This window comes from Gilliamella sp. X-46 (genome assembly GCF_057063525.1).
This window is the reverse complement of record NZ_JBXSQH010000007.1, coordinates 1-96,831: the sequence shown is the minus strand read 5'-3', so window position 1 is coordinate 96,831 and position 96,831 is coordinate 1. Positions and strand designations below refer to the sequence as shown.

Genomic DNA, 96,831 nt, shown 5'->3' with positions numbered 1-96,831 from the left:
CGCTGCAACGGAGCATTCCGAGCAAATAGGTCAGAGCTGTGGTGGTCATTCAACTAAAATTCATCTTGCGGTTGATAGTGGTGGTTTGCCTATTTGTTTTGAGCTTTCTGAAGGACAACGACATGATTATGGTAAGGATATAGATAAAAGCAGTATGGATAGGTGCCTTTATCGCTATCGTCATTTAGTCGAGAATGCCTTTGCTAGAATCAAGCAATATCGTTCAATATCAACTAGATACGATAAGTTAGAAAGGAATTATGCTAGTATGGTATCACTGGCATTTATGTTAATGTGGCTGCCAACGTATTGTTGAGTAATTTATGTACAGAAAAGATCAACAGCCCCTAGCAATATCAGTTAATGAAAAATATATATTAGATAAAGGATAATCAAAGACCTATTTTTGGAACCCTGTACTGAATTTTTTAAACTTGATGTATTCTCTTATGATTTTATTTATATCATAAATGAAATATTTGTTTATTTTCTGGTTAAGATTTCTGTACTAAAAATAAATAATTAGATAATATCATTAATATATTATTGCGCGGTGAGAACTAATTAATATGACTAATGATATTTTTTCAACAAAAGATAGTTTTGATAAAAATATAAATTTTCTAATAGGTTCAGGAGCATCAGCTGATTATATACCAACCTTAAAGTTGATTGATGAAACGTCTTATGAAACATTACTTGAGCAAAATCAAAATAAAGAAACTGTATGTAAATTTATACTCTTTAATTATTATATTAATATTATTCAAAAAGCATTTTGTTTACAGCCGCCACCGGACAATATAGAAGAAATTAACAAGATAAGTAGCACTTTCGAATCTTATTTGAGTTTTATAGTAAAATTAATACAGTTTTTAGAAAGAAAACAGCAAAAAGATATTCATAGAGCTAATATTTTTACAACTAACTACGATCTTTTTTTTGAAAGATGTGCTGACCAATTACATAAAACTCATAAGTTTATTCTAAATGATGGGAGTACAGGTTTAATCAAACGATCCCTTAGTATAAGCAATTTTCATCTATCTGTAGCTCATCAAGGTACTTTAGATAATTATCGTTATGAAATACCAATGCTTAATTTAATTAAAGTTCATGGTTCTATTTCATGGAAGAAAGAAAACAGTAGTATTTCTGTAGAATATCCACATCATTATATTCAAGAAATAGATAGTCTATTGAGTGATGTTAACAATTCAAAAGTTATTGAAGAATTAAAAAATAAATGGCTTATTGAACTATCCCCTGATTTTAGTAAAAATGCTTTTCAATTTTCAGAAGAACAAGAGGTTTTTTAGATAAGTTTATAAGTGAATATAATAAGATTGCGATTGTTAATCCTACTAAGAAAAAATTTGAAGAAACAGTTTTTCAGCAACATTACTATCAGTGCCTTAGGTTATTAAGCTATGAATTAGAAAAACCACAAACATTGCTTATTTGTTTTGGTTTTTCATTTGCAGATGAACATATTAGAGAAATTGTTAAGAGATCTTTGTCTAACAAACAATTAATTGTCTATATTTTTTGCTTATCCATAGGAACTAAAGTTCCAGAGGATTTAATTAATTTTGAAAATATAAAAATTATAAAGCCTCCTTCAGATGAAGAGAAAATCAATTTTACTAAGTTTATATCTTATCTTTTCAATTCAAATGAAGAAAATAAATTATGATAGAACAATTTTGTGTTGGTCATGTATCTGCTGTTAGAGGCACAAAAGTAAAAGCATTTGTAAAGCCACATCTTAATAAAATGAGTTACTTTTTTAATGGCGAAATATACAGAGGAATAAGTATTAATGAGTTTATACTTATACGTAAAGGCTATATTGATCTTATTGGGAAAATAGAAGGTGAAGAAGTTATAGAACCGAAAATTTTGCCAGAAGGCACCCCTATACACAAAAGCTATGATAGATATATAGAAATTAATATTCTTGGTTACTTTGAAAATAATTTATTCAACCAAGGTGTTAAGTATTTACCTATGATAGGAGATGATCTTTATTTAGTTAATACCAGACAGCTAGATCAACTTTATGATTATACTGGGAGAAATAAGAACACTAATGTAAATGGTGTTAAGGAAAGTAATGAAGACTCTATTGAATTAGGTAAAACATTATCAGAAGGTAATGTTATTAATATTCCCATTAATAATGTATTTGCTTCACATATAGGTATTTTTGGTAATACAGGAAGTGGAAAATCTAATACATTAGCTAAATTATATATGTCTCTTTTTGAAAAGAAAGTTCAGCAATTTAAAAATAAATCTTCTTTTGTATTAATAGATTTTAATGGTGAGTATCAGAATATTTATAATAAGTATGAGACATATGCTAATTATCTTAATTTAAGTACTCATGAAAGAAATGGGCAACAAAAATTGCAAATTTCTGCAACTGAATTTTGGGATGCTGAATTATTATCTGTTTTGTACTCTGCTTCTGAAAAAACACAAACGCCTTTTTTAAAGCATTTAGTCAATAGCAAAAATAGAAGTATCTCTTATAATGAACAAGCCCCTTTAACATCTTATTTTAATAAAACTTTTGATAATATATTTGGTGTAAACCAACATAAAGAAACATTAATTATACTTCATTCTTTATTAAAAGAAATAGATACTGAAGCAACAAATAACTTATCAAATTTATTAACAGCAATTGGTATCATCTGGAACGCTACAACCTCAAAATACATTTTTAATTCTAAAACCAACGTCCATCTTAATTCAGCTAATGATGTAAAAAATCAACTTAGAAACTATTGTGCTACAGCAGATATTCAGGCAGTTGATATAGATAATTTTAACCTGCAAGAAGAAGTTGATTCACAAAATAATCCTTTTCTTGAAGTTATGGTAAGAGCACAGTTACAGCTCATTAATTCTACAACTAATAATTTTATTCAATATGAACATATAAGTCCTCTTATTAGTAAAATCAGTGCAGTACAAAAAGATTTGAAAAAAGTAATTGAAATAGTTGATAGTTTTGAAGAGGCAAGGCAAAAGCCTATACAAATTCTTTCATTAAGAAATTGCAATGCAGGAATGAAGAAAACAATTGCTATGCTATTGGCTAAAACATATTTTAATCATCATAAGGCTGTTATTGATAGCTTGCCAAATGGACAATCAAAATCTTTTCATTTAATTATTGATGAAGCTCATAATATTCTATCCGAACAGTCAACAAGAGAAGCAAACTCATGGAAAGATTATCGTTTAGAATTATTCGAGGAAATTATTAAAGAGGGTAGAAAATTTGGTTTTTTTATAACGATAGCAAGCCAAAGACCTGCGGACATATCACCTACAATTATTTCACAATTACATAATTATTTTTTGCATCGTTTAGTTAATGAAAATGATCTTAATTTACTTAAAAATGCTATTAGCACTCTTGATAGTAATGATCGTAGTCAAATACCTAAACTGCCAGCAGGAGTTTGTGTGGTATCCGGTGTAGCATTTCATACACCAGTAGTTTTACAAGTTGATAGATTACCTAAAGACAAAGCGCCAAATAGCGATACAATTAATTTAATAAATCTGTGGCAACATAATATTTAAATATATGCCCCTACACAAGGAGACCTACCCCATATTTTTGTATTTTCCAATTAGAAGCGATGGCAATTTTGTCACCAAATTCTATAATAAACCAACTCACCCCTCTCCCTCTGCCTGAATAGTTGACACTTTTACCGAAAACTAATTTTGAGCGGGAGAGCAGAAAAATAAAACCTATATCAATATAACTGTAAATGCCTCTTTAAAAGTTAATTTAATTGGTACTTAACAGGCTTAGGAAATAGTAATTCCAAATTCCGTTTGTCAATTTTAAATAATGGACCTTTTTCTGAAACACGATTGTTTTTTGCATTCCTTTTAATTAGGTGGTCCATAGTGATTACACCATTCTCAATTAAAGGCATTAACTGATTTAATAATGGCGATTTAGTATGAATTATTGATTTAAGGTTAAAATATTCTTCGCCGTTGATAAAAATACTCTCAACTTCAATCCAGAAGGTTTCTGAATGTTTTTCATGTAATCGTGAACGTAACATGGAGCCATTCCATACAGCAACTGGCTCTTTGAGTTCTTTACCATTCTTTTCTGTTATATGCCACTCATAAAGCATATCTTCCTTTATTTCAAATCTTAAACCTTGGCTATTTTTTTGCTGGGTACTTAATGTACAGTATAGTTTAAAATCCTCTTCCCTTTGGTAGCCATATTTATCTAAAATTTCGGCACTACTTTTACAATGACTGTTTGACCAATCAGCTACTTGAGCAAAAAGTGTGGTACGAGTTTTATTTTTATTTCCTCGACCTGACTTCAATTCAATACCTTTATAATCAGGTTGTTTACTCGAGTTAGGGGGAATGCCAAGCGCACATTCAATTGACATTCCTACCGTGGTATCACCATGTCCGATTGCCTTTATCGGTTTTTTAGCCAATTCTTTTAATTTAAATAATAGCTCATCAGCAATCGTATTCGTCTGTTTTGTATATTCATAAATAAAGCTACTAATTTTACTCCTAAGCGCTTTTAATTCATTATTCAGATTAACTTTACTTAGATTTAGCAAGTAAGGAACTTGATTAAAGATAATGATAGCAATTTGATCGCCAGCCTCAGCAAAAGTACCTAAAGCAGTAAACCACATCCTTGGGTCACCCTTCTTCGTTACCGGCCGATATAGACTCATTTTGGTTTCGCGAATCGTCGATGGAGATAAAAAGAATGCTTTAGATATTTTCTTAAATTCAATTCCTTGCTGTTGTTTAGCATAGTGATGAAACTTAGCAAGTTCAAAATGGGTTCTCACTGGTTGTGTTGCATCAAGAATTGATTTTTTCAGTCCTGTTTTTGTTGGTTCAAAAATAGAATAATCAATAGAATGGGATGCCAATGTTTTTTGGTTCTCTAATACATTAAGCTTAATATCTGATGGCAGCTCCTCTTTACGCTCTTCAGCTAATAATTCCTGATCTTCTGCATCAAGCTCAATATCATCACTTTCAACAAAAGTTGTTGAAATTTTAGCGGTTGGCGTTTTTAAATTTTGATTTTTTTCGAAATCTCGAAGTAAAGCCTTCCAGCTAGAATGACCTTTCTGGCGAGCAATATCATCTAATGCTTTTGTACTAGTAATATTACTTTGTTTTTTAAGTGTTTTAGCTTGCTTCTTTAAATGAGCAATATAAGGATGTTCTTTAGGCATGTTTCCTCCCTGTAATAAAAAATTTCAAAGAAATACATGCACTAAACTTACTGCCCACAAATAAGTTAAAAGTGCAATTGAAACGATTTTTTATTACAGAGAGGACGAATGAGTCTTTACGAGCGTGGACTGGCGGCTTCTCTCTAAGCCTTATCTTTAAGAATATCGAGACAACACGCAAAAGTCAAATTCAATATAGTTAACCCCTGGACTTTTCCTCTTTTCTAGTTTAGAATTCACTTCTAATATTTTTGTTTAGGTATATCAATTGAAGTCTCAAAAAAAGTTTAGTCATATCGAATTATTTGCTGGTTGTGGTGGTTTATCTCTAGGACTAGAAAAAGCCGGGTTTGAACTCACCCTTGCTAACGAACTATCACCAATGGCTGCAGAAACATTTGCTTATAACTTTTTTAATGAAAATTTTGAAGATCTAGCAAAAAAGAATAAAAAACCTAAAAAAGCATTTTGGCTTTCTAGTCAATTTGATAGCTTGCTTGAGCGCTTAAGAGAAAACCCATTTAATTACCCTTCTATAAACACTGGTTTCAGTGATATTCCAAGTGATAAAAAACAATTAAAAAACTCACTTATTATTGGAAACATTATTGAGCTAAACAAATTAGTTGATAGTGATAATGAGTTATTATTGTCTTTTAAATCTGCATTCAATGATTCTGAAGTAGACCTCATTTCAGGAGGCCCACCATGTCAAAGTTTTAGTATGGCGGGTTTACGTGAAAAAGATAGTGATAAAAATATACTTCCTTGGGAGTTTGCAAATTTCGTTTCTAAAATCCAACCTAAAATAGTTTTACTTGAAAATGTAACGGGTATTTTACGTGCATTTAAAGATAAAGATGGCTCTTTATATCATGCTTGGTTTGAAGTTGCTAAAGTATTTGCCACAAAAAAATATGTTCCACTTTGCCTACATGTAAATGCAAGATTTGCCGGCGTACCACAAAACCGACCACGCTTTATCATGTTAGCTATTCGTCATGATATTTTCCAAAAATTAAAGTCACTTTTTATAAAAAAAAGTGCAGAAGAAATCTTATTTACACCATCGATGTCTTTTTATGCCTCAATACAAAAAAATGCAGACAAAGTATCTTTTGGTTCCCTTCCGTATTTCGATGTATCGATACCTGAGCATTTATCATTATTCAAAAACTCTTTTCTAAAACATTTAGTCGCTCATAACGAGGTTTGCGTAAAATCAGCATTGGATGATCTCAAGATCAATAATCCATCAAAACCATCATCGTTTATTCAAGCATTAAATACTGAGTTTACTGCTATATTAAAAGCAAGAAAAAAAATTAGTAATCATGAATTACGTAATAATAGCCAATTGGTAAGATGCCGATTCCGAATTTATCAAATATTACAGGAATGTGATAATCGACGTATTAGGAATGCTGTTTTTAGTATTCTAAAAGGTGAAGAAGACTATTTACCGGAAGATGTTTGGCAAGATTTGAAACCATTTGAATATTTACAAGATAATAACCAGATGGTTACTTTTCAGAATAAAACAGATTTTGAAAAATATCTAAAGTTGCATCCAACTCAAAAACAAACTCAAAAAGCGCTAAACGCCAATGCTCCAGCTCCCGCAGCTCTATCTATTCCTGATGATGCTTGCCATTATGATGAGAAAGAACTGCGAGTATTAACAGTTCGAGAAATGGCAAGAATACAATCATTTCCAGACGATTTTGTCTTCCGTTCTAAAGTAACAACAGGGGGGCAAATGAGAAAATTTGAAGTTCCTCAATATACTCAAGTAGGTAATGCTGTTCCACCATTACTTGCCTTAGCATTAGGAAAATCTGTTGCTGAGTTGTTAATGTTAATTAAAGATTAAGCTCAGACTTTATTCTGATAATTTATATTGTTAACTATAGGAATTATTCACGTTATTTACTGTAATGAATATATAAAATTAATGCTTTATTTGTAGGAAATTCCCTAAGTTTTTTACACATCATGATTAAAAAATCTTCTAAAAACTGATAAGGTGTTTTACTGTATTATAAAAATTAATAATCGTTTGACGTTTTGTTTTCTATCTTTGAATCGCTAAATTGTAGGAATCAAATAAATCGATATTTAATAAAATTTTTAATATCTAAACACTTCCTTGAAATGCCATTCGATAAACTGATCATGTAAATAATCTTCTTTTGTTCTTGGTAAGAGAATTTTTTTACCATCAAAATCCCAAAATAGCTTTTCTACCATTTGATTACCATTAGTACCGTTGGATATTTTGATTTTTAGGTCACTATTTAGACCTATTACGCCCATATCAAAAGCGGAGTGATGTAATGAACAAAGAGCTAAACCATTATTTACAATACAAGGCCCTCCATGTTGTTTCCATTTTACATGGGCAGCTTCAAGACCAATTGAAACTGAGTCATGCCTTAAATCATAACCGCAGATAGCACATTGATAGTTGTAAGCCCGTAACACCAACTGTCTAAACTTTGGATCTCGTTGACGGTAAAAATCAGTAAAATCAAATTCAAGTTGATTGATTAAATTTTCCTGAATACTTTCGGGAAAGTGCTGATTTAAAATTTTTTCAGCCAATTGATTAATAATAAGAGGATGTTTTGTTAGATATTGGTAGGTTGGTTCATCAAATCCACCATAAACTTGGCATGATGTAAGCTGCTTGCTGGTTGGTTCTTTGCTCGGTTTATTGTTATTAATACAATTTTCAATATTAGTCAATTGCCAAAAGCCATCTCTTTGTAAACGCCAAAAGGGCATATTTGGATAATAATGATTTCTCTGTGGCCCAAAGCGATTCAATAAATCAAAAAGAGGAGCTTCAATTTCCGTACCATAATTAAATAAACGCTCGTGGCCTTGTCTATATTGTGATAGAACATATAGAAGCAATAATGGTTTATGAGGTGCTCGTTGATCCCCTTTTTTCCAAATGGTGATATCGGTAATTTTTTGTATTAACTCTTGAATATTCACACTATCCAAATGCAATAAATGAATTTATATTGCAAATATTACATTATTTTTGTGAAATAGCTCACAAAATTTATACATAAAAAGATAAAATAGTGCCACAAACAAAAATTTAAATCACTAATGAATTCCCCTTATAAAGCTTTAAATAAGCTTTATAAGGGGAATAACTAATCATTCAATACATTTTGAAATAGTAGAAATACAATACTCTTCAGGAACGCTTTTACCATCGTAATCGGAACTAAAAATTTCACCTGTATAATAGATATAATTACCAGAATAAAATGTGCCACTTTGTTCAAGTGCAATATCATGGCCATATCGTTTGTAATCAAAGTAATTAGTTAAGTTACCGAGTTCTTTTAAACTATAACAACCACTTTCAGCAATCCAGTAGAAACCTAAATCATATTCATTGCTGATGTTATATAGACATTGAAAACAATCTAAGTTATCCGTTAGATTAATTAAGTCTGTAATTGAATTAATATTTACGCCAATGTCAATGGCTGCTTCATAGATTTCCATTTCATCATGATTCAATTCATCAAGTTTACAGGCTAAATAATTTAGTTCATTAAGATTGCTATTTTCAGAGATATAATTTGTTATGCCATATACAGACGATTTGTAACCACTTAAAAAGAACTCTTTGTAATTAACATTATCAATGCCAATTTGTTTAAAGCATTGTTTTACTTTTTCTGGTGTTGTTGGTAGCTCTAGCCATTCGCCGATCAATTTTCCTTCGTTATATTTTTCTAAATGGGTGATAAATACTGAGATCATACCAGAACCCACCGTAGTGGATTTTAGGCATGATGATACACTAGGTAATGTTTGCATAAACAATTCCTTAATTTTTTGATATTAATTGATATTGAGAAATGAATTAAACAGTGAGGTGTTTTTTAATTTGTTTTGAACTCATAAGGCATAATAAACTCAGTGCGGATTGAATCCAAGTAATCAGCCCACCATTGAACCATTTTAGTTCGTTCGATAATGTGTTGTGCTTTGTGGATATAAGCGGCTCTAACGCCATTACGTTCTTGATGACTCATCTGGCGTTCAACTGCATCTCGTGACCATAAATTCGATTCAACCAATGCACTACAAGCCATAGTTCTAAAACCATGTCCACAAAGTTCTGTCTTGGTGTCATAACCCATTGTTCGAAGTGCTTTGTTGATTGTGTTTTCGCTCATTGGTTTTCTTGCAGAATGATCGCCAATAAATACCAGCTCATACATTCCACTAATTTCATATATTTGTTTTAAAATCTCAATTGCTTGATCGCTTAGCGGAACTAAATGAGGCGTTTTCATTTTTGAACCTCGGTGAGAATGAGGTACACCATCAATTTCTTCCCTTTCAGCTGGAATAGTCCAAATCTTTTTATCGAAATCAATTTCTGACCAACGAGCAAATCGTAGTTCACTAGAACGAATAAATATAAGTAGAGAAAGTTTAATTGCTAATCTGGTTAACTCTCGTCCTTTAAAATTATCAATGCGTTCTAAAAGTTCAGGTATTTGTTCGAGTTCAAGTGCAGGGCGATGATTAACCTTTACTTTACTCACTACCCCTTTTAAATCTTGAGCAGGGTTATAAGAGATGTAACCATTTTGTACTGCATAACGCATTATTGCTGAAGTACGTTGCTGTAATCGGCTAGCGACTTCAAAACGCCCCTGTTCTTCAACAGCTTTAATTGGAACAATTAATTGACGAGTAGTTAATGCTGAAATAGAATAAGCGCCAATTTTAGGGAATAAATACAATTCTAATGTTCGTAGTACTTTTGCTCTATGTGGCTCAGACCAAGTTTTATTATTGGTACACCATTTACGAGCAATTTGTTCAAAAGTAACTTGTATTTCATCTTCAAACTGTTTTGCTTTCTTTTCTACCTGCGGATCAATATTTCTAGCTAGTAATGATTTGGCTTCGTCTCGTAGCCTTCTAGCTTCGCTTAATAAAACATTAGGATATTGGCCTATCGACATTAATTTTTCTTTAGCATTAAAATAATAGCGAAAACGCCAATATTTAGAACCGTTGGAGTGAACAATCAAAAATAAACCATCACCATCAGAAAGTTTATATTGTTTATCGTGTGGTTTGGCTGATTTTATTTTTAAATCAGTTAAGGACATAACGAAATTCCTCAATTATAGAAATTTAGACATAAAAAAAGCCACATATTTGACTATGCGGCTATTGGTTAATAGAAATTTAACTGTTAATTAGTTTTGGTATTTATCCATGCTTCAACCTCTTTTAGACGCCAACGCGAGGATCTTCCTAGTTTAATGGGGGGTGGAAATTTATTTTGTTTTATCAAGGCATAAAACCATTTATCTGTCATGCCTGTGAGTGTGGTGATATATTTCATATCAATTAGGTAATCTGGATGTGTTTGTGCATCCAAAGGGGATAAGAATGTTGACATTGTTGTACCTCTATTGAGTGATGTGGGTTAATTACATTCAATAGATAGGTAACAACAATATTTTTTTACTACTTTGGAGCATAAACTGCTTGTTTTTACAAAGCAGTTTATAAGCATACTAATTGATTAATTTGCAACCATATTTATAAAACTCATAATAGGTTGATTATAAATTTGATCAACATAGTTACTTTTATAGGAATTTTCAAAGCAAGATGATGACATACTTGAGTCAGATTTTACGGGTGGATATCCATCGACTTTAAATTCTAACTCACAACTCGTTAATGATGGCTTTCTTTCACCTATTAGGACCCATTTTATTTTTTGCTGATAACTTTCAGTTTTTATATCTTTTTTGAGTTTTTCAAATCGATTGATTTCGTTAGTTAGGTTTTGATTATATGGATCAATTACTTTTTCTACAATACCTCTGACTATGCCATTTTCTACTCCCTCCAAATAGGCTAAAAGTTCCTGATAATTTTTAACAGATAATGTTTTTTTACCATCCTTCGTATTTAAGGTTATATTCTTGGCTGAATTACCTTGAAGTAGATATTCGTAACTCAATCTAGAATCATCATTATAAAGATTAACTAATTTGGACTTTTCTGTAGAAAAGGCTAAACCATGTTTTTCCAATATTTTTTGGATAGAGGTTATATCTTCTTTAATTTGTTTTATTCTTTTAGCAAGATCTTTATTACTTAATTCATTCTTACTTGCATAGTAATAGGTTAAATTATCATAAAAAAAATACCACTGAAAAAAAGGAGCATAACCTATAATTCCCTTATTTGGATCATCATTATAGCCATAGATATCAGAGGCATCACCTATTTCCATTTCTATTGCTGCTTTATTTGATAAAAGATATTTTCTATTTTCCTGATAGCGAGCTAAAGCATTGCTTTTTTCTATTTCAATAAGTGCTTTCTTCAACTCATCATAAATAACCAGTTTAGCTTTCGCTTCAATGTAGCTTCTAGCTTTTGCATCAATGTGATTTTTATACACCGTATAATGGGGATATTTAACATTCTTATTTCGTTCTTCTTCTGTTTTAAATTTTTGATAATCATCTAATGTAATATTGATATTTTTATCTACAAACATAGTTTTTAAATTTCCTGCTGCACCAGAAAATGTTAGGTTTAAAAATTGATTTGGACGATCCTTTTTAAATTCACAAGTATATTCAACAATATTTCGATCTCGTTCATCTTTATATGAATCCCATTTCGTTTTATTACAGATATTTCGGTTATCAAGCGCATTACCGACAGTAAGAGTTGAGTCGATATTGTCATATACATAATCTTTAACTTGCTTAACCTGTGATGAGTCTCCGCACGCCGTGAGAATCAGTACTGATAAAACAATTGTTATTTTTTTCATTGTTATTCCTTATGGAAAAAAGAATTAATTAACTTTACTTAAATTGTATTTTTGTGTGGTACCCGAAACTTAACTTGACACATACTAGCTATTGTTTGAATTAAGTTTATATTTTCATCGATTATTTAAATAAAGTCATATCGTTTAAACAGATCAATAAGATCTTATTGATCGTTAAAAACGATCAATATATTTACTTTTAATACATTTGAAAATTAGAGCCAACTTCGCTCTGCAAAAGAAAAATACGATTGTTTACCAATCACAATGTGATCTAATACTCGGATATCAACGATATTTAATATTTCTGTTAGCTTTTGATTAATATTACGATCTGCATTACTTGGTTGCGATTCGCCTGATGGATGATTATGGGCAAAAATAACTGCTACTGCATTATACCTAAGTGCTTGCTTAATTATTTCTCTGGGATGGATTTCCACAGAGTTAATTGTACCCATAAAAAGTGTTTCTACTTTAATTAACTGATGTTGATTATTTAGGTACATAGCAACAAAGTGTTCTCGTTCTTTTTGTGTTAATTTTAATCTAAGGTAATCAATAACCTGTTTCGTTTTGGTGAACTGATTTTTTTCTATTTTCATCTGCTTTTCGAGCAATTTTAACGCTGTTGTCACAATGCGCTTTGTTGAATAGTTAGTTTTCATTTTTTCTCCTATTAAGACTGAGCAAAACATAATCTCTTTATGTAAAAACTGAAATTAATGAGATAAATTTATAAATGGGTGAATTTTTAGATAATTGAATTATTAGTGTTATTCAACTAATAGACTTGATTAAATTGATTTTTAGCAAATTGGCCAATGCGATAAGTAATAATGCGATCAACAGCAGCTCCCATCACACCACCAAAAATCGGGATCACTTTAATTAACTTTAAGCTATGCTTTGCACTTATAATACTAATAAGCTGTTTAATGACCGATAGACTTATTTTACGAATTACTTCATTTGGCTGTTTCATCAATGTAGCTAAACAAAACTGCTGTAATCTTAACTTGCTTGCCATCACACATAATGATAAGAAAATTAAGATTTTGATTCTTTCATCATACACATCATGACCTTGCAAGATAGCAATGGTTGTAACGAGCCTCATTTGAATAAACAAGACACTTAAGGCGTTTGTTGGAAAAGTTATAGGTAAACTTGCAATCCCGCCTAACCCTGTGATAAAACCTGTAGCTGTTGCTTTGTCTGTTTCATGTTTGATTAGTTTATCAAGATTATCTGAATGTAAAGGAAAATTGGCTTTATGTTGCTCGGCTAATGTATAAGCAGAGGAAAAACCATAACCACCGGTCAAACAAAGCTGATAGAGTTTATCAAGTAGTAAAGGTAATTTATCTGACATATCATGCTTCCTTATTTGTCGACTTAAATAAAGAATGAAAATGATTGTAAGAAGGCTCTAATAAATAAAATAAGGTGTTTTGTAATATTTGGCGATTTAACATGGTACACTCCTTATAAAAATGTTAATTGAACGGACATATTGGTATGTTCAACTAATGATATCTATTTAAAATTATTTATAATAAGAGTGTTGAAACATATTGAGAAAATATGAAGCAAATCGGATAAATGAGTTTGCTTCATGACTAAGATTAGAGGAGGAGTTCAATATTTTGTGTCATTTAGGTAAACTGTGTAGCAAAAGAGGAAATGACACAGAATTATGAACAGGAGCCTCATTTATTACTAATACTTCTTGTTTTTTTCATAACGAGCTAAGCTTTTCTTAGCTTTTGCTTTTTGCTCATCTGTTGCTTTATCTGAATTTAAAATGGAGTTAGCAGAACTTACAATAACTGATGGAAGTACTTCTGTCACCGTAAAGTCTCCTACTTGGTAAAGTTTTTTACCCAACCATCTAACACTACTCATAATAGTCATCTTTATACTCCGAACATTCTGGACATGGAAATGTAAAATTAACATCTCCACCACATACAGGGCAATTTTCGGGATGGGGTTCACCGCCATATTCTAATGAACAAGGGATGACTCCTGTACCATTGCATTCGCCACAATCAGATTTAGCCATTTTATTTATCTCCTTAAATTATTATTAAATTAAAATACATCATTATTATTAGAAATATATTGTGCTCTGTCATATCGTTTATAACGATCAGTTAGGATCTGATTGATCGTTATAAACGATCAATTAATTTGGTTGAGAGTATGCATGCTGTTAATATACAAAGTATGAAGAGGATTATGTTTCTTCCACGAAAGTTGTGCTAACTCAGATAAAGCATTCTGAGTTAGTTTTTTTTCAACATTAATACCATATCCATCAGTTTCATTCTTCCAAAGATTGGTAACGGAATTCATAATAACGTTATAATTTGCATATTGTTCTGAGCTAAAGTACAACATGGTTGGAAAATAAAAGCCGTATTGTTTATTAAAAGCCATTACCCAAACAATGCTAAGAATATGATTGGAAAGTAATGTTAAATCAGACAAGTTCAACATATCCATATACGCATCTATTCCATATTGCCTTTGATAGGCATCGTCATGATAGGCAAAATCCATTCTGACTGGATATAACTTCCCATAACTTGTAAGTAACGATCTATGATGAGCTCTTAGCTTATTTAGTATTAGGTCATAGTAGTTGTCCATTTTTTATTCCTTTATATGAATTGGATCTATATCAATTAGCCTGTTTTGTTGACAGATTTGTATAAACGTATTTTTTTAAGATTCATAGTGATTTTCCAAAATGAAGGAAATGTTTTTTTGGGGTTACTAAATAGGGGAAGAAATTAAAAATTTATTCAGACCAAGTGTTCTAGGTTTTCCTCGATGACTTGGAGGTGGGACTTCACTTAAAAATAGACAATCGCTATAACACTTTTTAAAAAATGATTTCTGTTCTGTTTTAGCTAAATAACTAAGCATATAACAAACAGAACGAAATGCTTCATCATCGTGATGATTTATCACCCTTAGCCCATTAATATGATAATTATTCCGCTGACAATCATATAAATAACCTTTAGTCAGTTCATACCATGCACGTTCCAGAGCAACGTAAATAGGATAGTATTTTTGCCTTTTTTGACCATTTACATAAAAAACAGAATGAAAATGGATATGTTCATTCTGATTAAATTCCATAACAACAGCATACCCTACAATATCAAGTTCAAGTTGCATAGCTTGATAGAGAAAGTACATTATTTCTTTTTTGGTTGTTTCAATATCAGTATTGAACTCATCATCCTTAGCATAATGAATGTCGATTCGAATCGGTAAAATTTTTGAGTATCTATCTTGTAGCTTATTTAGGTGTGCAATGAGTTGATCATTGAGTTGTTTATTAATAGTAAAATTTTTATTTTGCATTTAGTTGCCCTTATCAAATTAGAGTTATTTGATAAGGAGCAAGATTATTTTTTTACTGTTTTAGTAACTGATGGTTTACTCAGATAGGGTACTATTGACTTCTATATAATAATATTAATTAACCTTAATTCAGTATATATTCAATTTTTCGTTGTTAATACAAGTAAGTAAGTCTAAAATTTGCTTCAAAAATACTTCATTATATATTCATTTTTACTTCTTTTTTACTTCATTAATTTAGGTGGATAGAAAATGGAAAAAACAATTATAACTAGAGACCATGAAGGTAAATTAATTGTACATACGAAGAATTTTTACACTTGTTTTATTATTTATGATTATTTAATAAATAAAATAAATGATTTTTATATTGTTCTTAATGGACAGAAAATAAAAAGCATGTTACCTATTAATTTTTGTAAATTAATTAATGAAAATCTCTATTTAAAGGTTATAAAGGAATCAGATGAAAAAAAAATAATATTATTTAAACAGTATATTGAGAATAAATTAAAAGAATTACAGCAATATTATGAAAAATATCATTTCAACAAAATTGATTTTTCATGGTTAAAAAATAATAAAAGGGCATGTATGGGCCTTTGGTATAAATTACGTACAATATGTCAAAATCCTATAATATTACCTGTATTTACTGATAATCCTACTAATCAAGATGGGGAATCGATCGATTGGTTACCTAAACATAAGAGGTATATTACACTGTACAGAAAGTATATTGATATTGTCATCTGCTATTTTTTTGAAAATCAAATCCAAAATCCAACCTCTCACAAAGAAAGGTTGGATTCTATTCAACTGATGTTTAATTATCTTGCATATCATGAGACAACTCGCATAAGAATAGATACATTTTATAAATGTTATGCTTTCGATTTAACAAATATCAATCTAGAGTATTTCTATCCAAATGATTTAATTGAATGTTATAAAAAAGATTGGATAAAGATATATAATTCAAAAAATACTCTAAATTGGATAAATAAATCTAATGAGGAGCAATGTCGTTGGATATGGGCGTTTTTGCAAAAAGAGCACTCAATTACAATCCTTCAGCATAAAAAAAATTATAGACTTAATCAAAATTTTTGTTTTAATTTTTTTGAATTTACTAATAATGAAGAACGCTATTTAGCTATTTTTACTGCTATATATACAGCTCCAAAAGATGGAATAACAGACAAATTACTCAAAACAATGAAAAAACTATGGTTGCAAAAAGAGAGAAGATCTTCAAATAGAGCAAAAAATAGCAAAATTTTTAAAAAACAATGTAAGCGTATTACGAAAGATACAGCAGAAAACAATGAAAATGATTTAAATAAAATAGTATAGATTTAAACTTATCTAATAATAGTAATTAGGCAAGCAATTCTCTATAACCCTTGCAAACAAAGGCTTTAAAGCCATTTTATGGATACACGCCATTATCGAACCAAATGTATCCGGGTTTGTATCCGATTTTCCTCTTGATTTGGGGTAATTCCAGTTGAATTCAGTTGAGTAGTGAAACAAGGTGAAAGGCTTATCTGAAAAGGCTTCAGACATAAAAAAACCTGCTAGAAGCAGGTCTTAGAATTTGGTGATTGGTGCCCGGACGCGGAATCGAACCACGGACACGGGGATTTTCAATCCCCTGCTCTACCGACTGAGCTATCCGGGCAACAATGGATGCACATTAAACACGATTCGTGATTATCAGTCAATCCTTTTTGTAATATATTTTAAAAAAAATATATTGTTTGATTGAAAAATAGCTAATCACCTTCATATTAATAGCTAGTTTCTAATAATATGTCTTTATGCTTATAGGAATTGTTATATGCGATTTATTGGTTTTATTATTTTTTTTATTTACGTTTATTGTGAGGTTAGTTTTTTCATTGCAGTTGCAAATACAATTGGGGTTTTTCTTGCTTTAATTTGTATTATTGCAACGTCAATTCTTGGTTTTTCATTAGTCAAGACTCAAGGTTTGAAAAATCTTAGTATTATGCAGCAAAAAATAGCAAATCAACAAAGTCCTAAAGACGAAATCATTAAAAGTGTTGCGTTGCTTTTCGCTGGTTTTTTATTGTTTATTCCGGGTTTTTTGACCGATATTTTAGGTGCTTTGCTGTTAATACCTAACGTTCAAGAACATATTGTGAAGTTTATTGTGCGAAAAATGCCGATTAAATCGAGATTTGTATCGTCTCAAACACTTTACCAAAATAATGATATTATTGAGGGCGAGTTTAAACATAAGGATGATGAATAAATAGTCAATTAAAAAATTTTTTATTTTATCCTCTTGAAGAGTTTGAAATAATCCCCATGTAAAGTGAACAATATTATAAAATCGTAATTTTATGATTTATCTTTAATAATTATCTATTTAAAAATTAGTGCTAGGAGATAACTAATGAAAATTCGTCCATTGCATGATCGTGTGATCATTAAACGCAAAGAAGTAGAATCAAAATCAGCTGGCGGTATTGTGTTAACTGGTTCAGCAGCAGGTAAATCAACACGTGGTGAGGTTTTAGCTGTGGGTAATGGTCGCATTTTAGAAAATGGCCAAGTTCAGCCGTTAGATGTTAAAGTTGGCGATATCGTAATTTTTAATGAAGGGTATGGCGTTAAAACAGAAAAAATCGATAATGAAGAAGTGCTTATCTTGTCAGAAAGCGATATTCTAGCCATTGTTCAAGCATAATATAATTAGTAAATAGTTTAACTTATATACAGAATTTAGGAGAAAGACGAAAATGGCAGCTAAAGATGTAAAGTTTGGTAATGACGCTCGCGTTAAAATGCTTAAAGGCGTTAATGTATTAGCTGATGCAGTTAAAGTAACTTTAGGTCCAAAAGGGCGTAATGTAGTATTAGATAAATCATTTGGTGCGCCAACTATTACTAAAGATGGCGTTTCTGTTGCGCGTGAAATCGAATTAGAAGATAAATTCGAAAACATGGGTGCGCAAATGGTTAAAGAAGTTGCATCTAAAGCAAATGATGCAGCGGGTGACGGTACAACTACTGCGACTGTACTTGCTCAAGCAATTGTTAATGAAGGCTTAAAAGCGGTTGCGGCCGGTATGAATCCAATGGATTTAAAACGTGGTATCGATAAAGCAGTTGTTGCTGCTGTTGAAGAGCTTAAAAAATTATCTTCACCTTGTGCTGATTCTAAAGCGATTGCTCAAGTAGGTACTATTTCAGCTAACTCTGATGAGACTGTTGGTACTTTGATTGCTCAAGCAATGGAAAAAGTTGGTAAAGAAGGTGTTATCACTGTTGAAGATGGCACTGGTTTACAAGATGAGCTTGATGTTGTTGAAGGTATGCAGTTTGACCGAGGTTACTTATCTCCATATTTCATCAACAAACCAGAAACGGCAACAGTTGAATTAGACAACCCATATATTTTATTAGCTGATAAAAAAGTATCTAATATCCGCGAATTATTACCAGTGCTAGAAGCTGTTGCTAAAGCAGGTAAGTCACTATTAATTATTGCTGAAGATGTTGAAGGTGAAGCGCTTGCAACGTTAGTGGTTAACACTATGCGTGGTATTGTTAAAGTTGCTGCTGTGAAAGCGCCTGGTTTTGGTGATCGTCGTAAAGCAATGTTACAAGATATTGCAATTTTAACTGCTGGTACTGTGATTTCAGAAGAAATCGGTTTAGAACTTGAAAAAGCAACACTTGAAGATTTAGGTCAAGCAAAACGTGTTGTTATTAATAAAGACAACACCACTATTATTGATGGTGTGGGTGAAGAGTCTTTGATTTCAGCTCGTGTTGAACAAATTCGTAAACAAATCGAAGAATCAACTTCTGACTATGATAAAGAAAAACTTCAAGAACGCGTTGCAAAACTTGCTGGCGGTGTTGCTGTAATTAAAGTTGGTGCTGCCACTGAAGTTGAAATGAAAGAGAAAAAAGCACGCGTAGAAGATGCTTTACATGCAACTCGTGCTGCTGTTGAAGAAGGTGTGGTTGCTGGTGGTGGTGTTGCTTTAGTTCGTGCAGCATCAGCAATTTTAGGCCTTAAAGGTGCTAACGAAGATCAAAACGTAGGTATTAAAGTTGCATTACGTGCAATGGAAGCACCATTACGTCAAATCGTAACTAACTGTGGTGAAGAAGCATCAGTTGTTGTTAACGCTGTTAAAGGCGGTAAAGGTAACTATGGTTATAATGCTGCTACTGAAGAATATGGCGATATGATTGCAATGGGTATTTTAGATCCAACTAAAGTTACTCGTAGTGCATTACAATATGCTGCATCAGTTGCAGGCCTTATGATTACAACTGAATGTATGGTAACTGATTTACCTAAAGATGATAAAGCTGATTTAGGTGCCGCTGGTAGTATGGGTGGCATGGGCGGTATGGGTGGAATGATGTAATTTCCGCGTCAGTACAACAGATACATTTCAATATAAACCACTCGGTTATGCGAGTGGTTTTTTTATAAATTCTTTTCTAGCATTAATAGCTGTTTTCACTTGTCAAAATAAAATGTTGAATAGATAATAACATCATGAAAAGATGAAACTTATCTTTTTGTAAGAATAAATTAGTAATTCACGATTTATCCTTTTTATTTGAAATAGGATTTAAAGTCGGTAAATAATCAGTAAATATAGAAACAAATAATATAATAAGGAAAGAAATAATGAGTGTATCTTCAAGAAAAAAAGTAGCCACTACTGAACAGAGCGATTATTCGGTTAGACAGCGACAAAAAGCAGCTAAAGTAGAAAATCCGCTTGATAAAATTAAAGAAAATACTTTTTTTAAAGTTATTTTTTCAGATAGTCTTTCTCTTGAACAAAAAGTAGAAGAAGTCACTCACATTTTAGAATTTACTGATAATAAAGAGGCTGATCGAGCCAAAATTCAAGAATTTGATACATTTAAAGAATATTTGCAATCCATTTCAGAAGAGATGTCTAAGCAACGTATCGAGATGACTGATACCGAAGTATTTGCTGAGTTACAAAGAGTTTATGCGGATTTTAATAATGATCTTAATGACTTTATTGAAAAAATAAAACCCCTTACCGAGCTTACTGATGCACTGTATAACTTACGCCAAAATGGTGAAACTCGAAATGCTTTAGCTCAAATCAAAGCCGATCAAGAGTGGGATGAAGAAAAAGCTGCGCAAAAGGCCAATGTGCAAGGCGAAATTACAAATATAGAAAAACAAATATCAGGACTACAAAAAGAAATAGTTTTATTGCAGCAAGATAAAACATTCTTTGGTTTTGGGAAAATTAAAGCTTTATCAAAAGAAAAAATTGATCTTAATGAAGAAAAAATCACTCAGTTAAGAGAACAAATCCAAAATAAGAATAAAGTGTTAAATGATATCCAAACAGAAATTACACAACGCCATGAGCAACGTACGGAATCACTGGATGTTGAAAAATTAAAAGAGTTGCTGAATTTAACTTCAGAACAGCATACATTGCGCCAAGCAGATATGGTTGAATCAGCGTTAAAATTTGTTAATCAAGGTAAAGAACGTTTTGGTGCGATTCGTAATCATCTGGAAAAAATGGTTAAACAAATTGAAGGGCTTAGTGACAATAATGGCAATATGATACAAATTTATGCCATTATGAACGAAGCTACTAAAAAAGTTGAAAAAGTACATAGGGAACGTAGACAAGAGCTTGAAAATAAAGATGTTGGTGATAATCTGTTAGAGTCAATGAAGCTTGATGAGGCTAGACGCAATTTAGATGAACATATCGACACAGTGTCAACAGCAACAGTTGATACCATGCAGACCTATGGCGAATTAACAACAGAAGCCATCAAAATTCGCAATATGCAAGCAGCAACGAAAAAACAAGTTGAAAGTGCAAGAGCAATGCATTCAAGAGGTATTGCATCGGTGGCTTCACAACTTAGTGTTGTGGTAACTGCCGTTAACTCAGCGGCGATTAATGAAGCACAATCAATGGCTGGTAATACTTTAGCCGAAATGACTCGAGTTACAAATGATATTGCAAAAAATGAAGCAATCCGAATTGCAACTGGGCATGATGAAATTAATAACGATTTAGAAGCTATGTTACAAAACCTAGCAGAATTTGGTGATACCCAAAAAGAAGCGACTGAAATCACTCGTTCAGCACTAGAAACAATGCGCGCGAATTTAGAAGAAATTGAAAAAATGTCTAAAGATGTTCAAAGCGATACGAGGGAGTTTATTGCGGTGACAGGCGATGTTTTATCAGAAAAATATGAAACTAAAAAAGAAAGCACCAGTGGTACAACCTCACCCTTTAAACTGTAATAAAGGAATTGCATAATGTTGTTAGTTAGAGGGCGTGAATATTTAGCGCAATATCCTAATTTTACCTTAGTTGGTAGGGAACATGATTTAGAACGAATATCGTCTATTCTTATTCGAAAATCATCAAATTCACTTTTATTAACAGGACCAGCAGGGGTAGGTGTTTCAATGCTTACCCTTGGTTTACAAGCTATTAAAAATAGTCCAGATACACCATTTGATTTGATTGTAAAAAAATTATTTTGGTTGAATTGCGATGCGCTTTTTTCGAGCGGTGATAGTGCTAAGATTAATAATGAATTTCAAAGTATCTTAAAAAAGTTAATGCAAACGCCTGAATCTGTCCTAATTATTACTGATACAGCTAATTTTTTGGAGGGGGCACACAATACTGGTAATGCTCACTTTATTAATGCGTTAAATAACGCCGATAAATCAAATAATTTCCAAGTTATTTTGGAAGTGCGAGACGATAAACTGAGTAGTGTATTAAAAGCTAGTACGAAAATGCCAGAACTTTACACGCTTTACGATGTTAAAGAGCCGGTTGGTGAGGATTTGAAAAATATTGTTTCGGTGGTTGCAAAAGATCTTTCTGATCATCATAAAATTCAAATTAATGAAGATGCTATTGATGAGGCGATACACTTAACTAGTAAATATCGCGATAGTTTAGGCTTAGGGGGAGCACAACCTCAAAGAGCGATTTCGTTACTTGATCGCGCACTTGCTAGTTACCGACAACTTACACATAAACAGCATCCTAAAATTGTTGAATTAATGGATAAAATTGCAAAAAGTAACAATGAAACGGAACGGCAAGATTTGCAACAACAACTTGAACAATGGCAGAAAGATTGGCATGAATTGAAGTCAGAAATTAATAAAACTTATCAATATCAACGTGATGCTGAAACATTACGCTTTCAATTGCAAGATGAAATCACTCAGCTGCAAGAAGAAGAGGATAACAACAATAATTCACAGTCTACGGCCGTAAAAACATTTGCTCAGTTTACTGCTGGCGGATTTGATTCTCCTTCAGTAGCTAAATTGAAAGAAAAGGTTCGACAAATTGATACCGAAATTGCTCAAAACAACGAACGACACCAGAAATTGGTAATGTTAGCCAATAAAGACTTGCGACTTAATCGCCAAGAGGTAATCATAGAGTTTAGTAAAGTTTCAGGAATACCGGCAAACAAACTGGATGAAAATGAAGTTGAAAACTTGATTAATTTGGAGGCAAATTTATTATCAAGAATTTTTGGTCAGGATAGTATTGTCAAACATGTAGCTAATTCAGTAAAAGTTGCTAAGGTTGATGCTTTAGAAGAACCAGGCCCTGCAATGTCTTACCTATTTTTAGGACCATCAGGAGTGGGTAAAACTGAAATGGCTAAAGCGTTAGCTAAATATGTCTATGGTGACGAAAAGTCGTTAGTTCGTTTTGATATGTCTGAATACATGGAAAAACATGCAGTTGCTAAATTGATTGGGGCTCCCCCTGGATATGAAGGATTTGAAGCTGGTGGTATATTAACTAACTCAGTTAGATCAAAACCTATTGGTATCTATCTATTTGATGAAATCGAAAAGGCACATCCTGATGTATTTAATATCTTTTTACAGATCTTATCGGATGGGCGGTTAACTGATAATGTTGGTAGAACAGTCGATTTTTCTGATATTATGATTATTATGACTTCAAATATTGGACAACCTTACTATTTAGATCCCAACCTTTCAGATGAAGCAGCACGCGAATTGGCGACAAATGAACTTAATAATACTTATCGTTCTGAACTGCTTAATCGGTTTAATGGACGTGAAAATATTCTCCATTTTAAACGTCTTCCTATGGAGGTTATTGAGCAGATTATTCGACGCGAAATAGATAAGCTGAATCAAGCATATCGGCCTCGTGATTTTACTATAGAGATATCAGATTCTTGTATAAGTGCATTTTGTCATGATCATTACGATTTAATTCGTGGTGCTCGGGGATTGCCTGGTTATATTAAAACTAATATTAGGCCATTTATCGTAAATCATATTTTACAAAATCCTAATGATAAAGGTGTATTCCAAGCAGTTTATAATCAGCAGACTCGTAGTTTTGATATGACATTTTGTAAAATTTAAAAAGATGTAAAATAGAGATGTTTTCCACAAACTGTTATCAGCAAAGGTAACAGTTTTATTTTACATTACCATAGGCTTACTTTAAGGGCATATGATAACGCTATAAGAATCCTCTTTAAAATAAGAAGTTCGTCAAGATAAAAACCAAAGAAGGACTAATTAGATAGATGTTGATAAAGTGTTATTGTTCCAATCATGATAAGCACTAGCCCCCCTAAGAATTCAGCTCGCTTACCAATTAAACATCCCATTTTATTGCCCAATAATAATCCAAAGGTGACCATTAAACATGTTGCAATTCCAATCATTGTTGCAGCAAAACAGATATTGACGCTAGCTAATGCCAATCCAACACCAACAGCAAATGCATCTATGCTGGTTGAAATAGCAGTAAAAACTAACATCAAAAAAGTTTTTTTTGATGATGTAACTTCATTTTCTTGGCAATGATCATCAGTCTGTTTGAAACTATTATAAATCATGTTAAGGCCTAAAAATAACATGACACCAAAAACAACCCAATGATCCCATTGTTCGATATATTGCAGTGCAATATAACCAATTAACCAACCAAGTAAAGGTGTAATAGCCTCAACAATACCAAATAAAATACCGACTTTTAATGCCTCAATGAATGGTATTGATTTAAGGGAAATCCCTCGACAAATAGCGACTGCAAAGGCGTCGGTTGACATTGCCAATGCTAATAATAAAATAGCCCAAAAGCTCATGACATATACTTTTACTGAAAATTATAATGATGTTAATGGTTTAAATAATAATTGTTTGTGACCTATTCTTTTGTTATTGAAAACAAATAATTTGCAACTTTAATGTCTCCCTTTTTTTGATAAATTTCAGCTGTTTTTTTGACATTATCTCGTCTATTTGCGTCGTATTGGAAAAGTTGTGTAAACATTAAATCAGCTGTTTTTTTATCATTATTTTGGATAGCACAATAGCCATATTGTTCATAAGCATCAGCTTTCCAACGATGGCGATCTAACTCAATACTTTGTTCAAACTGTGCTTTTGCTTCTTGATAACGATTCAGACCACATAAAAAAGAACCATAATGTACATGATATAATCCATTACCTGGCTGCATTAACGTAATACGTTTGTAAATCATTTCGGCTTCGTTATATTCACCCACATGTTGATCAAACATTGCCATCGCCAACATGACTTGAGGGTTGTCTGGTGAGTATTGCGCTGCTAATTTTAGATTATAATGTGCTGCTTTAATATTTTCTTCTGACTCATTTGCTTTAGCAAGATAACCCAACCCGAGTCGCATTCTTGCTAAAGCAGCTTTTTCTGGATCAAATTCATCGTTGCTTTTCATTTGACAACCAGACAGCATTATTATCAAAAAACAGCTAAATAATATTAACAATTTTTTCATTTATCCTTCCTTTCATTTCTTTATAAAGGTCTATTCTTATGCTGTTTGCTGGGCAATGTTTTGTTTTTTATAAAGTGTTCTTTTAGTACGGTCAACAACTTCGCCAGCTAACTGGCCACATGCGGCATCAATATCATCACCACGTGTTTTACGGACAATGACAGTAAATCCATATCCCATTAATGTTTTCATAAAACGGTCAATACGAGTATTTGAGCAACGTGAATAAGGCGCACCAGGAAACGGATTCCAAGGAATTAAATTAATTTTACTTGGCACATTTTTTAAAAATGTAGCAAGTTCATGGGCATGTTCAACACTGTCGTTAATTTGATTAAGTAGCACATATTCAATTGTTACCTTGCCATGATTAGCATTTGAAGTAGAAAGATAACGCAAAATAGAATCACGTAACATTGCCATATTATATTTTTGATTTATTGGCATAATTTCACTTCTAATCTTATCATTTGGAGCATGAAGTGAAATGGCTAATGCAACATCAATCATACCGGCAAGCTTATCTAAGGCAGGAACCACGCCTGAAGTGGATAATGTGACCCGTCTTTTGGATAAACCATAGCCAAAATCATCTAACATAATTTCCATTGCGGGAGCGACATTAGATAAATTAAGTAGTGGTTCACCCATTCCCATCATAACTACGTTAGTGATAGGTCTATCAGCTAATTTACCCGTTACCCCAATAGCATTTGATGCACGCCAAACTTGGCCAATAATTTCAGAAACAGTTAAATTACGATTAAATCCTTGTTGAGCTGTCGAGCAAAATTTACATTCTAGTGCACAACCAACCTGTGAAGAAACACATAATGTAGCACGATCTCGCTCAGGTATATAAACAGACTCAATTAATTGATTGTTACCCACATCAAGAGCCCATTTTATTGTACCGTCAGAAGAACGTTGTTCTATGGCAATCTTCGGAGCTTTAATTTCAGCTAAAGTTTTTAATTGTTCCCGTAGTTTCTTATTGATATCGGTCATTTGATCGAAATCATCTATCCCAAAATGATAGATCCATTTCATCACCTGATCAGCTCTAAATGGTTTTTCGCCGAGTGAAATGAAGAACTCTCTTAATTGTTGGCGTGTGAAATTGAGTAAATTTATTTTTTCGTTACTTGGATTCATTGTAGTTAGATTCATTGCGTTTGGAGAGTCTGAACAACTTGCAGACATAGTGGATGTACATGGTGTTGACATAAGGCCTCGTTTTTACACATTATGGCTATTTCAATTTTTAGAAAAAAGATTATACTGTTTTTCACCTTATCTTGCTATTAAAGAATAGATGTAATATTTAAAATGAAAGGTAAATCAACAAAATTAAAAAACATTCTTTGTGTAATTCAATCATTAACGTTACTTTTATGTTCGACTGTTACTATGGCCCAAACAATATCATTGAATAAACTAACAGGACAATTTGATGAAAAAAAGGACAAGGATTTTATTACATTAGACTCAACTGAGTTGCCTGTTAATAAAAAGGGAATGTATCTACAAAAAGAAGTGGCAGAGCAGCTAGTAAAAGCGTTTAAAGACTTTAAAAAAGAGTATCCAAATATCCCTTTTATTGTGGTAAGTGCAACACGTAACTACACTTACCAAAGTGGAATTTGGCAACGGAAATGGGATGCATTGTCTGCTAAATTTAATGATCCTCAAAAAATTGCGGAAGAAATTTTAAAATATTCATCAATGCCAGGTACTTCACGTCATCACTGGGGAACAGATGTTGATATTACTAGTGTTTCTTCCGAATATTTTAGAAATGACCCAAAAGGTATTATTCTTTATAAGTGGCTTCAAGAGAATCTACCTAAATATGGATTTTGCCAATCATTTAATAACGGGAGAAGCGGCGGATATCAACTTGAAGAATGGCACTGGTCATACCAGCCTATTTCTAGTCAATATATTGCACAATATAAAGCCATATTAGAACGTGATCCAGATGCTATTATGAGAATATTAAACTTCACTGGTCACGATAAAATTAAATTAGAAAGCCTAGTTAAAGAGTATGTATTGACCGTTAATACTGACTGTTATTAACATTGTTAATATTAAAGATTTCTCCAATAAGGCAAGCATATTGTTACAATAAGTCCACCGTCATCTCGATTTGTTGCTTGGATAGTACCGTTATGCATAATGACGGTTTTTCTAGCTATTGCTAATCCTAAACCATAGCCTTTACCTAATTGAGGAGACTGAATTCGGACAAACGGTTCAAAAATACTGGATAATTTATTTGCTTCAACACCAGGTCCACGATCTTTAACTTCAATTTGTAAATACTTACCTATTTCTTTTAATGAAACTTCTACTGCTTGTCCCGCTTTTGAAAAGCGAATTGCATTTCGTATAATATTTTCAACAGCGCGGCGTATTTGTTCTGAATTGCCTTTAACAATCGAATGAGTAATTGATGATGAAGTAAAATGTACATCAATTAATTGGTGATTAGCCTCATAGTTAGCATCGTTGATAACGACACCTATTAAGGCTTTTAAATCAAAATATTCATCAGTACGATTATTCATTTCAGCACGAGAATAATTTAAAATCTCACCAATTAACTGATCTAATCGTTGTGATTCTAGCTCTATCCTAGCTAAAGCCGTATCGATGTTTTGTTTATTCTGTTGAGCAAGCCCAATTGCTAACTGTAAACGGGCAAGTGGCGTTCTGAGTTCATGAGAAACATCATGAAGGAGCGATTGACGATCAGAGATCAAGATATTAAGTTGCTCAACCATCATATCGAAATCTTTACCTAGCTCACTTAACTCATCGCGGCGGGGTTTTAATTTATTGAATAATCTAACTGAAAGATCGCCTTGAGATACTCTGAAAAAACCTTGTCTTAATAACCTCATTGGCCTGGTCAAATTCCACGCTAAAAAAAGGCTAAAAACAAGCCCAACACATATTCCCATTAACACAATTGGCATTGGCATATTGAACCATGCTTTTTTGTTATGGTCATCTTTATCCTCTTTAAATGAAATAGAATAAAGTGTGCCGTCTGGTGCTACGGCCATGCGTTGATAGGCATAGGTTGGAGTTTCTAATTCATCGGTTAAAATATTGACTTGCTCATTAAGAGGGGAAACTAATTTTATTGACAATAAACTCCTCTCTTGTTCAGGTAAATGTGCTATAAAATTAAGTGTTTCATCTTCTCCTGCCACATGTAATAACTGAGCAATCATATCGACTTTTGTCGGCATATGATTGAGGAATCTTTGCGTTTTATTTTCTACATAAATTGAAAACGCAATCCAAGTTAATTGAAAGGTAAGATAAAAGATAACCCCAAATATAATGAGTATTTTCCAAAATAATCGATGATTCATTTCAAGCCTATTAGATCATTAACGAATACGGTAACCAACAGCCCTAATAGTTTCAATTGTCACATCATTTTGTGCAACTTGATGTAATTTTTGGCGAATGTTACTGATATGTACGTCTACACTACGATCGTAAAGTTCTCGTGCTCGTCCAAGGCCAATTTCGGATAATTCTTCTTTAGTTACCACTCGTTCGTTATGTTTTACCAATAGAACTAACAAATTAAACTCAGTTGATGTTAAGTCAATAGCTTGTCCATTCCAAGTACATAATCGCTGTGGTAGATCCAGTGTCAAACCGTTAAAATGGTATTTTTTATCATCAACCATTTCAACCGAACGTTCATCAAATCGTCGTAAAACTGCACGTAATCTTGCCAATAATTCACGTGGGTAACATGGCTTAGGAATATAATCATCAGCGCCTAATTCTAATCCCAAGACGCGATCGATATTATCGCCTTTGGCTGTGAGCATGATAACTGGCATATTACATTGTTGACGGATACTTTTTAATACATCAATACCATTAATATCCGGTAGCATCACATCTAAAATTGCTGCACGATATTTACCCGATAATGCTTCATCGATACCATTTTTACCCAAATAAACGCTTTTGATATTAAATCCTTCATTAGTCAAATATTCACTAAGCATCTGTGATAATTCAATATCATCATCAATTAATAAAATATTTATCATATATCGCCATTATTATCTAATTTTAGGTAGTTACATTATTGCAATAATAAAAAAAAAGTCAGGCAGTTTTACTAAAATATTACATATTTTAAGCTATTCCTGATTATTTAATTTACTATCAAATTACGTAAAAAATTTCATATTAACTATACGTTTTAGTATAAATTTTAAACTACTAATAAATATAAGTGAAATTGAATGATTATTAGGAGATCGTATCATCCAATTCTTAACTAAGATATATAAAATAACATTCACGAATATTATTTTATAAATATAATATGGAGATAAAAAATGAAACAACAAGTATTATGAAACTAATATTTATGAAGATCTAATCATGTTAGAAACATTTAAGGTTATCAAATTTTATACCCCTAACGCTTTTTATATAACCAATTGATGTATTTTTTTTAAATTATGCTGGACAATATTATATTTTATGCGTAATATTTCGTCCTGCTTCTATGGTGGCTATAGCTCAGTTGGTAGAGCCCTGGATTGTGATTCCAGTTGTCGTGGGTTCGAATCCCATTAGCCACCCCATTTATAGAATGCAAAAATATCTAACGGCGAGTAGCGCAGCTTGGTAGCGCAACTGGTTTGGGACCAGTGGGTCGGAGGTTCGAATCCTCTCTCGCCGACCAATTTTTAATAAAAGCCCACTTATTTGAGTGGGTTTTTATTATCTTCCAAACAATTGACTCATTTCTAATAACTTTAGTGAATAATTAAAAAATCGCTTAGAGCTCCTTTGTATTAATTTCAGTTACAACTACGATTTAACAAGACTTTTTCTTATTTTTATTTTAATGATTTAATTTCTTTGATGCTGAAAAATTGTGATCAAGACGACAATTTTGGCACCAAAAAATAATAACATGTATTTATTTGTTTATTTTTTAGTAGGTATTATGTAGATTAAGATACATCTATTGAATAAGCGGATCCAAAAAACATGGAGGAAATGTCTTTGGAATATCGTGATGTTGCTTCTAAAATTTATGTAGAAGAACAAATTAAAGCAAATCCATCTGTTATTAAGAAAATATCGACAGAAAGAGGGCTTGCTGAATACTTTAATGTCAGTAGAACAACAGTGAGAAGGGCATTAAATAACTTAATTATGGAAAGCTATTTATCCCAAAATGAAAAAAATTTGGAATGTAGTGAGATTTTTGAGATAAATATGTTAAAAATGTCTTCATTTAGTGAAGAAGTTAAAAAAGACGATAATAATCAAATTACAATAAAAGTTATTTCTAATCAAATCATTAAAATGCCTGTGGCGCTAAGAAAGTTTTTTTGTTCGAATGAGCAATTAACTAGAATTATAAGGCAACGTTTATTAGGTGAAACTCCCCTATCTTATGAAATCACCTATTTATCTTCCGAAAAATTTAAAAAATTAGATCAAATGGATTTAAATGAAGTTTCTCTTTATCAATTTTTGAGAGATCACTATCACCTTGTTCCAAGTCATGGACGAGAAGAGATTGCCTATGAAGTAGCAACCGGAGATAAAGCAACATATTTGCAAGTGATTGTCGGTACACCCATTTATAAAGTATCAAGTTACAGTTTCGATGAGAATTTTCAGCCTTTTGAACACACTGTTCAATATTTGACCGGAAATAAATTTAGATATCATTTATCTGCTAAAAATATTTTTGATTATAGGGAAATATCTAAATGAGTTTGTTTGAAAAAATAGCCGATCATTTAATGGAGAGAATTACCACCGGACAATATGGAGTAGGTTCAGAATTACCACCAGAAGGACAGTTGCAAAAAGATTATGGTGTAAGTAGAACAACTATCCGAAAAGCAATTGATCTGTTAGTCGGTAAAAATATGGTTGTCAGGAAAAAAGGCGTTGGTTTGTTTATTGCACCAACACTTTCTATACAAACTATTCTAAAAATGACAGGTATTATTAAACCTCATATTTATCAAAATTATAAGAAAGTCATAAAAGAATCCTATCTAAGGGTAGCTGGAAATTACTATAGCCAAGTATTAAAAATAAAACCTGCTGAGCTTATCTATTACGTTAGTTTTTTAGAAGTCGCTAAAAACAGCATCGTCAAAGAAATTTTTCTCTTGCCTCTTAATTATTTTCCAGACTTTCAAATTTCAATAATAAAAGTTTTATCTGCACTTGAAATTACTAATTCCGGAAAGAGAAAAGTAGATAAATTAGAACAGGATTTGCAATTAATTGTGGCCAATGCTGAATTAGCTAAACAGTTACGATGCAAAATAAACGACCCATTATTTAAAATTTCTAATCACTATTTTGATATTAATAGCGAACCGATTGCCATTGAGTATAGGTTTGCTAGCAATACTCAATATGTGGTCGATTTTACCAAGGAGGTATAACAATGATTAAATTATTACGCGTTGATCACCGCTTATTGCATGGTCAGGTTGTTGTTTCATGGTTCGAAAATGTTGGCGCTAATACCATTTTAGTTGCTAACGATATGGTCGCAAATGATGAGTTACGTAAGTCTGCTATTCGTTTAGCGAAACCTGAACATGCGAAATTAGTAATGAAGTCAATAGATGATAGCATTGAAGCCATTAACTCAGGTATAACCGATAAGTATCACATGTTAATAGTTGTTGAATCTGTCGCTGATGCTGAAAAATTAATACGTAGAACGCATGGTAAAATAACAAGCCTCAATTTAGGTGGAACTAAACCTCGTGAAGAAACCAAAAATTACTCTAAAACAATCAATCTAACCGAGCTAGAAGCAGATTTGTTAACAGGATTACAACAAGATGGTGTTGATGTCTATATCCAGCAAGTTCCGAATGAATCAAAGCAAAAATTTCAAAAATAGTTTAGAGGGTACAAAAAATGAGTATCGAATTAACTGCATTTCTATTAGCTTTGGTTGCGATGTTAGCCAATGGTGAATACCTTTTAGGTTCATCAATGTTATCAAGACCATTAGTGACTTGTACCTTGGTTGGTTTAGTCATGGGAGACATCACACAAGGCATTATTATTGGAGCAACATTAGAATTAGCTTTTGTTGGATCGTTTTCTATTGGAGCCTCTATTCCCCCAGAAATTATCTCAGGGAGTATTTTAGGTACCGCCTTTGCAATAGGTGCTGGTAAAAGTACGGAAATAGCTTTAACGCTAGGTATTCCTATTGCTTCATTTGTTTTATTAGTTAAAAACTTATGCTTTCTTTTTATCCTTCCTTATTTTGTTCATAAAGCCGATCAATACGCATGTGAAGGTAATGGTAAAGGTATGGACCGAATGAATCTATTAGGTGGATTCTTTTCTGTTAATCTTCCAATTGGTTTAGTTGTAGGATTATCTTATCTATTTGGCAGCTCGGCGATCAATGACTTATTAGAAATGATTCCTAAATTTATTATAGATGGTTTAGGTATTGCAACGGGCTTATTACCTGCATTTGGTTTTGCTATGTTAATGAAAATAATGATAAAAAAAACCAATGCAACGTTCTTTGTTCTTGGTTTTGCTTTGGCTGTTTATATGAAAGTGCCTGTTACTGGAGTGGCCATCTTCGGTGCGTGTATTGCTCTAATTTTGACAGGTTATTCCGCATTTAATGGAAAAAAAGACGTAACAGAAGATGGCAATCAAAGGTTAAATAATACTGGCGACACTTTAGGTGTACAGGAGATCAATTATGAAAATGAAGAATTCTAAATTAATAACCAAAAAAGAATTAACAAGGACGTTTTGGCGATCTTTTACTGCTGAATGGTCATGGAATTATGAACGACAAATGAACTTAGGTTATTCCTATTCTATGCGTCCTGCTTTAGATAAAATCTACAGCAATAACAAAGAAGAATTAACTGATGCTTATCAACGGCATTTAGAATTCTACAATATTACACCATGGTTGATTACTTTTCCTTTAGGAATTTCTATTGCCATGGAAGAACAAAATGCGACAGATAGTAATTTTGATAAAAGCTCTATTAATGACGTCAAAATAGCGTTAATGGGACCATTAAGTGGTTTAGGTGATTCATTTTTCTGGGGAACACTACGTGTCATAGCGACCGGAATAGGTACTTCTTTAGCACTTGAAGGTAATATTTTAGGTCCTCTTTTGTTTTTATTAATTTTCAATATTCCTGCAATGTTAACACGTTATTTTGGTTTATTAATCGGATATAACATTGGTGCATCGTTTATTGAAAAAGTTCAAAAGACTGGATTAATGGATAAATTATCCTATGGTGCATCAGTTTTGGGACTTTGTGTAGTTGGGGCTATGGTTGCTACCATGGTGACATTAAATATGCCATTAAAATTAGGTTCGGGAATTAATGCTTCATCTTTACAAGATATTTTTGATGGTGTTATACCGCAAATCTTACCTTTACTTTTTACACTATTTATCTTTGTGTTAGTCAAAAAAGGGATTAAAGCCCATTGGATTCTCTTATTTATTGCTGCTATTGGTATTTTGGGAGCTTGGAGTGGGTTATTAGGCTAGTAAGGAGAAAAAAATGAAAAGTATCGCAGATTATGTCGCATTAGAACCTGAATATTATCAAAATATTTTAGATAACTATCAAACATTATTTGGCAATACCATTGATTTAAGTAAAGTTAAACAACTTAACGCAATTGTTATATTTGCAACAGGTTCAAGTGCTAATGCCGCTTATGGTGCAAGGCCTTTAATGAGTAAATTATTAAAGGTGCCCGTCTATATTGAAGATCCATCAATGGCTGCTAACTATTTGTACTATAATGATCCCAATACCTTGTATTTTGCTATTTCACAAGGAGGAGAAAGTTATTCAACCATTTATTTGGTTGAACAGTTTGTTAATAATAATCAAACTATTTACACTCTTACTAGCAATCCGAAAAGTCCATTATATAAGGTAAGCAGCCATGTGTTATCTATGGGTATGCCTGTTGAAGAAATGCCTTATGTCAGTGTTGGTTATAGTGTGACTATCCTTGATTTAATGTTAATTACACTTGTAATTGGCACAAAAACAGAGCGTATAAACCAGAAACAGTTTGACGATTTGTTTGAACAAATGCGCAAAATTACACAATTGCTTCCACAAATTATTAAACAATCACAAGATTGGGTTAATAGATATCAAGATCTTTTTTATCATGCCCAAAGAGTCATTCTCATTGGTTATGGTGCAACTTATGGTGTAGCTAGGGAAGGCGAAACTAAATTTACAGAAACAGTACGAAATACGGCTTTTGGTAAAGAGCTGGAAGAGTATATGCATGGTCCATACCTAGGTCTACATACTGATGACTGTATTATTTTTATCGAACCACATGGGCGATTAGTACAAAGAGCGGAATCTTTAAAAGAATTTTTGAATCAATATGTTCCAAATGTTTTAACTATTTACGCTCAAAGTACAAGTAGCTTAAAAACAACAGATTTTTGCCTAAATATTGAATGTGATGAATTGTTAACTTCATTATTTATGACAGTGCCCATTCACTTGTTAAGTTATCAGGTATCACAGTTAAAAGGTCATAATCTTGAGAAATCAACATACCCAGAATTTGACCAAATAACTAAATCTAAAATTAAGAGGATTATAAAATGAGAAAATTTGATGAACAAAAAGAACTAGACAGCATGAATGGCGCATTAGCTCTACGTCCAAAAATCAATCAATTCATTGATCAAATCCACAAACGTGGTTATAGCAATGTTTGCTGGTTGGGTATTGGTGGTACTTATGCATCTTCAATGCAAGCAGTTGTACACATGAAAGAAAAATCAGCTATTGAAACCTTTATTCAACATGCTGCTGAATATCTAGTAACTGGTAATAAGAGAATTAATAAAGATACATTGGTTATTATTTCATCTGTTACGGGCTCAACCCAAGAGGTAGTTCAAGCTATCGATAAGATTCAAAAAGAAGTCGGTGCTACAGTTTTTGCTTTTTTAGATAAAGCTGATTCTCCATTAGGTAAAATGGCTGATCATGTTATCTCTTACCCAATGAATGAACAATTAAAATTCTTTATGGCTGCTGATCGTTTAATGTTTTTAGCTAATGAGTTTCCTGATTATGACGATTTTTATCAACAAATGGATCAAAATTTTGCAAAAAATATCGTCGCAGTGGCAAAAAAAGCTGATAAATTTGGACAAGAAGTTGCTGAAAAACATCATAATGATGCGATGCATTATTTTGTGGGAGCAGGGAATCAATGGGGGGCGACTTATTCACATGCAATGTGTTATTGGGAAGAACAACACTGGTTACGCTCAAAATCCATTGAATCAGCTGAATTTTTCCATGGTACATTAGAAGTTATCGATCGAGATACTGCAGTTACAGTTTATGTCGGCGAAGATACTCAGCGCCCGTTAAGCGAAAGGGTTGCGAAGTTTCTTCCTCAGATTTGTGGTAATTACACTATCATTGATACTAAAGATTACGAATTGCCAGGTATATCAGACAAATATCGTGGAAACCTTTCTCCATTTGTTTTTCGTGCTATTAATAATCGTATTGATGCATATGTTGAGCATTTAAATCGTCATCCAATGACAATTCGTCGCTACTATCGCTGTTTAGATTATTAATATGGAGAAGGGTGAATGATTTCGGTATTGGTGAGTACTCATGGGTTAACCGCTAAAAGTTTAATTGAAACAACAGAAATGATTTGTGGGAAACAAGCTCAATGTGAGGCAGTGCCTTTTCTAATGGGGCAATCTTTAGATGATTTTCAACAGCAGATTGAGCAGAAGTTAGAAAAGTTAACCCGTGACAGCTCTGATGTTTTATGTTTTGTTGATTTAAAAGGAGGGACACCGTTTAATACGTTGGTTAATTTGGTTTCTAAATATCCTCGATTAGAAGTCATAGCGGGTGTTAATATTCCAATGTTATTGACAACTTTTACATTAAGAACTGATGACGGAAATAAATTGAATGATTTGCTATCAGAAGTAATTGATGTATCGGTAAAAAGTATTGAACGATATAACATTGTTTCAATAATGGATAATAAAAGTCAGGATGAGGATTTCTGATTTCATCCTATATTTTGTGTATTTTCTATTTACAGGTGACAGTTAATTCTGTCACCAAATTCTATAATATGCCCTATAAATAATTTAACTATTAATAATGTTTACATCTTTGTCATATATCCATATGCGCTAAGTTAACAATCATTTGAATTTTATGATTAAGTTATTTATTTGAGTTCTTTTCAAGTTTTTTTATTCTTTTTCTTTCTTGTTTTTTTATTGCTCTTCTGTGTTTTTTATTATGTTCTTTATTATTTAATCGTTTTGTATTTTGTTCATCGTCACAATTATACATTTGATAATTTTCAATAATCATAGAAAATAAAATAATACTGACAAAACCTAAACCCAATAATAGGACGAGTGAAAATCCCGGGAGCTCACCTAATGTCTCTTTAAAAAAAGGAAGTACTATTTTGTATGATAAATAAAAGGGAATAAAACATCCGGCAAAACATATAAAATAGACAACTTTTTTACTTTGTTTGTGCCAACACGCACGAAGAAGTATTCCAACTAAGAAAAGTGTTAGAGACATATAAGCTGTTATAAATAAGTCGGCTAATAACCTGATCATTTGAAAAAATGAAATAGATAAAATTAATCAACATTTTAACATAATAAATAAAATTATTCAGAAAAAGTATTTGGTACAGATGATGATTTGTTTTTTGTTTGTTATTGTCGTTGTTTTGTCTTTCAATATATAACACCACGTTATTATTTACTTTTATGTAAAAATAATTCTTATCTTACTTGTTTTATGGTGATATTTTGTTTTAATAGATAAAAATATTGCTTTATATAACCTCTACTTATTGGAAATAAATTATGAAAAATGTTGGTTTTGTCGGTTGGCGTGGAATGGTGGGCTCTGTGCTTATGCAACGTATGGTTGAAGAGCATGATTTTGATTATATCAATCCTATTTTCTTTTCTACCTCTCAAGCAGGTCAAGCAGCTCCTACTTTTGGCAGTAAAACAGGCACATTACAAAGTGCAGATAATATTGATGCATTAAAAGCTTTAGATATTATTGTTACTTGCCAAGGTGGGGATTATACCTCCGAGATTTATTCAAAACTACGTGCAACGGGCTGGAAAGGTTATTGGATTGATGCGGCATCAACATTACGTATGGAAGATGATGCAATCATTGTGCTCGATCCTGTGAACAAAGCTAACATTCATGCTGCTTTAGATAAAGGTATTAAAACTTTTGTTGGTGGTAACTGTACTGTGAGCTTAATGTTAATGTCTCTTGGTGGTTTATTTGCTGAAAACCTTGTTGATTGGGTTTCGGTTTCAACTTATCAAGCTGCTTCAGGTGGTGGTGCGCGCCATATGCGTGAACTGCTTACTCAAATGGGGATGCTAAATGCTGAGGTTGCCAAAGAGTTACAAAATCCGCATTCTTCTATTTTAGATATTGAGAGAAAAGTGACCCAAAAAATGCGTGATGGTAGCTTACCAACCGATAATTTTGGTGTACCGTTAGCAGGAAGTTTAATTCCTTGGATCGATAAGGCGCTTGATAATGGTCAAAGTAAAGAAGAGTGGAAAGGACAAGCCGAAACCAATAAAATTTTGGGAACAAGTCAGATTATTCCTGTTGATGGACTTTGTGTCCGTATTGGAGCTTTGCGTTGTCATAGTCAATCGTTTACGATTAAATTGAAAAAAGATATTGGTGTGCCAGAAATTGAAAAGCTTCTTGCTGCGCACAATGATTGGGTAAAAGTCGTTCCTAATGATCGCGAAATTTCAATGCGAGAATTAACTCCAGCAGCGGTTACAGGTACGTTAACTACACCTGTTGGGCGTTTACGTAAATTGAATATGGGTAAAGATTATCTTTCTGCTTTTACAGTGGGTGACCAATTATTATGGGGTGCGGCTGAACCATTACGAAGAATGTTACGCATTTTAGCATAAATTTAGCAATAAAATAGCAAAGTCCGATTGATTGGTCGGGCTTTATTTTTTATCACAATAGATTACTGTTGTGTATCATCTAACAATGTCATTAATAATGATCCATTAAATAAAGCTTGCTGTACTAGTGCAAAGGCTCCAATTGCCGATCTATCATTAAGTGATGAACAAGTAATGGTCAGATTTTTTCGTAAACCTTTTAAGCTTTGAGCATTTAATGCACTATTGACTGCATTTAATAGTATTTCTGGTGACTTAGTGATTTCACCTGCTAATACGATTCGTTGTGGATTGAAGATATTAACCATAATTGCAACTGCCCTGCCAAGGTTTTCACCAGCATCTTTGACTAGTTTTATAGCTAGCTCGTCTCCTTGATTAGCATATTGACAGATATGGTTAATATCACAGTGATCTGTTGTTAATTTTGACCTATAGCCTTGCTCAATCATCTGTTTCGCTCGGTTTTCAATGGCTTTATTGACTACGCGGTTTTCTAAACAACCAAAGTTACCACAATGGCAGCGTTCTCCTAATGCATCAACTTGGATGTGTCCAACTTCGCAAGCGCTTTGATTATGATTTGTCAGCAGTTGTTGATTAACAATAACGCCAGATCCTACACCACGGTGTACACGGATTAAAATGGAGTCATCAACATGTTGTGTTGACCCAAAATAACTTTCGGCTAATGCTAAACTTTGAATATCATTGCCTAAGAAAATAGATACATTGAATTGTTCTTGTAAGACTTTGGCTAAAGCCCACTCTTTCACTTGAATGTGTGGCGTATAACGAATAATGCCATTGACAGAATCAATTAAGCCAGGGAGCACAACGGATATTGCAACTAAATTTTTTATTTTTTTTCTATTTTCCTCAATGAATTCTTTAATCAATGTAATTAAATATTCTTGTACTTTTCGTTCGGTAAAATTGGTAAGTGAATATGTTTTTGACACGAGACATTTAGCCCCTAAGTCAAAAAGCTCAGTAGTTACATGAGAACGGCTTAATTGCACAGCAATGGCTTGGTAGTGTCCAAATTTAGCTTCAATTGAAACTGCAGGTCGTCCTCCCGTTGATTGCTGGGCATCGACTTCTTTAATTAATTTTTTTTTAAGAAGTTGGCGAGTTATTTTGGTAATACTTGCAGGCGCTAATTGACTAATTTCGGCCAATTGAATACGAGAAACCGGCGCTTGCTGAACAATCAAACGATAAATCATTGCATAATTTAGCTGTTTGATTAATTCAGCATTGCCAACTAAATTCAGATAATTAAATGTCATATATTACTCAATATTTTTCATTAATTATCTGATATTCTAGCGATTCATTTCTCCATTAACAACCGTTTTAACTACTGTAAAGTCGCGATTAAAGATAACAAGGTTTGCAATTTTACTTTCACTAATACTACCAAGATGTTTATCTACACCAATTGCTTTGGCAGGGTAAAGTGTCGCCATTCTTAACGCTTCATCTAACGCAATGCCTACATATTCAACAGCATTTTTTACTGCATCAATCATAGTTAATGCTGAACCACCAAGTGTGCCTTTTTCGTCCACACAGCGACCATTTTTATAATAAATGGTTTTACCTGCAAATATGCCAGATTCTAAATTAGAGCCAGCAAGCAGCATTGCATCGGTAATTAAGATTAAATGATCTTGTTTAATTTTGTGACTATTGCGAATATTTGCCCAGCTGACATGTTGACCATCAGCAATAATGCCCACATACACTTCAGGTTCATCATAAATTGCACCAACTACACCCGGTTCGCGTCCAGAAATATAAGGCATGGCATTAAATAGGTGCGTTCCTAAACGAATACCATCGTTAAATCCACGGCGACAGTCATCATAATGACCATTGGAATGACCAACTGATACATGAATCCCAGCATTAACCAGCTGTTTGATAAAATGACTGTCGACTCTTTCAGGGGCTAACGTGATAATTTTTATTACATCTGCATTTTCGCAAAGAAAATCAATCATCTCTTGTGAAGGCTGACGAATAATATTTTCGTCATGGATGCCTTTCTTTTCTGGACTAATATAGGGTCCCTCAAGATGCAAACCAAGTGCTTGATTGGTATGCGTGGCTAAATATTCACGCATCACTTTAACCGCCTTGATCATAAATTCATCAGTTGATGTAATTAAAGTTGGTAAATAACTCGTACATCCATAAGTTAGATTTGTTGCTTGCATTGCTTCTAATGTTTCAACACTTAGAGCATCAAGCGTTTCATTAAATTGCACCCCACCACAGCCATTGACTTGAATATCAATAAAGCCAGGTGCGACTATTGCACCTTGTAAATTTTCAATTTTGATATCTGGGGTTAATTCGTCTTGTTTACAGATTTTAGCAATTTTGCCGCCGTTGATAATAATGGCTTGATTTTCAAGAATTTCATAACCTGTATAAATACGACAATTTGTTAATGCGTACATTGATTTATCCTTTATAAAACGGTCACTTTAAGATTATCAGCTTCCATTTGTTTAAAATATTTTAGCGTTTTCACTTTAAGATCATCAGTACTTGGTTCATCACAAACAATGATTGAAGCTGGATGCATTTGTAGTGCGGACACTGTCCAAAGATGATTAACACTACCTTCAACACCAGCTTGTAACGCTAAGCTTTTGTTATGACCACAAACTAATAAAATGACTTCCTGAGCATCCATTAAAGTGGCAACACCTATAGTTAGCGCATGTTTTGGTACTTGATTAACATCATTATCAAAAAAGCGAGAATTGGCAATGCGTGTATCTTCAGTTAATGTTTTGATACGAGTACGAGAGCAAAGAGAAGATCCTGGTTCATTAAATGCAATATGTCCATCTTGACCAACACCACCTACAAAAATGTTGATTTTGCCATAAGCTTTGATCTTCGCTTCATATTGACGACATTCTTCATCAATATCAGGTGCGTTACCATTTAATATATGGATGTTGTTTTTATCAATATCAATATGATTAAAGAAATTTTCGTACATAAATGTGTGATAGCTTTGAGGGTGATCTTCAGGAAGGCCTACATATTCATCCATATTAAAAGTCACGACATTTTTAAAGCTAACATGGCCTGCTTTATACTGCTTAATCAGTTGTTGATACATAACTAACGGCGAGCTTCCTGTTGGTAAGCCTAGTAAAAATGGACGGTCTGCGGTTGGCTTAAATTGATTAATTTTATTAACAATACGTTGTGCTACCCAAGCGCCGACTTCTTGTGCATTTTCTAAAGGAATAAGTCTCATGTAATACCACCTCTTCTGATATAATTAAAATAGTTTCTTTTTTTTTTAAGTAAAATATGTTGACTATATTTTACTATATTAAAGGAATTAATCCAAAAAAATAGTGATAAAAATCACAAAAAATAAACAATTAATTTGCAAAGTAAAATAATATGATATGAAATATGAATAAAGTAGTTACTGGTACCTAAAAGTGTTTTTTATACTTTCTAGGTATAGTTTAATAATATATGAGGTTAACTTATGGGAATTTTAGCTTATTTGCAACGCATTGGGCGCTCACTGATGGTACCTGTGGCGGTATTGCCGGCTGCCGCAATACTTCTAGGGATTGGTCAGTGGGTTAGCCATATAGAGTGGGTTAGTCATGTAAACTTGTTTGGACTTATGGAATGGGATGCTAGTATTGTTGCTAAATTTTTAGTGACATCAGGTAGTGCTATTCTAAGTAATATGCCAATACTTTTTGCTATTGGTGTGGCTTATGGTATGTCTAAAGATAAAGATGGTGCAGCTGCACTTTCTGGTTTAGTGGGCTTTTTAATTATCACTACCTTATTATCACCTGAATCTATTGCATTTTTCCATGGAATAGATATAAAAACTGTTAAAGATTGGCAAAAACTAGTACCGCCAGCATTTAATAGTATCAACAATCAATTTATTGGCATTTTAGTTGGGATTATTTCAGCAGAGTTATACAATCGATTTAGTTCCATTGAGTTACATAAAGCATTAGCCTTTTTCAGCGGTAAACGCTTTGTCCCTATTATTGTCTCAGTTGTGATGTTACTTGTTTCAGTGCTTTTCTATTTTATTTGGCCTGTTGTTTATAGTGGCTTAGAATATTTTGGTCAACTAATCCAAGGATTAGGTTCTGTTGGCGCAGGTATTTATGGATTCTTCAATCGTTTACTTATTCCGGTTGGTTTACACCATGCTTTAAACTCAGTATTCTGGTTTGACGTGGCTGGTATCAACGATATTCCTTATTTCTTGGGCGGACAAAGCTCTATTGATACTGGTAAAGCTGTTGTAGGTATTACCGGTCGGTACCAAGCTGGATTCTTCCCTGTTATGATGTTTGGCCTGCCTGGTGCAGCATTAGCCATGTACCATACGGCTAAAAAAGGCAATAAAGAGAAAACTGCATCAATTATGTTTGCAGCCTCTATTGCTGCATTCTTTACTGGTATTACTGAGCCACTAGAATTTGCTTTTATGTTTGTAGCGCCGGTGCTTTATTTTATCCATGCGGTTTTAACAGGTATCTCATTATTTATTGCTGCGACTATGCAATGGATATGTGGATTTGGTTTTAGCGCAGGCCTAATAGATATGTTGCTTCAGTCAGGAAATCCACTAGCAGTACATTGGTCTATGCTAATTCTTCAGGGCTTAGTATTCTTTGTGGTCTACTATGTGGTATTTCGTTTTGTTATTGTTAAATTTAACCTTAAAACACCAGGTCGTGAAGATGAAGATACCACAGTTTCATCAACTCAACGTACTAATCAAAAACAAACAATTGGTGATATATCTAAACTTGCTGAACAATATTTAGCAGTTGTAGGTGGTAAAGAGAATCTAACCAACATTGACTCTTGTATTACACGATTACGTTTAGGTGTAAATGATTCAGAGTTGGTCAATGAACAAGACGCTAAAGCACTAGGTGCGATGGCAGTCATTAAATTAGGTAAAACTGGTGTGCAAATTATTGTTGGTACTCAGGCCGAAAAAATTGCCGATCAAATGAAGAAATTATTCTAGTTTAATAAAATAAAAACTAAATTAAATGAATTATAATCCACTTTATTTAAGCATAATAAAAATAGAGTGGATTATTTATTGGCTTTAAACTTACGAAATTCCATTAGTCTATCTATCAATGCGAAAATACATCTTTTACGAAAAATTGGTTATTTTTTTAAAAAACAAAAAATAAAAAATCAATAAAATCAATATGTTTTCTGAATTTTTTTTGTTTAAAAATCAAATCTATTGTTGTAGTGTAAGATTTGGTATTTCAATATAAAATTAAAATCGTAATATTACATCTTGAATGGTTAATAATTGAGTTAATAACTGATTATTAGTTAGTTTACTAGGGATATTACGAGGTAGCTGCATTAGGTTTCTTGATTTAAGTGAAGATTCACATATATACACATCATCAATATCATAAAGCTCAAGCATATTGAAAGTTGCAATATAATCGCGCATTAAAATTTGATCTGGTTGTTGATTAGGTAACAAATGAAATACGCCATCATCAACAAAAAAAACAGAAATATGGTTAATAGCTGAGGTGGCTAATGCGATATCAAGTGCTTCGCGACCTTTGGCAGTTCCATGAGGTGGTGAGCTAATAATAATTGCTAATTTTTTCATTTCAGTGATTTAATTCTAAAATTGAATGGTTCGATCTGTTGTCGCAATTGATTCGCTAAGCTCGCCAAGGCCTGTTAATTGAAAATGATCTGCAAGATTTTTTTTGATAACACCGCGTCGCTGTGCTGCTGCAACACAAACAGTTAAACTTAAGGAGTATGTTTTTGCTAATTTCTGCCATGCAGACACTAAATCAAACTCATCGCTGGCTGGATCGGTATAGCTGTTACCATTATAAACTCCATCTGAATAAAAAAAGATGTTTTTAATCGTATGGGGAGTGTTAGACAGTAAAACCTGTGCAAATTGATATGCACAATAAGCAGATTGGGTCCCATAAACAGGACCCATAACAATAAGCGTATAGCTTAATGAATCAAACAAGTGAGTCTGTTGATTATTATTCTGATTGCTCAGGTTTTGACTCTGACGTTGGTTCTTCATTTGTATCATTTTTATTATTATCAATACCAAGTAATTCAACTTCAAAGACTAATGTTGATGCTGGTTGGATTCCTGCCTTACCTTCTTGACCAGGAATGTTTTGATCGCCATAAGCTAGATCTGGTGGTACAACAAGTTTAATTTTACCACCAACACCAACTAGTTGGATGCCTTCAATCCAGCCTTTTATCACACCATTAAGAGGAAATTTAGCTGGTTCACTACGATCATAAGAACTGTCAAATTTACGTCCATCAGTTAAGGTACCTGTATAATGAACGATAACGGTATCATCGGCAGTCGGATGATGGTCTGAACCATTTTCCAAAATTTGATAAAGCAATCCAGATTTAGTTTTTTTAACACCATCTTTTTTAGCAAATTCTTCACGGAATTTGTCACCGGCAGCTGTATTTTCGGTTTTTTGTTTTTCAAAACGCGCTTGGCTTTCTTCTTGAATTCGTTTACCAAACGCTTCTAAGATAGTTTTAACTTCATCTTTACTTAGTTGTGATGCACCACTGAATGTTTCATTAAAACCACCAATTAAATACTTTTGATCTGGTTTAATTTCATTTTGTTCTAAATTTGTTTTCATGTATGTTGCAAATGATGAACCTAATGCATATGCTTCTTTCTGTGCATCTGTTGAAATTGTTATTTTATCTGTTTTTTTATCACAGCCAGCTAATGCCAATACAATTGCGCTACTTACTAAGGTCATTTTAATCAATGATTTCATTCTACTTCTCCAAGTTAGAAATTCTTTTAGATTGTTAATTCGACTATTATATATTATTTAACAAAAGATAATATAGTGTTTACCAATCATTTATTTAATAATTTATATTCTGTGCTGATAATAAAATTGGATAAGTAATATTTTGTACTTTAAATCATCCTTGAGTGAAAGAGGCTTCATCAGTTATAATGTATAAAATTTATAGCAAATAATGTATAAGGATAGCTATTTTGACTACCGAACTTAATGCCCTTGATATTGAAGAAATTATCAGTTTATTACCTCATCGTTATCCATTTTTAATGGTTGATCGCGTACTTAGTTACGAAAAAGGTAAAACATTAAAAGCGATAAAAAATGTTACTGTAAATGAACCATTCTTTCAGGGACACTTCCCTAATAAACCGATTTTCCCTGGTGTATTAATTTTAGAAGCTATGGCACAAGCTACAGGAATTTTGGCATTTAAAAGCATTGAAGAGTTATCTCCAGGGCAACTTTATTACTTCGCTTCAATTGACAAAGCACGTTTTAAACGTCCTGTTGTACCAGGTGATCAACTTGTGTTGGATGTTGAATATATTAAAGAGCGTCGTGGCATTGCGCTATTCCATGGTGTTGCAACCGTTGATGGCAAGTTAGTTTGCGAAGCTGAAATGATGTGTGCTCGTAAATAACATTTGGTATTTTACATATTCCAAATTGTTTTAAGGAAATACTATGGCAACAGAAATACACCCAAGTTCAGTCATTGAAAAAGGTGCTAAAATCGGCGATAACGTCAAAATTGGGCCTTTTTGTTTTATTGGTGCAAATGTTGAAATTGGTGACGGAACATTTTTAAAATCACACGTTGTCGTCAATGGTCACACTAAAATTGGTAAAGATAACCAAATTTATCAATTTGTCTCAATTGGTGAAGTAAACCAAGATTTAAAATATCGTGGAGAGCCAACGCGTACCGAAATTGGCGATCGCAATATGATTCGCGAAAGCGTTACTATTCACCGTGGTACGGTTCAAGGTGGTGAGTTAACTCGTGTCGGTAGTGATAATTTATTGATGATTAATGCCCACGTTGCGCACGATTGTTATATTGGTAATCACTGTATTTTAGCAAATAACGCCACCTTAGGTGGACATGTTCAATTAGACGATTATGTCATTGTTGGTGGCATGACAGCTGTTCATCAATTTTGTGTGATTGGATCGCATGTTATGATTGGCGGTTGTTCTGGCGTTGCGCAAGACGTTCCTCCTTATGTTATTGCCCAAGGTAATCATGCAACTCCTCATGGCGTAAATTATGAAGGCTTAAAGCGCAGAGGCTTTAGCAAAGATGCCTTACAGGCGATTCGCAATAGCTACAAAGTCCTTTATCGAAATGGCTTAACGTTGGACGAAGCTAAATCTGAAATTGCAACCATTGCCGAACAATATCCTGAAGCCCAACTCTTTGTTGACTTTTTTGCCCGTTCAACGCGTGGCATTATCCGTTAATGACCAACAAACCATTAACCATTGCCTTAGTCGCTGGAGAAACTTCTGGTGATATTCTTGGCTCGGGATTGATTCGTGCGCTAAAAAATCATCATCCCAACATTGAATTTGTTGGTATAGCAGGTCCTAAAATGCAAGCTGAAGGTTGTAAGGCTTGGTATGAAATGGATGAATTATCGGTTATGGGCATTGTTGAAGTATTGGGGCGATTACGTCGTATTTTATCTATTCGCCGAGATATCAATAAACGTCTTATTGAACTTAATCCCGATATATTTATTGGTATTGACGCACCTGATTTCAATCTTTCCCTAGAAGGTAAATTAAAACAAGCCGGTATTAAAACGATTCATTACGTTAGCCCCTCCGTTTGGGCTTGGAAGCAAAAACGAGTTTTCAAAATTAAACGTAATACCAATCTTATTTTGGCTTTTTTACCGTTTGAAAAAACTTTTTATGATAAATTTGATGTACCTTGCCGCTTTATTGGTCATAAGATGGCTGATGATATTCCAGTTAATCCAGATAAAATGGCTATTCGTCAACAATTAGATGTGCCACTAAATTGCCGTTGTTTAGCTTTATTACCCGGTAGTCGCCATGCAGAAGTGACATTATTATCGACTCCTTTTTTAGAAGCTGCGCAATTATTACGTCAACGTTATCCTGACTTACATATTGTTGTACCATTAGTGAATGAAAAAAGACGAAAAGAGTTTGAACAGATTAAAGCCGAAGTTGCACCAAAACTAGACATACAATTATTAGATGGCCATGCCCGTGAAGCAATGATTGCTAGCGATGCGGCAATTTTAGCCTCTGGTACTGTGGCTCTAGAATGTATGTTAGCCAAATGTCCTATGGTTGTTGGTTATAAAATGAAACCTTTCACATTTTGGCTCGCTAAAAAATTAATTAAAACTCCTTATGTCTCTTTACCTAACATTTTAGCTGGTAAAGCCCTGGTTCCAGAGTTATTACAGCAAGATTGCACTCCTGAAAATATCGCGAATCACATTATTCCTTTGTTAGAGGGGGATAATACTGAGCTAAAACAGACATTTTTATCTTTGCATAAACAAATCCGTTGTAATGCCGATGAGCAAGCGGCTAAAGCAGTGCTTGATGTATTAGAGGATGCACATTGTTGTTAGAATTTACCTATCCTGATGCCACATTAATTGCTGGTGTCGATGAAGTCGGACGCGGTCCACTTTGTGGTGATGTTGTTACTGCTGCCGTCATTTTAGATCCAAACAAGCCAATTAAAGGCTTAACTGACTCTAAAAAATTGACTGAAAAAAAGCGCGAACAACTGTTTGACATAATCCAACAAGATGCTTTAGCGTGGAATATTGCCCGAGCTTCAGTGGATGAAATCGATAAATTAAATATATTACATGCCACTATGCTAGCAATGCAGCGTGCTGTATCTGGATTAACTATTAAACCTAATTTTGTATTAGTTGATGGTAATCGTTGTCCTGATTTTGGTATTCAAACTCAAGCAGTCATTAAGGGAGATTTATTGGTAGCAGAGATTAGTGCTGCTTCAATTTTGGCTAAAGTTACACGTGATCGTGAGATGGTTGAGCTTGATAAGTTGTATCCACAATATGGCCTTGCTAAGCATAAAGGTTATCCAACTAAAGCGCATTTAGCGGCAATAAAAGAACATGGTATTAATCATTTATATCGTAAAAGTTTTTCACCAGTTAAGAGTTTAGCATTATTTTAATTCACCATTGTTTGTCAACCGTTATCAGCAAGGGGGAATTAAAAATAGAAACTGGTGAAATAACCGTTTCTTGATAAGGAATTTTGTTTCCATAACGTTCTTTTAGTTTTTGCTTCACGGCAGGTGATGAAAGATTAAAATCTTTGATAGTTTGTAATTGACCAATTTTCAATTTAAGTGCTTTATCATAAATTTTCCAGATTAACTCAGAACAATAGATATAATTATTGTCCCAACCAAACCAGATATCATAAGGTTTGCCTTCAAAACTACTTGCGACTCGCTTTAATTTAGCAATTTCGTTATTGGATAAATCGTGATTTTTTAAACGTTTTATGATGTATTTTTTATTTTTACCACGCGCAATCCAACTATTTAGCGGGGTATAAATTACTTTATTAGCAGCTTCAAAAACATATGGTTTGCCATTTTTAATGAAAATAATTCCCATATGACTGTATGGAGAGTTTGTAGCTTGTTCAACTGCCAAGCTTTGTCTTGATTGTGAGGATTGAAAAATAATATCACCATCTTGAGGTTTATAACTAGCAATACTAATAAAGCTAACTAAAGACAGCATAAACAATATAATAAAACGCATTAAATTTACCTTTGCCTGTAAATAATGCTATAAATTATAAAATAAAATAGCTACTTATAAAATAGTGTTTTGTAAGTAGCTATCTAAATGGGAAATTAGTCTTGATGAGTAAAGATAGAAGCAAATTTATTTTTATACATCTCTTTACTAGCTTTAACAAATCGAATTGTTTTGAAAATACCTAATAAGCTTGCTTGATGCATACGATACAACAGGCGATGAATAGTTAAAGCAAAAAATCCTTTAACATTCATTTCTCGTTTGCCTGCAATTTTAACCACACCTTGTGCTGTATCATGTAGAGAAATAATCGTTCCATTATCAGTATAATTAAACGATTTCAATGATTTATTATTCAATATGTTAACAATATTTTCATAACAGATTTTTGCCATCTGATGTGCAGCTTGCGCCGTAGCAGGAGCGGCTCGTCCGCTGTCTTGCATTGCGTAAGCACAATCACCAATAACAAAAATATCATCATCGCGCGTTGTTTGTAGTGTCGGTTTAACTACAAGTTGATTAGAACGGCTTGATTCTAAACCAGCAATGTCTTTTAGATAGTCAGGCGCTTTTACACCCGCAGTCCAGATCATAATATCAGCGTTGATGGTATCGCCTTCTTTTGGATAAAAGCCATCACTTTCCGCTTTAGTTATCATGGTTTTTGTTAACACATTAATACCACGTTTTTGTAATGTTTCGGTAATATCTAATGCTGTTTTTTCAGGTAACGCAGGTAAAATACGATCAGTTGCTTCAATAACCGATACATCTAGCAAATCAGAACACATTTTATTGCGTCCACAAGCACCAAATGTTTCAACCATATGAGGTAATTCTGAGGCTAATTCAACACCAGTTGCGCCACCACCAACAATAGCGATACGAATTTTATCTTCAGTTGTTGCTTCATCTTCATCAATAATAGAACAAAAACTAGAGAATTTTGCAATAAGTGTTTCACGTAAACGAATAGCGGCATTTTGATCATCTAAAAAGATACAATGTTCTTTAACACCTGGCGTACCAAAATCGTTTGAAGTACTGCCTATTGCCATAACTAAAATATCATATGGAATAGAAACAGATTCGTGATTTAAATTTTCAATAATAATTTGTTTTTCTTCACGATTAAGATTAGTAAACGTACCTTGATTAAATTGGAAATTGTGTTGTTGCCCTTGTTTTGCATAGTCAATTCTATCAGCTTGTTCGTTCAAAATACCAGTGGCAACTTCATGTAATAAAGGTTTCCATAGGTGATAACTATTTTTATCAATCAGTGTAATTTCAGCTTGGTTGCCTTTTCCTAGTTTATCGCCAAGGTCTGTAGCTAGTTCTAAACCCCCAGCTCCACCACCAATAATTATTATTTTTTTCATAAATTTCAAACCTTATCGTAATCAACTAAAAATATCATACTAAATAAGTAGGTTTTTATCTATTTCTTTTAACGAATATCATTTATAAACAAAACCTATTAAATTGATGTTTTGTTATTATTAAAATATATTTAAAACTCAAATGGAGTATAGTTGTATTTATTATTGATCGTGTTGATATATTCTTTTTTTTTAATAAAAATTTTTCTTTATTCATTAAAATAAAGCACTTTTCGTATAATTTGTAATACAGTAATCGTTACAATTTATAAATGTGAGATCTATAATGCATACCATCATCCTAATTGTTTAGGCCATATCTAATCATTATCACTCCATGCAAAATTTATGAATAAAAAAATTTTTATTATTATTGTGTTAATTGTTATTTTAATTTCAATGACAATTCTAATTCGATCACATAATAGCCAGCTTATATTACAAGGCGAGGTTGATGCACCTAATGTTAGTATTTCGTCAAAAGCGAAAGGGCGTGTGCAGGTAATACACGTCAATCGCGGTGATGATGTAAAACCAAGCGATATATTAATAACGCTTGATAGTCCAGAGCTATTAGCACAAGTCAAAGCGGCACAAGCGGCTTGCGACCAAGCACGAGCTCAAGTTGCACTTTCTGAACATGGAACACGTGAAGAAAGCATTCGCTATTATGAAGCGTTACTTCAACAAGCTAAAGTTGCTTATGATAATGCATCCAAAGAATATGATCGTAACAAAGTGATTTCGGCCAAAGGTTATGTTTCTCAATCGATTTTAGATAATGCATTAAAAACGCGTGATGCAGCCTTTCAACAAGTTCAGTCAGCACAAGCGAATTTAGATCAAGCCAAAAATGGTGATCGTATTGAACAACGTGAAATTTATGATGCTAAATTAAAAGAGGCTGAAGAGCAGCTTAAACAATTACAAATTCAATACGATGATTTACAAGTAAAAGCCCCTGTTGACGGTGAGGTTGGTTCAATACCAGCCGAAGTTGGCGAGTTATTTAATGCCAATAGTCCATTATTGACTGTAATTCAACTACCAAAAGCGTACTTTATATTTAATCTTCGTGAAAATATTATGCCTAATATTCATAAAGGCGATCATGTTAAGCTTGAAGTCCCAGCTCTTGGTAATAAAGAAGTTGAGGCTGAAGTTCGTTATATTGCACCCATGGGTGATTATGCAACAAAACGTGCAACACGAGCCACTGGTGATTTTGATTTAAAAACCTTTGAAGTTAGACTTTATCCAACAACTCCTATTGCCGGTTTACGTGCAGGTATGAGCACACTATGGAAATTAGACAACTAGTTTGGGATTTTTGGCACCGCTTCAAAGAAGCGTTTAACGCTGAAATACCTGCGATATTTAAGCGGTTTACTTTCCATTGGTTAATGTGGATCTTACCGCTAATTATTTTTATATTAATCAGTAGTATCTTTTATCGTGGTGTACTTTTTGATCTACCTGTTGGCTATATCGATAATGATAAAAGTGTTTTATCGCGTGAAATCGTGCGCGATCTTAATGCTGGAGCACATGCCAATCTGGTCAATTATGATAGCCAGCTTGCTGAGGCTGAACGTGATTTGCAAAAAGCAAAAATTTATGCCATTTTTTATATTCCACCGAATTTTGAAGCAGATGTATTAGCCGGTCGGCAGCCAACCCCAATGCTATATTATAACGCGTTATATTATAGTGCTGGGCTATATTCTATTATGGATTATTCTGGCCTAATTGCGGCATTAAATACCCAATACCGTAGCACAATGGCAACTAGTATTGGGATACCAGTACCTAAGCTTGCAAAAGTAAACTTTAATTATGATGGATTGTTTAATGCCAGTGGTAATTCAATGTACTTTCAACAATTTTCGGCTGTCGTGCATCTACTACAACTGTTTGTTGTCACAACAACGATTCATCTATTAGCACAATTACCAAAGCGGACTCGCCCTAATTATCCATTTGTTTTAGGGAAATTAGCGCCTTATACCATTTGGTTTACTATGTTGCTTATTTTCGAAATTGCGATGCTTGTTCTGTTTTCTCATGCTCGTGTATCCGGTTCGCCTTTTGCCATGGTGACGGTGGTATTTTTCTATGTGATTGCCGCTCAAAGTATTGGTATTTTTCTATACACTTTTACTAAAACCCCTATTGATGCTTATACTTATATAGGTATTTTAGTTGGACTTGCGTTAACTTATTCTGGTGTTGTTGTACCTGAATTATCTATGCCTTGGATTGCAAGGTTTATTTCATCACTAGAACCATTAACTTATGCTCTTAATAAGCTGTTCGATCTGTTTTTACGTCACTCTAGTTATCTTTCAGTGTTAAAAACCTGTGTTATTTTAATGGTCTACCCAATAATTATTACCGTGTTAGTGAGAAAACGTCTAGTAAGACGACTACATTCACAGTAAGAGGAAACACCAAGATGCTTAAAATATTTTGGTCTTCATTTATAAAAATATTTTTGCTTTTATTAGTTAGACCAATGTGGTTGTTGCTACTATTGTCTGTCTCATTGATGAGTTTAGTTTATAGTAATGGCACTATTACCAGTTTGCCGGTTGCGATAATCGATCAAGATCATACGCCAACCAGCCGAAGTTTAATTCGTTCTTTAAATACCAGTTCAAAAATAGAGACCATTATATATGAGAGCTCTCTGCAAGCTTATGATGATATTAATAATCACCGACTTTTTGCGGTATTTACGATTCCAAGAGATTTTGAAAAACGGTTATTAAATGGCGAAGAAGTGACAATACCTGCATATGGCGATGCTTCAAGTCGTTTAGCTAATGGTTTAATACAAGTCGATATAAAAGGGATCTATCAACAGATATTAACTCAATATAATACTCGAATAATGCGTAATAGTGGGTTTTCAGATAAACAGATCAATATTATTTTATCGCCAATAAATGGTCAAACAGAACCACTTTATAATCCAGGTGTCAGTTTTGCCGCTATTACCTTTCCGGGTTTATTAGTAATGTTATTGCAACATTCATTTTTAATTGCCTCAACACGTACTAATATTACATTAAACTCGTTACCGCAAGGTAAACCACCAAAAATTGTCATATTGGGTAGCTTGTGTGGTCTTATACCGGTATGGTTATTTTTATCCATTGTACTGTTTGGTTTGTGGCCTTGGGTACTTGGTTATCGACAGCTTGCAAATATACCTGAAATTCTAATTATGACATTCCCATTGTTACTTGGTGTTTTAGGATTAAGTAAATTACTGACAGAATGTTTACGTAAAACTGAAATGATTTATCTCACACTTGCATTTTTGACAACACCAGTATTTTATTTATCAGGTACAATTTGGCCACTTGATGCCATGCCATTTGGGGTACAAATTGTTTCCAAAATGTTACCATCAACTTGGGCAACCAATATGATTGCAGGTGTAAACCAAATGGGCTTAGGCTTACTTGATAATTTATTCAATGTTTTTATGATTTTATTGTTGGGGATCATATATGGTTCACTTGGTTTTTTTATTGCAGCATTGAGGGAAGGTCGAGTAAGACGATTCTTAAAGAGCTATCGAACGTAAAACTAGAAAAGTAACATAATAAGTAAAACATGATTAACGTTTAAAATGCAAAAATAATATAGTGTCTTATATGTGAAGACTTAATTTTGCCAATCAACTTTATGGCTATATTTGGAAAGTGGTTTATTTATACCAACATTACCACTATTTAACAAACATATTGATTCGGTTTTACAATTTAATTAACACAAAGACGGGATACTTTTTTATTACTATGGTCAAACTTGCTTTATTGACTAATTTACTTTATTGTTTGAGTATTATTTTGAGCTAGCTCACGTTTATTTAAATTTAATATCGTTTTACTCAATGTTAGCGTTATACTAAATTTAATTAAAAATGACAGCAAAAGGAGAGTAGGTGATGGAGTTTGATACTTCAATTCTTTGCGATTATTACCCTGAAGATGTTAACGTAGTTGAACCAATATTTAGTAATTTTGGTGGTGTGACATCATTTTCAGGTCAAGCTGTAACAGTTAAGTGTTTTGAAGATAACGGGTTACTATACGAAATTTTACAATCAGATGGCTCAGGTAAAATTTTAGTGATTGATGGTGGAGGTTCTGTTCGTCGTGCATTAATTGATGCTGAACTGATTGATATCGCAATTCAAAATCAATGGGCAGGCATTATTGTTTATGGTGCAGTTCGCCAAGTTGATTATTTGGCAGAAGCTGACATTGGCATTCAAGCACTTGCAGCCATCCCAGTTGGAGCCGAAGATCAAGGTGTTGGTGAAATCGATATTCGTGTGAATTTTGGTGGGGTGACCTTCTTTTCTGGCGATTTTATCTATGCTGACAACACAGGTATTATCTTATCTGAAATTGCACTTGAAATTGAAGATAAATAAAAATAGGCATACCGCCGATAAGTATCGGCGGATTCTATTGATAAATAAATTATTTTCTAAAATTTTTAACAAAATAAGTCTATTTTTAAAGCGTTCGATTACGAATATAACCACCAGTCACCGTTTTAATTAACCCTTTTAATTCCATATCTAATAATTTGGTCGTCACTTCTGAAATTGACATATTGATTTGCTGAGCAATCATATCAATCGGAATAGGTTGATGATGAATCACTGCAAAAATTTCAGGATATAAAATAGAATTATTTTGTTCTTCTTTTAGTTGATTATACGAGTTATTGGCAACTGATAAATAACTACAATAATGCTCTAAAATATCAGCCGGTTTAGAAACTAAATAGGCGCCTTGTTTAATTAAATAGTGTGTTCCACTACAGTTTTCATTATTAATGTCACCCGGTAAAGCAAATACATCGCGATTTTGCTCAAGTGCATAGCGCGCAGTAATTAACGAGCCGCTTTTTTCTGAAGCTTCAACCACAAAGGTACCTAAACTTAATCCACTAATAATTCGATTTCGACGAGGGAAATAGACTGATCTAGCCTTTTCAAATGGCAAAAATTCGGACACAATTGCACCATTTTGCGCCAAAATATCATTTGCTAAGTTTAAATTTGATCTTGGTGCAATCTTTGCTAAACCACTACCTAACACCGCAATTGTATGACCCGACACCTCAAGTGCACCACGATGACAAATTGCATCTAACCCCAGCGCCAAACCACTGGTTATGGTTAAACCATTAATAGCCAATTCACCTGCGAAATATCGCCCCCATTGAGCTCCATATTCACTAAATTCACGGCTTCCAACCATAGCCAGTTGAGGAGAATGTAATAACTGTCGATTACCTAAAACAAACAGTAACAAAGGCGGAGAGCAGATTTGTTTGAGTAACAACGGATAATCACTATCACAATAGGCAATAAGATGTTTTTGTGAGCTGGGAGAATCTAACCATTCAAGTATTGGTTCAAAATGAAGATATGAAGTTTCATAAAAACGCGCTAATTGAACATCTAATAAGCCCAGCTTATCTAACAAAAAAGGCACATTTTGTATTTTATCAGGTAAATCATTTGCAAAAAGTTGTCCAATTTTTTTAAAAATAGCTTGTTTGCCATGTCCAAGCATTGAAATTCGTAATAAGAACTCATATTTACTCATCATAACTTTTTGCACTCATTTTAAATAATTTAACTATCTTGAATTGATAAGATAAATACTAGCAATAGCCAACAAGGACTATTCATCAGTATGATAAATGTTTACAATGAGCAATTGATTGAATAAACCCGAAATTTGAGGAGTAGATCGAATAATTTATGGCTATTTTACCGGTATTACGTTTTCCTGATGAGCGGCTTCGCAAAGTTGCTAAACCTGTTACCCAGTTCACCCCTGAGTTACAAACGATCATTGATAATATGATCGAAACCATGTACGACGAAAACGGTATTGGGCTTGCTGCAACCCAAGTGGATGTGCATGAGCAAATTATTGTGATTGATGTATCAGAAGATAAAAGTCAAGTTTATGTGATTATCAATCCAGAAGTCATTAGTCAAGAAGGTGAAACCGGTATAGAAGAAGGTTGCCTATCAGTACCTGATTGTCGAGGTTTTGTACCGAGGGCTGAAAAAATCAAAATCAAAGCGCTTGATCGTCATGGTAATCCTTATGAAATTGACGCCGACGAGCTATTAGCTATCTGTATTCAGCACGAAATGGATCACTTAAAAGGTAAACTCTTTGTTGATTATCTTTCACCATTAAAACGTCAACGAATCGAGCAAAAAATGAAAAAGCTTACCCGCGAAGAGCAACGGAATAAATAAACTTAACCGCCAAAGTGGTTGGCGGTTACCTGATTTAAACTAAATTATTTAGCAACAATGACCATCGCAGGACGAATTAAACGACCATTTAAGGTATAACCTTTTTGAATCGTATTAACAATTTGGCCTGATTGATGTTCTGGTGATTCAACCATGCTTATCGCTTGATGTACATCGGGATTTAATTGTGAATCTTCGGTATTAATCACTTCAATACCAAATTTTTTGACCGTATCTAAGAATGATTTTAATGTCAATTCTAACCCTTCAACAGTGGCTTTATGTTCAGGATTAGCTTTGTCTGTTGATTCTAAAGCGCGTTCTAGATTATCGATAACCGGTAATAATTCATTAGAGAATTTTTCTAGTGCAAATTTTCGTGCTTTATCAACATCTTGCTCAACACGTTTACGAACATTATCAATTTCAGCCCGTGCACGAATCATAGCTTCGCTTTCATTTTTTTTCGCCAATTGTAAGGCTTGCTCAAGCTCTGCAATGCGTGCATCTTTTGCGCTTAATTGTTCTTCAAGATTTGGCTGTGACGCTACTTCTTGTTCGATGGTATCTTCTGCTGGTGTGTCAATGCTAGTTTCATTTTCTGACGTATTTTTATCTTGTTCTGTCATAAGGTACTCCAAATAATGTAGTCGAAAACTTAGTGAATAACGGTTATTATGGGGACAATTTTTATGATTACAAGCTTATCAGTACATTGATATGTAATTTTTTGACCTGTCACGAAAAAATACATAGTGTTTATATAACAAATTACAAGGATATTTTATGCAAACACCATTTAAATGCATTGGTCTAATTGGACTTCCGCGTAAGTTAGAAGCAATTGAAACCCATCAAGTGCTTTATGATTGGCTTGTTAATCTTGGTATTCGTGTGTTAGTGGAAGATCGCTTGGCGGAGCACATCCAATTCCCCGTTAGCCATTACGCCTCGTTAGAAACAATTGGCCAGCAAGCTGACCTAGCCATTGTTGTAGGCGGGGATGGCAATATGTTACGTTCCGCGCGTTATTTATCACCATATAAAATCAAAGTGATCGGTGTTAATCGTGGCAATTTAGGTTTTTTAACCGACATATCACACGAACAAGTGATTGAACAATTAAGCCCTGTGATTGCCGGCAAATATGACGATGACCCTCGTTTTTTACTCGAAGTTTCTATTTATGACAAAGGCAATTTAATTAATTCGAGTTTTGCCGTAAACGAAATTGTTGTGACCCCAAATACGGTTGCCCACATGATTGACTATGATGTGTACATTAATGAACGCAATGCGTTTTCACAGCGAGCTGATGGGCTGATTATTGCAACACCGACAGGCTCTACCGCTTATTCACTATCGGCGGGTGGGCCAATTTTAGCACCTCATTTAGACGCATTAATTATTACACCAATGTTTCCGCATTCATTAGCTGTCAGACCATTGGTCATCAAGGGCGATGTGCCTATTCATCTTAAATTTCCAACGACAGCACTTGATTTAAATATCGCTTGTGATAGCCAAATTATTTTACCGGTCAAACCAACACAAGATGTGATTATTCGTCGATCTTCGTATGAATTTAATTTGATTCATACCAAAGATTATGATTACTTTAATAATCTTTCAACCAAATTAGGTTGGTCACAAAAGATGTTTTAGTTTTTTGTCGAAACTTTCAGGAAAGTATTCGTTTTAGTATAAAATTTCATTTTAAATAATCAATGTTGTGGCATAAACGGTGAATGATGAAAAGATAGCTGCAATCACATCATCTACCATAATGCCAAATCCACCGGGTACACGTTTATCAAACCAGCGAATTGGCCAAGGTTTTGCCATGTCAAACACTCTAAATGCCACGAAAGCTATGGCAACCCAACTAACTGAAAGTTGCGGAATAAAAAATAGGGTGATCCACATGCCGACAAATTCATCCCAAACGATATGCCCTGAATCGTGAGTATGTGTATCATCCGAGGTTTTTTGACAAATAAAACAACCAAAAATAAAAGTCACTAAAATAAATATCCAGTATAAAGCTGGCTGTAAACCATAAAACAAAAGCCATAAGGGGATAGCCATTAATGAACCCATGGTACCCGGCATAATCGGTGACATGCCGCTACCTAATCCAACTGCTAAAAAATGAATGGGATTAGTCAGTTTTAGGTATTTTTTAAAATCTGTATTGCGCTCTTGTTTGGTCATGATTCAATATTCTTTTAGATAAAATTATGCCGACATTACGTCGGCAAAAAGAAAGGTGCTTATTTTAACAAAACACCTTTGTATTGATTATGACAATATTATTCGTCTTTGGTTAATGTTGCAACCATTACCGCTTTAATGGTATGTAACCTGTTTTCAGCTTCGTCAAATACAATACTATGCTCAGACTCAAATACGCTATCTGTTACCTCAAGCCCATTGGTTAAGCCATATTGTGCTGCCATTTGTTTACCCATTGTCGTATTCATATCATGAAAAGCTGGCAAGCAGTGCATAAATTTGACATTTGGATTATTGGTAAGTTTGATTACATTGTCATTCACTTGATAAGGCGTTAATAATTTAACTCGCTCATCCCAAACTTCCTTAGGCTCACCCATTGATACCCATACATCAGTATATAAAAAGTCGACGTCTTTAACGCCCAAAATCACATCTTCAGTTAAGATAATTTTTGCACCTGTTATTTTGGCAATATCTTGGCACTTTTGCACAAGTTCGGCTTCCGGCTGACAAGCTTTTGGTGCAACTAATCGAATTTCCATCCCCATTAAAGCTGCACCTTCCATTAATGAATTTCCCATATTATTCCGAGCATCGCCTAAATAGGCAAATTTAATTCTGCTTAATGGGCGATCTCCTATATGCTCTTTCATTGTCATAAAATCGGCTAATATTTGGGTTGGATGTGCTTCGGTCGTTAAGCCATTCCAGACTGGCACACCTGCATATTTTGCTAACGTTTCAACAATTTCTTGACCATAACCACGATATTCAATTCCATCATACATTCGACCTAGCACGCGCGCGGTATCTGCAATTGATTCTTTATGTCCAATTTGGCTACCACTAGGTCCTAAATAAGTGACATTCGCACCTTGATCAAATGCACCAACCTCGAAAGCACAACGAGTACGGGTAGAGTCTTTCTCAAAAATTAACGCGATATTTTTACCTATCAAATGTTGTTGTTCTTGCCCTTGTTGTTTGGCTTGTTTTAATTCAATGGCAAGATTAATTAATTGATTGATTTCGGTAGGGGTAAAATCGAGTAATCGTAAAAAATGGCGCTGATAAAAACCGTGCATAATATTGCTCCTAATAACCGTAATTATTCAAAAGATTCTATTTGAATAATTATGCAAATTCAAGCTAAACATTATAATAATCCCAATATTTTAGCTTATGTTGAGAAATGTCTAAAAAATTAGACTTGTTTATTAAGATAATTTTTATAATATTGCTTCTTTTGTACAAAAAAGTGTAATAAAATGACCAATTATTGTATCCTTACAGATAAGTAAATTTGAATTTATATTCAAAAATAACGACAATTTATTCAAAAGGTCTTTTTTATCATGCAAACTTATGCCCTCCTTATGTTACAAGATGGTTCGCAATTTATCGGAAAATCGATTGGTGCTGATGGACACACTGTTGGGGAAGTAGTATTTAACACCTCCATGACCGGCTATCAAGAAATCCTTACTGATCCTTCTTACTGTGAACAATTGGTTACATTGACTTACCCTCATATTGGTAATGTCGGGACAAATGATGATGATGCCGAATCCAGCCAAGTTTATGCAAAAGGGTTGATTATTCGTGATTTGCCATTATTAGCCAGTAACTATCGAAGCGAACTCGATCTTTCCAGCTATTTAAAAAAGCATAATGTTATTGCCATTGCCGATATTGATACGCGGCGCTTAACGCGTATCTTGCGTGAAAAAGGATCCCAGCATGGTGTTATAATAACATCAACGGATAAAAAGACTTTACTTGAAAAAGCCGAAATAGCCAAACAACAGGCAATAAATTTTAAAGGATTAAGTGGGCTTGATTTAGCTAAAGAAGTGACGTGTTCAACAAGTTATATTTGGACTCAAGGCATATGGACAAGACTGCCGTCTAATCCAATGCCAGAAAACCAATTACCATACCATGTTGTTGCTTATGATTTTGGCGTAAAACGCAATATCCTGCGCATGTTAGTTGAGCGTGGTTGTAAATTAACTGTCGTACCAGCCAAAACGACAGCAGAAGCAGTCCTTGCATTAAAGCCCGATGGCATATTCTTATCTAATGGCCCAGGTGATCCAGCTCCTTGCCGTTATGCAATTGAGGCTATTAAGCAGTTTTTAAATACTGACATTCCTATCTTTGGCATCTGCTTAGGCCATCAACTTTTAGCGCTGGCATGTGGGGCAAAAACAATTAAAATGAAGTTTGGTCATCATGGCGGAAATCACCCCGTTAAAGATCTTGAAAATAATCGGGTGATGATCACCGCCCAAAATCATGGTTTTGCGGTAGATGAAACAAGTTTACCTGCTTATCTAAGAGCCACTCATAAATCACTATTTGATGGTTCACTGCAAGGTATTCATCACAATTACAAACCAGCTTTTAGTTTCCAAGGTCACCCAGAAGCCAGTCCAGGGCCACATGATGCCGCACCTCTTTTTGATCACTTTATTGAGTTAATTAAAATTTATAAGCAGGAGCAATAATTATGGCTAAGCGAACAGATATCAACAGTATATTAATTATTGGCGCAGGCCCAATTGTTATTGGTCAAGCATGTGAATTTGATTATTCGGGTGCACAAGCATGTAAGGCGCTACGTGAAGAAGGCTATCGCGTTATTTTAGTTAACTCCAATCCTGCTACTATCATGACGGATCCTGAAATGGCCGATGCAACTTATATCGAGCCAATTCATTGGACATCCGTTCGCAAGATTATTGAACAAGAAAGACCCGATGCTATTTTACCGACTATGGGTGGGCAAACAGCGCTAAATTGTGCATTAGAGCTCGAAAAGCAAGGCGTATTAAAAGAATTTAATGTCGAAATGATTGGTGCAACAGCCGATGCTATAGATAAAGCCGAAGATCGCAAACGGTTTGATGAAGCCATGAAAAAAATTGGCCTTGATACCGCACGATCAGGTATTGCGCATTCGCTTAAAGAAGCTTATGCCGTTCTTGAGCAGGTTGGTTTTCCCTGTATTATTCGCCCGTCCTTTACCATGGGAGGAACGGGGGGCGGAATTGCGTATAACACAGAAGAATTTGAAGAAATCTGTACCCGTGGGCTCGATCTTTCACCGACTAATGAACTGCTCATCGATGAATCATTGATAGGCTGGAAAGAGTACGAAATGGAAGTGGTGAGAGACAAAAATGACAATTGTATTATTGTTTGCTCAATTGAAAACTTCGATCCAATGGGCATTCACACTGGTGATTCAATTACCGTTGCGCCAGCACAAACATTGACGGACAAAGAGTATCAAATCATGCGTAATGCATCAATTGCCGTACTGCGTGAAATTGGCGTTGAAACTGGTGGCTCCAATGTACAATTCTCGGTTGATCCTAAAACCGGGCGATTAATTGTTATTGAGATGAATCCGCGAGTATCACGTTCATCAGCGTTAGCTTCTAAAGCTACTGGCTTTCCAATTGCTAAAATCGCTGCTAAGTTGGCAGTTGGCTATACTCTTGATGAATTATCGAATGATATTACAGGCGGTAAAACACCTGCCTCATTTGAACCGTCGATTGATTATGTGGTCACTAAAATCCCACGCTTTAATTTTGAAAAGTTTGCTGGTTGTAACGATCGTTTAACCACGCAAATGAAATCGGTTGGTGAAGTCATGGCTATTGGGCGTACTTTTCAAGAATCATTACAAAAAGCATTGCGAGGGCTTGAGGTTGGCGCTTCAGGATTTGATCCTAAAATTGACGATTATACCGATGAAAAAAATATCACCAAAATTCGTTATGAACTCCAAGAAGCGGGCGCCGATCGTATATGGTATATTGCCGATGCCTTTAGGGCTGGATTGAGTTTAGATGAGATTTTTACATTAACCAATATAGATCCTTGGTTTTTAGTGCAAATTGAAGAGCTGGTTAGTTTTGAAAACAAGCTAAAAGAGCAGTCACTTGCACAGCTTGATCCAGAAACATTATGGCAATTAAAACGTAAAGGTTTTTCAGATTTACGCATTGCCAAACTACTTAATACCACTGAGCAATCGGTTCGCAATTTACGTTATCAATATCATATTCATCCCGTTTATAAGCGGGTAGATACCTGTGCGGCTGAATTTGCAACGGATACTGCTTACCTTTATTCAACCTATGAGCAAGAGTGTGAAGCCAATCCTCAATTTAACCGTAAAAAAATTATGATCCTAGGTGGTGGTCCTAATCGAATTGGTCAAGGTATCGAGTTTGATTATTGCTGTGTGCATGCGGCATTAGCTCTGCGTGAGGATGGTTATGAAACCATTATGGTTAACTGCAACCCAGAAACTGTGTCAACCGATTATGATACTTCTGATCGCCTCTATTTTGAGCCAGTCACGCTTGAAGATGTGCTTGAGATTGCGCATGTTGAAAAGCCAAATGGTGTTATTGTGCAATATGGTGGACAAACACCACTAAAACTCGCCCGCGCACTTGAAGTCGCAGGTCTACCTATTATTGGTACCTCACCAGATGCTATCGATAAAGCCGAAGATCGTCAACGCTTTCAAGAAGTTGTCGATAAACTGAAATTAAAACAACCTGTCAACGCAACAGTGACTGATATTAATGAGGCAGTCATCAAAGCAGAAAAAATAGGTTATCCATTAGTGGTTAGACCTTCTTATGTATTAGGGGGGCGCGCAATGGAAATTGTTTATAATGAACAAGATTTACGCCGTTATTTTAAAACAGCCGTAAGCGAATCAAATAATGCGCCTGTTTTACTCGATCACTTTTTAGATGATGCCATTGAAGTTGATATCGATGTGATTGCTGATGGCGAACAAATTGTGATTGGTGGCATTATGGAACATATTGAACAAGCAGGCATTCACTCTGGTGATTCCGCTTGCTCACTGCCAACCCACACCTTAACTGTAGAGATTTTAGATAAACTACGACAGCAGGCCAAACAATTGGCACTTGAACTTAATGTAAAAGGCTTAATGAATGGACAATTTGCTATTAAAGATAACCAAATTTATTTGATTGAAATTAATCCTCGTGCAGCACGTACCGTACCGTTTGTCTCAAAAGCAACAGGTTTACCACTGGCTAAAATTGCCGCTCGCGTGATGACAGGGCAATCGCTTGCCAAGCAAAATGTGACTAAAGAGGTGATTCCAGCTTATTATTCGGTAAAAGAAGTGGTATTGCCATTTAATAAATTCAGTGGTGTTGATCCAATCTTAGGTCCAGAAATGCGCTCAACGGGGGAAGTGATGGGAATCGGTAAAACTTTTGCTGAAGCCTTTGCTAAAGCGCAACTTGGTAGCTTATCCAATATGAAAAAATCAGGAAAAGCATTATTATCGGTTCGTGATCAGGATAAAACAAGGCTGTTAGAAGTCGCTAAGCGATTAATTGCCCATGGATTTAGTATTGACGCAACTATCGGCACGGCAAAAGTGTTACAACAAGCAAATATACCATGCCAAATTGTAAAAAAAGAAAACGAAGGGCGACCGAATATCCATGATCACATAAAAAATGGCGAGTACAGCTATATTCTTAATACCACCTCTGGACGAGCAGCCATTGAAGCGTCAAAAATATTGCGTCGAAGTGCTATTCAATATAAGGTACATTACGACACCACCATGAATGCTGCCTATGCCACAACGGCAGCACTTAATTACGATCCGGCACAAACTGTAACGCCATTACAGCAACTTTATTGATAAACAAAAAGACCAAGACGAGCAATGCTCGTCTTTAAAAATCCTTGCCATGATATAATAACTTTGCAATCACTCAATTGCTCGTAATAGATAATAAAATGCTCGTTTTTAATATAAAATAATGTTAGTTTATTTGCTATATTTCAATTAATTTAATCAGTTATCATCATGGATATGATTCATTCTTCTGATCTAAAAACGATCATGCATTCCAAGCGAGCCAATATTTATTATTTAGAGCATTGTCGTGTTTTGGTTAATGGTGGACGAGTTGAGTATGTGACTGAGCAAGGTCAACAGTCGTTATATTGGAATATTCCAATAGCAAATACCACCTGTATTTTATTAGGTACGGGTACATCATTGACGCAAGCGGCAGTCCGAGAGCTTTCACGGGCAGGTGTCATGATTGGCTTTTGTGGCGGAGGCGGAACGCCCCTTTTTTCATCTACTGAATCTGAATTTGCCTGCCAGTTTTTCTCGCCACAAAGTGAATATCGTCCGACAGAATACCTACAAAGCTGGTGTCAATTTTGGTTTGATGACAAACGTCGATTACAAGCGGCTAAATTATTACAACAAACACGGCTTAATATTATTAGTGAGTGTTGGCCGCAATTTGATTGGGATGTTGATACAACGCAGTTAGCGCATATTCTTACTGATGCAACACAACAATTTACCGATGTTGATAATAGCCAAGCACTTTTAGCTGCAGAAGGGCGAATTAGCAAACGTCTTTATGGCATGGCAAATCAATTAACCTTACAAGATGACAAATTTAAACGAGAACAAGGCACACGAGGCAAAAGTCATGATCCCGCTAATCAGTTTTTAGATCATGGTAACTATTTAGCCTATGGCCTTGGCGCAACGGCTTGTTGGGTGTTAGGTCTCCCTCATGGGCTGGCTATTTTACACGGAAAAACTCGCCGAGGTGGCTTAGTGTTTGATGCGGCAGATATTATTAAAGATGGCATTGTGTTACCTCAAGCCTTTTTATCAGCCAAACAAGGGGACAGTGAAAAAGAATTTCGTATGGCATGTATTGCGCAATTTGCTCAATTAGGTGCACTTGATAGGATTATTGATACTTTAAAACAGATAGCAGATAAAATATGAATATTTTACTTGTCAGCCAATGCAAAAAGAATGCATTAACTGAAACGCGTCGCATTATTGATCAGTTCGCTGAGCGTTGTGGTGAACGAACATGGCAAAGCCCAATGACCGAAGCAGGGCTACAAACGCTTTATAAATTATTACGCAAAACTGCACGAAAAAATACTGCTGTTGCATGTTATTGGACACATGGTAAAAATTTAACTGACCTTTTATGGATTGTGGGCGATCGCAGTCAGTTTAATCAAGAGGGACGAGTCCCAACTAATCGTACTAAACGTAATATTTTACGCAGTGACAGCGAAAATTGTTGGCAATATGCAACCGCTATTCAATTAATTACAACCATAGCGGCACTACTTCATGATTTAGGTAAAGCAACAATTGGTTTTCAATCTAAATTACGAGCAGTAACGGCTGTGGCGGCTGATCCTTATCGACATGAATGGATTTCGTTGCAATTATTTTTATTAATGATTCAAGACTGCACCACCAACGAAGCCTTATTTAATCGATTAGCGCATTTTACTGAATATCAACAACAGTATCCTAATTGGTACAAGCAGCTTACCAAAGTTGAAAAAAATGATCTTACGCAGTTACCATTATTGGCACAATGGATTGAGTGGCTCATTGTGTCGCATCATAGAATGCCGTTTTTACCGGATTCATTAACGGGGGATATTAAAAATTTACAGAAAATAGATTTTGATATATCTGGTTTAACTATCCGAAGTTTTTATAAAACATTTAAGGCAATTGATAAATGGGTTAAAAATAGTCATAGTCAACACACTTCACCCAACGATTTTTGGCAGCTTAAAAGCGATATTACCTTAAGTCAGCCTTGGCTGAAAAAACTAAGCCGTTATGCAGCCAAAGCCTTAAATCATGTTCCCTTAATGCAATTGTCTAATATTGACGAGTTTTTATTGCATATTTCGCGTTTAAGCTTAATGGTGGCTGATCATAACTACTCAAGTTTATCTTTAGCAAATGAAGAAGCCGAAAAAAATAAAGCAATCTTAATTGCCAATACCAATTACCTGAAAAAAGCGAAGCAACGTTTAGATGATCATTTAATCGGTGTTGCTAATTTTTCAGCCCGCTTTGCTCGTTTATTACCTAAAATAATCACGGAATTACCCGCAATCAATCAACATAAACCTTTTACCAAACGAACAACTATAAAACGATTCCAATGGCAAAATCATGCTTTTGATTTAGCAAAAAGTTATCAACCAATATCTGATGAATGTGGCTTTTTTGGCGTGAATATGGCATCGACTGGCTGCGGTAAAACTTTAGCCAATGGGCGAATAATGTATGCGCTTTCTAATCCTAAACGGGGCGTGCGTTTTACCATTGCATTGGGATTACGTGTTTTAACGTTGCAAACAGGTAAAGCATTAAGAGAAAGATTACACTTAAGTGATGAACATCTGGCGATTTTAGTGGGTGGGCGAGCTACAAAAACCTTGTTTGAGCTAAGTAATGAAGACATTGAACAAAACGATTCTCCAAAAAGTTCAGAAAGCCAAGGTAGTGAATCTATCGAATCGTTACTTGATGAATATATTGATGTAGCAGAAAGTGGTATTGCTGATTGTGAACTAGGCACCATTATCGAAAACAGTAAAGCAAGACAATTGCTTTATGCCCCTATTGTGACATGTACAATTGACCATATTATTCAAGCTAGCGAATGTAGCCGAGGCGGTAAATATATTGCACCAACGTTAAGATTGTTAACCTCAGATTTGATTTTAGATGAACCCGATGATTTTGATCAACACGACTTGCCAGCGCTGGCGCGTTTAGTGCATTTAACTGGGTTGTTTGGTAGCAAAGTACTACTGTCATCGGCGACCTTAACGCCAGATTTAATTGCTGGATTATTTGACGCTTACCAAGCAGGGCGAAAAATTTGGAATCAAAATAACCAATATGCCGATAATACCATTGTATGTGGTTGGTTTGATGAATATGAACAGTCGATATCACAAATTGCTGATACCAAAACGTTTAGTGATCACCATCAACAATTTGTAGCAATGCGCATTCATCAATTAGCACAAAGTGCAATCCGCCGTAAAGGGCATATTTTGGATCTACTAAATTACCAAGAAAATAAAACAGAGAATCAAAAATTCAATTATGGTGTGCTAGCTAAACAATTATTAGATCAAGCTTATCAATTTCACCAAGATCATCATCAAATTGATAAAAAATCACAAAAAAAGGTAAGTATCGGTTTAATGCGTTTTGCCCATACAGAAGATGTTATTTTACTCACAGAACAAATTTATGCACAAACGAAGTTACCTAATGATACCGCTTTTCATATCGTGGTTTATCATGCTCGGCAACTGCTGTTATTACGTAGTCAATTAGAAGAAAAGCTCGATAGAATTTTAAATCGCAGTGATGAACAAGCACTATTTAGCCAACCCGAAATTCTCCAAGCGATAAAAAGTAGCAATAAAGAAAACCATATCTTTATTGTAATAGGCACGCCAGTCACCGAAGTTGGGCGCGATCACGATTATGATTGGGCAATTGTCGAACCATCATCCATGCGATCTATTATTCAGTTAGTTGGACGAGTATGGCGTCACCGACCACAAAAAATTGCGCAAAAAGCTAATGTAGCCATATTAGGATCGAATTTAAAAGCAATTGAATTTAATTATCGTACTGATCAAGCCTGTTTTACTAAACCAGGTTTTGAAGAAAAGCCATTATTCTTGCTGAAAACCCATAAAACAAATGAACTAATTCCTGATCATCAGTTAGTAAATATTGATGCTGTTCCACGTATTCAGTCTAGCCCAGAAGATGGGCTGACTCTCGCCGAACTAGAACATAAGGTCATGGCAGATCTTTTTGCAATTAATGCCCGTAAAAGTAATTATGTGACCAGCTATTGGCAACAAGGCTTAGCTCATCACCATTGTGTGCATTTACAGGCGATTTCGCCATTTAGAGGAAATGATAAGACACAAGATGAATATATTTGCCAACTCGACGACGATGGCGATTATCAATTTAGCTATGCAGATATCGCATGGCAAACACCAGATGAGCGCTGCGAAGATACACAAAATAGTATAATTGAATATAAAAACTGGTCATTTGATAATCCTAATATCCAACCTTGGCTAATTAATAATGTCGAGCAAGCCATAGCAAAAGTAACCGAATATTTCCCAAATAAAACGCCATATCGCTTAGCAAATGAATTTTGTAGCGTAAGCTTATATCGCAATTGCAGTTGGTGTTTTCATCCTTATTTAGGATTTTATGAAAAGAAAGGATAAAAGAATATCAGTTTTTATACTGAAACACATAGTTACCTGAAACTTTTTGACAAAATATCGTCAGGTGAATAATGGTTGCTAGTAAAAGGTAGGGAATTCTTTTATACTTGATGGCACTGCTGTGTAAGCAGTTTAGAAACATTAAATTTTTGTTTTAATTTAATAGTTCCACCGCCGCATAGGCGGTTTTTATTTGCCAATAACGCTTAATTTATAAAAATAACATTCCCATTATATTTTACTTTTAATTTATTATTGATCTATTCGCTTTTTTCGTATATATTTGTTTCGTGATTTACTCACAAATATTAAGAAGCTCTTATCCGATGTTTACGTCATTTGATAAGAGCATATTTCAACCTAGGCATAAATGAAGGAGAAATACTATGTCTAATAATAAATATTTTGTTATACCTCGTCAAATTTCTTTTGATAAAGAATTACTAAATCAAGTGCAAAAATTTGTTATTGATTCGCCTGCTGCTAATGATGAATTAATTGTTGGATTACCTACGCAATCTAAATATTATTCAATTCGAGATCTAATGAAAATTCTAAATATTTCGACAATTAAAGAAATTAAATATTTGGTTAAGAAATTAAAGCTTGAACAAGATAATTATAGATATCTTAATTCCAATAAAGAATGGGTGTATAACAGTAATGCTTTAAATATATTGAATTTATACTTAAAATTTAAAGCAGCATAGCATTAAATTAAAGGCTTATATTTAATGATATAAGCCTTTTTAATTTCGAAAAAATATAAGGAGGGCCAATGAACAATATTTCTTGGCAAGATATAAGAAAGGTAATTTTAGACTTTCTACAACAACGGCTTGCCAATAATAGTAATTATAAAAGTGAAACCGCTAAGCTAGAAAAAGCAAAAGAAGCGGGTGATTTAGTTGCAGTTAATGAAGCTCAGCAAAAGTTAGATGAGTTAGCCAAGCGATTTGATTTTGAAACGTGGATGGAAGATGCAGCTATTCGTCGTATTTCATGGCTTCTTATTGCTACCCATATAGCTAAAGGAGTTCACCCGAGCTCGAAGGCTTGTAACGCAAATTACAATACACAGATAAAGCCTAATAATCTGAATAATTTAGTATCATCTGCTACAGTGAACACTTTGCCTTTTGATGCCAGTGGTGCTGCGGCTTTAGATATATTTGGGCTTTTAAACCAAGTCGTTAAAAATGATATAACAATTTTACAGCTTATTATTAATAATCACCCTGCTGTTCAAGAAGCTTTATCTGATGATAAAAATAAATCTACTCTTTATTTGGAAAATTTTCAGCAGTTACTTAGAGATAATTGGAGTGATGCGCAGGCTTCGGAACTTAATAAGCAAATTTTCTGGCCGAATAGTGAAGAAACTTATTTGTCACAGCATGAAAATAATTACCGCTTATTGATTCCACTACATCCTAGTGCTTTGTGCTATTTGGTTTATCAGAAGGTGCAAACCCGATTTTCGGAAGAAAATAAAAATGCACGAGAATTACGTAAAAAAAAGGATGTTGAGTATCAATCTTATTTTTCTTTTCATGATTTAGCCGTTGTTAAACTGGGTGGCAGTAATGCTCAAAATGCAAGCCAACTTATTGGTAGTCAAATGGGGCGTAATTTTTTGTTACCTTCCATGCCACCTAAATTTCAAAAACCTCAGTTTCCATCAATTACAAATTTTCAAGAAACCATTTTTAATAGTTCATTTCAATATTATTGTCGATATGGTTTTAAGTTATTATTTGATACTGTTGAAGCAAAAAAAAATATTTTTGTTGTGAGAAACAATAGAAAAGAGGCTTTTTTTGTCATCTTAACATTAATTCTTAAGTTCGTTGCGCATATCCAAATGACCAAAAGGGCTGGTTGGAGTAGGGAATCCTCACTAAATCTAACTCAACAACTTTGGCTTGATCCAAAACGAGTCATGTTGGATGGCGAAACCGATTTTAAAATAAGATATGAACAAAGCGATTGGCAACAAGAATTAGAAAAGCAATTTGCTTTTTGGATTCAAACTATTTTAAAAGAAAAATTTAAAAATTTTAAACAGCAATTTGCTGATCCTGAATTTAGCGAATGGCGCCGTGAATTTAATGCAGCGGTAAAAGCAAGTCAACGTAAAAGGGAGGGGATATTTTAATGGCATCATTACGTTATTATTTATTATTTGATCATGTCAAAATTCATAATACCAATGCAATTTCTAGCCCATTAACGTATGGCTTTCCGGCTATTTCGGGGTTTTTGGGTGCGATTCATGCTTTAAGTCGTAAAATTGAATCAGAAAATCCTATTTACTTAGATGGCGTGTTAATCGCATGTCATGAATGTGATGTACAAGTTTATCGACCAAACAACTATGCGGATTATACTTTTCGATTAACACGCAATCCACTAGCTAAAAATGGTAGTACTCGTTCAATTATTGAAGAAGGGCGAGTTCATCTAGATGTTTCATTACTTGTTGAGGTAAAAATTGAAGATCGTGAAACATTAGATGATGCAGATGAGCAGCAAGCATTCATCCAACAGATGAAACAAAAACTTTACCAGCAACGTGTTGCTGGTGGGCACGTTGTCGATATTGAATCAGTCGCACTATATTCTGCATCAGAATCAAATAAAAACTTAATCAATGCACTATTACCCGCATTTGTTTTAGTTGAAGCACCACAAGATTTACAAGATATCACTGCTGAATTACAGCAACAAGATCCTAATGCTACAGCGCTTGATGCCTTGATTGAAACCGCAATGTTACATCATTATCCTCAAGAAAAAGATCACTGGCAAACTACATCAGTTAAACAAGGTCGCGGTTGGCTTGTGCCTTTACATTTGGGTTATCAAGCTATTTCACCGTTATTTTCAGCGGGTAAGGTTGAACATGCGCGCAGTAATGAGCATGCTACGCAATTTGTGGAGTGTATTTATGGGCTCGGTAAATGGGTCTTTCCTTTACGCTTGAAAGAGAATTTATCACAGGCTTTTTGGCGTTATAACTGCAGTAAATTGCAATCTAATGATGCAGAAATTTATATTATCAATCAAGAAACCAATTAAGTAAATTTAGAAAATTATAGAATAAGGAATACATTATGAGTAAAGATAAAATCACCACCGCCAGCGTACTTGCTTTTGAACGTAGTTTTGATATTTCTGATGCGATTTTTGCACAGCAAGATAATGCAGATGCCACTAAATTATCTCCTGTTGTAGTCACTGAAAAATCAGTGCGAGGCACTATTTCAAATCGTCTTAAAAATGCAGTTGCAAACGATCCAACCAAATTAGATGCTGAAATACAAAAGCCAAATTTACAAACAGTTGATGTTGCTGCGTTAGATGCTGATAAAGATACTTTGGTTGTGACATGGAGCTGCAAAGTGTTGCCATTTTTAGGTAAACCTTCCGTGTGTAATGATATCGAATATCAAAAAGAACTAGAAAAAACAACGCAGGATTATATTCAAACGCAAGGAATGATAGCTCTAGCTAAGCGTTATGCCATTAATATTTTAAATGGTCGTTGGTTATGGCGTAATCGTATGACCGCGGAGCAAATTAGCCTTTCAGTTACTCGAAAAAATGATAAAAAACCATTCATTGAAGTCAGCGATGTCAAACAATACCAGCTTAATGCATTTGATTATGATGATAAATCGGTGAATGATCTTGCTAAACTGATTGAAGCAGGATTATCCGGTGAAGAGTTTGTGATTTTTAACGTTGAAGCCAAACTGAAAATGGGCTTAGGTCAAGAAGTTTACCCGTCACAAGAATTAATTCTAGATACTGGCAAAACTAAAAGTAAAGTATTGTATGAGAAGAACAAACAAGCTGCTATGCATTCACAAAAAGTCAGTAATGCAATTCGAACCATCGATACTTGGTATGAAGAGAATGCACAATTTCCAATAGCAATAGAACCGTATGGCTCGGTTACTTCAATGGGACATGCTTTCCGCCAACCAAAACAGAAATTAGATTTTTATACCTTATTTGATAATTGGATTTTAAAAGGTGAAAAACCATCGCTTGATCAGCAACATTATGTAATTGCGGTATTAATTCGTGGTGGTGTCTTTGGTGCCAGCGGTAAGGAGTAAATAAGATGCACTCACATTATTTAGAGTTGCGAGCGATTTCGCAAATTGAGATAACCGAAGTGGATGTGATGAATCAAGTGATGCAATCACTACACCAAATTTTGGTCAATCACCAAGGAAATATCGCAATTAGCTTTCCTTGTTACCATGTGCACCGAACATTAGGCGGAGTGATTCGCCTATTGGGCACCGAGCAGGAACTGCAAAACCTTAAAGCAGATATACAGCAAAAATCGACAATTAGTGATTATGCTTTATTGATGTCTATCACTACAGTACCAACGACGATAAAAGGCTATTTACGTTTTAGCCGAGTTAACCCTAAAGGTCAAAGTGCATTAAGGCGTGCCGAACAACGATTAACAGCACAAGGAAAATGGACGCCTGAAGTAAAAAATAAAATGATTGAAAAGTGGGGAAGCGTTCATTTGCAATATCCACACTTTCATTTGCATAGTAAAAGTACAGGGCAAAAATTTATTTTGTGGATAAAGCAAGAAAAATGCCTAGAGCCAGTACAAGGCACATTTAATAGCTATGGACTAAGCCAAACCGCAACAGTTCCCGATTTTTAAATTTCTAACCCTTTTTTTGATGATTTTAACATATTGATTATTATTGATATTAAAATAGACTCAAAAAAAGGGTAAAAATTGGGTAAAGTGCAATAGGCTCTTTTACAATAAGGAACTATTGAGCACCAATTTGCGTGCTAACTTTTATCTCTCGATTATCGGTAATTTCTAAATTCGATAGCACGGCTAATTGAGGAAAGTTCGGTCTTAAAAATTGCGATAACATCGGTCTTAATGCATGATTCACTAGTAATACTGGTGGAGCACCGATGGTATCTTGTTGATTGATGGCTTGTCTAATTTGTTCAATAATGTGTTCGGCAAGTCCCGGTTCAAAATTACTGGTATTTTGCAGCGCTTGTAATAACAAACGTTCTAAATTGATATTTAACCCTATGACATTAATTGGAGCATAGCCCGGGAACCATTGCTGTGTAATCACTCTACCTAATGCTATTCTAACTATACTTAGTAATTGATAAGCGTCATTTTGGGTTGGTGCATGCTCGCAGATTGTTTCAATGATAGTTCGCATATCTCTAATTGATACTTTTTCGGCGATCAGGTTTTGTAAAATTTTATGAAAAGTGGTTAATGTCACAACGCCAGGAATAAAGTCTTCCACTAATTTAGGAATATCTTGTTTTATTCTGTCGAGAAGTTCTTGGGTTTCTAAGCGCCCTAACAAATCGCCAGCAAATTGTTGTAGTAAATGATTAAAATGAGTAGCGATCATAGTACTTGTATCTACAACGGTATATCCCAATATTTGAGCATTTTCTTTATCGTTTTCATCTATCCAAATTGCAGGCAATCCAAAAGCGGGTTCAGTCGTTGCAATACCCTCAATGGTTTCTGTTACATTACCCGGATTAATGGCTAACCATTTGTTATTAACAATTTCCCCGTTGCCTATTTCGCCACCTTTGATAAATATTTTATATTGATAAGGCGCTAACGAAAGATTGTCTCTTATATGCACCTGAGGGGGTAAAAAACCCAATGTTTGCGCAAATTTTTTGCGTAAACTACGAATTCGCCCTAACAACTCACCGTTTTGAGTTTGATCGACCATTGGAATTAATCCATAACCCACTTCCATTGCTAATATATCTTCAATATTAACATCAGACCATGTCGCTTCTATATTGGCCGGCGTGGTTGCTTGCACATTAGCTTGTTTGGGTGTGGTTGTCTGTTCTGTTTTTTTCTGTTTAGTTAGCCACCAAGCAATAATAGATAAAAAAGCTGTGAACAGTAAAAATACTAAATTTGGCATGCCGGGAATTAGCCCAAGTAAACCAATTACAACAGCGGTTAAAATCAAAACTTGTGGATTATTAAATAACTGCTTGAGCATCTGCTCACTGACATTGTCTTGTGATGTGACTCGAGTCACAATAACTCCTGCTGCCGTTGAAATAATCAGTGATGGTATTTGTGCAACTAATCCATCGCCAATAGTCAGCAACACATAGGTTTTACTCGCATCAGAAAGAGCCATATCATGTTGCATAACTCCTACCAATAAACCGCCAATAATGGTAATTGCCATGATAAGTAATCCGGCAATTGCATCTCCACGTACAAATTTACTGGCACCATCCATTGAACCATAAAAGTCAGCTTCTTGAGTGACTTCTGTACGACGAGCTTTGGCCTCATCTTCACCAATTAAACCTGCATTAAGATCGGCATCGATTGCCATTTGTTTACCTGGCATGCCATCTAATGCAAAGCGTGCTCCTACTTCGGCTATCCTGCCTGCACCTTTGGTGATGACCATAAAGTTAATAATGACCAAAATAATAAATACCACAATACCAATAGCAAAATTACCGCCAACTAAAAAGTGCCCAAAAGCTTCAATCACCCGTCCAGCAGCAGCGCTACCTGTATGCCCTTTTAATAAAACGACTCGTGTAGAGGCAACGTTTAATGATAACCTTAATAAAGTTGCAAATAATAAAACGGTTGGAAATGCTGCAAAATCAAGCACTCGTTTAGTAAATAATGCCACAATTAATATAATAATTGATAAAGCAATATTAAACGTAAAAAACAGATCCAAAATAAATGCTGGCAAAGGTAATACCATCATTGAAAGAATCAATAAAATGAGCATTGGTCCAGCTAATATCTGATAGTGACCATTTTTTAATGTATTAATTGATAATAAATTAAGTAGTTTAGATTTAATCATAAGATTAGTTATTGCCTTTATTTATTTACGGATAGTGACTCTGGTACGGGTAAATTATTAGGTTTTACTGGTTTATTCCCACCATATTTATGCCAATGTTTTAATTGATATACCCAAGCTAAGATTTGAGCAACAGCGGCATATAGTTCGGTTGGAATTGTTTCACCTATTTCGCCGTGGCGATATAAAGCTCGTGCAAGCGGAGGTGCTTCTAATTGGGGAATGTCATGTTCACTAGCTATTTCTTTAATGCGCAGTGCAAGTTTGTCAGTACCTTTTGCCAATAACTTTGGTGCCATCATTGTTTTTTCATCATATTGCAAAGCAACGGCATAATGAGTTGGATTAGTAACAATAACATTGGCTTTAGTAATATCTTTCATCATTCTTCGTCTAGCGATCGCTTGTTGCATTTGGCGAATTCGCCCTTTAATTTGTGGGTTTCCCTCTTGCTCTTTAAATTCATCTTTGATCTCTTGTTTTGACATTTTTAATTTTTTTAAATTACTCCAAATTTGATAAAAAATATCAAATCCCACCATAGGTATTAACGATATAACGCTTAGCATTCCACAAAGAATGACTAACTGTATTGCTTTAGCTAAAGCATTATTAAAATACATATGTGGTAACGAAAGCATATTAGGGAAATGGTGCATTAAAAACCATGTTGAAGTCATAGCAATTAACATCACTTTAAGTATACTTTTTAACAATTCAGAAAAAACTTTAGTACTAAATATTCTGCCAAATCCAGATATTGGATTTAGTTTTTTAAAATTTGGCTTAATTGATTGAAAGCTAAATAGTAAACCACCTACACAAAGTGGCGCGAATATAGCAACAATAACCAAACCAAAAAAAATTGGGACTATTGACCAAAAACCCTTGGTTAACAAGTCAACTAAATTAAAGACGAGTAATTTATCATCACTTGTTTTATACGAAACTGTTATTGCTGTTCTTATGACTGCGATTAACTGGTTAACTAAGTGTGAGCCCAAAAACTCAAATAAAGTGATACCTATTAACAAGATTAACAACGAAGTTAATTCGCGAGATCGAGGGATCTGCCCCTTTTCTTTAGCCTTTTTTATTTTGCTATCGGTGGGATGTTCGCTTTTATCTAGATCATTATCGTCAGCCATGATGAAATTAAATAAAACTGCATAGTTTGATTAATATTTACAATGCTAACAGTATGAACTAATTACTAACGAGTTATTGGCTTAATAAGAGGGCATTTTTGGGGTATTTATCAGCTTTACCGAAAACAAATATCAATTCTCTTTAAACTTTAGCTCGTTTTGACGAGATAACGTCGGTTTTTTGATAGCCATTATTGGTATAAACAGTAGGACTATTTATACCTTTAAGATAATTGATCGATTGCTGGGTTATATTCATACGATTTTGAATAATTAATCCGTTATCACGATTTATTTTTGATAGTAGTTTTGTTGTATCAGTGATTGATAGCCAATGTGCTGCAATTGTTGGATTGTCTTTATAAGGTGGTTGAATATTAAATTGTTTACTTAACTTTATGCGGTTTTCATCCAGTAACTTTAATTGAATTAGTAACTGACTTTTTTTATTAATAATTTCACTTAACTGATTTGTTAGGCTATTTTCAATTAATATTTTTTGCTCTGTTTGCAGAATTTCTGAAAGTGTTTGTAACATTTCTGTTATTTTGTTTAGGATGTTATTGAGTTCTAACATTTTTGTATTCCTGTAATTCTGACTTATCTTCAAATATGTTGTAGCAATTGTTTAATTAATTTATCTGCAATTTTATTGGTATCAATAGCCAATGTACCGTTGGTAATGGCTTGTTTTATTTTTTCAATTTTTTCCACATCAATATCTTTGTCAGTTGAATGTAAAAGATCCATTGAATTTTGAGTTATACTCACGTTAGTACTGATATTGGCACTGTTTTGGGGGGGTACAGATGCAGTCGGATTTTTTTGTTGTTCATTGACTACATCACAGTTAAGTAGTCTTGATATGGTTCTAACGGATTTTGTTGCATCTATACTCATAAAATACCTTTAATCAAATTTACGATTTAAGTGATTTGTTTAGTCTTATTATCGGCAATAATAAAAAAATCATTAATATTATTTATTGAAAATTATGACTCCTTGGTGAGTCAACGTACCTTCAACAATTTTGTTAGAATTTAGTTTAACTCTAATCTTCTCGTTTAATGCGGCATTGCCAAGTGTTTTTCCACTAGTCGCTACCTCATAACCCCCACCACGAATTATTACTTTAATTATTTGTCCTGCTTTTACCAGCCAACTGTTTTGGAGCATTGTTGTTTTTATTGGTTCACCCGGATTGATATTTCGTAAAGCGATATGATTAAGGGCATCAACTTCATTGACAATAACCGCAGAAGATATTTTATCTAGCCGACCGGATTGAATGCGTATGTTATCTTTGCTAATTACTGTTCCTGCATGTATTGTTTGCTTAGCTACAATATAGTTACCTATAACAGCAACATGAATTTGGATAAATTTTTTCTTATTATCACATTGAGCACTAATCGTCATGTTGCCCCACTGCTTTTTTTTATTCAATAACGCAAGCACTGGTGTATCGCAATCTAATTTAGGTTTAGCGGTAGGATAAGTAATTACAATATTATCGACTTCATAGTTAAATTGTTGAGATATTAAATTATTTATCTGCTTATCAAGTGGATTAGCTAAACCTGTATTCCAGCTAAAAAGCATAAAAATGGCCAGTATTAATTTTACAGTTTTAATCATGTCTACTTATTTGGAATTATTCATAAATTGATTTTACTTTATGATTACATGAAATGAATCTTGAAATAAGGGCAATTTTTATCGTTATTTTCTCAATGACTTTTTTTTGATTCGCTTAAAATCCTAATTATCAAAAAAAGTGAGACGATTTTATGTTTGATAAATTGGATACATGGGTTAATTTTCACCAGCAAGCATTAAATATACGTGCAATGCGACAAAATATATTAGCGGCAAATATTGCAAACAGCGATACGCCTAATTATCAGGCTCGAGATATTGATTTTAATGCTGAGTTAAGTAAAGCGCTTAATAATCAGGCTAGCATTAATCATGTTAGATTGAATACTACCTCCAATCGCCATATCCAGATAAAAGCACCAATCGCACCTAATCAAAATATACTTTATCGTATTCCTTATCAAGCATCGGCTGATGGTAATACAGTCGAAATGGATCAAGAACGTACCTCATTTATTGACAATAGTATTCATTACCAAAGCAATTTAACCTTTTTAGGTGAGCAATTTAAAAATGTAATATCGGTGTTACAGCAAGGATAATAATAATGAGTTTTTCTATTTTAGCCATTTCGGGGTCAGCGTTAATGGCGCAAACCCAACGCATGAATGTCAGTGCCAGTAATTTAGCCAATGCGGATAGTATCACAAGCACTTCAGGTGAGGCTTATCGTGCTAAGCAAGTGGTTTTTCAGGTTGATGATAATGGGTATTCAAATCAAGTGGCTGGCGTTAAAGTTTCGCAAGTGATTGAAGATCCCGCACCAATGAATTTAGTTTATGAACCTAATCATCCTTTGGCCGATGCAAAAGGCTATATTCAAAAGCCTAATGTCGATGTAGTTGCTGAAATGGTGAACACCATTTCAGCATCACGTAGTTATCAAGCAAATGTCGAAGTGATTAATACGGCAAAAAATTTAATGTTAAAAACTCTCACATTAGGGCAATAAAAAGGGATAACTTATGGGTATAGCTAATGTTGCTGTTTCACAATCATCTGGAGTAAAAAGTGCGCAAGCAATTCAAAAAAGCTCATCGGATGGCAATTCGAGCAAAGAGTTACAAGATAACTTCTTAACACTACTTATCGCCCAGATGAAAAATCAAGACCCGACTAACCCAATGGATAATAGCCAGTTAACATCACAACTAGCACAAATTAATACTTTAGCTGGTATAGAGCGACTTAATACCACGTTAGGAATGGTTTCAGGACAGATCGATGACAGCTTATCGGTTAATGCCAGCAACATGATTGGTAAAGGGGTCATGGTACCAGGTAACAAAATTTTAGTGGCAACTACAGAGCACGATGGGGCAGATACTGAAAAAGAAACCATCACAACCCCATTTGGATTCGAATTAGTTCGTGATGCAGATTCAGTGATTATCACTATCCAAGACAAAAATGGCAATGTGGTCCGCGAAGTTGATTTAGGCGCAATCCCAGCAGGGGTAAGCTCTTTCACATGGGACGGCATGCTCACAGATGGCACACTCGCACCAGACGGCAGCTATACTTTTTCAGTTAATGCCAGTTACGACGGGCAAAAGGTATCATCAACATCATTATCTTATTCAGTGGTATATGGTGTTATCAATAGCAAAGTTAATAATAAAGTATTACTAGATTTAGGAATACTCGGTTCAATTAGTATTGACGAAGTGCGTCAAATTCTTTAGAGGAGATAAAGTTCACATGGGATTTTCTCAAGCAGTAAGTGGCATGAATGCGGCATCAAAACAATTAGATGTCATTGGTAATAATATCGCTAATTCCGCAACCGTTGGGTTTAAAAGCGCGAGTATCTCATTTGCTGATATGTATGCTGGTTCAAAAGTAGGCATGGGCGTAAAAGTCGCTAGCGTAATGCAAAATTTCAATGATGGCATAACCACCACAACTAACAACAGTTTAGATGTTGCAATTTCTGGTAATGGTTTTTTCCGTTTAGTAGATAGCAGTGGACAAATTTACTATACTCGCAATGGTCAATTTCAGTTAGACGCTGAACGGAATATTATTTCGGCAGATGGACTGCAATTGACAGGATACCTTGCAACAGGTACACCACCCCAAGTACAACAAGGTGCAGCTCCAGGGCCACTAAAAATTTCACAAGAAATGTTGAATGCTTCAGCAACAACAAAAGCGACTTTGCAAACCAATTTAAATTCAAATAGCAAAGTACCAACAAAACAACCCGTCAATGCCCTTGATGCAGACACATTTAATTATTCTACAACGATTACAACTTATGACTCCTTAGGTAACCAACGTAATGTTCAGCTTTTTTATGTAAAAACGGCTGATAACCAATGGGATGTCCATTGTCTTGATAGTAGTGATCCTAATGGCAGTTTACAAACAATTGGCCAAATGGAGTTTGACGCATCAGGAAAATTAATTAGTGATCCTGAAATGACTATTAACATTAATGGGTTAAATGGATCTGCAAATAACACCTTCACTTTATCCTTGGCAAACAGCTCTCAACAAAATATGGGTAAAGAAATGGGCAGTATTAAAACACCAATAGTTGATGGTTATGCACCGGGTGATTTAATTGGTTACAGCATTAATGACGACGGCTCAATTTATGGTGTTTATTCAAATCAACAAACCATGTTATTAGGTCAAATTGCTATGGCGGATTTTGCCAATATTAACGGATTAGAATCAGCAGGTAACAACAATTGGCGATCAACCATAAAATCGGGTGGTGAAGTCTTAGGGGTTGCCAAGTCTGGTACATTTGGTTCATTAGCTAGTGGAGCGCTTGAATCGTCAAATGTTGATATGAGTCAAGAATTAGTAAATATGATTGTTGCTCAGCGTAATTACCAATCTAATTCACAAACAATTAAAACACAGGATCAGATCCTAAATACGTTAGTTAATTTGCGTTAATTTAAGGGTTATTTATGGATAGGGTTATTTATACGGCAATGTCAGCTGCGAGGCAAACGCTCAATCAGCAATCGATAACAACACATAATTTAGCTAATGTATCGACTTCGGGATTTAGAGCACAGTTAACCGCGATGAAAGCGGTACCTATAGTGGGCAATGGTATGGCGACACGAACGATGGTCGCTGCAACCACTCCAACTTTTGATTCGACTATGGGGGCATTTAATTATACCGGACGGAATATGGATGTCGCTTTAGAAGAAAATCATTGGCTAGCGGTACAATTAGCCGACGGCAGTGAAGCTTATACTCGCAATGGTGCAATCCAGATTGATGCAAACGGCGGACTCAATGTTCAAGGCTATCCATTAATTGGCGACAATGGTGTTTTAACGGTTCCTCAACAATCTAAAGTGAGTATAAGTAGTGATGGAACTCTTTCCGCATTGGGAGCAGGCGATAAACCGACTACTATTGCTCAAGTAGGAAAAATCAAAAAAGTACATCTTGAGCGCCATGAAGTAATACGTGGGGACAACGGTTTTTTTCAATTAACTGAAGAAGCTCGTAATGCACGAGGTACAACATTAGAAGATAACCCAAAAGCAAAACTCATGTCGGGCGTATTAGAGGGCAGTAATGTTAACCCTGTTACGGCGATGGTGGATTTAATTAGCCATTCTCGTCAATTTGAAATGCAGATGAAACAAATTATCACTGCTGACGAAAATGCACAAAAAGCGAATCAAATTTTATCACTTTCATAAAAAGGAATAACAATGATTAAATCATTATGGATTGCCAAAACGGGATTAACGGCACAACAAATGAATATGGATATCATCTCTAATAATTTAGCTAATGTCAGCACCAGCGGTTTTAAACGACAACGAGCAGTATTTGAAGACTTATTATATCAAACCATTCGCCAACCCGGTGCTCAGTCTTCAGAACAAACAACATTACCGTCTGGATTACAAATTGGTACTGGCGTGCGTCCTGTTGCAACAGAGCGGGTTCACAGCCAAGGGAATTTAGAATTAACCGATAACAGCAGTGATATAGCTATTAATGGACAAGGTTTTTTCCAAGTGCTACTACCCGATGGCACACAAGCTTATACTCGTAGTGGTGCATTTCAGGTTAACCAAAATGGTCAACTTGTTACCGCATCTGGATATGAAATACAGCCAACAATCAATATTCCAGCCAATGCCATCAAAATGACCGTTGCCCGTGATGGTATCGTTAATGTAACCCTAGCCAACCAATCAGCTCAAGTACAAGTTGGTCAATTAACATTACATACTTTCATTAATGAAACAGGTCTTGAAAGCATGGGCGAAAATCTTTATTTAGAAACTGAAAGCTCAGGCTCACCAACCGAAAACACCCCAGGGTTAAATGGTGCAGGTTTGTTATATCAAGGTTATACCGAAACCTCTAACGTTAATGTTGCTGAAGAGTTGGTGAATATGATTCAAGTCCAACGTGCTTACGAAATTAACAGCAAAGCGATCTCAGCATCCGATCAAATGCTACAACGCTTAAATCAACTATAAAGTTAACAACATGATAAGCATATTGAAATATTTTTATATTCTCATTGCATTGTGCCTAATCGGTTGTGCTCAATTACCTAAAAAAGCATTGGTTGATGGGCAAACGAGTATTGTTCCGCAAATGCCTGAAATTGTGAACACCAGCGGATCAATTTATCAGGCTGCTCAGCCCACGAGTTTTGGCTATCAGCCTATGTTTGAAGATCGCCGTCCGCGTAATATTGGTGATGTATTAACTATCGTTTTACAAGAAAACGTCAGCGCAAGTAAAAGCTCATCGGTTAATGCAGGACGAAATGGTTCGGTGAATTTAGGTGTAAAAACAGTGCCTAAATTTTTAGATGGCTTAGTCGGAAGAGGCAAAGCCAATACCGAAATGTCTGGCGGCAATGACTTTAAAGGGGCTGGAGGCGCTAATGCAAAAAACACCTTTAATGGTACCATTACCGTCACCGTTCAAGATGTCATGATCAACGGCAATTTAAAGGTTATTGGTGAAAAGCAGATAGCAATTAATCAAGGCACCGAATTTATTCGCTTTTCTGGTATTGTTAATCCAAGAACCATTAACGGCAATAATACTGTTATCTCGACTCAAGTTGCTGATGCACGTATTGAATATGTTGGTAATGGGTATATCGATGAAGCACAAACGATGGGCTGGCTACAACGCCTATTTTTAAATCTGTCCCCTTTTTAATGAGTATCATTATGCTAAAAAAGTTGCGTATTTTTGTTTGTTTTATCTTTATGATGATATTAATCGTCCCAGCAAGCTATGCTGAACGCATTCGCGATTTAGTTACCATTCAAGGCGTAAGGGAAAACGCGCTAGTCGGTTACGGTATTGTTGTCGGGCTAGATGGTACTGGCGATCAAACATCACAGACACCTTTTACTATTCAAAGTATCACTAATATGCTATCTCAATTAGGTATTACCGTACCATCGGGCAGCAATATGCAATTAAAAAATGTTGCAGCTGTCATGGTCACGGCAAAATTGCCGTCTTATTCACGAGTTGGACAACAAATTGATGTTGTAGTGTCTTCGCTCGGTAATGCCAAAAGTCTGCGTGGTGGCACATTAATCATGACACCACTAAAAGGCGCCGACAATCAAGTATATGCCATTGCCCAAGGCAACCTTTTTGTAGGGGGAATGGGGGCAAGTAGCAAAGGAAGCAGTGTCAGTGTTAACCAAACAGCAGGCGCAACTATACCTAATGGTGCAACGATTGAACGTGAATTAGCCACTCGTTTAGATGAGCAAGATACTATCCACCTGCATCTTAACCAATTCGACTTTACCCGAGCTCTAAAAATAACCGATGCAATTAACCGATTACAAAAAAATAGCGCAGTCGCCCTAGATGGCACCACAGTGTCTATAAAAATGCCCAAAGAAAGCCAAGCACGCGTACAGTTTTTATCTAAAATACAAAATTTAGAAATAGGTAGCACACCTATTTCTGCCAAAGTAGTTATCAATACGCGAACAGGCGTTGTTGTCATGAATCAAAAAGTACAGCTTGATAACTGTTCGGTAGCTCATGGCAACTTATCTGTTGTAGTGAATAACAAACTCAACGTAAGCCAACCTAACACCCCACTTGCGGGTGGTGCAACTGTGGTAACACCTGAAACAGAAATCGGCATTGAGCAAAGTGGTGGTGCATTACACAATTTGGCGGCAGGAACAGACTTAAATCATGTCATTAATTCACTCAACTTATTAGGTGCAAACCCGACCGAATTAATGTCGATTCTTGAAGCACTGAAATCGGCAGGTTGTTTACACGCAACGCTTGAAACAATTTAAAGAATATGGCTTATGAATAATACAATTGGTCAATCAATTAACCGTTTTGCTTATGATTTATCTGGGCTAAACCAACTAAAACGCAGTGCAATAAATGGTTCATCAGAAAGTGTTAAACAAGTGGCTAAGCAATTTGAATCACTGTTTATCAACATGATGATGCAATCCATGCGTAAAGCAGTGCCTGAAAGCGGCTTATTTAGCCAATCTGCCACACAGCTGTTTACTTCCATGTTTGATCAACAAATTGCCCAACAAGCTGCGGGAAAAGGATTTGGATTAGCCGACATCATTACCAAACAATTAACTCATAATACATCGCCATCGACAAAGGTGAATTTACAATCGAATGCAAGTAACACTCAGCAACATCTTCGTTTAGCGCAATCTTTATTTAGTGATAACGCATCGAACATTACCCCCCAAGCGTTGGGGCAAATGCTTTATCGTAGTCATAAAGAAACTCAAACTACCAAGCAAACTAGCTCTACGCATGAATTATCATTACAAACACCAATAAAAGGTGATAAGGAAGAACACATTGTTAAATTTGTAAAAGACTGGCTAGAGCCCGCCAAACAGGCGGCAAAAAATTCTGGCATTCCTTATGAAGTCATTATTGCACAAGCCGCATTAGAAACTGGCTGGGGGCAAAAACAGATCAAAACCGCAAATAACCAATCAAGCCATAACTATTTTGGTATCAAAGCAACCGCATCATGGAGTGGGGATTCTACACGGTTAATCACGCAAGAATTTTTGAATAATAAAATGATTAAAATCGAAGATGATTTTAGAGTCTATAATAGCAAACAACATGCACTGACTGACTATATCCATTTATTAACCCAAAGCCCTCGTTATCGTGCTGTCGTCAATGCGCCAGATGCCAGAACGGCAGCTAAAGCTCTACAAGCGGCACATTATGCCACTGATCCAAATTATGGCGACAAACTAATTCAAATCATCAGCCGCATTGAACAAATCGCCGAAACTAATCCGCCAACAAAGGTGATGGGCTTTAAGCAAATTGCGTTTAATTAACAGTAGTTTGCTAGGTTTAAAAATAACCAAATAAAAACTTGAATAAAATAAATGGTTTTTCTGACATTTTTTATTGAGTATTGAGTTTGGGGATAGTGATTTTGGGCATTTTTGATTTAGCTATTCAAAATAGCTACAGCCAACCTATTCCATCCGCCAAAACAAAAAAGACATTATTTTCCATCAAAAATCGGTCAGGAAAAATATTGATTTTATTCAAGTTTTTATTTGGTGGTTTTTAACCAAAACCTCTGCCAAAAACGTTTCCAAGACACCATGCCATTAACAAAACTTTACAAAAATAAACAAAAAAGGGCTGTTTCTTTATTTTGTGGCAGAATACAATCTTTCATCCGGACAAAAGTCCTTATTGTTGAGTAACAATCCTGAAATTCCCATAAAAAATTTATTTAAAAGGTAGGTTGTTATGTATTGTAATTACTCGGTGTATCTTTTGGGGTATCAAAGTAGCAGTTATCGAGATCCCTCAGGCGCTTTATTAATACCGCTGAATTTAGCGAAATTCTTATTTTTTTCACTAAGGTCGATATTTTTATCAAAATCGCCATTGGCCTTTTCACCCTTACTATTACTTTTTTCATTTAATGCGCAGGCGTTATCGGTTTATACATCAAAAGCTATTGAGGGGAGTGCACCATATATCACGTTTGATGGGGGGCGAACCAAAGCAACAACGACTGACACATTATTGGCTATTGAGTTACCGGATGGGAGTACCCTTACGCCATCGACGAATACCTCAAGTTCGACAAATCCGATAAGGTTAATCAATGGCAATACCTTTAATGATATACACATGGCGGTGCCGTCGGGGGTAAATACAGTGAATTTAAATGACTTAATTACTCAAGGTAATTGGGGTGATGATGATGGGGATGGTCAGGGTGCTAATGGTGTAACGGCGACGGGGAGTATATCGGTAGATATTACTGATAAGAATGATCGCACTGTAAGTCGTAGTGAAACCTTAAATAATTGTAATGCCCCTTATAAAATAAAATTAAGTAGTACAGGTGGAAGTCTAGTTACCCAGTATGGCGTGCCGAATAGTAGTACTTTTAGTGGTAGTTCGGTAGTGTATTATATCAATCCGAATAACGATGTTAGTGTTTGTTACGCAAGGCCGAATCTTAATTGGGGCGAAAACCAATTTGCCGGCCCATCCAACATATGGAATCCTGATAAGGGTTTTTTAGTTCAGTCAACAAATTCTACCTCTTACGGTCTTAATTTTCCGACAACGGGTGCAGATGGATTATATTTTGATCTAGATATAGGTGGAATCGATGCGAGTCAGTTGACGTGGTCTCCGGTTTCGCATGAAGGGATAACAGCTACAGTCAATTGGACGCAAAATGTAACACGGGTAACGTTAAGCGGTCCTAGGCCGGATAGCACTCAAATACAGTCAGATAATCCTCGTCCACTAACAGTGCCATCTTTGCCGCAGACTTTTGAGCTAGAGGGTAGGGATAGTAGCGGTAATGTGGTGGTTAAATATGGATTTGTGTTGAAGCAGTGGTTCGTCAATCGGGGTAATGTACACGATACTCAGTATCACCACTTATCTTGGTGTAGTCTTTTAGGTTATCAAATGCCACAGGTCAAGGAGTTAACTAACGCGAAGTGTGGTATAAATCCTTATTTCCCATGTATAAATGGCATAGATGGCGCCATGCCGTCGTCATATACTGAATATTATCAACGTCGAATAGATGCAGGTTTTTTCACTGAGTGGGGCGACGTGAAAGGTTACCATAATGTTGGATTTTCTGGCTTCTACTACTGGTCGAGTGATGCCTCGTTCTTTGTCAACGCGGCTTTCGGCGATGTCACTGCTCTTAGTATGTCTGTTGGCACCTATGCTGTTTGCTCTACACCTCCACTTTTAGTACATAGTCCTTAATCCCTTGACTGCGGAGGTTATGGTGCAAATAGAGGACAATCTAACAAAGAACAGCGTTTGCACAGGTGGGCAGTGGGACAATAAGATTAGGTGTTATTTAATGACGAATATAAAATAAATAAGAATAACCAAGCAGTTGGTGGTAAGGATAAGTGTTTGCTATGCAATTTAAGATAGTGGTGTTAATTCAACGAATGGAATCTATTAAATACTTGGCATAATATGCCTAACAGTAAAATGAGCACTACTAGCACAGCACTTATTCATCAACCAAGACTTTCAACCTAAAATTGTCACGCAAGCTTGTTGATAAAAAGGACGAAAGTAAGGGGATATGGCTAAATCAGCGACATATGCATCTTAGGTTGCAACTTCCCGACTGGAGTGCGAAAAGTTTTTGATTTTAGTTATACACCAACTGACTTGGCCCTCAAAACAAAGTTAAAAGACAACGACACGACAACCCATAAAAAATAACATAGTAAAAATCGGTCATAAAAGATATAGATTTTATTTATGTTTTTATTTTTTTATCCAAACAACTGTCAAAAACGGCCCCTAAGAAATCAAATTCTTAACAAAACTTTACAAAAAAATCAACAAAAAAGCTAGTTGTTTATTTTTTAGCAGAATATAATTTTTACCCGGACAAAAGTCCGAATCATTAAGCGAGCAAACAATTCTAAAATTCCCATAAAAAATTTATTTAAAAGGTAGGTTGTTATGTATTGTAATTACTCGGTGCATCTTTTGGGGTATCAAAGTTGCAGATCATCGAGATCTCTCAGGCGCTTTATTAATACCGCTGAATTTAGCGAAATTCTTCGTTTTTTCGCTAAAGTCGATATTTTCAAATCACTATTGGCCTTTTCGTCCTTGTTATTCATTTTTTCGTTTAGTGTGCAAGCGTTATCGGTTTATACATCAAAAGCTATTGAGGGTAGTGCGCCGTATTTAACCTTTGATGGGGGGCGAACCAAGGTAATAACGACTGACAAATTATTAGCTATTGAGTTACCGGATGGGAGTACCATTACGCCATCGACGAATACCTCAAGTTCGACAAATCCGATAAGGTTAATCAATGGCAATACCTTTAATGATATACACATGGCGCTGCCGTCGGGGGAAAATACAGTAAGTTTAAGCGACTTAATCACTCAAGGTAATTGGGGTGATGATGATGGAGATGGTCAGGATACAAATGGTGTAACGGCGACAGGGAGTATATCGGTAGAGATTATTGATAAGAATGGTCATGCAGTAAGTCGTCGTGATGCATTAAGTATGTGCAGTGCCCCTTATAAGATGACATTAAGTAGTACAAGTGGTAGTTTAGTAACGCAGTATGGTGTACCAAATAGCAGTATTTTTAGTAGCAGTTCAGTGGTGTATTATATCAATCCGAATACCAATGCTGGTATTTGTTACGCAAGGCCGAATTTATTATTAGGTAACACTACTGGTTTCGATAATTATGATAATCCTAGTTTCGCTGGCCCAGCTAATATTTGGGATCCAGAGAAGGGTTTTTTAACTCAGTCAACAAGTTTGTCATCTTATGGTCTTAATTTTCCCACAACGGGTGCTGATGGATTGTATTTTGATTTAGATATAGCAGGGGTTGATGCAAGTCAGTTGACTTGGTCTGTTGCCACAAATGGTAGTATAAGTGCGACAGTGAGCTGGACAAGCCCACGTGATAATAGATTCAGAGACCCAGCGGGATATCCCTTACGAGCTGATGGATGGATTCGTGATAAATCCCAGCATGTAACACGGGTAACGTTAAGAGGTCCTAGGGCGGATAGAGCTCAAATAGAGTCAGCAAATCCTAGTTCACTAATTGTGCCATCTTTACCGCAGACCTTTGAGTTAGAGGGTAGGGATAGTAGCAGTAATGTGGTGGTTAGATATGGATTTGTGTTAAAGCAGTGGTTCGTCCATCGGGGCGGTAAAGTCGATACTCAGACTAACCAATCCTCTTGGTGTAGGAGTTTGGGTTACCGTATGCCAAAGATTAAGGATTTGACTAACGAGAGGTGTGGTGTAAATAATGCGTTTCCATGTATAGGAATAGAAGAAGCCCAACCATCGGGTGATGGTGATCATTACATGCGTCACATAGCTGCTGGTTTTTCTGCTGAGTGGGGTCGCGTGGGCTATTATGAGGGTACGGACCTAGTCACACCTAACTACTGGACGGATGAAATAAAGAATGGTTATAGTTTCTTTGTCCGGCCGTCCAACGGTTCAGTCGACAACGACCCTAGTAGTAGTAATTTTAGCCATTTTGGCCTTTGCACCGCACCTTAGTCGCTGTGGATGATTATGGGTAAATAGAGAACAACCTAACCTAACAAAGAACAGCGCCTCGCGTAGTTGGGGTGCCTTATTGGATTGCGTTGTTGCGCGAAAGCTATGATCTATCTTATTCATCCAAAGCTAAAACGCCCGAAACCACCGCACCTAATTAATTTCATTCACCAATCCCAAAGGGCCTTATTTTCTATTAAAAAATGGTCAGAAAAGGTATTAATTTTATTAAGGTTTTTATTTGGTGGTTTTTAATCCGAATAACTTCTAAAAACGTTTCCCAAGACATTACTTCATTAACAAAACTTTACAAAAATAAACAAAAAAAGGCTATTTCTTTATTTTGTGGCAGAATACAATCTTTCATCCGGACAAAAGTCCTAATTATTTAGTAACAATCCTGAAATTCCCATAAAAAATTTATTTAAAAGGTAGGTTGTTATGTATTGTAATTACTCAGTGTATCTTTTGGGTTATCAAAGTTGCAGTCATCGAGATCCCTCAGGCGCTTTATTAATACCGCTGAATTTAGCGAAATTCTTATTTTTTTCACTAAGGTCGATATTTTTATCAAAATCGCCATTGGCCTTTTCACCCTTACTATTACTTTTTTCATTTAATGCGCAGGCGTTATCGGTTTATACATCAAAAGCTATTGAGGGGAATGCACCATATATCACGTTTGATGGGGGGCGAACCAAGGCAACAACGACTGACACATTATTGGCTATTGAGTTGCCGGATGGCAGTACCCTTACACCATCGACGAATACCTCAAGTTCGACAAATCCGATAAGTTTACCGTATGTGGGGGGTAATTTAGGTCATATAACCATGGTCGTTCCGTCGTCACGGAGTTCAATCAGTATAAATGATTTGATTGCTCAGGGTAATTGGGGTGATGATGATGGAGATGGGCAGGGTGTAAATGGAGTTACCGCATCAGGGGATATATCGGTATCGTTTACGGATAAAGATGGCAATATCGTTAATCGTAGTGATGTATTAGATGTATGTAAGGCTCCTTATAGGGTAACCTTAAGTAGTACTGATGGGTATTTACAAACAGAGTACGGGGTTCCAAATAGAGCCAGTTTTAATGGTCAGACGGTGACATACTATATTAACCCGTATGGTGTGACTGGGGCTGCTGTTTGTTACTTTGCGAAGTTCGCAAGACCGAATTTTTATTTTGGCACAGGCGATTTTGCGGGCCCAGCTAACATATGGAATCCAGCTAAGGGTTTTTTAACTCAGTCAACGAGTTCATCATCTTACGACCGAAACTTTCCAACTACGGGTGCGGATGGATTGTTCTTTGATTTACTTATAGATGGAGTTGATGCAAGTCAGTTGACGTGGCCTCCGGTCACGCGTGGTGGTATAACGGCTACGGTGACAAGTGTAACAGCTAATGATAGTTGGATTCCTTATGTTGATAAGGGCAAGATTGTTGCACGTGTTAAGTTAAGCGGTCCTAGGGCGAGTAGTGCTCAGATAAGCTCAGCTAGTCCTAGTCCTCTAACTGTCCCTTCTTTGCCGCAGACCTTTGAGTTAGAGGGTAGGAATAGTAGGGGTAATGTGGTGGTTAAATATGGATTTGTGTTAAAGCAGTGGTTCGCCCATCGGGGTTATAAAGAGGGTATGCAGTCTAACCAAATATCTTGGTGTAGTAGTTTGGGGTATCGTCTTGCTAGGGTCAGGGATTTGACTAACGCGAGGTGTGGTGTAGATGGTATGTTTCCATGTGTAAATGGTATAGATGCCGCCACGCCTAACTCATCTGTTAATTTTTTCATGCGTCACATAGGTGCAGGTTTTTTCACTGAGTGGGGCCGCGTTGCTTACTACGCTAATGTGGGATTCGTCGACGACAACTATTGGACAATTGACGTAAAAGATAGCAATGACTTCTTATCTGTCAGCTCGGTTAACGGCGCCGTCAACACATACTATGGCCCCTACACTGTTTGCACTACACCTTAGCTTTTATTTCTTAGTTCTTAATCCTTGGTCGCGGGGGCGGTTATGGTATAAATAGAGGGCAATATAGCAAAGAATAGCGCCCCCGCGTAGTTGGGGCGCCTTATTGAGTTGCGCTGTTGCGACGAAAGCGATTGTCTATTTTATTCACCCAAAACAAAAAAGCCTTATTTTCCACCCAACATTTAAAATATATTGATTTTATTTATTTTTTTATTTGTTGGTTTTTAATCCGAACAACTTCTAAAGACGTTTTCCAAGACATTACTTCATTAATAAAACCTTACAAAAATAAACAAAAAAAGGCTATTTCTTTATTTTGTGGCAGAATACAATCTTTCATCCGGACAAAAGTCCTAATTATTTAGTAACAATCCTGAAATTCCCATAAAAAATTTATTTAAAAGGTAGGTTGTTATGTATTGTAATTACTCAGTGTATCTTTTGGGTTATCAAAGTTGCAGTCATCGAGATCCCTCAGGCGCTTTATTAATACCGCTGAATTTAGCGAAATTCTTATTTTTTTCACTAAGGTCGATATTTTTATCAAAATCGCCATTGGCCTTTTCACCCTTACTATTACTTTTTTCATTTAATGCGCAGGCGTTATCGGTTTACACATCAAAAGCTATTGAGGGTAGTGCGCCGTATTTAACCTTTGATGGGGGGCGAACCAAGGCAACAACGATTGACTCATTATTGGCTATTGAGTTGCCGGATGGGAGTACCCTTACGCCATCGACGAATACCTCAAGTTCGACAAATCCGATAAGGTTAATCAATGGAAGTACCTTTAATGATATACACATGGCGGTGCCGTCGGGGGCAAATTCAGTGAGTTTAAATGACTTAGTTACTCGAGGTAATTGGGGTGATGATGATGGGGATGGACAGGGTGTTAATGGCATTAATGCGACGGGGAGTATATCGGTAAGTTTTAGTGATAAGGATGGTAATGCAGTAAGTCGTCGTGATACATTAAGTGTATGTGGTGCTCCTTATAAGGTAACATTAAGTAGTACAGGAGGGTTTTTACAAACACAGTACGGAGTTCCTAATACCACTAATTTTAGTAGTAGTACAGTGACGTATTATATCAATCCGTATGACAGTGGGACTGGTGTTTGTTACTTTGCGAAGTTCGCAAGGCCGAATCTGAAGTTTGGCGCAGGTAATTACGCAGGCCCAACTAGCATATGGAATCCTGATAAGGGTTTTTTAACTAAGTCAATAAGTTTGTCATCTTACGATCTTAATTTTCCCACAACGGGTTCTGATGGTTTATTTTTTGATTTACTCATAGATGGGGTTGATGCGAGTCAGTTGATTTGGCCCCCGGTCACGCGTGGTGGAATAACAGCTACCGTGATAAATGTAACAGCTAATGAATCATGGATTCCTAGTGCTGATAGTGGAAAAGTTGTCGCACGTGTTCTGTTAACGGGTCCTATGGCGGATAGAACTCAGATGGAGTCAGATAATCCTAGCGCACTAATTGCACCATCTTTGCCGCAGACCTTTGAGTTGGTGGGTAGGGATGGTAGTGGTAATGAGGAGAGGTATGGATTTGTGTTGAGGCAGTGGTTCGTCACTCGGGGTAATAAACGAGATACTCAGTCTAACCATATATCTTGGTGTAGTCGTTTGGGCTATCGTATTGCTAAGATTAGGGATTTGACTAACGCGAAATGTGGTGTAGATCCTGATGGTTATTTCCAATGTATAAATGGCATAGATGGCGCCACGCCTAGTTCATCTGTTAATCGTTACATGCGTCACATAGGTGCAGGGCTTTTCACGGAGTGGGGCTACATGTACAGTTACGGCTATGGACATTTCACCAACTATGACTATTGGACGGGTGACTCAGCAGGTAGCGATGGCTTCGTTGTCGACACTGACAATGGCCTCGTCAGAAACCTCAGTGCTAGCGTCACCCGTTACGGCCTTTGCACCGTACCTTGGTTTTTATTTCTTAGTTCTTAATCCTTAGGCTGTGGGAGCGCCTTATTGAAGTTGAGCTGTTGTAGTTTAAATTGGTGTTCTATTTTAGCGCGGCAAGGTTTCGGACGTTTTGACTTTGGGTGAATAAAATAGCTACAGTGACTACGTCCGAGCAAAGGGAATTAAAGCGAATTCCCTTTGCAATCCCACGCTTTAGCTACAGAATGTGGCCTACGGCACTACTCGTATCATCCTGATACTCGCCTCTACGAGGCCATCTTCGCTGTGCTCAGATGTTCAAATTTGTTCCAGACAAATTTGTCCGACGCCGCTCGGTCTTAACGCACCGTTTGTGATGCGTTCCCGACGCAGCACAAACTCGCCAAACATTCTTGTTTGGCGTGCTAACCTCACTCTGTTGTCGGCACATTCTGACGCCGGAATAAGACAGACAACATAATCTTAGGTGTTTTTGGTGAATTGTTTTTGTTAAAAAACAATGTAATTGCATCCAAAAAGCGGTCAGGAAAGGTATTGATTTTATTGAAGTTTTTATTTTTGTATTTTCAAGGAAAATCAACCGCTTACATAACCTAAGCAAAGCGCCGACATACAACAAATCAACAAAACCACGAATAGCGCCCTAATAACAGCAATCTAACCGCTCCAAACCCTTTTTTTAACGATAATTTAAAATTAAATAAAATCAATAAATTATAAAACACCTCAAAAAAAGGGTTTTCAAAGATGAAATTGTTGTTTATCTTTATACAGCAAGATTTATCAAATCTTAAGCTCTACCTTAACGCCGTGTAGGCGGTTTAGAAATTATTGATTTATATTCTTTTTGCGCATTTAGCCCTTAACGCCGTGTAGGCGGTTTAGAAAAACTGGTGAAAAAGCTATATCGTTATATAACTCCTTAACGCCGTGTAGGCGGTTTAGAAATCTTTTTTGATTAATTGTATTGTACAATACAACCTTAACTCCGCATAGGCGTTTAATTCAAATAAAATCAATCATATAATTATAAAAACATAATATCTTCCAAAAACGATGGTTATATTGTTTGTCTTATTCCGGCGTCAGAATGTGCCGACAACAGAGTGAGGTTAGCACGCCAAACAGGGATGTTTGGCGAGTTTGTGGTGCGCTTGGAGCGCGTCCACAAACGGTGCGTTAAGACCGAGCGACGGCGTTGGGTAGCCGAAGGCCACATTCTGCAGCCAAAGCGTGGGTTGTTAGGGAATTCGCTTTAATGAACTGCCCCCCAAAAGTTGGATTGTTTAAATCTACTTTTGGGAACAAAATTATGGCCAAAAAATATCCATTCGATTTTAAAAAACAAGTTATTGAACATTATTTTAAGAGTAATGATGGTTATGGTTTAACCGCTTGGCACTTTCAAGTGCCTGTCGGTACAGTGGAGTCGTGGGTAAAGTTATATAAAAGAAAAGGCATTGAAGGACTAAAACCCGTCACAAAACCAAGGTATTTTTCTCCAGATTTTAAATACAAAGTGGTCAGGTATTTTATAGACAATCATCTTTCACAAAATCAAGCTGCTTTGGCGTTTGATATACACTTTGGATATGTAGGCCACTGGTTTAAAATATACCAAAAATATGGCAAAGCAGGTTTTTCAATGACACCGAATCCACCACAGGGAAAAGCAGATAAAAAAATGGCTCAAAAAGTTAAAAAAAATAGTGAAAAAACAAAAGAAGAATTGCTCGAAATGGTCAGTGACCTTGAAGTGGAGGTGGCTTATCTAAAAAAGTTGGATGCCTTACTTCGACAAAAGAGATTGGAAAAAAAGAAAAGTATCAAATAGTTGATGAATTAAGGAAAAAATATCCCTTAAATAAATTGCTTAGCGCATCAGGTTTGTCGCGAAGTACTTTTTACTATCACGATTCGGCTAAATCTAAAATTGATAAAAATAGTGAATTAAAAGCGCTTATTATCAAGATTTATGAAGATAACTTTAGTCGCTATGGTTATCGACGAATTACGGCTGAATTACAAAATAAGAATGTCATTGTGAATCATAAAAAGGTGCTACGTTTAATGAAAGAAATGAGCTTAAAATCCTTGATAAGAGGAAAGAAATATCGTTCTTATAAATGTCGTCTTAGTGCTGTGCCCAATCTATTAAACCGTGATTTTAAGGCGACTAAACCTGGTCAGAAATGGGTAACGGATGCAACTGAGTTTAAAGTGGGAAGTAAAAAACTGTATTTATCACCTATATTAGATTTATACAATCGGGAAATTGTGGCTTATAACTTCAGTGAACGCCCTTGTTATGAATTGGTTGGTGATATGT

At 35.1% G+C, this 96,831-nt stretch carries 90 protein-coding genes, 3 tRNA genes and 1 pseudogene; 58 read left to right on the top strand and 36 right to left on the bottom strand.

Annotated elements, in window-relative coordinates; genetic code table 11:
- The 4 genes and pseudogenes from ACYIAJ_RS06960 to ACYIAJ_RS06945 all read left to right on the top strand — a co-directional run.
- Positions 1 to 316 (top strand): transposase (locus ACYIAJ_RS06960; protein WP_483564550.1); only part of this gene is annotated, 316 nt, incomplete at its 5' end.
- 253 nt (positions 317 to 569) lie between these two features.
- Positions 570 to 1,319 carry a hypothetical protein gene (locus tag ACYIAJ_RS06955; RefSeq protein WP_483564549.1) on the top strand — a complete coding sequence of 250 codons (750 nt, stop codon included), beginning with the start codon at positions 570 to 572 and terminating at the stop codon, positions 1,317 to 1,319.
- A 5-nt stretch (positions 1,320 to 1,324) separates the two neighbouring features.
- Positions 1,325 to 1,696, top strand: a pseudogene (locus ACYIAJ_RS06950) (SIR2 family protein); the annotation flags it as partial.
- Complete coding sequence (locus ACYIAJ_RS06945; protein WP_483564548.1) at positions 1,693 to 3,603, top strand: ATP-binding protein; 1,911 nt, start codon at positions 1,693 to 1,695, stop codon at positions 3,601 to 3,603. The pseudogene ACYIAJ_RS06950 and the gene ACYIAJ_RS06945, both read left to right, overlap by 4 nt.
- A 209-nt stretch (positions 3,604 to 3,812) precedes the next feature.
- Here the strand turns inward: ACYIAJ_RS06945 and ACYIAJ_RS06940 are convergent, their stop codons facing one another.
- Complete coding sequence (locus ACYIAJ_RS06940) at positions 3,813 to 5,270, bottom strand: MvaI/BcnI family restriction endonuclease (protein ID WP_483564547.1); 1,458 nt, start codon at positions 5,268 to 5,270, stop codon at positions 3,813 to 3,815.
- Positions 5,271 to 5,538: 268 nt separating this feature from the next.
- On the opposite strand from ACYIAJ_RS06940, the gene ACYIAJ_RS06935 reads away from it, so the two are divergent.
- Positions 5,539 to 7,143 carry a DNA cytosine methyltransferase gene (locus ACYIAJ_RS06935; protein ID WP_483564546.1) on the top strand — a complete coding sequence of 535 codons (1,605 nt, stop codon included), beginning with the start codon at positions 5,539 to 5,541 and terminating at the stop codon, positions 7,141 to 7,143.
- Positions 7,144 to 7,400: 257 nt separating this feature from the next.
- Here the strand turns inward: ACYIAJ_RS06935 and ACYIAJ_RS06930 are convergent, their stop codons facing one another.
- The 11 genes from ACYIAJ_RS06930 to ACYIAJ_RS06880 all read right to left on the bottom strand — a co-directional run bounded on the left by ACYIAJ_RS06930 (position 7,401) and on the right by ACYIAJ_RS06880 (position 15,513).
- Positions 7,401 to 8,273: a phosphorothioated DNA-binding restriction endonuclease gene (locus ACYIAJ_RS06930; RefSeq protein ID WP_483564545.1), complete on the bottom strand. Its 873-nt coding sequence runs from the start codon at positions 8,271 to 8,273 to the stop codon at positions 7,401 to 7,403.
- Positions 8,274 to 8,444: 171 nt separating this feature from the next.
- On the bottom strand, positions 8,445 to 9,119 hold the full coding sequence (locus ACYIAJ_RS06925) for an antirestriction protein ArdA (RefSeq protein ID WP_483564544.1): 675 nt from the start codon (positions 9,117 to 9,119) through the stop codon (positions 8,445 to 8,447).
- Between the two features lie 65 nt (positions 9,120 to 9,184).
- The gene (locus tag ACYIAJ_RS06920) at positions 9,185 to 10,432 is read right to left on the bottom strand and encodes a tyrosine-type recombinase/integrase (RefSeq protein ID WP_483564543.1); all 1,248 of its coding nucleotides are present in this window, start codon (positions 10,430 to 10,432) and stop codon (positions 9,185 to 9,187) included.
- Between the two features lie 86 nt (positions 10,433 to 10,518).
- Positions 10,519 to 10,728, bottom strand: coding sequence for a helix-turn-helix transcriptional regulator (locus ACYIAJ_RS06915; protein ID WP_085165842.1), 210 nt, complete (start codon positions 10,726 to 10,728; stop codon positions 10,519 to 10,521).
- 126 nt (positions 10,729 to 10,854) lie between these two features.
- Positions 10,855 to 12,129: a hypothetical protein gene (locus ACYIAJ_RS06910; protein WP_483564542.1), complete on the bottom strand. Its 1,275-nt coding sequence runs from the start codon at positions 12,127 to 12,129 to the stop codon at positions 10,855 to 10,857.
- 215 nt (positions 12,130 to 12,344) lie between these two features.
- Positions 12,345 to 12,797 (bottom strand): RadC family protein, encoded by a 453-nt coding sequence (radC, locus tag ACYIAJ_RS06905; protein WP_483564541.1) that lies wholly within the window; start codon positions 12,795 to 12,797, stop codon positions 12,345 to 12,347.
- Between the two features lie 116 nt (positions 12,798 to 12,913).
- Positions 12,914 to 13,504: an EcsC family protein gene (locus ACYIAJ_RS06900; RefSeq protein WP_483564540.1), complete on the bottom strand. Its 591-nt coding sequence runs from the start codon at positions 13,502 to 13,504 to the stop codon at positions 12,914 to 12,916.
- A gap of 347 nt (positions 13,505 to 13,851) precedes the next feature.
- Positions 13,852 to 14,037, bottom strand: coding sequence for a hypothetical protein (locus ACYIAJ_RS06895; protein ID WP_160401676.1), 186 nt, complete (start codon positions 14,035 to 14,037; stop codon positions 13,852 to 13,854).
- Complete coding sequence (locus ACYIAJ_RS06890) at positions 14,030 to 14,197, bottom strand: hypothetical protein (protein WP_155266141.1); 168 nt, start codon at positions 14,195 to 14,197, stop codon at positions 14,030 to 14,032. Before ACYIAJ_RS06890 ends, ACYIAJ_RS06895 begins: the two co-directional genes overlap by 8 nt.
- Positions 14,198 to 14,316: 119 nt before the next feature.
- Complete coding sequence (locus tag ACYIAJ_RS06885; protein WP_483564539.1) at positions 14,317 to 14,787, bottom strand: hypothetical protein; 471 nt, start codon at positions 14,785 to 14,787, stop codon at positions 14,317 to 14,319.
- Positions 14,788 to 14,913: 126 nt separating this feature from the next.
- Entirely contained in the window at positions 14,914 to 15,513 is a 600-nt protein-coding gene (locus tag ACYIAJ_RS06880; RefSeq protein WP_160401678.1) for a YagK/YfjJ domain-containing protein, read from the bottom strand.
- A 252-nt stretch (positions 15,514 to 15,765) separates the two neighbouring features.
- Between ACYIAJ_RS06880 and ACYIAJ_RS06875 the strand changes: the two genes are divergently transcribed.
- Positions 15,766 to 16,869, top strand: a complete 1,104-nt coding sequence (locus ACYIAJ_RS06875) for a hypothetical protein (protein ID WP_483564538.1) — start codon at positions 15,766 to 15,768, stop codon at positions 16,867 to 16,869.
- Between the two features lie 252 nt (positions 16,870 to 17,121).
- On the opposite strand, the gene ACYIAJ_RS06870 is transcribed toward ACYIAJ_RS06875, so the two are convergent.
- Positions 17,122 to 17,197, bottom strand: a tRNA-Phe gene (locus ACYIAJ_RS06870).
- Between the two features lie 159 nt (positions 17,198 to 17,356).
- On the opposite strand from ACYIAJ_RS06870, the gene ACYIAJ_RS06865 reads away from it, so the two are divergent.
- The 5 genes from ACYIAJ_RS06865 to ACYIAJ_RS06845 all read left to right on the top strand — a co-directional run bounded on the left by ACYIAJ_RS06865 (position 17,357) and on the right by ACYIAJ_RS06845 (position 23,980).
- A complete protein-coding gene (locus tag ACYIAJ_RS06865; protein ID WP_483560407.1) occupies positions 17,357 to 17,794 on the top strand; it encodes an FxsA family protein in 438 nt (145 codons plus the stop codon).
- A gap of 144 nt (positions 17,795 to 17,938) precedes the next feature.
- Positions 17,939 to 18,232: a co-chaperone GroES gene (locus ACYIAJ_RS06860; protein ID WP_034915350.1), complete on the top strand. Its 294-nt coding sequence runs from the start codon at positions 17,939 to 17,941 to the stop codon at positions 18,230 to 18,232.
- A 52-nt stretch (positions 18,233 to 18,284) separates the two neighbouring features.
- Entirely contained in the window at positions 18,285 to 19,931 is a 1,647-nt protein-coding gene (gene groL / locus ACYIAJ_RS06855) for a chaperonin GroEL (protein ID WP_483560406.1), read from the top strand.
- Between the two features lie 269 nt (positions 19,932 to 20,200).
- Complete coding sequence (locus ACYIAJ_RS06850) at positions 20,201 to 21,835, top strand: hypothetical protein (protein ID WP_483560405.1); 1,635 nt, start codon at positions 20,201 to 20,203, stop codon at positions 21,833 to 21,835.
- Between the two features lie 15 nt (positions 21,836 to 21,850).
- Positions 21,851 to 23,980 (top strand): AAA family ATPase, encoded by a 2,130-nt coding sequence (locus ACYIAJ_RS06845; protein ID WP_483560404.1) that lies wholly within the window; start codon positions 21,851 to 21,853, stop codon positions 23,978 to 23,980.
- Positions 23,981 to 24,135: 155 nt separating this feature from the next.
- Here ACYIAJ_RS06845 and ACYIAJ_RS06840 read toward each other — a convergent pair whose 3' ends face one another.
- The 3 genes from ACYIAJ_RS06840 to rlmN form a co-directional block, all read right to left on the bottom strand.
- Positions 24,136 to 24,711 carry a manganese efflux pump MntP gene (locus tag ACYIAJ_RS06840; RefSeq protein ID WP_483560403.1) on the bottom strand — a complete coding sequence of 192 codons (576 nt, stop codon included), beginning with the start codon at positions 24,709 to 24,711 and terminating at the stop codon, positions 24,136 to 24,138.
- Between the two features lie 62 nt (positions 24,712 to 24,773).
- Positions 24,774 to 25,388, bottom strand: a complete 615-nt coding sequence (locus ACYIAJ_RS06835; protein ID WP_483560402.1) for a tetratricopeptide repeat protein — start codon at positions 25,386 to 25,388, stop codon at positions 24,774 to 24,776.
- 36 nt (positions 25,389 to 25,424) lie between these two features.
- A complete protein-coding gene (gene rlmN, locus ACYIAJ_RS06830) occupies positions 25,425 to 26,558 on the bottom strand; it encodes a dual-specificity RNA methyltransferase RlmN (RefSeq protein ID WP_483560427.1) in 1,134 nt (377 codons plus the stop codon).
- A gap of 159 nt (positions 26,559 to 26,717) precedes the next feature.
- Between rlmN and ACYIAJ_RS06825 the strand changes: the two genes are divergently transcribed.
- Positions 26,718 to 27,470, top strand: a complete 753-nt coding sequence (locus ACYIAJ_RS06825) for a M15 family metallopeptidase (RefSeq protein WP_483564537.1) — start codon at positions 26,718 to 26,720, stop codon at positions 27,468 to 27,470.
- A gap of 11 nt (positions 27,471 to 27,481) precedes the next feature.
- Here the strand turns inward: ACYIAJ_RS06825 and ACYIAJ_RS06820 are convergent, their stop codons facing one another.
- Positions 27,482 to 28,777 (bottom strand): ATP-binding protein, encoded by a 1,296-nt coding sequence (locus ACYIAJ_RS06820; protein WP_483560400.1) that lies wholly within the window; start codon positions 28,775 to 28,777, stop codon positions 27,482 to 27,484.
- 18 nt (positions 28,778 to 28,795) lie between these two features.
- Positions 28,796 to 29,476: a response regulator transcription factor gene (locus tag ACYIAJ_RS06815; RefSeq protein ID WP_483560426.1), complete on the bottom strand. Its 681-nt coding sequence runs from the start codon at positions 29,474 to 29,476 to the stop codon at positions 28,796 to 28,798.
- 473 nt (positions 29,477 to 29,949) lie between these two features.
- On the opposite strand from ACYIAJ_RS06815, the gene ACYIAJ_RS06810 reads away from it, so the two are divergent.
- The 10 genes from ACYIAJ_RS06810 to ACYIAJ_RS06765 all read left to right on the top strand — a co-directional run bounded on the left by ACYIAJ_RS06810 (position 29,950) and on the right by ACYIAJ_RS06765 (position 36,534).
- Positions 29,950 to 30,025 (top strand) — tRNA-His (locus ACYIAJ_RS06810).
- A gap of 24 nt (positions 30,026 to 30,049) precedes the next feature.
- Positions 30,050 to 30,126: transfer RNA gene (locus ACYIAJ_RS06805), tRNA-Pro, on the top strand.
- 326 nt (positions 30,127 to 30,452) lie between these two features.
- The gene (locus tag ACYIAJ_RS06800; RefSeq protein WP_483560399.1) at positions 30,453 to 31,175 is read left to right on the top strand and encodes a GntR family transcriptional regulator; all 723 of its coding nucleotides are present in this window, start codon (positions 30,453 to 30,455) and stop codon (positions 31,173 to 31,175) included.
- Complete coding sequence (locus tag ACYIAJ_RS06795) at positions 31,172 to 31,864, top strand: GntR family transcriptional regulator (protein WP_483560398.1); 693 nt, start codon at positions 31,172 to 31,174, stop codon at positions 31,862 to 31,864. Before ACYIAJ_RS06800 ends, ACYIAJ_RS06795 begins: the two co-directional genes overlap by 4 nt.
- 2 nt (positions 31,865 to 31,866) lie before the next feature.
- Positions 31,867 to 32,334, top strand: coding sequence for a PTS sugar transporter subunit IIB (locus ACYIAJ_RS06790; RefSeq protein WP_483560397.1), 468 nt, complete (start codon positions 31,867 to 31,869; stop codon positions 32,332 to 32,334).
- 17 nt (positions 32,335 to 32,351) lie between these two features.
- Positions 32,352 to 33,185, top strand: a complete 834-nt coding sequence (locus tag ACYIAJ_RS06785; protein ID WP_483560396.1) for a PTS mannose/fructose/sorbose/N-acetylgalactosamine transporter subunit IIC — start codon at positions 32,352 to 32,354, stop codon at positions 33,183 to 33,185.
- Positions 33,166 to 33,987: a PTS system mannose/fructose/sorbose family transporter subunit IID gene (locus ACYIAJ_RS06780; RefSeq protein WP_483560395.1), complete on the top strand. Its 822-nt coding sequence runs from the start codon at positions 33,166 to 33,168 to the stop codon at positions 33,985 to 33,987. The genes ACYIAJ_RS06785 and ACYIAJ_RS06780 overlap by 20 nt, the downstream gene beginning before the upstream one ends.
- A gap of 13 nt (positions 33,988 to 34,000) precedes the next feature.
- Positions 34,001 to 35,086 (top strand): SIS domain-containing protein, encoded by a 1,086-nt coding sequence (locus tag ACYIAJ_RS06775; RefSeq protein ID WP_483560394.1) that lies wholly within the window; start codon positions 34,001 to 34,003, stop codon positions 35,084 to 35,086.
- Positions 35,083 to 36,081 (top strand): SIS domain-containing protein, encoded by a 999-nt coding sequence (locus ACYIAJ_RS06770; RefSeq protein ID WP_483560393.1) that lies wholly within the window; start codon positions 35,083 to 35,085, stop codon positions 36,079 to 36,081. The genes ACYIAJ_RS06775 and ACYIAJ_RS06770 overlap by 4 nt, the downstream gene beginning before the upstream one ends.
- A 15-nt stretch (positions 36,082 to 36,096) precedes the next feature.
- A complete protein-coding gene (locus ACYIAJ_RS06765) occupies positions 36,097 to 36,534 on the top strand; it encodes a PTS sugar transporter subunit IIA (RefSeq protein WP_483560392.1) in 438 nt (145 codons plus the stop codon).
- A 163-nt stretch (positions 36,535 to 36,697) separates the two neighbouring features.
- On the opposite strand, the gene ACYIAJ_RS06760 is transcribed toward ACYIAJ_RS06765, so the two are convergent.
- Entirely contained in the window at positions 36,698 to 37,072 is a 375-nt protein-coding gene (locus ACYIAJ_RS06760; protein WP_483560391.1) for a hypothetical protein, read from the bottom strand.
- 293 nt (positions 37,073 to 37,365) lie between these two features.
- Here ACYIAJ_RS06760 and asd point away from each other — a divergent pair, with 293 nt between their 5' ends.
- Positions 37,366 to 38,469: an aspartate-semialdehyde dehydrogenase gene (gene asd, locus ACYIAJ_RS06755; RefSeq protein WP_483560390.1), complete on the top strand. Its 1,104-nt coding sequence runs from the start codon at positions 37,366 to 37,368 to the stop codon at positions 38,467 to 38,469.
- 62 nt (positions 38,470 to 38,531) lie between these two features.
- Here the strand turns inward: asd and ACYIAJ_RS06750 are convergent, their stop codons facing one another.
- The 3 genes from ACYIAJ_RS06750 to nagB are packed head-to-tail and all read right to left on the bottom strand — an operon-like array spanning position 38,532 to position 41,758.
- The gene (locus ACYIAJ_RS06750; protein WP_483560389.1) at positions 38,532 to 39,761 is read right to left on the bottom strand and encodes an ROK family protein; all 1,230 of its coding nucleotides are present in this window, start codon (positions 39,759 to 39,761) and stop codon (positions 38,532 to 38,534) included.
- Between the two features lie 36 nt (positions 39,762 to 39,797).
- Entirely contained in the window at positions 39,798 to 40,940 is a 1,143-nt protein-coding gene (gene nagA, locus ACYIAJ_RS06745) for an N-acetylglucosamine-6-phosphate deacetylase (protein WP_483560388.1), read from the bottom strand.
- Between the two features lie 11 nt (positions 40,941 to 40,951).
- On the bottom strand, positions 40,952 to 41,758 hold the full coding sequence (nagB, locus tag ACYIAJ_RS06740) for a glucosamine-6-phosphate deaminase (RefSeq protein ID WP_483560387.1): 807 nt from the start codon (positions 41,756 to 41,758) through the stop codon (positions 40,952 to 40,954).
- A gap of 243 nt (positions 41,759 to 42,001) precedes the next feature.
- Here nagB and nagE point away from each other — a divergent pair, with 243 nt between their 5' ends.
- Positions 42,002 to 43,531: an N-acetylglucosamine-specific PTS transporter subunit IIBC gene (gene nagE, locus ACYIAJ_RS06735; RefSeq protein WP_483564536.1), complete on the top strand. Its 1,530-nt coding sequence runs from the start codon at positions 42,002 to 42,004 to the stop codon at positions 43,529 to 43,531.
- A gap of 267 nt (positions 43,532 to 43,798) precedes the next feature.
- Here the strand turns inward: nagE and tusC are convergent, their stop codons facing one another.
- The 3 genes from tusC to fkpA are packed head-to-tail and all read right to left on the bottom strand — an operon-like array spanning position 43,799 to position 45,338.
- Complete coding sequence (gene tusC / locus ACYIAJ_RS06730) at positions 43,799 to 44,152, bottom strand: sulfurtransferase complex subunit TusC (RefSeq protein WP_483560385.1); 354 nt, start codon at positions 44,150 to 44,152, stop codon at positions 43,799 to 43,801.
- Between the two features lie 15 nt (positions 44,153 to 44,167).
- Positions 44,168 to 44,536, bottom strand: coding sequence for a sulfurtransferase complex subunit TusD (gene tusD, locus ACYIAJ_RS06725; RefSeq protein WP_483560384.1), 369 nt, complete (start codon positions 44,534 to 44,536; stop codon positions 44,168 to 44,170).
- 16 nt (positions 44,537 to 44,552) lie between these two features.
- Positions 44,553 to 45,338, bottom strand: a complete 786-nt coding sequence (gene fkpA, locus ACYIAJ_RS06720; RefSeq protein WP_483560383.1) for an FKBP-type peptidyl-prolyl cis-trans isomerase — start codon at positions 45,336 to 45,338, stop codon at positions 44,553 to 44,555.
- A gap of 230 nt (positions 45,339 to 45,568) precedes the next feature.
- Between fkpA and fabZ the strand changes: the two genes are divergently transcribed.
- The 4 genes from fabZ to rnhB are packed head-to-tail and all read left to right on the top strand — an operon-like array spanning position 45,569 to position 48,576.
- On the top strand, positions 45,569 to 46,015 hold the full coding sequence (gene fabZ, locus ACYIAJ_RS06715) for a 3-hydroxyacyl-ACP dehydratase FabZ (protein WP_091348040.1): 447 nt from the start codon (positions 45,569 to 45,571) through the stop codon (positions 46,013 to 46,015).
- Between the two features lie 43 nt (positions 46,016 to 46,058).
- Positions 46,059 to 46,838, top strand: a complete 780-nt coding sequence (gene lpxA, locus ACYIAJ_RS06710) for an acyl-ACP--UDP-N-acetylglucosamine O-acyltransferase (protein WP_091348037.1) — start codon at positions 46,059 to 46,061, stop codon at positions 46,836 to 46,838.
- Complete coding sequence (gene lpxB, locus ACYIAJ_RS06705) at positions 46,838 to 47,992, top strand: lipid-A-disaccharide synthase (RefSeq protein WP_483560382.1); 1,155 nt, start codon at positions 46,838 to 46,840, stop codon at positions 47,990 to 47,992. The genes lpxA and lpxB overlap by 1 nt, the downstream gene beginning before the upstream one ends.
- Positions 47,986 to 48,576, top strand: coding sequence for a ribonuclease HII (gene rnhB / locus ACYIAJ_RS06700; RefSeq protein WP_483560425.1), 591 nt, complete (start codon positions 47,986 to 47,988; stop codon positions 48,574 to 48,576). Before lpxB ends, rnhB begins: the two co-directional genes overlap by 7 nt.
- 1 nt (position 48,577) lies before the next feature.
- On the opposite strand, the gene ACYIAJ_RS06695 is transcribed toward rnhB, so the two are convergent.
- Positions 48,578 to 49,177 (bottom strand): YiiX family permuted papain-like enzyme, encoded by a 600-nt coding sequence (locus tag ACYIAJ_RS06695; RefSeq protein ID WP_483560381.1) that lies wholly within the window; start codon positions 49,175 to 49,177, stop codon positions 48,578 to 48,580.
- A 95-nt stretch (positions 49,178 to 49,272) separates the two neighbouring features.
- On the bottom strand, positions 49,273 to 50,562 hold the full coding sequence (locus ACYIAJ_RS06690) for an NAD(P)/FAD-dependent oxidoreductase (protein WP_483560380.1): 1,290 nt from the start codon (positions 50,560 to 50,562) through the stop codon (positions 49,273 to 49,275).
- Positions 50,563 to 50,910: 348 nt separating this feature from the next.
- On the opposite strand from ACYIAJ_RS06690, the gene ACYIAJ_RS06685 reads away from it, so the two are divergent.
- The 4 genes from ACYIAJ_RS06685 (at position 50,911) to rraA (ending at position 55,012) form a co-directional block, all read left to right on the top strand.
- The gene (locus ACYIAJ_RS06685) at positions 50,911 to 51,882 is read left to right on the top strand and encodes an HlyD family secretion protein (protein WP_483560379.1); all 972 of its coding nucleotides are present in this window, start codon (positions 50,911 to 50,913) and stop codon (positions 51,880 to 51,882) included.
- Positions 51,864 to 53,003: an ABC transporter permease gene (locus ACYIAJ_RS06680; protein WP_483560378.1), complete on the top strand. Its 1,140-nt coding sequence runs from the start codon at positions 51,864 to 51,866 to the stop codon at positions 53,001 to 53,003. The genes ACYIAJ_RS06685 and ACYIAJ_RS06680 overlap by 19 nt, the downstream gene beginning before the upstream one ends.
- Before the next feature lie 14 nt (positions 53,004 to 53,017).
- On the top strand, positions 53,018 to 54,157 hold the full coding sequence (locus ACYIAJ_RS06675) for an ABC transporter permease (RefSeq protein ID WP_483560377.1): 1,140 nt from the start codon (positions 53,018 to 53,020) through the stop codon (positions 54,155 to 54,157).
- Positions 54,158 to 54,520: 363 nt separating this feature from the next.
- On the top strand, positions 54,521 to 55,012 hold the full coding sequence (gene rraA / locus ACYIAJ_RS06670; RefSeq protein WP_483560424.1) for a ribonuclease E activity regulator RraA: 492 nt from the start codon (positions 54,521 to 54,523) through the stop codon (positions 55,010 to 55,012).
- An 85-nt stretch (positions 55,013 to 55,097) separates the two neighbouring features.
- On the opposite strand, the gene dprA is transcribed toward rraA, so the two are convergent.
- Complete coding sequence (dprA, locus tag ACYIAJ_RS06665; protein WP_483560376.1) at positions 55,098 to 56,204, bottom strand: DNA-processing protein DprA; 1,107 nt, start codon at positions 56,202 to 56,204, stop codon at positions 55,098 to 55,100.
- A gap of 155 nt (positions 56,205 to 56,359) precedes the next feature.
- On the opposite strand from dprA, the gene def reads away from it, so the two are divergent.
- On the top strand, positions 56,360 to 56,872 hold the full coding sequence (def, locus tag ACYIAJ_RS06660) for a peptide deformylase (RefSeq protein ID WP_174796488.1): 513 nt from the start codon (positions 56,360 to 56,362) through the stop codon (positions 56,870 to 56,872).
- A 44-nt stretch (positions 56,873 to 56,916) separates the two neighbouring features.
- On the opposite strand, the gene grpE is transcribed toward def, so the two are convergent.
- Positions 56,917 to 57,501: a nucleotide exchange factor GrpE gene (gene grpE / locus ACYIAJ_RS06655; RefSeq protein WP_483560375.1), complete on the bottom strand. Its 585-nt coding sequence runs from the start codon at positions 57,499 to 57,501 to the stop codon at positions 56,917 to 56,919.
- A 157-nt stretch (positions 57,502 to 57,658) separates the two neighbouring features.
- Between grpE and nadK the strand changes: the two genes are divergently transcribed.
- Positions 57,659 to 58,537, top strand: a complete 879-nt coding sequence (gene nadK, locus ACYIAJ_RS06650; RefSeq protein ID WP_483560374.1) for an NAD(+) kinase — start codon at positions 57,659 to 57,661, stop codon at positions 58,535 to 58,537.
- A gap of 51 nt (positions 58,538 to 58,588) precedes the next feature.
- On the opposite strand, the gene ACYIAJ_RS06645 is transcribed toward nadK, so the two are convergent.
- Complete coding sequence (locus ACYIAJ_RS06645; RefSeq protein ID WP_483560373.1) at positions 58,589 to 59,086, bottom strand: phosphatidylglycerophosphatase A family protein; 498 nt, start codon at positions 59,084 to 59,086, stop codon at positions 58,589 to 58,591.
- 98 nt (positions 59,087 to 59,184) lie between these two features.
- Positions 59,185 to 60,195 (bottom strand): ornithine carbamoyltransferase, encoded by a 1,011-nt coding sequence (gene argF, locus ACYIAJ_RS06640; RefSeq protein WP_483560372.1) that lies wholly within the window; start codon positions 60,193 to 60,195, stop codon positions 59,185 to 59,187.
- Positions 60,196 to 60,465: 270 nt separating this feature from the next.
- On the opposite strand from argF, the gene carA reads away from it, so the two are divergent.
- The 9 genes from carA to cas6f all read left to right on the top strand — a co-directional run bounded on the left by carA (position 60,466) and on the right by cas6f (position 73,979).
- Positions 60,466 to 61,620 carry a glutamine-hydrolyzing carbamoyl-phosphate synthase small subunit gene (carA, locus tag ACYIAJ_RS06635; RefSeq protein WP_483560371.1) on the top strand — a complete coding sequence of 385 codons (1,155 nt, stop codon included), beginning with the start codon at positions 60,466 to 60,468 and terminating at the stop codon, positions 61,618 to 61,620.
- Positions 61,621 to 61,622: 2 nt separating this feature from the next.
- Positions 61,623 to 64,835, top strand: a complete 3,213-nt coding sequence (carB, locus tag ACYIAJ_RS06630) for a carbamoyl-phosphate synthase large subunit (RefSeq protein ID WP_483560370.1) — start codon at positions 61,623 to 61,625, stop codon at positions 64,833 to 64,835.
- 168 nt (positions 64,836 to 65,003) lie between these two features.
- Positions 65,004 to 65,957, top strand: coding sequence for a type I-F CRISPR-associated endonuclease Cas1f (gene cas1f, locus ACYIAJ_RS06625; RefSeq protein WP_483560369.1), 954 nt, complete (start codon positions 65,004 to 65,006; stop codon positions 65,955 to 65,957).
- The gene (gene cas3f / locus ACYIAJ_RS06620; protein WP_483564535.1) at positions 65,954 to 69,277 is read left to right on the top strand and encodes a type I-F CRISPR-associated helicase Cas3f; all 3,324 of its coding nucleotides are present in this window, start codon (positions 65,954 to 65,956) and stop codon (positions 69,275 to 69,277) included. Before cas1f ends, cas3f begins: the two co-directional genes overlap by 4 nt.
- A 386-nt stretch (positions 69,278 to 69,663) precedes the next feature.
- Positions 69,664 to 69,987 carry a hypothetical protein gene (locus tag ACYIAJ_RS06615; protein WP_174787115.1) on the top strand — a complete coding sequence of 108 codons (324 nt, stop codon included), beginning with the start codon at positions 69,664 to 69,666 and terminating at the stop codon, positions 69,985 to 69,987.
- Positions 69,988 to 70,055: 68 nt separating this feature from the next.
- Positions 70,056 to 71,435 (top strand): type I-F CRISPR-associated protein Csy1, encoded by a 1,380-nt coding sequence (gene csy1 / locus ACYIAJ_RS06610; RefSeq protein WP_483564534.1) that lies wholly within the window; start codon positions 70,056 to 70,058, stop codon positions 71,433 to 71,435.
- Entirely contained in the window at positions 71,435 to 72,358 is a 924-nt protein-coding gene (csy2, locus tag ACYIAJ_RS06605; RefSeq protein WP_483564533.1) for a type I-F CRISPR-associated protein Csy2, read from the top strand. Before csy1 ends, csy2 begins: the two co-directional genes overlap by 1 nt.
- A gap of 35 nt (positions 72,359 to 72,393) precedes the next feature.
- A complete protein-coding gene (gene csy3, locus ACYIAJ_RS06600) occupies positions 72,394 to 73,404 on the top strand; it encodes a type I-F CRISPR-associated protein Csy3 (RefSeq protein WP_483564532.1) in 1,011 nt (336 codons plus the stop codon).
- Positions 73,405 to 73,409: 5 nt separating this feature from the next.
- Positions 73,410 to 73,979, top strand: coding sequence for a type I-F CRISPR-associated endoribonuclease Cas6/Csy4 (gene cas6f / locus ACYIAJ_RS06595; protein WP_483564531.1), 570 nt, complete (start codon positions 73,410 to 73,412; stop codon positions 73,977 to 73,979).
- 115 nt (positions 73,980 to 74,094) lie between these two features.
- Here the strand turns inward: cas6f and flhA are convergent, their stop codons facing one another.
- The 5 genes from flhA to flgA form a co-directional block, all read right to left on the bottom strand.
- On the bottom strand, positions 74,095 to 76,182 hold the full coding sequence (gene flhA, locus ACYIAJ_RS06590; protein WP_483564530.1) for a flagellar biosynthesis protein FlhA: 2,088 nt from the start codon (positions 76,180 to 76,182) through the stop codon (positions 74,095 to 74,097).
- A gap of 17 nt (positions 76,183 to 76,199) precedes the next feature.
- A complete protein-coding gene (gene flhB, locus ACYIAJ_RS06585; protein ID WP_483564529.1) occupies positions 76,200 to 77,330 on the bottom strand; it encodes a flagellar biosynthesis protein FlhB in 1,131 nt (376 codons plus the stop codon).
- Positions 77,331 to 77,472: 142 nt separating this feature from the next.
- Positions 77,473 to 77,907 (bottom strand): flagella synthesis protein FlgN, encoded by a 435-nt coding sequence (locus tag ACYIAJ_RS06580; RefSeq protein ID WP_483564528.1) that lies wholly within the window; start codon positions 77,905 to 77,907, stop codon positions 77,473 to 77,475.
- A gap of 29 nt (positions 77,908 to 77,936) precedes the next feature.
- On the bottom strand, positions 77,937 to 78,230 hold the full coding sequence (flgM, locus tag ACYIAJ_RS06575; protein WP_483564527.1) for a flagellar biosynthesis anti-sigma factor FlgM: 294 nt from the start codon (positions 78,228 to 78,230) through the stop codon (positions 77,937 to 77,939).
- 78 nt (positions 78,231 to 78,308) lie between these two features.
- On the bottom strand, positions 78,309 to 78,968 hold the full coding sequence (flgA, locus tag ACYIAJ_RS06570; protein WP_483564526.1) for a flagellar basal body P-ring formation chaperone FlgA: 660 nt from the start codon (positions 78,966 to 78,968) through the stop codon (positions 78,309 to 78,311).
- A 152-nt stretch (positions 78,969 to 79,120) separates the two neighbouring features.
- On the opposite strand from flgA, the gene flgB reads away from it, so the two are divergent.
- From flgB to ACYIAJ_RS06495, 15 genes are all read left to right on the top strand, one after another.
- The gene (flgB, locus tag ACYIAJ_RS06565; RefSeq protein ID WP_483564525.1) at positions 79,121 to 79,531 is read left to right on the top strand and encodes a flagellar basal body rod protein FlgB; all 411 of its coding nucleotides are present in this window, start codon (positions 79,121 to 79,123) and stop codon (positions 79,529 to 79,531) included.
- A 2-nt stretch (positions 79,532 to 79,533) separates the two neighbouring features.
- Complete coding sequence (gene flgC / locus ACYIAJ_RS06560; protein WP_091347942.1) at positions 79,534 to 79,941, top strand: flagellar basal body rod protein FlgC; 408 nt, start codon at positions 79,534 to 79,536, stop codon at positions 79,939 to 79,941.
- 13 nt (positions 79,942 to 79,954) lie between these two features.
- Positions 79,955 to 80,674 carry a flagellar hook assembly protein FlgD gene (gene flgD, locus ACYIAJ_RS06555; protein ID WP_483560358.1) on the top strand — a complete coding sequence of 240 codons (720 nt, stop codon included), beginning with the start codon at positions 79,955 to 79,957 and terminating at the stop codon, positions 80,672 to 80,674.
- A 16-nt stretch (positions 80,675 to 80,690) separates the two neighbouring features.
- A complete protein-coding gene (flgE, locus tag ACYIAJ_RS06550) occupies positions 80,691 to 81,902 on the top strand; it encodes a flagellar hook protein FlgE (protein WP_483564524.1) in 1,212 nt (403 codons plus the stop codon).
- A gap of 14 nt (positions 81,903 to 81,916) precedes the next feature.
- The gene (locus ACYIAJ_RS06545) at positions 81,917 to 82,672 is read left to right on the top strand and encodes a flagellar basal body rod protein FlgF (RefSeq protein WP_483564523.1); all 756 of its coding nucleotides are present in this window, start codon (positions 81,917 to 81,919) and stop codon (positions 82,670 to 82,672) included.
- Positions 82,673 to 82,684: 12 nt separating this feature from the next.
- A complete protein-coding gene (flgG, locus tag ACYIAJ_RS06540) occupies positions 82,685 to 83,467 on the top strand; it encodes a flagellar basal-body rod protein FlgG (protein WP_091347929.1) in 783 nt (260 codons plus the stop codon).
- A 10-nt stretch (positions 83,468 to 83,477) separates the two neighbouring features.
- A complete protein-coding gene (locus tag ACYIAJ_RS06535; RefSeq protein WP_091347926.1) occupies positions 83,478 to 84,167 on the top strand; it encodes a flagellar basal body L-ring protein FlgH in 690 nt (229 codons plus the stop codon).
- A 50-nt stretch (positions 84,168 to 84,217) separates the two neighbouring features.
- On the top strand, positions 84,218 to 85,288 hold the full coding sequence (locus tag ACYIAJ_RS06530; RefSeq protein WP_370516518.1) for a flagellar basal body P-ring protein FlgI: 1,071 nt from the start codon (positions 84,218 to 84,220) through the stop codon (positions 85,286 to 85,288).
- A 12-nt stretch (positions 85,289 to 85,300) separates the two neighbouring features.
- Entirely contained in the window at positions 85,301 to 86,332 is a 1,032-nt protein-coding gene (gene flgJ, locus ACYIAJ_RS06525) for a flagellar assembly peptidoglycan hydrolase FlgJ (RefSeq protein WP_483560355.1), read from the top strand.
- A gap of 427 nt (positions 86,333 to 86,759) precedes the next feature.
- Entirely contained in the window at positions 86,760 to 88,259 is a 1,500-nt protein-coding gene (locus tag ACYIAJ_RS06520) for a hypothetical protein (protein WP_483564522.1), read from the top strand.
- 723 nt (positions 88,260 to 88,982) lie between these two features.
- Complete coding sequence (locus ACYIAJ_RS06515) at positions 88,983 to 90,575, top strand: hypothetical protein (protein ID WP_483564521.1); 1,593 nt, start codon at positions 88,983 to 88,985, stop codon at positions 90,573 to 90,575.
- Between the two features lie 441 nt (positions 90,576 to 91,016).
- Positions 91,017 to 92,561: a hypothetical protein gene (locus ACYIAJ_RS06510; RefSeq protein ID WP_483564520.1), complete on the top strand. Its 1,545-nt coding sequence runs from the start codon at positions 91,017 to 91,019 to the stop codon at positions 92,559 to 92,561.
- A gap of 414 nt (positions 92,562 to 92,975) precedes the next feature.
- The gene (locus ACYIAJ_RS06505) at positions 92,976 to 94,544 is read left to right on the top strand and encodes a hypothetical protein (protein ID WP_483564519.1); all 1,569 of its coding nucleotides are present in this window, start codon (positions 92,976 to 92,978) and stop codon (positions 94,542 to 94,544) included.
- A gap of 1,270 nt (positions 94,545 to 95,814) precedes the next feature.
- The gene (locus ACYIAJ_RS06500; RefSeq protein ID WP_483564479.1) at positions 95,815 to 96,336 is read left to right on the top strand and encodes a transposase; all 522 of its coding nucleotides are present in this window, start codon (positions 95,815 to 95,817) and stop codon (positions 96,334 to 96,336) included.
- The coding region (locus ACYIAJ_RS06495; RefSeq protein WP_483564551.1) for an IS3 family transposase at positions 96,309 to 96,831 on the top strand (523 nt) is incomplete at its 3' end. The genes ACYIAJ_RS06500 and ACYIAJ_RS06495, both read left to right, overlap by 28 nt.

Bases quoted from the DNA above. Each gene is read 5' to 3' on its own strand.
- csy3 (WP_483564532.1), top strand. From the start codon at position 72,394: ATGAGTAAAGATAAAATCACCACCGCCAGCGTACTTGCTTTTGAACGT.
- lpxA (WP_091348037.1), top strand. From the start codon at position 46,059: ATGGCAACAGAAATACACCCAAGTTCAGTCATTGAAAAAGGTGCTAAA.
- ACYIAJ_RS06580 (WP_483564528.1), bottom strand. From the start codon at position 77,907: ATGTTAGAACTCAATAACATCCTAAACAAAATAACAGAAATGTTACAA.
- nagB (WP_483560387.1), bottom strand. From the start codon at position 41,758: ATGAGACTTATTCCTTTAGAAAATGCACAAGAAGTCGGCGCTTGGGTA.
- flhB (WP_483564529.1), bottom strand. From the start codon at position 77,330: ATGGCTGACGATAATGATCTAGATAAAAGCGAACATCCCACCGATAGC.
- ACYIAJ_RS06850 (WP_483560405.1), top strand. From the start codon at position 20,201: ATGAGTGTATCTTCAAGAAAAAAAGTAGCCACTACTGAACAGAGCGAT.
- flgG (WP_091347929.1), top strand. From the start codon at position 82,685: ATGATTAAATCATTATGGATTGCCAAAACGGGATTAACGGCACAACAA.
- def (WP_174796488.1), top strand. From the start codon at position 56,360: ATGGCTATTTTACCGGTATTACGTTTTCCTGATGAGCGGCTTCGCAAA.
- ACYIAJ_RS06535 (WP_091347926.1), top strand. From the start codon at position 83,478: ATGATAAGCATATTGAAATATTTTTATATTCTCATTGCATTGTGCCTA.
- ACYIAJ_RS06910 (WP_483564542.1), bottom strand. From the start codon at position 12,129: ATGAAAAAAATAACAATTGTTTTATCAGTACTGATTCTCACGGCGTGC.
- ACYIAJ_RS06760 (WP_483560391.1), bottom strand. From the start codon at position 37,072: ATGTCTCTAACACTTTTCTTAGTTGGAATACTTCTTCGTGCGTGTTGG.
- cas3f (WP_483564535.1), top strand. From the start codon at position 65,954: ATGAATATTTTACTTGTCAGCCAATGCAAAAAGAATGCATTAACTGAA.
- nagA (WP_483560388.1), bottom strand. From the start codon at position 40,940: ATGTACGCATTAACAAATTGTCGTATTTATACAGGTTATGAAATTCTT.
- ACYIAJ_RS06885 (WP_483564539.1), bottom strand. From the start codon at position 14,787: ATGGACAACTACTATGACCTAATACTAAATAAGCTAAGAGCTCATCAT.
- nadK (WP_483560374.1), top strand. From the start codon at position 57,659: ATGCAAACACCATTTAAATGCATTGGTCTAATTGGACTTCCGCGTAAG.
- carB (WP_483560370.1), top strand. From the start codon at position 61,623: ATGGCTAAGCGAACAGATATCAACAGTATATTAATTATTGGCGCAGGC.
- ACYIAJ_RS06785 (WP_483560396.1), top strand. From the start codon at position 32,352: ATGAGTATCGAATTAACTGCATTTCTATTAGCTTTGGTTGCGATGTTA.
- ACYIAJ_RS06945 (WP_483564548.1), top strand. From the start codon at position 1,693: ATGATAGAACAATTTTGTGTTGGTCATGTATCTGCTGTTAGAGGCACA.
- ACYIAJ_RS06795 (WP_483560398.1), top strand. From the start codon at position 31,172: ATGAGTTTGTTTGAAAAAATAGCCGATCATTTAATGGAGAGAATTACC.
- ACYIAJ_RS06925 (WP_483564544.1), bottom strand. From the start codon at position 9,119: ATGCAAACATTACCTAGTGTATCATCATGCCTAAAATCCACTACGGTG.
- ACYIAJ_RS06685 (WP_483560379.1), top strand. From the start codon at position 50,911: ATGAATAAAAAAATTTTTATTATTATTGTGTTAATTGTTATTTTAATT.
- ACYIAJ_RS06920 (WP_483564543.1), bottom strand. From the start codon at position 10,432: ATGTCCTTAACTGATTTAAAAATAAAATCAGCCAAACCACACGATAAA.
- ACYIAJ_RS06890 (WP_155266141.1), bottom strand. From the start codon at position 14,197: ATGGCTAAATCTGATTGTGGCGAATGCAATGGTACAGGAGTCATCCCT.
- ACYIAJ_RS06690 (WP_483560380.1), bottom strand. From the start codon at position 50,562: ATGAAAAAAATAATAATTATTGGTGGTGGAGCTGGGGGTTTAGAACTA.
- ACYIAJ_RS06865 (WP_483560407.1), top strand. From the start codon at position 17,357: ATGCGATTTATTGGTTTTATTATTTTTTTTATTTACGTTTATTGTGAG.
- ACYIAJ_RS06680 (WP_483560378.1), top strand. From the start codon at position 51,864: ATGGAAATTAGACAACTAGTTTGGGATTTTTGGCACCGCTTCAAAGAA.
- ACYIAJ_RS06645 (WP_483560373.1), bottom strand. From the start codon at position 59,086: ATGACCAAACAAGAGCGCAATACAGATTTTAAAAAATACCTAAAACTG.
- flgA (WP_483564526.1), bottom strand. From the start codon at position 78,968: ATGATTAAAACTGTAAAATTAATACTGGCCATTTTTATGCTTTTTAGC.
- radC (WP_483564541.1), bottom strand. From the start codon at position 12,797: ATGAAAACTAACTATTCAACAAAGCGCATTGTGACAACAGCGTTAAAA.
- flgM (WP_483564527.1), bottom strand. From the start codon at position 78,230: ATGAGTATAGATGCAACAAAATCCGTTAGAACCATATCAAGACTACTT.
- rlmN (WP_483560427.1), bottom strand. From the start codon at position 26,558: ATGAATCTAACTACAATGAATCCAAGTAACGAAAAAATAAATTTACTC.
- ACYIAJ_RS06515 (WP_483564521.1), top strand. From the start codon at position 88,983: ATGTATTGTAATTACTCGGTGCATCTTTTGGGGTATCAAAGTTGCAGA.
- ACYIAJ_RS06840 (WP_483560403.1), bottom strand. From the start codon at position 24,711: ATGAGCTTTTGGGCTATTTTATTATTAGCATTGGCAATGTCAACCGAC.
- ACYIAJ_RS06675 (WP_483560377.1), top strand. From the start codon at position 53,018: ATGCTTAAAATATTTTGGTCTTCATTTATAAAAATATTTTTGCTTTTA.
- ACYIAJ_RS06940 (WP_483564547.1), bottom strand. From the start codon at position 5,270: ATGCCTAAAGAACATCCTTATATTGCTCATTTAAAGAAGCAAGCTAAA.
- ACYIAJ_RS06955 (WP_483564549.1), top strand. From the start codon at position 570: ATGACTAATGATATTTTTTCAACAAAAGATAGTTTTGATAAAAATATA.
- ACYIAJ_RS06530 (WP_370516518.1), top strand. From the start codon at position 84,218: ATGATGATATTAATCGTCCCAGCAAGCTATGCTGAACGCATTCGCGAT.
- tusC (WP_483560385.1), bottom strand. From the start codon at position 44,152: ATGAAAAAATTAGCAATTATTATTAGCTCACCACCTCATGGAACTGCC.
- flgD (WP_483560358.1), top strand. From the start codon at position 79,955: ATGGGTATAGCTAATGTTGCTGTTTCACAATCATCTGGAGTAAAAAGT.
- asd (WP_483560390.1), top strand. From the start codon at position 37,366: ATGAAAAATGTTGGTTTTGTCGGTTGGCGTGGAATGGTGGGCTCTGTG.
- csy1 (WP_483564534.1), top strand. From the start codon at position 70,056: ATGAACAATATTTCTTGGCAAGATATAAGAAAGGTAATTTTAGACTTT.
- ACYIAJ_RS06510 (WP_483564520.1), top strand. From the start codon at position 91,017: ATGTATTGTAATTACTCAGTGTATCTTTTGGGTTATCAAAGTTGCAGT.
- ACYIAJ_RS06505 (WP_483564519.1), top strand. From the start codon at position 92,976: ATGTATTGTAATTACTCAGTGTATCTTTTGGGTTATCAAAGTTGCAGT.
- flhA (WP_483564530.1), bottom strand. From the start codon at position 76,182: ATGATTAAATCTAAACTACTTAATTTATTATCAATTAATACATTAAAA.
- ACYIAJ_RS06880 (WP_160401678.1), bottom strand. From the start codon at position 15,513: ATGCAAAATAAAAATTTTACTATTAATAAACAACTCAATGATCAACTC.
- nagE (WP_483564536.1), top strand. From the start codon at position 42,002: ATGGGAATTTTAGCTTATTTGCAACGCATTGGGCGCTCACTGATGGTA.
- ACYIAJ_RS06790 (WP_483560397.1), top strand. From the start codon at position 31,867: ATGATTAAATTATTACGCGTTGATCACCGCTTATTGCATGGTCAGGTT.
- ACYIAJ_RS06780 (WP_483560395.1), top strand. From the start codon at position 33,166: ATGAAAATGAAGAATTCTAAATTAATAACCAAAAAAGAATTAACAAGG.
- ACYIAJ_RS06915 (WP_085165842.1), bottom strand. From the start codon at position 10,728: ATGTCAACATTCTTATCCCCTTTGGATGCACAAACACATCCAGATTAC.
- ACYIAJ_RS06520 (WP_483564522.1), top strand. From the start codon at position 86,760: ATGTATTGTAATTACTCGGTGTATCTTTTGGGGTATCAAAGTAGCAGT.
- ACYIAJ_RS06500 (WP_483564479.1), top strand. From the start codon at position 95,815: ATGGCCAAAAAATATCCATTCGATTTTAAAAAACAAGTTATTGAACAT.
- groL (WP_483560406.1), top strand. From the start codon at position 18,285: ATGGCAGCTAAAGATGTAAAGTTTGGTAATGACGCTCGCGTTAAAATG.
- ACYIAJ_RS06860 (WP_034915350.1), top strand. From the start codon at position 17,939: ATGAAAATTCGTCCATTGCATGATCGTGTGATCATTAAACGCAAAGAA.
- ACYIAJ_RS06845 (WP_483560404.1), top strand. From the start codon at position 21,851: ATGTTGTTAGTTAGAGGGCGTGAATATTTAGCGCAATATCCTAATTTT.
- flgB (WP_483564525.1), top strand. From the start codon at position 79,121: ATGTTTGATAAATTGGATACATGGGTTAATTTTCACCAGCAAGCATTA.
- csy2 (WP_483564533.1), top strand. From the start codon at position 71,435: ATGGCATCATTACGTTATTATTTATTATTTGATCATGTCAAAATTCAT.
- lpxB (WP_483560382.1), top strand. From the start codon at position 46,838: ATGACCAACAAACCATTAACCATTGCCTTAGTCGCTGGAGAAACTTCT.
- flgE (WP_483564524.1), top strand. From the start codon at position 80,691: ATGGGATTTTCTCAAGCAGTAAGTGGCATGAATGCGGCATCAAAACAA.
- argF (WP_483560372.1), bottom strand. From the start codon at position 60,195: ATGCACGGTTTTTATCAGCGCCATTTTTTACGATTACTCGATTTTACC.
- ACYIAJ_RS06770 (WP_483560393.1), top strand. From the start codon at position 35,083: ATGAGAAAATTTGATGAACAAAAAGAACTAGACAGCATGAATGGCGCA.
- ACYIAJ_RS06875 (WP_483564538.1), top strand. From the start codon at position 15,766: ATGGAAAAAACAATTATAACTAGAGACCATGAAGGTAAATTAATTGTA.
- cas6f (WP_483564531.1), top strand. From the start codon at position 73,410: ATGCACTCACATTATTTAGAGTTGCGAGCGATTTCGCAAATTGAGATA.
- flgJ (WP_483560355.1), top strand. From the start codon at position 85,301: ATGAATAATACAATTGGTCAATCAATTAACCGTTTTGCTTATGATTTA.
- ACYIAJ_RS06895 (WP_160401676.1), bottom strand. From the start codon at position 14,037: ATGAGTAGTGTTAGATGGTTGGGTAAAAAACTTTACCAAGTAGGAGAC.
- fkpA (WP_483560383.1), bottom strand. From the start codon at position 45,338: ATGAAATCATTGATTAAAATGACCTTAGTAAGTAGCGCAATTGTATTG.
- grpE (WP_483560375.1), bottom strand. From the start codon at position 57,501: ATGACAGAACAAGATAAAAATACGTCAGAAAATGAAACTAGCATTGAC.
- ACYIAJ_RS06545 (WP_483564523.1), top strand. From the start codon at position 81,917: ATGGATAGGGTTATTTATACGGCAATGTCAGCTGCGAGGCAAACGCTC.
- ACYIAJ_RS06900 (WP_483564540.1), bottom strand. From the start codon at position 13,504: ATGTCAGATAAATTACCTTTACTACTTGATAAACTCTATCAGCTTTGT.
- ACYIAJ_RS06820 (WP_483560400.1), bottom strand. From the start codon at position 28,777: ATGAATCATCGATTATTTTGGAAAATACTCATTATATTTGGGGTTATC.
- carA (WP_483560371.1), top strand. From the start codon at position 60,466: ATGCAAACTTATGCCCTCCTTATGTTACAAGATGGTTCGCAATTTATC.
- ACYIAJ_RS06775 (WP_483560394.1), top strand. From the start codon at position 34,001: ATGAAAAGTATCGCAGATTATGTCGCATTAGAACCTGAATATTATCAA.
- ACYIAJ_RS06750 (WP_483560389.1), bottom strand. From the start codon at position 39,761: ATGACATTTAATTATCTGAATTTAGTTGGCAATGCTGAATTAATCAAA.
- dprA (WP_483560376.1), bottom strand. From the start codon at position 56,204: ATGATGAGTAAATATGAGTTCTTATTACGAATTTCAATGCTTGGACAT.
- ACYIAJ_RS06615 (WP_174787115.1), top strand. From the start codon at position 69,664: ATGTCTAATAATAAATATTTTGTTATACCTCGTCAAATTTCTTTTGAT.
- ACYIAJ_RS06695 (WP_483560381.1), bottom strand. From the start codon at position 49,177: ATGCGTTTTATTATATTGTTTATGCTGTCTTTAGTTAGCTTTATTAGT.
- cas1f (WP_483560369.1), top strand. From the start codon at position 65,004: ATGGATATGATTCATTCTTCTGATCTAAAAACGATCATGCATTCCAAG.
- ACYIAJ_RS06835 (WP_483560402.1), bottom strand. From the start codon at position 25,388: ATGAAAAAATTGTTAATATTATTTAGCTGTTTTTTGATAATAATGCTG.
- rraA (WP_483560424.1), top strand. From the start codon at position 54,521: ATGGAGTTTGATACTTCAATTCTTTGCGATTATTACCCTGAAGATGTT.
- ACYIAJ_RS06765 (WP_483560392.1), top strand. From the start codon at position 36,097: ATGATTTCGGTATTGGTGAGTACTCATGGGTTAACCGCTAAAAGTTTA.
- ACYIAJ_RS06825 (WP_483564537.1), top strand. From the start codon at position 26,718: ATGAAAGGTAAATCAACAAAATTAAAAAACATTCTTTGTGTAATTCAA.